The following is a 102,729-nucleotide window of genomic DNA, read 5'->3' as shown; positions in this document are numbered from 1 at the left end:
CTGGTCGGAGTGAGAGGATTCGAACCTCCGGCCTCTACGTCCCGAACGTAGCGCTCTACCAGGCTAAGCTACACTCCGTTTTACTGCCTTCAGCGCCAAGCGCCGAGGAGCAGAAATTTACTACATCCGATGCTTTCTGACAAGCTTTTTCTAATTGACTGGTCGGAGTGAGAGGATTCGAACCTCCGGCCTCTACGTCCCGAACGTAGCGCTCTACCAGGCTAAGCTACACTCCGACGACCATCTTCAAGCTTGTCCGAAAACCACCCCGCTGCTGTCTTGGCTGCGGTACAATCTGTGGCATCAGAGGACGCGCATTATGGAACAAATATGTGGTTTAGGCAACTATCTTTTTACCGTTTGAATCAAGACGACGCCCCTAACAACGAACAGCTTTCCGCCGCGCTGGAAAAGCGTCCATTCCAGCATTGCATGGGACTGGACTGGTTCAGCGAGGGCTGGGTGCCCGCCGCCGGCCACCTGGAGGCGCCGGTCTACGCCGTGCGCGGCTGCCAGATGGTGTCTTTGCGCCGCGAGGACAAAGTGCTGCCCTCCTCGGTGATCCGCGACTTCGTCGATTTGAAAGTCGCCGAGATAGAAGACAAGGAGTTGCGCAAGGTGGGCCGCAAGGAAAAGCTGGCCCTGAAAGAGCAGATCACCGACGACCTGCTCCCGCGCGCCTTCGTGCGCAGCAGCCGGATGAGCGCCTATCTGGACACCCGCCGCGGTTGGCTGATGGTGGACTCGGCAGCCGCCAGCAAGGCGGAGGCGCTGGTCTCCAAGCTGCGCGAAGCGCTGCCGCCCTTCCCCGCCGCGCTGCCGCGCACCAAGATCGCCCCGCACACCGCGATGACGGACTGGCTGGCGGCAGGCGAGGCGCCGGCCGGCTTTGAGCTGGATTCCGATTGCGAGCTCAAGGACAGCGGCGAAAACGGCGCGGTGGTGCGCTGCGCGCGCATCGACCTGACCGCGGACGAGATCCGCCAGCACATCGCCACCGGCAAGCAAGTGACCCGGGTTGGCCTGATCTGGCAGGAAAAGATCCGCTTCCAGCTGACCGATATGCTGCAGCTGAAGCGGCTGCAGTTCCTGGACCTGCTGCAAGACGAAGCCAGCCAGGCCGGCGATGACCGTGAAAGCCTGTTCGAAGCCACTTTCACCTTGATGAGCGAAGAACTGGGCGAACTGGTGGACGCGCTGGTCGCCGCGCTGGGCGGCCTGGAAGAAGCGACCAGCCCGGCGGCTGTCGCCCCGGCGCAGGACAAGCAGCCCGCCGTCGTCGTCGAAAACTCGGCGGAAGTGCCCTGGGACTAAGAGAGGGTTCGATGCTCGCCGCGCGCGCCGAGGCGAAGCACGGCGAGTGCGACATGCTCGCATGCAGCGTGCGCCGCCCAACTCTTTGACCGCAAGGCCTTGTCTCGCTCTGACGAGCGAGACTTGGACCGGCTCGCCGAGCCTTCCCGCCCCCGCAAGCGCTTCACGCTTGCGGGGGCGGCTCTTCATCGCTCCGTTCGCAAGCCTCATAGCAATCAGCTAAGCAGCAAGCAAAAACAATCAATTTAACAAATACAAAGCCTTAAGCGATACTCCGCATACCTTAGCAAGAGAGATCGCAATGAAAACATTCGACTGGCAAGCACTCTGGCTGGAAGTATGGGCCGGCTTCGCCTGGCTGCAATAAGAACGGCCAACAAAGCCCTGATACCGCCTTACGGCCCCCTGACGGAGCGAAGGATTCCGCCTTTCCCCTCCGCTCCGGCCCACGGCTTCGACGCCCCCGTTTCAAGCCTTCCGCCACAGCGGCCGCTCCTGCGCGAGCATTTATTTTGACATTCAAACAAGAATGATTATCATTAAAATATAGGAGCGTCAAATGACCATGTATCGACAACAGCTGAGAAGGTTGAAACGGCAGCCATTGAGCGACAGGCAGAGCAAGCGCAACTGGCGGCGCATCATGGGCATCCTCATCTTCATTGCCGGCTGTGCCATCCTGCTTGGCGGATTGAGTTAAAACCGGAATAGGCCGTCCCTTTGCAAGACGAGCCGCCGCATCGCCAAATTGTTTCCAACGAGTAAACAATAAAGCCAATAAACTGCGGTTTATCAGAGAATCGCCGTGGCTTAAGCTGAAGCCATCTCTTGAATGAAAGCTTCAGCCATGACTGCTCGCCTACCTGCGCTGTTCATCTCGCACGGCGCCCCCACCCTGGTGCTGGAAGACAGCCCAAGCCGCCATTTCATCGCCCAACTGGGAACGGAGTTGCCGCGCCCGCGCGCCATCGTCATCGTTTCCGCGCACTGGGAAACCCGCGGCCTGGTGGTCAACCACAAGCCAAACCCGGAAACCATCCACGACTTCTACGGCTTTCCCGAGGCCCTGTACCAGCTGAATTACCCGGCCCGCACCGATGCGCAGCTCTGCGCGCGCCTGCACGAATTGTTCGCCGCCGCCGGACTGCCGGCGCAGAGCACCGAACAACGCGGACTGGATCACGGCGCCTGGACGCCGCTGATGCTGATGTACCCGCAGGCGGACATCCCCATCGTCAATCTGTCGCTGCCGCATCAAGCGCCGGCCGCTGAACTGATGCGCATCGGCGAGGCGCTGCGCCCGCTGCGCGACGAAGGCGTCCTGATCATCGCCTCCGGCAGCTACACCCACAATCTGCGCGCGCTGGCCCCGGAAGGCTCGGCGCCGGCGCCGTGGGCGCTGGCCTTCCGCGATTGGCTGGACCAGCAGTTGCTGAACGACGCCCGGGACACGCTGGCCGACTGGCTGCAGCAAGCGCCCTATCCGCGCCACAACCATCCCAGCGACGAACACATCGCCCCGCTGTGGGTGGCGCTGGGCGCCGGCACCCCGGGCGCGCCCGCGCTCAAGCTGCACGACGACTGGCGCATGGGCAATCTGTCCATGGCCAGCTGGCGCTTCGACTAGCCGCCCGCCGCCGGCGGCGCCTTGTCGTCGTCTTCCTCGTCTTCGTCGTCCCAGCCCAAGGGCTTGACCCCGGGCGGCAGATCCGGCGGCGGCTCACGCCGGGACAGCCGGATCAGGATGCCCAGCGCCGTCGCCGCCGGCGCGGCGGCGATGAGAATCCAGAACAGGGTGGAATGCATCAAATCCATGTCCGCTCCCATGCAAAACGCCCCGGCCTGAGCCGGGGCGCGATGGCTTGTCCGCCTGCGCTCAGCGTTGGTGCAGCAAACGCGCCGCGTCCAGCGCGAAATAGGTCAGGATGCCGTCCGCTCCGGCGCGCTTGAACGCGATCAGGCTTTCCAGCATGCACTTTTCCTCGTTCAGCCAGCCGTTCTGGAAGGCGGCCTTCAACATCGCGTACTCGCCGGACACCTGATAAGCGAAGGTCGGCACCCGGAACGTGTCTTTCACTCGACGGATCACGTCCAGATAGGGCATGCCCGGCTTGATCATCACCGCGTCGGCGCCCTCTTCCAGATCCTGCGCCACTTCCTGGATCGCTTCGTCCAGATTGGCCGGGTCCATCTGGTAGTTGTTCTTGTCGGCCTTGCCCAGATTGCCGGATGAACCCAAAGCGTCGCGGAAGGGGCCGTAGAAGCCGGACGCGTACTTGGCCGAATACGCCAGAATCTTGGTGTGGATGAAGCCCTCCTCCTCGAAAGCCTCGCGGATCGCGCCGATGCGTCCGTCCATCATGTCGGACGGGCCGAACATGTCCACGCCGGCCTCCGCGTGACAGAGGCCTTGCTTGATCAGGATTTCGGTGGTTTCGTCGTTGAGCACGTAGCCGCTCTCGTCCATCACCCCGTCCTGGCCGTGAATGGTGTACGGGTCCAGCGCGCCGTCGGTCATCACGCCCAGCTCGGGGAAGCGTTTCTTCAATTCGCGAACCACGGTCGGCACCAGGCCTTCGGGGTTGTAGGCCTCTTGCGCGCTATTGTCCTTGCCCGATTCGATCACCGGGAACAGCGACAGCATCGGGATGCCCAGTTCCAGCGCCTGTTCGGCGGTGTATAGCAGCTTGTCCAGCGTTTGGCGCGGCGCGCCCGGCATCGACGGCACTTCCACCACCCGGTTCTGCCCTTCCATCACGAATACCGGATAGATCAGATCGTTGGCGGTCAGCACGTTTTCACGCATCAGGCGGCGGGAGAATTCATCCTTGCGCATGCGGCGCATGCGGGTGGCGGGAAAATAGCGATTGGCGAAAATCATGACAATTCCATTAGAAGGATTAGCCCGGCCATTGTACGCCTGTTGCCGCCGACCCGCAGCGGATGCCGGCCGGCAAAACAGAGTGTTCTGGATTTTGCACGCCGGCTTTGCGGACAGCGCCGGAAACCGCCGCCGTCCGCGTTCTCCTGAGCTCAGCGCTTACGCGGCGCCAGCTCGCCTTCCTCCGCGGCCTTGCCGGACTGCGCCGCCAATTCCGCGGCCAGATTGTCCTCCGCGCGCCGTCCTTCCCAGTAGGCGGCGTTGACGATGCCCAGCGCTTCCGGATGGAACACCGGGTCCAGGCCGCGCGCTTTCTGCGCCTCATAGTCCCGCAGGCAGGCCAGCGCCGGTTTTTGCATCAAGACGATGGCGATGATGTTGAGCCAGGCCATCAGGCCGACTCCGATATCGCCCAGACCCCAGGCCAGATCCGCGGTCTTGACCGTGCCGTACACCGTTGCCGCCATCAAGGCGATCTTCAGCACAAAGCTCAGCCAGGGCAGCTGAATCTTGCGGTTGATGTAGGCGATATTGGTTTCGGCGATGTAGTAGTAGGCGACGATGGTGGTGAAGGCGAAAAAGAACAGCGCCAGCGCCACGAAGATGGAGCCGAAGCCCGGCATGATGCTTTCCATCGCGATCTGCACATAACCCGGCCCCGCCGCCACGCCGGCGATGCCGGTGTACATGGCCTGGCCTTCCGGACCCTGCACATTGTATTGGCCGGTGATCAGCAGCATGAAGGCGGTGGCGGAGCAAACGAACAAGGTGTCGATATAGACCGAAAAGGCTTGCACCAGGCCCTGTTTGGCCGGATGCGACACCGCCGCGGCGCTGGAGGCGTGCGGGCCGGTGCCCTGACCGGCTTCATTGGAATACACGCCGCGCTTCACCCCCCACTGGATGGCCAGGCCGAGAATGGCGCCGAAACCGGCCTCCATGCCAAACGCGCTTTTCAGCACCAGCGCCATCACGCCGGGCAGCTGCTCGATGTTCAAGGCGATGATTACGCAGGCCACGATGATGTAGCCCAAGGCCATGAAGGGCACCACCGCGCCGGCGAACAGCGCGATGCGCTTGACCCCGCCGAAGATGATGAAGCCCAGAATGATGGCCAGCACCGCCGCGGTGACGGTGGGCGCGATGCCGAAGGCGGTGTTCAGCGAGGCGGCGATGGAATTGGCCTGCACGCCCGGCAACAATACGCCGGTGGCGACGATGGTGGTGATGGCGAACAGCCAGGCGTACCACTTCAAGCCCAGACCCTTCTCGATGTAGAAAGCCGGTCCGCCGCGATACTGGCCGTCGATCTTTTCCTTGTAGACCTGGCCCAGCGTCGATTCGACGAAGGCCGAACTGGCGCCGAGGAAGGCTACCATCCACATCCAGAAGATGGCGCCCGGGCCGCCGAAAGTGATCGCGGTGGCGACGCCGGCGATATTGCCGGTGCCGACGCGGCCGGCCAGCGTCATCGCCAGCGCCTGGAACGAGGACACGCCGCTGGCGCTGCTCTCGGTATTGAACATCAGGCGCAGCATTTCCCGGAAGTGGCGCAATTGCAGGAAACGCGTGCGCACGGACAAGTAAAGACCCACGCCCAGACATAGGTAAATCAGCGCCGGGCTCCAGATGACGCCGTTGACGGCGTTGACCAAATCTTCCATGACATTCTCCTTTGAGCGAAGCCAAGCTCACCGCGCTGATGCAGGGTGGCCCGGATAATTTTTATGTTTTCGCTCCGGAGCGGGGTTCCGGAGCCCCACCAAGATAAGGCCGGATACCGGAACCCTCCAGATAATTCATTTTAAAAAATCGCTCATTACAACAAGTTACTCAAAAATAGTTGACCACCAAAAATATTTATGTTCCAACAAAAAAACGGCAAGCGCGTGCTTGCCGTTTTGTCGTCCGCGACCGCGAGGGTCGCTGAGAGACGTCTTAACCGAAGAAATCCTTCAACTTGTCCATGAAGGACTTGGAGCGCGGATTGTGAGTGGCCACGTCGCCCTGGCTGATGGCGTCGAATTCGCGCAGCAGCTCTTTCTGACGTTCGGTCAGCTTGACCGGAGTTTCCACCACCACATGGCAATGCAGATCGCCGTAATCGGTGCCGCGCACCGCTTTCACGCCCTTGCCGCGCAAGCGGTAGACGCGTCCGCTCTGGGTTTCCCCCGCGATCTTGACCTTGGCCATGCCGTCCAGCGTCGGGATTTCCACTTCGCCGCCCAGCGCCGCGGTGGAGAAGGAGATCGGCATCTCGCAATGCAGGTCCATGCCGTCGCGCTGGAACACCGCGTGCGGCTTGATGTGGGTGACCACGTAAAGGTCGCCGGACGGTCCGCCGTTCTGGCCCGGCTCGCCTTCGCCGGACAGACGGATGCGGTCGCCCTCGTCCACGCCGGGCGGAATCTTCACGTTCAGCGTTTTGTTGGTCTTTTTCTGGCCCGCGCCGTGGCAGCTGGTGCAGGGATCGGTAATCTGCTTGCCGGTGCCGTGGCAGGTGGGGCAAGTCTGCTGAATGGAGAAGAAGCCCTGGCTCATCCTCACCTGGCCGTGGCCGCCGCAGGTGGAGCAGGTCTTGGGCTGGGTGCCGGGCTTGGCGCCGCTGCCGTGGCAGACTTCGCATTCTTCGTGCGAAGGGATGCGGATCTGCTTCTCGCAGCCGCGGGCCGCCTCTTCCAGCGAGATTTCCATGTTGTAGCGCAGGTCCGCGCCGCGATAGACGTTGGAACGCCCGCCTCCGCCGCCGCCGGAGCGGCCGCCGCCGAAGATATCGCTGAAAATGTCGGCGAAGTCGCCGAAACCGCCAAAGCCCGCGCCGCCGCCGGCGCCGGCCTGCGGGTCCACGCCGGCATGGCCGAACTGGTCGTAAGCGCCCCGCTTCTGGCTGTCGGACAGAATCTCGTAGGCTTCCTTGACCTCTTTGAACTTCTCTTCCGCTTCCTTGCTGTCCGGATTACGGTCCGGGTGATACTTCATCGCCAGCTTGCGGTAAGCCTTTTTGATGTCGTCGTCGGAGGCGTCGCGGTTGACGCCCAACACATCGTAGTAATCTTTCTTGGACATGTTCCTGTCTCTCTCAAATTCAGTCGGCTCGGGAAGCAAGCCCCCTAGCGCGGCCGGCCACCATACGCCAATGACCGGTCCGGGCCGCGGAACACTCCGGCGGGCCCGGCCCGGTCATCAGGCGTCAAGACATCGGCTGGCGATTAAGCCTTGTCTTTCTTCACTTCTTCGAACTCGGCGTCGACGACGTTGCCGTCTTCCTGCTTGCCGGCCTGAGCGTCCGCGCCGCCCTGCTGGGCGCCGGCTTCAGCCTGCTGAGCCTGGGCGTACATGATTTCGCCCAGTTTCTGGCTGGCCTTGGCCAGTTCTTCGGTCTTGGCTTCGATCTCGGCCTTGTCTTCGCTCTTGGCCACTTCCTCGGCCGCCTTCACCGCGTCTTCGATCTTGGCCTTCTCGGCGGCGTCGATCTTGTCGCCGTGCTCGGCCAGCGATTTCTTCACGCTGTGGATCAGGCCTTCCGCCTGGTTGCGGGCGGTCACCAGCTCGTGCAGCTTCTTGTCTTCCTCGGCGTTGGCCTCGGCGTCCTTCACCATTTGCTGGATCTCGGCTTCGGACAAGCCCGAGGAAGCCTGGATGGTGATGTTGGCCTGCTTGCCGGAAGCCTTGTCCTTGGCCGACACGTGCAGAATGCCGTTGGCGTCGATGTTGAATTCCACTTCGATCTGCGGAATGCCGCGCGGCGCCGGCGGAATGTCGCCCAGATTGAACTGGCCCAGGCTCTTGTTGGCGGAAGCCTTTTCGCGCTCGCCCTGCAGCACGTGGATGGTCACCGCGGTCTGGTTGTCGTCGGCGGTGGAGAACACCTGCGACGCCTTGGTCGGGATGGTGGTGTTCTTCTGGATCAGCTTGGTCATCACGCCGCCCAGGGTTTCAATGCCCAGCGACAGCGGGGTCACGTCCAAGAGCAGCACGTCCTTGCGGTCGCCGGACAGCACCGAACCCTGGATCGCGGCGCCCACGGCCACGGCTTCGTCCGGGTTCACGTCCTTGCGCGGCTCCTTGCCGAAGAACTCCTTAACTTTTTCCTGCACCTTGGGCATGCGGGTCTGGCCGCCGACCAGGATCACGTCGGAGATTTCGTTGACCGACAGGCCGGCATCCTTCAGCGCCACGCGGCACGGCTCGATGGAGCGCTCGACCAGGTCTTCCACCAGGCTTTCGAACTTGGCGCGGGTGATCTTCATCGCCAAGTGTTTCGGGCCGGTGGCGTCCATGGTGATGTAGGGCAGGTTCACTTCGGTCTGAGTCGCGCTGGACAGCTCGATCTTGGCCTTTTCCGCCGCTTCCTTCAGACGCTGCAGCGCCATCACGTCGTTCTTCAGGTCCACGCCCTGTTCGCGCTTGAACTCGGTCACGATGTAGTCGATCACGCGCTGGTCGAAGTCTTCGCCGCCCAGGAAGGTGTCGCCGTTGGTCGACAGCACTTCGAACTGATGCTCGCCGTCCACGTCGGCGATTTCAATGATGGACACGTCGAAAGTGCCGCCGCCCAGGTCGTACACCGCGATCTTGCGGTCGCCTTCCTGCTTGGACAGGCCGAAAGCCAGCGCCGCGGCGGTCGGTTCGTTGATGATGCGCTTCACTTCCAGACCGGCGATGCGGCCGGCGTCCTTGGTGGCCTGACGCTGGCTGTCGTTGAAGTAGGCCGGCACGGTGATCACCGCCTCGGTCACTTCCTCGCCCAGATAGTCTTCCGCGGCCTTCTTCATCTTGCGCAGCACTTCGGCGGAGAGTTGCGGCGGAGCCAGTTCCTGGTCGCGCACTTTGACCCAGGCGTCGCCGTTCTTGGCTTTCAGGATTTCGAAAGGCATCAGGTCGATGTCTTTCTGCACTTCCTTGTCTTCGAAGCGGCGGCCGATCAGGCGCTTGGCGGCGTAAATGGTGTTGCGCGGGTTGGTCACCGCCTGGCGTTTGGCCGGCGCGCCGACCAGGATTTCGCCATCGTCCATATAGGCGATGATGGACGGAGTGGTGCGAGCGCCTTCGGCGTTCTCGATCACCTTGGGCGCGCCGCCCTCCACGACAGATACGCAGGAGTTGGTGGTGCCCAAGTCGATGCCAATGATTTTACCCATGTCGAAGTTCCTTTATCTCAATTCGTTTCAGCGGCCATTTGTTCGATAGCGACCGCCTGTTGTCTCAATAGGTATTGGCTATGCCCATTATTTCAAGAGGAGCACGCCGCCCTTTTTTATGCTTTTGCCTTGGCGACCACGACCATGGCCGGACGCAGTACGCGATCGGAGATCTGGTAGCCTTTTTGCATCACGCGCACGATGGTGTTGGGTTCGGCGTCGGCCTCTTCCGCGCTCATCGCCTGGTGCTGATGCGGGTCCAGCTTGTCGCCTGTCTGGGGAGCGATGTCCTTGATCTGCGCCTTGTCGAAGGCGGACACCAATTGCTTCAGCGTCATGTCCACGCCCATCTTCAGGGTGTCGATCTGGCCGCTCTGGTCCAGCAGCGCCATTTCCAGATAGTCCTTCACCGACACCAGCTCGCCGGCGAACTTGGAGATTGCGTATTTGTGCGCGGCGGCCACGTCTTCCTGCCCGCGGCGGCGCTGGTTTTCCAGATCGGCGCGGGCGCGCAGCAGCGCGTCCTTCAGTTCGGCCACTTCCGCGTCCAGCGCGGCGATGCGTTGCTCCGCGCTCAGCTCTTGCTCTACGGCCTGCTCCGCCACCGTCGCGTCGATATTGTCATTGTCCACGGCGTCTGCCGCGATGTTTTGCTTGTCCTGCATGGCGATTCCTCGGATTTGGATTCAGCGGTACGAATAGTCCCGACTCAAGGTAGGGGCTTCGTCGCGGAATTCAAGCCCTGAGAACGACTGAACGGCTTCAGACCGTCATCCTAGGCGTCCCAAACCCCGATGTGCGTTTGCGGACTTTTATTTTCTAAAAGCAAACGCTTGAGCGAGTCGCAATATTCGTTTTAGGAAAGTTGCTGTTAGCTTTTGAAAATCAAACATTTTCTTTGTGCTGCACTGCACACAAGCGTTTTTATTTGTGCTAATAATTGAGCCACACCCGCAAGTGCTCCGCCCGAACAGCCGCTATCCGCAAGGCTGACACGGCGGACATGCCGAGCCGGCCCCATGAGGGCCGACCGCAAGAAAATCCGGAAAACCGGATAGCCAGATCGCTTAATGAGGACGCCGGCGTCTGCCGGCGCGCACAGAAACGTATCGAGAAGGGTTTTAGCATGACGACTCGCGAACAACGCATTGCAGCCATCCAGAAAGACTGGAACGAGAATCCCCGCTGGAAAGGCATCAAGCGCGGCTACAGCGCCGCCGATGTGGAGCGCCTGCGCGGCTCGTTGCAGATTGAGTACTCCTTGGCGCGCAACGGCGCGGACAAGCTGTGGGGCCTGCTCCACAGCGAGCCGTACATCAACTGTCTGGGCGCGCTGACCGGCGGTCAGGCCATGCAGCAGGTCAAGGCCGGCGTCAAGGCCATCTATCTGTCCGGCTGGCAAGTGGCCGCAGACAACAATGAATACTCGGCGATGTATCCGGACCAGTCGCTTTATCCGGTTGACTCGGTGCCCAAGGTGGTGGAACGCATCAACAACGCCTTCACCCGCGCCGACGAAATCCAGCATTCCAAGGGCGTGGCCCAGGGCGACGCCGGCTTCATAGACTACTTCGCCCCCATCGTGGCGGACGCCGAAGCCGGCTTCGGCGGCGTGCTGAACGCCTATGAGCTGATGAAGGCGATGATACGTGCCGGCGCCGGCGGCGTGCACTTCGAGGACCAGCTGGCCTCGGTGAAGAAGTGCGGCCACATGGGCGGCAAAGTGCTGGTGCCCACTCAGGAAGCGGTGCAGAAGCTGATCGCCGCGCGCCTGGCCGCCGACGTCTACGGCGTGCCCACCCTGGTGATCGCCCGCACCGACGCCGAAGCCGCCGATCTCTTGACCAGCGATTGCGACGAGCGCGACCGCCCCTTCCTGACCGGCGAGCGCACCGCCGAAGGCTTCTACAAGACCAAGAAGGGTCTGGAGCAGGCGATCAGCCGCGCCATCGCCTACGCCGACTACGCCGATCTGGTCTGGTGCGAGACCGGCACTCCGGATCTGGAGTTCGCGCGCAAGTTCGCCGAAGCGGTGCACGCCAAGCATCCGGGCAAGCTGCTGGCCTACAACTGCTCGCCGTCCTTCAACTGGAAGAAGAATCTGGACGACGCCACCATCGCCAAATTCCAGCGCGAGCTGGGCGCGATGGGCTATAAGTACCAGTTCATCACTTTGGCCGGCATCCACAATATGTGGTACAACATGTACGACCTTGCGCAAGATTATGTTGCCCGCGGCATGTCCGCCTATGTCGAGAAAGTGCAGGAGCCGGAGTTCGCCGCTCGCGAACGCGGCTACACCTTCGTGTCCCATCAGCAGGAAGTGGGCACCGGCTACTTCGACGACGTCACCACCGTGATCCAGGGCGGCCAGTCCAGCGTCACCGCGCTGACCGGTTCCACCGAGGAAGAGCAGTTCCACTAAACCGCCGCCGTTCACGCCGAGAAAACGCCCACGACCGTGGGCGTTTTTATGTGTTCTGCGCGGTAAAACACCGCTCTTCGGACGCAGGGCCCGCAACGCAGCAAACCGATGGGATTGTTTAATTCAGCTAAATAATTAATTCACCCGGCGGCGCTTTTTCAATTCTTCATCATCGCCAATACTGGGCAAAGGCCTGCCGCGCGGCAGGCCTTTCTTCATTCACGGCAATATGAAAGGCCCGTCATGGCAAAAGTCGTCGTCGTTTATCACTCCGGTTACGGTCACACCCAGCAAGTGGCCCAGCATGTCGCCGCCGGCGCCAGTGCGCAGTTGCTGGCCATCGACGCCGAGGGCAATCTGCCCGCCGGCGCCTGGGATCTGCTGAACAGCGCCGACGCCATCATCTTCGGCTCGCCCACCTATATGGGCAGCCCGAGCTGGCAGTTCAAGAAATTCGCCGACGCCAGTTCCAAGGTCTGGTTCACCCGCGGCTGGCAGGACAAGGTGTTCGGCGGCTTTACCAATAGCGCCAGCCTGAACGGCGACAAGCAGGTGTCGCTGATCTATCTGCAAACCCTGGCTTCCCAGCACGGCGGTCTGTGGGTCAGCCTGGGCCTGCTGCCCAGCAACGCCAAGAACGCCAGCCGCGAGGACATCAACAACCTGGGCGGCTCGGTGGGCCTGCTGGTGCAATCCCCGTCCGACGCCAGCGTCGACGAAATCCCGCAAGGCGATCTGGACACCGCCAAGGCCTATGGCCAGCGCGTGGCCGGCATCGCCGCCAAATTGCGCGGCTAACAGCCTGTTCAAAACCTACTGTGTTTCATCACGACGAGTACAGGCTCGAATATTCATGGACCACTTGACATTCCGCGTCTTCAGCCGTTTTCGCCTTGTCCCACTCTTGCTCATGAGACGTTGAACAGGCTCTAAGCTCCTGTTCAAAGTTTTTCATGATGCCCGCGAGATGGCAAAAGTCCACAATCTAGACGAGCGCAGCAGCCCAAGCCAGAGGGAAACACCCCCTCTGGCTTGGCTTGGCAACAGGCTCCATGAAAAACTTGGAACCTCCTCTATGGCAAAAGCGCCAACGGACGATCATCATAGTGAACAGGCACCCAGACATATCCTCCATCCGATTTCCGGAGGTGACCAATGCCGGGAAAGGGCAGATGGGGGCCGGCCATCAGGGACCGTTCAGAGGCGGTCTTGGCGAAAAACAGCTTGCGTACGGTCCGAGCCCGCGAAGAATCCGTATCGAAACCGATTGTAAGCGCTGGGTCATCAAACTGGATGGTGGAATGAATCATGTCTCCCACAAAGCGGATCTTCTTGTTCTCGCGCTCCAGTGTAAAAACCGCACTGCCTGGCGTATGGCCTCTGTACACGGTTGCAGTGATGCCGGGCACCACTTCGGACGCGCCTGAGAATAGTTTGATTTTTCCTCCATTGACATAGGGACGCAGCATTTTCTCGGCAATTTCTGACGACCCAGCATCCGCATGAGGCACCGAGGAACGTACCGGCTGCAGATAGAAAGCCAGGTCAGCCTCGCTGATGTGTATGGTCGCATTGCGGAAGACAGCCTCCCCCCCCAGCACCAGCCCGCCGATATGGTCGAGGTGGGCATGGGTAATCAGAATGTCATCAATCTGATCGGGTTGGACACCTGCCACCGTCAGACTTTCCATCAATCGGCTGACATTGCCTCCGAACAATTCGCCGCTTCCTGTGTCGACAAGCACGCGACGCCCGCCGGTTTCAACCAAGAAGACGTTGATCGACGTCCGCACCGGATTCTCCAGAAAGCCTCGCACCAGAAGCTGATCGATACGCTTCGGTGCGGCGCCCTGCAATAGCTTATGCAAGTCCAAATCCACAGTTCCGGCCGACAGCGCGGTGACCCTGGCGTCGCCCAGCGCTAGCCGGTACACGCTGGGGAGCTGCTTGATGGCAGCCTCGTGCTCGCTTGGTGTGCTGGCGAAAGAAGGCAGTACCGGAGCCATCAAAGCCAATCCCAAGATAGCTATCAACAATGGATATCGTTTCATAGTGACAGCCTCTATTTGTCGGTGATTTTTTCAACGTGGCACCATTGTCGACACTGACATATCATTCGTCAAATGCATGAAGTGAAACCTATATATGCAAAAATCGGATATCAGTTCTATCGACCTGAACCTGCTGAAGTTCCTTGACGCGTTGCTGCGTGAACGCAACGTCACCCGAGCAGGTGCCAGGCTGAATTTGAGTCAGCCTGCGGCCAGCCGCGCGCTGGGCCGATTACGCCTGCTGTTCAAAGACAAGGTGGTCATTCGTACACCGAACGGCGTCGAGCCCACACCTAGAATGCTGGCCATGGAGCCGCTCGTGACAAGAGTGCTGGAAGATGTCCGCATCATCGTGGCACCTCCGCGATTCGAGCCATCCACTACGCAGCACCGCTTCACCATCGCGTGTCTCGATCACATCGCTTCAATAGTGTTGCCCACACTGGTTGGACACATCGAAAAAGATGCGCCTGGGGTAAAGTTGGAAGTCCCTGCCCCCAACGGCAACAACATCAGCTCCGTTGGCCAGGGAGATGCGGATATTGCTCTGGGCGTGTTCGAGGACGGGCAACTGCCTGCAGGATTCTATCGACGCTGGCTCTACGACGAGGACCTAGTCTGCGTGGTTCGACGCGGCCACCCGATCCTGTCCTCCCAACTGACGCTAGCAAAGTTCGCTGCACAATCCCATGTGGTAGTCACCATCACCGGGCAGGGGAATGCCATGATCGATACTGCTCTCGCCAGCCAAGGAAAGAGCCGCCAAGTCGCAGTGCGCCTGCCACACTTCTTGGTTGCTCCAATGATCGTGGCGGAGAGCGATCTGGTGCTCTCCCTGCCCAGGCGGCTGGCCTCCCACATTGCGCAATGCGCCCCACTCGAACTGGTGGAGTTACCACTGAAGGTCGATATGTTTTCTCTGTCGATGATCTGGCACGAGCGAACTCATGGCGATCCCGCACAGATATGGCTGCGCCGCCAAATTACCGAGCTGCTTCAGGAATGATCAACACCTTCAATACACCTCGGCTACGGAACGAACGCTGGGGCTTTACCGTAGAGATCGTAAACAAGTTCTAAAAACATATTTACGATCTCTCGCGCCAAGACAAAGGAAACCAGTACCCCTTTCTTTATGCCTGCGCCCCGCGCGCGGCCAGTTGCTCCAGCAGCTTCTGGTGAATGCCGCCGAAACCGCCGTTGCTCATCACCAGCACATGGTCGCCGGGACGGGCCGCGGCGGCCACCGCTTGCAGCAGCGCGTCGAAATCGTTGAAGGTCTGCGCGCGCTCGCCCAGCTCGGCCAAGGCCTCGCCGGGATTCCAGCCCAGATTGGCGGCGGAGCAGAACACCAGATCGGCGTCGGCCAGAGAGGCCGGCAGCGCCGCCTTCATCGTGCCCAGCTTCATGGTGTTGGAGCGCGGCTCCAGCACCGCCAAGATGCGCTCGCCGCCCACCTTGTGACGCAAACCGGCCAGGGTGGTGGCGATGGCGGTGGGATGATGGGCGAAGTCGTCGTACACCGTGACGCCGGCCGCCACGCCGCGCACTTCCATACGCCGCTTGACGTTCTGGAAGCGCGACAGCGCGTCGATGGCGCTGTTCACCGCCACGCCGACATGGCGGGCGGCGGCGATCGCCGCCAGCGCGTTCAGACGATTGTGTTCGCCCATCAGATCCCAGCGCACCCGGCCCTGAAGCCGGCCGTCGAGCAGCACGTCGAAGTGGCCGTTGGCCTCCGCCGCACCCAGCTGCCAGCCGGCGTCCGCGCCGAAGCGCTCCACCGGCGTCCAGCAGCCGCGTTCCAGCACCCGATCCAGGCTGGCCTCGCGGCCGTTGCTGACGATCAGGCCCTGGCCCGGCACCGTGCGCACCAGGTGATGAAACTGGATTTCTATCGCCGCCAGGTCGGCGAAGATGTCGGCGTGGTCGAACTCCAGATTGTTCAGCACCGCGGTGCGCGGCCGGTAATGGACGAATTTGGAACGTTTGTCGAAGAAGGCGGTGTCGTATTCATCGGCCTCAATCACGAAGAAGGGGCTGACGCTGGCCGCGTCCTGACGCGGCGCGCCGGGCAGGCGCGCCGACACGCCGAAGTTCTGCGGAATGCCGCCGATCAAGAAGCCCGGCGCCAGGCCGGCGTCCTCCAGTATCCAGGCCAGCATCGAGCTGGTGGTTGTCTTGCCGTGGGTGCCGGCCACCGCCAGCACCCACAAATCCTTGAGCACGTTTTCCGCCAGCCACTGCGGGCCGGAAATATACGGCAGCCCGCGGTTGAGGATTTCCTCCATCAGCGGCTTGCCGCGCGTCACCACATTGCCCACCACGAAGATGTCCGCGCCAATATCGGCCTGCTCCGCGCCGAAGCCCTGAATCAGCTCGATGCCCATGGCTTCCAGCTGGGTGCTCATCGGCGGGTAAACATTGGCGTCGCAGCCGGTGACCTTGTGACCGGCCTGTTTGGCGATAGCGGCGATGCCCCCCATGAAGGTGCCGCAAATGCCCAGGATATGGATGTGCATAGTTCGGTTCAGCGTATTGAAACGGCAAAACGGCAAGCATACCGGAAAGCGGCCGCCGCCGACATCCGGGCTCGCAAGCCGGGGCGCGGCCGGCCGCGCCTGTCCTTCGGATCAGGCCCGTCCGACAAAACATGACATTCAGCTTAAACGGCGTCGATCTGGAACTAGGCTGAATTGGCCGCCCTGCAACTGTTCATGGGCAAACACGCCAATTCGGAGACCAAGATGAATATGCTCAAAGCTCGCTTCGCTCCCTTTCCGCTGGGCCTCGCCGCGCTGCTGCTCGCGGCGCCCGGCCACGGCGAAGACCTCCCGCAGATAGACAACCCGCCGCAGTTGCTGGCTATCCCGACCGCTCAGCCCGCCGGCGCGCTCAATACCGCCGCCCTGCTCCGCGCGCCGCTGGAGCTTGACCAGCCGCAGGCCGCCCCGCGCGAAGTCGCCTACGATCTGGACATCCGCTATCGCTACGGCTGGATTCGCAATCCTTCGCTGGAACGTCCCGGGCAGATCCATTACGACAAGGTCGCGCTGCGCAGCTACCTGCCCGGCGCGCTCAGCCCGGTCGCGACGCCGGCATCCTCTCAGCCCAGCGCCACGCCCTTCATCGCCCCGCTGATCGAGGTCTACCCCGGACAAACCGTGCGCATCGGCCTGAACAACAAGCTGAACCGCGACGCCGACGGCAAACCCATCCGCGACCCCAGCTGTACCGACCAGGGCGGCAGCGGCAACCAGCCCCATTGTTTCAACGGCACCAATCTGCATACCCACGGACTCTGGATCAATCCGGCGGGCAATAGCGACAATGTACTGATCTCCATCAATCCCGGCGTCAGCTTCCAGTACGAGTACAACATTCCGCCCGACCACCCGGCCGGCACCTTCTGGTATCACACCCATCGCCACGGCTCCACCGCGCTGCAAGTGTCCAGCGGCATGGCCGGCGCGCTGATCGTGCGCGGCACGCGGCAACCCACCCAGCAACAGAACGGCGACATCGACACCCTGCTGCGGCCCTATGCCGGGGTCAACTTCCGCGAACGGGTGCTGGTGTTTCAGCAGATCCAGTACGCCTGCCGCTTCAAGGCCGGACAATACAAGGGCATGATCAAGACCTACGGCAACACCGCCACCCCGCCCAATGAGGAGGACCAACGCTATCGCTGCGACGGCGACGACGTGGGCGGCATAGAAGGCTACGACCAGTTCGGCCCCAAGACCTGGCAAGAGTCCGGCCGCTACACCAGCATCAACGGCGTGGTCTTGGGCAAGATGGCCCAGGCGCGGGCCGGCGACGTGGAACGCTGGAGAATGGTGCACGCCGGCGTGCGCGACACCATCAACCTGAAACTGCGCCGCCTCAGCGACAATGCGCCGCCGCTGGCCGGCCTGTTCGCCAGGCAGATGGACGATTACGTCGCCCGCTATTGCAGCAGCGGCACGGAGCTGGACCTGCCCTTGATCGCCGCAGACGGCCTGACCATGGGCAAGGTGCAAACCCGCAAGAGCGTAGTGTTCCAGCCCGGCTATCGCTGGGACGCTCTGGTGTCCTTCCCCAGCGCCGGCAAATACTGCCTGATCAACGACGTCAAGGTCAGCAGCACCATAGACCGCTCGGCGCCGTCGGCCCGCTTGCTGGGCGTGGTGGACGTTGCGCCCGGCCAGGCTTCGCGTCCGTTGCAGGAGGTGTTGATCGGCGCCGCCCGCGCCCACTTTCCGTCCGCCGTCGCCACCAAGGTCAGCGCGGAACTGCGCAACGGGATGAAGCTGAGCAGCTTTGTGCCGCATCCGGACATAAGCCCCCAGGAAGTGACGGGAACCCAGACGCTGACGTTCAACATCGACGTGTCCCAACCCGGCGCCGCCTTCTTCCAGGTGGACGGCAAACCCTATGCCGGCGAACGCATAGACCGCACCCTGAAGCTGGGCGGCGTGGACGAGTGGACGCTGCGCTCCGACTTCGTCAGCCACCCCTACCATATCCACGTCAACCCGTTCCAGATCGTCAAGATAGTAGACCCCAAGGGCAACGACATTAGCGCGGAAGGCGCGCCGGATTCGATGGACCCGGGCGATACGCAATACAGCGGCCTGAGAAACGTCTGGAAAGACACTTTATGGGTGAAAAACATCGAAGCCAGCAATGACCCGAAAATTGCCGCGGCCGGCCGCTACACCATCACCATCCGCACCCGCTATCAGCGCTATATCGGCGACTTCGTGCTGCATTGCCATATCCTGGATCACGAGGACCAGGGCATGATGCAGAATATTCGCATCGCGCTGCCGGACGGCAGGGGCGGCACCGCCCTCGGCCATCATTGACCGGCCCGCCATGAAAAAAGCCCGCGGCAGCGGGCTTTTTTACCGAAGGACGGCCGACTCAGAAGAAAATCAGCGTCATCAGCACGAACAGCGGCAGCAAGATGACGCAGGACCAGCCCAGATAGCCGAAGAAGCTCGGCATCTTCACATGGCGGTGCTCGGCGATGGCCTTGACCATAAAGTTGGGCGCATTGCCGATATAGGTGTTGGCGCCCATGAACACCGCGCCCATGGAGATCGCCAGCAGAGTGTCCGCCATCGGCCCCATCAGCACTTGGGCGTCGCCGTGGGCCAGGTTGAAGAACACCAGATAGGTGGGCGCATTGTCCAGGAAGCTGGACAGGATGCCGGTCATCCAGAAATACATCGCGTTGACCGGCTGGCCGTTGGCGTCGGACACCATGTGCACCAGGCCGGCCAGGTGGCCGTCGGCGCCGGCTCGCAGGATGGCGATCACCGGACCGATGGTGATGAAGATGCCGGCGAACAGCTTGCCCACTTCCAGGATGGGATCCCAGTTGAATTCATTGCCGGCGCGCACCTGCTTGGGCGTGATCCACAGCGAGGCGAAGGCCAGGCCGATCAGCGCCAGATCGCGGACGATGTTCTGCAACTCCACAGGGGTGCCCATGATGTCGAACACCACGCCCGGCTTCCAAACGCCGGACATCAGCACCGCGCCGACGATGCCGGCCAGCAGGAAGAGATTGCGCTTGCCGTGCAGCTTGATCGGCTTGTCCTTGGAACGGTCGATTTCCGGCAGCGCGCCCGCCTGCGCTTCCTTCTTGAAGAAATAGCTGTCCAGCGCGTAGAAAATGGCCAGCAGCGCCAGCGACAACACCAACACCGGCAGCGCCATATGCTGCACCGTCCAGCCGAAGCTGACGCCTTTGAGGAAGCCCAGGAACAGCGGCGGGTCGCCCAGCGGGGTCAGACCGCCGCCGATATTGGCCACCAGGAAGATGAAGAACACCACCACGTGCACATTGTGCTTGCGCTTCTCGTTGGCGCGCAGCAGGGGGCGGATCAGCAGCATCGCCGCACCGGTGGTGCCCATGATGGAGGCCAGCGCCGTGCCTATCGCCAGAATGGCGGTGTTGAGTTTGGGCGAACCGTGCAAGGAGCCCCACACCAGGATGCCGCCGGACACGGTGTACAGCGAGAACAGCAGCACGATGAAGGGTATGTATTCGCCGAACAGCGCGTGGACGATCAACGCTGTCGAAGTGCCCAGGCCGTAAGACACGGCGAAGGGCGCCAGGAACAGCACGGTCCACATCGCGGTGATCTTGCCGAAGTGATGGTGCCAGATGCCCGGCGCGAATATGGGGAACAGCGCGATGGACAGCAGAATGCCGGCGAACGGCAGCCCCCAGGCCAGGCTCAGCGTGGCGCCGTCCAGTTCCGCGGCTTGCACCAGCGCCGGCAGCAGGGCCAGCGCGGCGGCGCTCAAGAGTGTTTTGGTCATTTATCTTCCCGAGGGCATGACGCCCATTGATAAAAGCGCCATCGCCTGCTTCAAGACGAGCTTGGACAGGCTATGCAAAGTATGGATTCCGGCGATATTGTTGAAGCGCAAGAGCAGCCGGATGCCCTTGCGCTGACGCTTCCCAGTCAGGCCGGCATGCATCCGCGCGGCGCGGAAGCGGCGCGCTTGATTTAGGCCCAAACGGTTACAAAGCGTTACATCGTCCCATAACTCGGGCAGTCCGGACAAGGAAAACCGGTATCGGAAGCAAGTGTTTTTGCGCGATTGCCACGCTAATTAAGCATTTGATGAAACAAGGCCGGCGGCGCTACGCCGTCGGCCTTGTCTGCGGAGACGAACGCCTCAGCGCTGGATGAATTCGATCTTGTAGCCGTCCGGGTCTTCGACGAAGGCGATCACCGTGGTGCCGTGCTTCATCGGACCGGCTTCGCGCGTCACCTTGCCGCCCTTGGCGCGCACCATGTCACAGGCGGCGTAAGCGTCCGGCACTTCGATGGCGATGTGGCCGTAAGCGTTGCCCAACTCGTAGGATTCGGTGTCCCAGTTGTGGGTCAGCTCCAGCACCGTCTGCTCTTCTTCCGCGCCGTAGCCGACAAAGGCCAGGGTGAAGCGGCCGTCCGGATAATCCTGGCGGCGCAGCAATTTCATATCGAGCACTTCCTGGTAAAACGCCAGCGAGCGCTCCAGATTGCCCACTCGCAGCATGGTGTGCAGTAAACGCATCATCACTCTCCTTAATTCATCAATCAAAATGGAACAGCCCGGCGCCGTGCAGCTTCAACCAGCGCCGCGCCGCCTGCCAGTCCGGGTACAGGCGCGCAGTCTCCGCCCAGAACGCCGGTGAATGGTTCATGTGTTCCAGATGGGCCAGCTCATGGGCGATCACGTAATCCAGCACCGCCGGCGGCGCCTGCAGCAAGCGCCAGTTCAGCCGGATCACCCCGGCCGCAGTGCAGCTGCCCCAGCGCGTGCGCGCCGACGACAGCTGCAGGCCGCTGGGCCGGCGCCGGCAGGCGCGCGCCAGTGCCTCCATCCGCGCCGGAAAACGCAAGGCCGCCTCTCGTTTGAAGAAACGGCATACCGCCTGCTTCAAAGCGGCCGCGTCGCCCTCGACGATACCGGTAACAATCAAGCCCTCCGCCGACAGCCTGGCCGTGCGCCGCACGCCGGCCGCCAGCACGATGGGCAGAGCCTGACCCTGCCAACTCAGTTGGCTGAGATCCTCGGCTTGCCGCCGCGCCTGCCTTTGCCGCGCCACATGGCCGGCGATCCAGTCGCGGCGCTCCAACAGCACTTCGCGCAGACGGGCGGCGCTGACCGCCGGATGCGCGACCAGCTCCACCCTGCCCGCGCTGACCCGTATGCCCACGCTTTTGCGCGGGCGCCGGGTCAGCACCACGTCCACCTCGCCGTCAGGCAGCGGCAGACGCAGCCAGACGTTTGCGCTTTTCATCCGCGTCCGCGAACGGGCCGACGCCGCCGATCTCGCGCTGGCGCGCCTCGATCCACTGCTCGGCTTCCTTCATCATCGCCTCGGGCCCCAGCTCTTCGCTCGGCACAATGGGCTTGCCCACCACCACGGTGATCTCGCCGGGGTATTTCAGGAAGGCGTTGCGCGGCCAGAATTCGCCGGCGTTGTGAGCCACCGGCACCAGCGGCATGTCGAACTGCTTGGCCATGCGCGCCGCGCCCAGCTTGTATTTGCCCGCCACGCCCGGCTTGGTGCGGGTGCCTTCCGGGAATACCGTGATCCAGAAGCGGTGACGCTTGCGTTCCAGCCCCTGTTCCAGCAGACGCTGGTTGGCGTTGGCGCGGTCGGAGCGGTTGATGATGATGGGGTTCATCAGCACCAGGCCCCAGCCGAACACCGGAATCCAGGTCAGCTCGCGCTTGGCCACGTACACCTGCCACGGAAAGATCTTCTGCAAGGCCAGCGTTTCCCAGCCGGACTGGTGCTTGGAACAGATCACCGACGGCTGCTCAGGCAGGTTTTCCGCGCCCAGCACCTTGTATTTCAGGCCGATCACGTGCTCCAGCATCCACAGCAGGCTCAAGGCCCAGCTGACGCCGAACACATGGCGCGCGCGGCGCGGCAGCGGCGCGGACAGCAGCAGCAAGAAGAAGAAGAGCGGCGTGACGATCATCAGCACCAGCCAGTACAGCAGGTTACGAAGCCATAAACTCAGCATGCTTGGAACACTATCCTTTTCTGAAATCAACGTTCGCGGGAATCGATCAGATATTCCGCGGCGTCGTACAAATCGTCGAACACCAGGGTGCCGGCCGGCAGTTCGCCGTCGGCCAGCGTCTTGGCGCCCTTGCCGGTCTTGACCAGGATGGGCAGGCCGCCCACCGCCGCCACTGACTCCAGGTCGCGCCGGCTGTCGCCGATCAGCGGCAAACCGTCCAGCTTCACATTGAAGCGCTCCGCGATCTCCAACACCATGCCCGGCAGCGGCTTGCGACAGTCGCAGCCAGCGCTGGGGCCGTGCGGACAGAACAGCACCGCGTCGATGCGGCCGCCGGCCTGGCCCACCAGCCTATGCATCTTCTCGTGCATGGCGTTGAGCGCCTGCATGTCGAACAAGCCGCGGCCGATGCCGGATTGATTGGTGGCCACCACCACGCGCCAACCGGACTGGGTCAGATTGGCGATCGCCTCCAGGCTGTGCTCGATCGGCACCCATTCCGCCGGCGATTTGACGAAATCGTCGCGGTCTTCGTTGATCACGCCGTCGCGGTCGAGTATCACTAGTTTCACGGTTTTCCCCGTCCAGAGCGCCGGGGCGGCCGCGGCCGCCCCATCGGATTACTCCGCCAGCAGCGAGATGTCCGCCACGCGGTTGAACAAGCCGGCCAGACGCGCCAGCAAGGCGATGCGGTTGTTGCGCACCGCGGCGTCGTCCGCCATCACCATCACGCCGTCGAAGAAGGCGTCCACCGGCGCGCGCAGCGAGGCCAGCTGAGTCAGCGCGGCGGCGAAGTCGCGGGCGGCGAACTTATCGTCCACCTGCGGCGCCAACTGCTCGACGGCGGCGAACAACGCCTGCTCGGCCGCTTCGCCCAGCAGCGCCGGATTCACCGCGCCCACTTCGCCTTCCACCTTCTTCAGGATGTTCTTCACCCGTTTGTTGGCGGCGGCCAGCGCGGCCGCTTCCGGCAGCGCTTTGAAAGCGGCCACGGCGGACAAGACCGCGCGCACTTCCGCCAGCCGGCTGGGCGAGAGCGCCAGCACCGCGTCGATCTCGTCGCCCTTGTAATCGGCGGCGAGGAAGTTCTTCAGGCGGTCCATCATGAAGCCGAACACCTCGTCGGCCACGGTGGCGGACAGCTTGCCGGCCGGGAAGGCCGCGGCGACGATGTTCAGCAGCGCCTTCAGGTCCAGATCCGCGTCCAGCGCCATGCGCACCACGCCCAGAGCGGCGCGGCGCAGGGCGAATGGATCCTTGTCGCCGGTGGGGATCAGGCCTATGCCCCAGATGCCGACGATGGTTTCCAGCTTGTCCGCCAACGCCACCGCGGTGGCGATCTTGCCTTCCGGCAGCGTGTCGCCGGCGAAACGCGGGTGGTAATGGCCTTCGATGGCGGCGGCCACTTCGGCGTGCTCGCCGTCGAACTGGGCGTAATACATGCCCATCACGCCCTGCAGCTCGGGGAATTCGCCCACCATGCCGGACACCAGGTCGGCCTTGGCCAGATAGGCGGCGCGGGCGGCCAGCGCGGCGTCGGCGCCCAGCTCATGGGCGATGGCGCCGGCGATGCTCTGCAAGCGCTCCACGCGCTCCAGCTGCGAACCGATCTTATTGTGGTAGACCACATTGGCCAGACGCGGCAGCCGGCTGTCCAGCCGCGCCTTCTGGTCCTGTTCGAAGAAGAACTTGGCGTCGGACAGGCGCGCGCGCAGCACGCGCTCGTTGCCGCCGACGATGAAGGACGGGTCCGCGGTTTCCAGGTTGGACACCAGCAGGAAGCGGTTCATCAGCTTGCCGGAGGCGTCCAGCAGCGGGAAGTATTTCTGGTTCTGCTGCATGGTCAGGATCAGGCATTCCTGCGGCACGCGCAGGAATTCGGCCTCGAAGCCGGCTTCCAGCACCACCGGCCATTCCACCAGGCCGGTCACCTCGTCGAACAAGGCCTCCGGCGCGGCGATGGTGGCGTTCAGGCGGGCGGCGGCCTCGGCCAGCTTGTGGCGGATCAGTTCGCGGCGTGCGTCGAAGCTGGCCACCACCTTGCCGGACTCATGCAGGGTGCGGGCGTAAGCGTCGGCGTTGGCCACGGTCACTTCGCCCTCGGACAGGAAGCGATGGCCGCGGGTGCGTTGGCCGCTGTGCAGGCCCAGCACCTCGCCCGGCACCACCGCGTCGCCGTGCAGCATGATCAGGCCGTGCACCGGACGCACGAACTGCACGTCCAGGCTGCCCCAGCGCATCAGCTTGGGCGCCGGCAGCTTTTTCAGCGCCAAGGCCACCACGTCGGCCAGCACCGCGGCCAGCGGCTGGCCCTGCTTGACGCTCTCGTAGACGTACACGTCCTGCTTGCCGTCGCTCATCGTGGACAGTGCGGACACGTCCACGCCGCAGGAGCGGGCGAAACCGGCCAGCGCCGGCGTGGGCTGGCCGTCTTTCATCCCGGCGGCCACGGCCGGGCCCTTGCGGCTAATCTTCTGGTCCGGCTGCAAGGCGGCCACATCGGCCAACTGCACCGCCAGGCGGCGCGGCGAGGCGTAGACCGTCGCTTCGGCGTCGGCCGGCGCGAACTGCATCTTTTTCAGTTCGTCGCCTATGGTCTGGGCAAAGCTGGCGGCCAGCTTTTCCAACGCTTTGGGCGGCAGCTCCTCGGTGAGCAGCTCAATCAGCAATGTCTGGTTCATATTCACTCTAAAACTTAACGCTTGGCGGCCCCGGCGGCTTCGCAGATCACCTTCATCATGGCGTCGGCGACCGATCCGTTATACACGGGCTGCCATTTCCAGGCGTGACGCGGCACTGGAAACAGGGTTGAGAACAGGTGCTTGTTGTTGCGATCGAAATAATCGGAACTGACAAACACGTACTGGTACTTGCCGCAGTCGGCGTAGCCTACGCTGCGGCGGATATTGAATTTCAGCTTGTAGCTTTTCTCGTACTGGATCTTGTCGAACCGTTCCTGGTTGACGAAGTGCACCAGCCCGTCCTGCCCCAGCCACAGCGAATTGCCGTCTATCGCCAATTGCAGCGCCTTGCCGTCCTGATACGCCACCCAGTCGGCGGCGGGCTCGGCCTGCGCCGGCAGCGCCAGCGCGGCGCACAGACATGCGAAAAAGGCCTTCATGCGCATTCCCTCTGTCAAGAAACGGCCGGGGCGGCAAGCCAAGCTCAGGCCTGCCGGCACATCGGGAAACCCAGCGCTTCGCGGGCGTCGTAATACGCCTGCGCCACGCCGCGGGACAGGGTGCGGATGCGGCCGATATAGGTGGCGCGTTCGGTCACCGAGATCGCGCCGCGCGCGTCCAGCAGGTTGAAGGTGTGCCCGGCCTTGAGAATCATCTCGTAGGCCGGCAGCGGCAGGCTGGCCTCCAGCAGCGACTTGGCCTCGGCCTCGTAGTCGTTGAACTGGCGGAACAGCAGCTCGACGTTGCTGTGTTCGAACGCGTACTTGGACTGCTCCACTTCGTTCTGGAAGAACACATTGCCGTACGTGACCGGCTGGCCGTCCGGCAGATGGGTCCAGATCAGGTCGTAGACGTTCTCCACGCCCTGCAGATACATGGCCAGACGCTCCAGACCGTAGGTGATCTCGCCCAGCACCGGCTTGCAGTCCAGGCCGCCCACTTGCTGGAAATAGGTGAACTGGGTCACTTCCATGCCGTTCAGCCACACTTCCCAGCCCAGGCCCCAGGCGCCCAGGGTCGGGTTTTCCCAGTCGTCCTCGACGAAGCGGATATCCTGCACCGTCGGATCCAGGCCCAGCTCCTTCAAGGAACCCAGATACAGCTCCTGGATATTGGACGGAGCCGGCTTCAGCACCACCTGGAATTGATGATGCTGGAACAGGCGGTTGGGGTTTTCGCCGTAACGACCGTCCGCGGGTCGGCGCGACGGCTGCACATAGGCCGCGTTCCACGGCTCCGGCCCCAGCGCCCGCAGAAAGGTGGCGGTGTGGGAAGTCCCCGCGCCCACTTCGGTGTCGTAAGGCTGCAGCAAGGCGCAGCCCTGGCGGTTCCAATAGTGCTGGAGCGTGAGGATGATTTCCTGGAAGGTAAGCATAGAGGTGGCAAGCAAAGTGAAAAGTCAAAGGCAGATTCTACCGCCTAGCGCCCCCCGCGCAAAGCCAAGCCGTTGGCGGCAAATCAAAAAGGCCGGCGAAACGCCCTCGCGCCGGCCCGCCTCGCGCAGCGGCGCCCTCATTTGCCCGCCGCCGGCACCATATCCCGGAACTTGCGCTGGGTGTATTTGGCGTAGATGCACTCCACGCTGCCGTCGCGGATCAGATCGCCTATCGTCGCGTCCAGCCTGGCCGCCAGCGCCGCCTGCCGGGCGCTGAAATTGGGCGACAGATCGGTGCGGTCTATCACCGGCTGCAAGATCTCCACGTTCGGCCGCAGGGAGGCGCCCCACACATCGCACAAGACGAACCGACGATGGCCGCCGGTCAGCATCGCGTACAGCTGATCCTCGTCGTTGCTCGGCTCCAGCTTCCAGTTGGGATAGTTCAGAATCTTCGGCGTATAGGTGTAACCGCGCACCATGCCCACCGCCTGGCCTTGCACCAGTTTCCAGTCGAAGGATTTGACCGGCGAGCCGCGCTTGACGCACAAGGCCACCGGATAGCTGGAATAGACGTTCTTGAAGCGCGGCGTCTGGGCGGCCACTTCATTGTCTATCACCGCGTCGTAGTCGCCGGTCTTGACCCCGCGCAGGCAACGCTCCCAAGGCGCGGCCTCCATCGTCACCGGCACCTTCATCCGGCGGAAGGCCTCTTGCAGCACGTCGTGGCTGATGCCGGAATCCACCTTGCCGTTCTTCACATAGCTGAACGGCTGCCACTCCACCCCGCACAGTTTGATCGGGGCCTGCGCCGCCGCGCCCGCCGCCAGCAGACAGGCCCCGGCAGCCGTCATCCCTAGACTCGCCCGCATCGGCCTCTCCTTTCGTCCCGCTGTCCGCGACGATTTGTTATATGCCGGATCCGCGGCAATGCAAAGCCTGCGCCGCCAGCCGATCTGCCAGCGCCCGCCCCTTGGCCAGACAGTCCGGCAGCGACACCCCGTCCAGCCAGTTGGCGCAGACATGCAGGCCGCGCTCGCTCGCGGCCGCCGCCAGCGGCCGCAAGGCCGCCATCGCCGCCGTGCCCTGCGGCAGCGCCTGCGGCCAACGCACGATGCGCTGACTCAAGGGTTCGCCCTCCAGGCCGAACAGGCGCGCCAGCTCCAGGTTCAAGCGCCGCAACAAGGCCTGATCCGGCAAAGCGGCCAACTCCGCCTGGCGACGGCCGCCGATGAAGCTGGTCAACAAGCGCGAGCCGGGCGCCGCCGTATGCGGATAAATCCGGCTGGACATCAAATGCCCCAAGGCCAAAGCCTGCTCGCTGGCCGGGTGCAAGCCGCCGAAACCCTCCAGCGGCCGGCGCAGCGTCCGCTCCGCCGCCACGGTGGCCACCACGGTCAGCGGCGCATAGGGCAGCGCCGCGCAGGCCCGCGCCCATTCCGGCTCGCAGGGTTCCAGCAGCCGCGCCGCCTGCGGCGCCGGCAAAGCCAGCACCACCGCGCTGGCCGGCTGCGGCCCCTGCGGCGTCCACAAGCGCCAGCCCTCGCCCGCGCGTTCCAGCGCCAGCGCCGGACAGCCCAGCCTCACGTCCAGATCTCTCGCCAGCCGCTCCGCCAGGCTGGACAGCCCGCCCGCCAGCGTGCACATCCGCTTGCGCCGGGTCTCGCCGCGCCGCCAGCGCCGCCACATGCCCAAGGCCAGCGATCCCGCCTCCCGCTCCGCCGCCGCCAATGCGGGCAGGCATTCCCTCATCAGCAATTCTTCCGGATCGCCGGCGAACACGCCGCCGATGAACGGGTCCACCAGGGTGGCCAGCACCTCCTCGCCCAAGCGGCGCCGAAAAAAGGCCGCCACCGTTTCCGACGCATCCGGCTCGACGGGGCGGCGCCAAGGCTCGCTCAACAGCCGCCATTTGGCGCCTGGGCTGAAATAGCCGCCGGCCAACAGGGAGGCGGGACCGTCGGGCAAGGCGCGGTAATGGCCGTGCCGCAGCACGAAGCGCCGCTGCGGCCCCGCCGCCGGCGCCAAGGGCGTCAGTCCCAGCTCCAGCAGCCATTGCCACAAGGCCTCGTCCGCCAGCAAAGTATTGGGCCCCGCCTCCATCAAGCCCGGCGCCAGGTCCAGACTCAGCACCTTGCCGCCCACCCGGTCGGACGCCTCGTACACCACCGCGTCCACGCCGCGCCGGCGCAACTGCCAGGCGCAGGCCAGGCCGGACATTCCCGCGCCGATCACCGCAATCATTTCCCGTCCCCCTCCAAAGCCAAAAGGCCGCCCAGCGGCGGCCCTCGATGGAAGACAGTATGCGGCAAGACGCCGGCCGGCCAATTGATCCGCCGCAAGCCGGCGCGCCGGCCTAGCGTTCCGGCGGGAACACGCCGCGTTGCTCGGCCTGCTCCAAGGCCTGTTCCAGCCATCCGGCCGCGGCGCGGCAGCCCTGCCTGACCCCCGGCATTACGCGCTCCAGCACCTGGGACTTGCGCACCTGCTGCTCCTTCCAGCCCTTGCCGTCGGAGTGCAGGTTCAACAAGGCCGGCGCCAGCCGGTCTATCGCATTGGCGAAACGCGCCTCCGCGGTAAAGCCTTGTTCGAACTCGTCCCACAAGGCCAGCATTTCCTCCGCCTGCGCCTGCGGCAGCAGGTTGAACACCTGAGCCGCGCCGGCGCGTTCGGCCTCTTTCTCCTCAGGGCCTTCTCCTCGGTCGAATACGCTGACGTCGCCGGCGACGATTTCGCCGACATCGTGCACCAGCAAGAGCCTGACCACTCGGTCCAGCGCCACCGGCTCGTTGGCGTGCGGCTGCAAGGCCATGGCGAGCATCGCCACCTGCCAGCTGTGCTCGGCGGAGTTTTCCCGCCTCTGCTGCGAAGCGATCCAGTTTTTGCGGATCACTTCTTTCAATTTATCCAGTTCAAGGAAAAACTGGATGCTCTGGCTTAAGGCGGCATTACTCGTCATCACGGCTCCTGTGGATGCGGCGGCTCGCGTTCCGGCTCAGCGCCAGGGTCGGCCCGACAATGCCAAAACGATCAAAACCATTTCAATTCTACTCCATTTTCATAAACATCCATCAGGAACCGCTGACGCTCAAAGCCAGGGCCGCCTTGCCCGCCACCGGGTTGCCGTCGTCGCCCACCAGCAAAAAACGGACTTCCGCCTGCTCGACGGCGCAGGGCGGGGACGAACCCAAGGCCAGCGTCTCCGCCGTTAAGGGCGCCACCATCTCCGCCGCCAATGGCTGCGCCGGCGCCCCGGCGCAGGCCAGCTCCAGCGCGCGGAAGGTGGCGTAATAAGGGCTGGCGTTGTCGATGCGCACACGCGGACCGTCCGTCCGCTGCTCCAGGGTGAAACGCAGTTGCTCCGGCAAGTCCTCAACCGAGACGGGCAGCTTGGCCGGCCGCATCAAAACCTTCATCTGAGTCCGCAGCGTGACGGTCAGCGTCTGCGCATCCGCCGGCAAATCCGTCCTCGCCGGAGGGATTTCGTACAGGTTCAACCAGAACAGCGACTCGCGATCCACGGGCAAGGGCACGCCGGTGGCGAGCAGGCGCAGACTGATCTGTCCCTTCGGGTTCAAACGGAAGATAGGCGGAATGGGCATCACCGCCGCGCCCGCCGCTCCGGCCGCGTCCGGGCCGGACTCCAAATGACCGTCGTCGACCCAGGCCTGCACCACCACCGGATAGGGGTTGAGATTGACCAGTTGCAGCGATTGCTCGGCGCCGCCGGCCTCGAACACCACCCGTGTCGACTCCGCCATCAGCCCGGCCCAACTGCTGCCGCACAATAGGCACAACAGACCGCCCGCGCTCCAGCGCGCCCATGCGCTACTGGACACGGACCACCACTTGCGCGGTCGCGTTCAAGGAACCCGGCTTGACCTTCTTGCCCGGCAGGCGGATCAGCGTCGCGCTCATCCGGGCACGGTAATGGGTCAGACCGCTCTGGTTACTCGTCGCTTCCGCGTCCTGCAACACCGGATACCAGCCGTCTGGGGCTCCGCCGCCGGTGATCAGCTCATTGCTCAACAGGTTCAAGCGCTGGCCGCCCGGCCGGCTCAAGGCCACGCCCACGCCGGTGGCCACGGCGGGGTTGACCCCGTAACCGTCGGACAGCAGATGCGTGACCCCGCCGCCGCCGGTGCTCAAGCCCTCTTTCAAGGCCGCCTGGTAGTTGGCGGCTTGCACCAGCACCCCCATCGCCGTCTGTCCCGTTCCGGTTCCGCTTTGAAAACCAGACAGGCCGATATTGGCCGGCGAGCCCGTCTGGCATTGCAGGTTGATCTCGATCGGCAGCGTACGTTGCCCGCCCTTCTCCATCTCAACCGCGCTGATGGACGGGAAAAGCACCACCGGCGTCACCATTTCCACCCGACAGCTGGCGGTTCTGCGGATCTTGACGGTGTTATACGGGTTGATGGCGCCGGGCCAGGCGTTGTAGAAACCGGACCAATTGTTTATGTGATCGGCGCCTATAAACAAACCTGGCGACCAGCCGCCGCCTTGAAACGCGCTGTAAGCTATCGGCTGGCTATTTACCCAGCTCTGGCCAAGCTCGCTATCCTGCCAGACTATATCCGGATAGCCCTTCGCCTCGCTGTATTTGAAAAACTCCACCTTGTAGTTGCTGAAATGCTTGACCTTGATCAGAAGCCACTTCTGTGAATCGATGTCTTCAGCCGTCAGTTTCAATGCTCGGCGTTTCCACTTCCGCGTCGCATGCTCTCCGGTATTCAGATTGGTCACTCGCGAAATCAGCCCGCGCTGCATCGTACGGTAAGAATCCGCCAGCCCGATGGCGCTGCCCACCTCATCCCTGCCGGCCCATTCGTTGTCGCCATTGGTCGAGTAGTATTCAAACAGTTTTCCCTCTTCTTCTTTCGTGCAACGGAATAGCACTTGTTCCGGCGTATAGCCGCCGATATTGCCGAAACCCAAGTCGTAAATGCTCAACACCTTGCTGCCCAACAAGGTGCCGTCAGGCTGGAATATCTCGTTATTGATATTGAGGGTCATCGCCATCGCCTGCTGCCCTGCATCGTCTCGCGCGCCCTCCCACAACCGTACCACCCCCTTGCCCGGTTCAACATAATCCACATCGTTGGGATTGGTCGACGGCGTGGGGCGCGACACGCGATAGCACGCGGCCTCCGCCTGCGCGCTCCACAGCCCACCCAGCAGCACGGCCAATAAGGCCGCCGCGCCATGCCTCCGCACCGCGGCGTCAGTTTGAAATTTCATCTTGGTCCTCATTGTTTGAGCGGCGGCGCGCACTCCGCCTCCAGGCGGATAATCGGCCGGCTTGGCGCGTCGTCGGCCAGTTCATACGGCAGCGCGCACTGCCTGTCCGCCTCTTTGCCCCACTTCACCAGCAGGCGCGCCTTGCGGGAGGCCACCCGCGCATAGGCCTGCCCGCCCTGGCCCACCATGCCGATATTGGAGCCGTCTTCCGCGTACACCATCGCGCCCATGGGCAGGGCCTGGCCGTTTGCCAGCCGCCCCTTGATCAACAGCGCCTGGCCGCGGCGGGTGGCGAACTTCAGCCTGACCGCCGCGCCGGCGTAAGGCGCGGTGCGCAATTGGTCGCCTTGCAGCTCCACGCCATCGGCCAGGCCCTTGCTGTCCAGCGACACGTCGTTGTAACGGTAAGGGGTCAGCGACGGGATCAGCGCGTAACCGGCGCGGTCCACCTTGGCGCCCATGCCGTAGCGCACTTCCGCGCCTTTGGCGCCCGGCGCTTCCACCAGGCCGAAGGTTTCGCTCAGATAGGGGCCGAAGGTTACGCCGCCGCGGTGCACCGCCACCGCGCCGCGCGCGCTGGCGCCGGTTTGGGTGAAATTGCGTCCGCGCGAATAACTGCCGCCCACGGTGACCAGCGGGAAGCGCTTTTGCACATTGCCGCCCAATGCGGTGGCGCTGTTTTGCGAGGTCTGCGACACGTTGACGCCGTAGCTGACCGTCTGCGCCTCGTCCGCGGTGCCGCTCAAGGACAGTTGCAGATTGTTTTCACCGTCGCTGCGGCTGGTCGAGGCCGCCAACATCGGCGCGCGCCGGACCTTCCCCAAGGGCATGGATAGATTGAACATCACCGTATTGCGCACCCGTCCGCTGTCCAGCGGCTGAAATCTGGAGCCGCCGTCTTGCGACTGCCCCATGCGCTGGCGCGCCACCGATACCCCGTAACTGATGGAACGGAACTGGTTCTGATAGCTGAGTTGCAGCTGGGTGTCCCGCTCCTTGCCGTTGTAGTAATCGCTGATCGCGGCGGACAGTCCCAGGCTGCCGTAATCGCCCAGCCGCTGGTTGACGCTGACGGTGAACTGGTTGCGCTGCTGGAAGCTGCCGGAGTTCCAGGTCCGGCCCTGCTTATAGGCCTCGCGCGCGCCCAGCGCGTCGACCAGATCGCGGTAGCCGCGAGTGGAGTAGCGATAGCCCGCCAAAGTAATGGACGTGGCGGTGGGCTGGATGGTGTGGCTGTAAGTCAGTGCCGCGCGCCAGCCGTGGATCTGGCTGCCGTCGCTGTCGCGGGAGCGCGACAAGGTGGCGTCCGCGCCCAAGGCGCCGTAGCGAGACCCCCACACCGCCCCGCCCAGCAGCGCGGCGTAATCGGACGCCGCCCGCGCGCCCATATTGGCGGTCAAGGCGTTGCTGACGCCGCGCTGATAAGTGAAATCGGCGAACACCGGCTTGTCTTCCAGCGTATTGCGCAGCTGGCCCACCGTCAGGCTGTAACGCGTCTGGCCCGGCCGCATCGATCCCGGCACCGCGGCAAACGGCACGGTGAAACGCTTCACCTGTCCGTCCGCCTCCGTCACCTCCACCTCCAGGTCGCCCTGATAGCTGGTGGGGAACAGATCGTCGATCACGAAGGGCCCGGGCGCCACCACGGTCTGATAAATTTCCTGCTTGCCCTGACGCACCACCACCCTGGCGTTGGTGTCCGCCACGCCGCGCACCACCGGCGCGTAGCCGCGCACGGCTTCCGGCAGCATCCGGTCGTCGCTGCGTAGCTGCACGCCGCGATAGCTGAGCCCGCTCAGCAGGCTGCCGCCGGTGGAGCTGTCCCCCAGCGTCAGCTCGCTCTGCAGGGCGGGCAAGGCGCGCTGCACATAGCTGCGGATATGATTCCAGCGTCCGCCTCCTGCCATGCCGCTGCTGTAGTTGGATTGCTGGCGCAAACGCCACAGCCCCAGGTTCACCCCGGCGTCGGCGGAAACGTAGTGATAGGTGTTGCTGATATCGCCGGTGCTGGAGCGGTAGCTGTTGGCGTCGTAGTTGAGGAAGCCGATGGCCGCGCCGACGTCCAGATCCTCTTCCGCCACGTAGCCGCGCGGCAGCCGTTTCATCGCCGCCTGCGGCACCGACAGATTCAGACGCAGCCGCGGCAGGTCGAACTCGCTGCCGGCACCGGGAATGCGCAGCGCCAGCGGCCAGCACGCCGCCGCGTCCTCCTCGTCCGGCGGCAAGCTTTCGGGCAAGACCCCGGCCTTGATCAGGAAAGCCCGATCCAGACAAGCGGACGTGGGGTGGTCTTCCTCGCGCCGGAAGCTCACGGTTTGGCGAGAGTAAAACGTGTTGTTGACGAAAACATCCACCAGGTACTCGCCGGGGTCTACCTGGCTGGGCTTGTTGAAGCGCTCGATGTCGTCCGCCAGCGAGTTGCCTTGCAGCAGCCGCTTGTCGAAACGGTAAGCCAAGAGCGCCGGCGCGGCCTCGGCCGTACCCGGCTCGGCCCAGACCAAGCCAGGCGACAGGCAGACCGCGCCGGCGGCCAGCATGGGGGGAAGACCAGGAAGCCACTGGCCGCGATAGGAAGTTGAAGTCATATCCGGGGAATCACTCCGCTGCCACGGCGGCGGACTCGACTTCGTTCACGCCGCCGTAATCATTGACATGCTTGTAACGCACGGAGAGCGGCGCTCTGGTCTGCGTCAGCCCCGATATAGGCCAACTGGCTCGGGAAAACGGCGCCAGCATGTCCGCCTTGAAAGCGTGGGCCTTGCCGCCGCTCATCACCTCGCCGCCCATCAGCGTCAGGTAGTAGCCGCTGCGGTTGTCCGCGACCAATTGCCATGCGCGGCCCTGACGCTGCAAGGAGAAACGCAGTTGCTCCGGCGCCTGCTCAACCCGGCCCTGAATGCCCGCCGGGCGATAAAACAGCTTGAGCCGGCTGCGCAGCATCACCAGCATCTGGTTTTGCTCCGAGAACTCGCCGGTAACCGACGGGATCTGCAGCATGTTGAAGTAGTAGACCGACTCCCTGTCCTGCGGCAGCTCGCTGCCGTCGAACACCAGCCGCACGGTCTGACCCGCCTTAGGTTCCATGCGGAACACCGACGGCATGGCGGCGAACGGCGCCGAAGCGGACTCCGGCGTGGAGTCCACGTCGCCGGAATCCAGCCAGACCTGGACCACATTGGGTGTGGCGTCTTCGTTGCTCAGTTGGATGCTGCTCTCGCGAGCCTGGCCGGGATAAACGATGCGGGTGTTGTTCAGCACCACGCTGGCCCAGGCCGCCGGCCACGCCGTCAGCAGAATCAGTCCCGGCAGCAGCGCGCGCCGGAGCGCGGCGGCGCTAAACGCGCCGCGCTCCGGCTGACTGCCGCTAGGTTTACAAGTAGGAAACCGCATACTGCACGCTGCCCAGCACCGACCCTACGGTGGCGGCGCCTTCGGCGTAGTAGCGGACGGCGAACTTGTGCTCAGCCGTGGTTTTGCCTGCTTCCAATACCAGGCCCGACGCCTTGTAGCCGCCGGCCAGGTCGAACGGATTAGCCGGAGCAGCCGGGTCCAGCAATTGCAGGGCAACGTTCTTGGCGGTGCCGGTGTTAACGATATTGCCGTCCTTAGTCAGGCTGTTGGCGACGAACACGGTCTTGATCTCGGTGCCGCCGGTGGGCGCCGCTTCACAACCGGTCAAACGGATGGTGAAATCGGTTTGCCCCGCCGCCGCCCCCGCCGCGCTCAGGCTGGTCGTCGGCACCGTAGGCAACAGAACCACCGGGTTGCTGTCATTGCCGTTGATATCCACCTTGCAAGTCTGCGAAGACACTTCGCCCTGGAAGTTAATGGTGTTGCCCGCCAGCGCTAAAGTCGGCAGAAATAAACTGGCCAAAACGACGATCTTTTTCATGAAACGACTCTCCATTGATATTTAAATATCTTCAATTTCAAACTCGCCGAAAACCCTTTTAATCGAGCCCAAAATAAAGACAGGCCGATTGTACTTAGCCCCCCCTAAACAGACAAATAGGATTTTTCCTAAAAAAATCATGGCAATACAAAAAAACACAGACACATTCATTCAATAAAAATTTCAAAATTACCAATAACTTAATATATTTATAATAAAAGGGGATATCCACAAAAATCACACAATGGATCTACTTTAAAATAACCAAAAACATCAATATCACCACATTTAAATAGAAAAACACAGAAGAAAACAGCTACTTCGCCCCCACATCTATCGAAAATAATTCCATTAAAAACATGCTACATTGCCATTCTCTCAACAAAAATTGACTCTAAAGTCCCATCAGCTTAAAGCTCTGCCTTGACACATCCAGCCCCACCGGTGTTATGTTTTAATACTATCCTCATCATCTGTTTGGCGTATCCATTCAGCCACGGCAACCAAGTTCAGCACTTATTCATTTCTCCTCTTGTATAGCGCTCTGCTCCACTGCATCAAAATCCTTAACCTCATTAGACGAAATGACATTGGCAACACCCGGTTTTCTGAAGCCTCATTTTTAAGCTGCAAGCACTCCCCCTCTCAAGACCTACTACCGCTTTATACCCATTGGAATGGCCGCTACGCGGGGTTGTAAGCCTCGAACTGAGGACGATGTCTGCCTCCAAAGCGCCCCTTCCGCAAAGCCGTAACACGGGTGACGCGTTGACGCTCGAATAAGCACCGCCCCGCCGACCTCAAGGCCGACGGGGCGGGTTGGCAACGGCGGCCGGCATCAAGCCGCCGCCATCATCGCCTTACTTTCCCTTGCACTGGTGATGCATTTCAGCCGAGCCCATGGCTCGCCATACGCCCCACTGCCCATCCGCGCCCGGCACATTGCCCTCGGTCCACCAGCCGTTCATCCACTCCTTACCGTTGTAAGTGACTTTGGAACACGCTTGATCATAGGTCTTGGCGGCGTCCCAGTTGCCCGCCACCGGCGGCGTGGGGCCGCTGTCGTCGGCCTTGACCGTCAGCGCATGCGCTGCGGTTTTCTCGCCCTTGCTGTTGCTGACCTTGACCTTGAAGCTGTAGGCAGTGTCCTGCTCCAGCGCCGGCGCCTTGAAATTGAGCGTGGCGGCGTTGAGCGCCAGGCCGGCGATCTTGGGCGTCACTTCCCACAGGTAGTTCAGATTGGTGCCGGAAGCGGCCGCGGCGGACAAGCTGACGTTGGCGCCGCTGTTGACGCTGGCCGGGCCGCTGACCGTGACATTCCCCGGCGCGATTTCATCCGGCGGCGGCTTGGTGCCTCCGTTATTCTGGTCGATGGCGAAACTCACCTGCTTATTGCGGCCAAACACCTGGTTTTCGGTGGCGCTGAATTGCGGCGTGATGTCCGAACCGATCAGCTTGCCCACCTTGACCACGCTGGAGCTTTGATTGACCTTGGTGGCCAACGCATGCATCCATTGCTCCGGCTTTTCCTGACCAGCCTGCACCACGATGCTGTGCTTTTCCAGGTCGCCGCTGCGCACTTTATCGAATACGCGCAAGGTCAGCGTGACGCCGGTGTTGACCTGGCCGCCTTCCAGCGCGCCGCTGGCCTTCCATTCGATATTGTTGGCCACCACGTCCACGTCGGAGCAGGCGTAGAAGGCTTCGGCGTTATCACTCGGATCACGCTGCCAAACGCTGTACACCACGCGCTTGCCGGTCAGCTCCGCCGGAATCTGCACCTCCAGCTTGGTGATGCTGCCGCTTTCTGGACGCGGCAGGGGACCGCTATTGCCAATCTCTTTCAGGTCTCTCCAGCGCAAACCCTGCTCCGGCTTATAGTCATCTGTGCTGATATAGGTCTTGAAGTAGCTGGAGATGTGGCCTGCGGTTTGCTTGTATTCGAACACGGCCTTGCCTTGGGCGTCCGGGGTCACCGTGGTGACGCGTCCTTTGAAATCGGCCGCATCCAGCTCTTTCCAGTCGATCTTGCCGCCGGCGCACAGCAGGCCGTCTTCGACCTTCTCTTTATGGTTGCTTTTCACGCCGCCCTGCACATTGGACATCCAGTTGCTGCTCAGCGATGCGATCTTGCCGCAGCTGGCATAAGTCGGGTTGCCCCACGGGGTATCGAAGGTGGCGCAGGCGTATTCGCGGCTGGGCGGGTTCACCATGGAGCCATGGGCGCTGGCGGTGGACGGGACAACGGCCATCAGGGAGGCGGCGATCTGGCTCAGGGCCAACACGGGCAGGACGAGCTTGCCGGCGGTGCGAGGTGCGGTCATGTTCTAAAACCTTGATCTTAAGGGTTGGGTTGCCGCCCTCCCTGGCCGCCGTCGGCCGAGGAAGGGCTTGCCCGCATTGTTCCAAACCCTTGCCCGCCGCCCAATCATTCTCAATAAAAGCTAAAGTTCAGCGATTTTTAATCAATATCGGCCATCAAACGGCAAAAGCCCGGCAGGCTTACGCCTGCCGGGCAGACCCCGAAACCGGGTCTTAAACCTGCGTCCAGCTGGGGCTCAGCCTGAAACGCGCGGCCATCCGGACATTACTTATCCTTGCACTGGTCATGCATGTCGGTCGAGCTTACCGGACGCCATACGCCCCACTGGCCTCCCGTGCCCGGCTTTTCGCCTCGGGTCCACCATCCGTTCATCCATTCCTCGCCCTGATATGTCACTTTGGCGCAAGGCTGGGCATAGGTCTTGGCCGCGTCCCAGGCACCGGCTACCGGCGGCTTGCCGCCTTCATCCTTGGCCTTGACCTCCAGCTTGTGCTCGGCGTTCTTGCTGCCCAGCGCATTGCTGACTTTGACCGTGAAGTTATAGCTGGTGTCCTGCTTAGGCTCCGGCGCCTTGAAATTGAGGGTGGCGGCGTTCAGCGTCAGGCCGGCGATGCTGGGCGACACCGTCCACCGGTATTTCAGGTTGGTGCCGGCGGCGGCTTGGGCCGACAGGCTGACCATATCGCCGCTGTTGACGCTGCTCTGGCCCTTGACGGTGACCTTGCCCGGCGCGATCTCGTCCACCGGCGGCTTGCCGCCCTCATCCGATTGTTCCAAGGCAAAGCTGTATTCCTTGCCCAGACCGAACACGGTGTTACCGGTGGCGTTCTTGACCGGCACCACTTGGCCGTTTTGCAATTGGCCCACCTTGACCACGCTGGATTTGGCGTTGACCGCGGTAGCCAGCGCATAGGTCCAGTCTTTGGCCGCGGTTTGACCGGCGGCGATCTTGATCGAATGCTTTTCAAGGTCCCCGCCGCGCAGCTTGTCGAAAACGCGCAGGGAGATGGTGGAGTCGGGCTTGGCCTCGAACGGACTGGAGACCAAGGCGCCCAGCGGTTTGAAGTCCGCGCTGTTGGCCACGATGTTCACGTCGGAACAGCTGTAGAAGGCCTCGCCGCTGTCGCTGCGCTGCCATACGTTGTAGATCACGCGCTTGCCCTGCATGCCGGCCGGAATCTTGACGTTCAGCTTGGTCTTTTCGCTGGGCGCCACCGCGCCGGAATCGCCGATCAGTTGCAGGTCATTCCACTGCAGCGGACGCGTGAAATCATAGGAGTCATTGCTGATATAGGATTTGAAATAGGCGGTCTGGTGCTGGGCGGTCTGATGATAGGTCATCGTGTATTTGCCGTCCGGTCCCGGTTGGATGGTGGTGGCCGGCCAATCGACGACGGCATCCAGGCCACCGAAGGTTCCGGCATTGCCTCCCGCGCACAATTGGCCATTAGGCACCACTTGCTGGTGATTACTGCTGGCGTCGCCCTGGCGCACGCTGTTCCAGTCGTAGATGGCTTGCGACTGGCCAATTTCTTTGACCGCCTGGCATCCCGGGGTTTTTGGATTCTCCGGACTATCGGAGACACGACAATATTTAATGCGGCTGATCGGCTCTTCCATCGAGCCATGGGCGGAGGCGGCGGCCGGGGCCAGCAACATCAGGGAGACGGCGATCTGGCTCAGCGCCAGCGCGGGCAGGGCGAGCTTGCCTGCGGAGCGGGGTGCGGTCATTGTTGAAACCTTAATTTAAGGGGTTGGGTGACAGCCCTCTCCAGCCGCCATCGGCTGGGAAGGGCTTACCCGCATTGTTCCAAACCCTGGTGCGGCCCCCAATCAATCTCAACAGAAGCTCAAGCCGGCGGCTGCGCCTAGCGCTCTCCTCCCTCGCTCTCCACCCACGGCGCCAGCAGCAGAAATTCGCTGCCCAGCCGGCTTCTGGATTTGACCTCGACACGGCCGCCGTGGGCCTGCATCACGGCCTTGACGAAGGGCAGGCCCAGGCCGGCGCCGTCGCGGCGGCCTTCATCCACCTGATAGAACGGCTCGAATAGCCGCGGCAAGGCGTGTTCCGGAATGCCTATGCCCTGGTCCACCACGCTGATGCCGGCCATGTCCCCCCTGCGCGCCAGCCGCAGCACGATGTGGCTGCCGGCCGGCGAGTACTTGACGGCGTTATCCAGCACATTGACCACGGCGCGCAGCAGCATGTCGTAATGGCCGCGCACCCACAGCGCTTCCATCGCCTCCGGGCCGTGCAGCACGATGCGCTTTTGGCGGGCGCCGGCCTCGATCTGGTCCATCGCGTCTTCGGCCAGATCGGTCAAGGCCACCGGCAGAAAGCCGGCCGGGTCCAGTTGCTCGGCGCGGGAGAGGCGCATGAAGTCCTGAGCCACGCGCAGGCTGTAGTTCACTTGCCGGCGCAGATCGTTGAAGAATTGGTCCTGCCGCGGCCCGGTCTCGCCGCCGCGCTGTTCTATCATCGCCAGCATGGTGGTCAGCGGATTGCGCAGATCGTGCGCCATCTGCCGCAGCACGCGCCGGTCGCCGGACACGCTGGCCTTGACGCTTTGCAGGTCGACCAGGCTGATCAGACTGCTGGACAGGCCGTCGCACAGTTCCGGACAGGGCGTGACCAGCAACATGTGTTCGCCCTGGCTGCTGCGCACTTCCTCCACGCCGATGTTGCCGCTGTGAAGCGCTTTTTCTCGCGCCCGCCCGGCCAGGCCCAGCACCCAGGCTTCGGCCTCCTCCGGCGCGCCTTGCTCGCACAGCAGCTTGCGCGCCGCCTGGTTGCTGAGGATGATTTTGCCGCCCTGCTCGAAGAAGATCGGATAGGGCAGCATATTGAGCACGCTGACGTAGGAGTTTTGCCAGGCGCGCATCTGCCGCATCAGCCGTTCGATTTCGTCGGCGCCGGACTCGGGCTCCTGGCCGCGTAGCGGCAGGTCCATGCCGGCTTCGCGCAGGCTCTGCCGCATCGCCTCCATTTCCTGCCGCAGCAGGAGATGAGTCTTGGTCTGCCAGCGCCAGGCGCAGCCGGCGTAGATCAGCAAGCCGCCTGTCAGCGGCGAACTGACCGGAATCCAGATCTGGGTTTGCAACAGCAAGAGGGTGGACGTCAGCCAGCAGCCGCCCAGCCACAGCCAGGCGCGGCCGTGCATGCGCGCCGGCGGCGCCAGCAGGCAGACCAGCAGCAGGCCGAACATGAGGCCGAAGTTGACCAGCAGCTTGTACGGGGCGGCCAGCAGGGTGACCGGCCCGTGGTTCATCAGGGTCTGGGTTTGCAAGGCCAGGATCTGGCTGCGGGTATGGCCTTCGCGGTCCAGCGGGTAACGGTTGGAGCGCAGGCCCTTGAACGGGTCCAGCGCCAGATGACCGACAAAGACGATCTTGTTGTGAAACGCCTGCCGCGGCACCGCGCCGGTCAGCACGTCCAGCATCGAATACTGCTGGATGCGGTGGTGAGCCGGCAACACCAGCAGCCAGCCGTCGGCTTGCGGCGCGCAACGCCGCCAGAACGCGGTCAGACAGCGGGTGTTTTCCCGCGGCGGCAGTTCATAGCCGGCGACGCGGATGGCTTCCATCACCATATGCGGCGCCAGCTTCCGGCCATGTTGCTTGTAGGGGACGATGCCGGTGACCACGCTGCGGTCCCCTATCAAGAGGTCGCGGTGCCCCAGCCCGGCCGCAGCGGCGTAAACGGCGGAGGGCTCGGGACCGTCCCGCCCCGGCGCGGCGGGGGCGTCGGGCGGCAAGGCCAGCACCACGCGGCCGTGGCGCCGGATGGCGTTCGCCAGCATGCCTTCGTCCCGGCGCGACAGCAGGTTCATGTTCAGCGCCACGCTGTCGGCCTGCTCCAGTCTTTGCAGCAGCACGGCGTAGAGCACGTTGCCGTTGACTTCCTCATGGCCCAGCGCCTGCACCGTGGCCTGGTCGACATTGACGAGCACGACATCGTGTTCGTCGTCTTCGGTTTGCAAGGCGGAGAGCAGTTCGAAGTACAGCCGGTCCAGCGAGTGGAACAAGGCGTCCTGGTTGGGGATGGCGAACACCACCAGCAGCAGGACGAAGGCGATCAGAAAGCGCGCGTCGTGCCGGTGTCCGCGCCGGAACGCTTGGCAAAGCCATTTCATAAGACGGCCCAAGCGCGAAAAAAGGACGCGGCCGGCCAAGCCGGCGCCTTACTCAAGGAGCAGCTCAAGGCGAGACCGGCCGAAGCCCTTGGGCGCGCATGCGGGAAATGCGGGCTCAGGAGACGGCCGTCGGCGCGCAATGCCAGAGTCAACGCGCAGCGGGTTGCAAGCGGGTCCTCAGACCCGCTCCAGCCGGTAACCGTAGTTGTACACGGTGGAGATCACCATGCCGTTGCGCGGCCGCAGGCCCAGCGCCGAGCGCAGATTGCTGACATAGGTGGCCAGGCTGGCGTCGTATTTGCGGTCCGCCTGGCCCCAGATGCGCTGGCTGAGAAAGTCCTTGGTCAGGATGCGGCCCAGGTTGCGGAACAGCAGCGTGGCCAACGCGAATTCCCGCGCCGGCAGCGTGGCGGCCTTGCCGCCGGGCAAGCTGACGCTGCGCGCTTCCGGATGGAAGGTGTAGCCGCCGGCCTCGAACGAGGCCTCCGGATTGCCCAGCCGCTGTTGCTTGCGAAACTGGGCGTTCAGCCGCGCCAGCAGCTCGCGCTCGCGGATCGGTTTTTGCAGATAGTCGTCGGCGCCGTGCTCCAGCGCCAATACGATGTCTTCTTCGTCGTCGCGCTGGGTCACCATCAGGATGGGCAGCGCCGGCGGCAGCTTGGCGCGCGCCCATTTGAGCACCTCGACGCCGTTTCGGCCCGGCACCTCCCAATCCAGCAGCATCGCGTCGCAGCGCTGCTGTCGGAATTGGGCGACGAACTGGTCGCCGTCGGCACAGGCGACGGCTTGATGGCCATATTGTTCCAGCAGCTTGACCACGCTAGCGGTTTGGAGCGGACAGTCTTCTAAAATAGCAACAATCATCATATGCGTTTCGGTTGAAAGCGACGGACTCGCGGCGGGAGCGGAAGCGGCGCGCCTTTGGAGCCGCGGCGCGGCCGCGGGCGCAAAAGCGTTGGAAAGCCGCTGTCATCGGTCGCCAAAGAGGGTGATTCTTACGGAAGCATGGTCCGGGAATCTATAGGAGTACTCCTAACTTTCTCAATAATTCCTAAATTAATCCGGATGCATTGAGCCGAAACAAAACACAAATCATGCCTTTAGAATAAATCCCCCGCCGCCGGCCTCACGGCGCGGCCGGCGCCAGGAACACCCATTGCCGATAGCTGCCCTTGTCTGCGAAGTCGCCCAGCTCCGCGGCGAAGCCCCGCTGTTTCAAGGGCCGGCCTTCCGCCAGGCTGTGCACGCCGACGATGCCGCCGTCCGCGCCCTTGATCAGCCCCCATTCCGGCTTGCCCGTGAGCGGATCGGCGTAGAGGCGGCGCAGGTGGCGGCGGGTGAAGGGCACGCGTTCGTCCTTGAGCAGGGCGTCCAGCGTTTTGGGATAGGCCGGCGCGGGGCCGGAACGATGGTAGGAGACGATGGCGCGCTGCAATTGCAGGCCGATGTGCAGCAGCTCTTCTTCCTTGTCGCCTTGTTGTTGCCGGCTCCAGGCGCCGGCCGCCGCGCCCAGGGCCGCGCTCATGGCCAGCACCAGCGTCAGCGCCCCCAGATAGGCCAGCCCGCGCTGCTTACCAGCTGCCATAGCGGCTGCCGTCCAGGCCGGTTCCCGGCGCGCCGCTGGCCACGTCGCCGACGCCGCCCTCCTCCGCCGGTTTGGCTTGCCAGCCGTCGCGCCGGCCGGCGATGGGATCGAGCGGCAGTTCGCGCAGATAGCGGCCGGCCACCAGTTCTTGCAAGGCGGCCGGATTGGCGCCGTGGTCGGCGCGGTAGTCGTCTATCGCCTGACGCAGCGCGGCCAGATTGTGGCGCAGCACGGTTTCGCGGGCGCGGTCCTGCTGCTTGAAGTAGTTGGGGCCGATCAGGGCCATCAGCGCGCCGATGATGCTCATCACCACCAGCAGCTCGATCAGGGTGAAGCCGCGCGCCGCTTCACCATTGTTGGTAGGGTATGCCATTGATGCCCTTTCTGAGGCTCTTGGAACGGATGTCGTATACGTCGCCGCCGGAGGCGAAGGCTTCCGCCGAGCTGTCGTAGCCGCGCGTGTCCCAGCTCGCCGCCGGGTCCGCGCCGTCGCAGCTTTCGCACATCGGATCCGCCGGCAGACGGCGCAGGAAATAGAGCTTGCCGCCGGCGGCGTCGCTCTTGTCCGGCACGCCGTCCACCAGGCTGGCGAGGCTGGGCGGATAGCCGCTCCGATCCGGAGAAGCGTCTATCTTCTTGTCCGTCACCGCCTGCCGGTAGGCGTCGATGGCCGTGCGGATCTGGCGCAGGCTGTGGCGCAGCTCGGCCTCCTGGGCCCGCCGTCTGGCCAGTTCGCTCAACGGCAGGCTGGCGCTCAGCAACAGCGCCAACAGGGTGAGCGCGGCCAGCGTCTCGATCAGGGTGAAACCGGTTTGACGCGGCATAAGCACCTCAGGGCGCGGCCAGCGGACTGTCCAGCGCCGGCGCGGAAGCGTCCCGCGCGGGCGCGGCGGCGGGCGGCGGCGCCTCGGTCCGCAGCGGTTCCACGCTCAGCCGGCTTTCGGTGCCGGAATGGAAATAGCTGTTGGAAGCGGCCGGCAGGTCCAGCGCCCGTTCTATGCGCGGGGTCAGCAGCAGGATCAGCTCGGTGTTTTCGACGCCGCGCTTCTGGCTGCCGAACAGGCCGCCCAGCCAGCTCAGGGTGCTGAGACCGGGCAGGCCGCTGCTGCTGCGGTCGTGCTGCTGTTTGACCAGGCCGGCCAGCACCTGGGTTTCGCCGTCGCGCGCGGTCATCACGGTTTCGGCGTTGCGGGTGCTCATCGGGTAGACGGTGCCGCCGCCGGCGGTCTTGACTTCGCTCTTGAGGTTGCTGACTTCCATATTGACCTTGACGCTGACCTCGTTGCTGAGGCTGATCCGCGGCTCCACTTGCAGGATCAGGCCGACGTCCTGGTAGTTGACCGATTCCGTCACCACGCCGTTGGCGTTGGTGGTGGTGACCACCGGCACTTTCTCGCCTATCTTGATGCTGGCCTTTTCCATATTGCGCACGCGGATCTTGGGGTTGGCCAGCACCTTGGTCTTGCCCTGTCTTTGCAGCAGTTTGATCGCCGCGCCCAGATCGCCGCCGTTGCTGCCGCCGACGCCGATGCCGTCGCGGTTCAGGCCCAGCAGATCGCCCACCGTCACCCTGTCCGAGCCCTCTTTCGGCAGCACCGAAAACCGCAGTTCCGCCGGATAGTCGACGCCGACGTCGAGCACGTCGTTGGTGTTCACTTCCAGCACTTGCACGTCCATGGTGACTTCGGACTGGGCGATGTCCAGGCTGGCCACCAGCCGCTCTATCACCGCCATCACTTCCGGCGTGTCGCGCACGATCACCGCATTGGTGCGCTCGTCCAGATGCACGTTCTTGGGCGAGCTGATCTGGCGCAGCGCGGCCAGCACCTGGCTGGCGTTGGCCTGGCTCAGGTAGAAGGCGCGGGTCATAAGCTCCCGGTATTCCTTGGCTTTTTCCGAGCGCGCCGGATAAATCAGCATGCTGTGCCGGCTGAGCACTTTTTTCTCCAGCTGATGGGTGCGCAGCAGCAGATTGATGGCGTCTTCCGCCGTGGTCCGGCTGGCGACGATGCTGGCCGGGGCGGCGACGGGCACTTCCGGATCGAACACGAAATCGATGCCGGCCAATTGCGAGATGGCGTCGAAGATGCTGGAAATCGGCTGAACCTTGAAGTTCAGCGTCACCGGCTGGCGCAACGCCTCGGCCAGGCTGGGACGCGCGTCGCGGCGGGCGGCCTCCCGGCTTTGCAGCTCGTCGCGCAAGGCTTGCGCCTGCCGGTAACCGGGCTGCTCCTGCAGGATGCGGCCCAGCCGCTCCAAAGCCTCTTGCGGGCGCTGCGCGCCGATCTCGGCGGCGGCGTCCAGCTCCAGTTTCAGCCGCAGCCGGCGCTCCAACTGCCGTTTCAGCTGCTGGGCGCGCATATGTTCCGGCGCCAGCGCCAGCAGCCGGCTCACCTCCGCCAGCGCGGCCGCGTCGTCGCCGGCGTCCATCTTGGTCTTGGCCGCCCGCAAGGCCTCCTCCGCCAGCGCCGCGCTCTTGGCCACGACGTTTTTGCGGCGTTCCACATCGTCGGGCTTCTGCCGCAAGGCGGTTTCGGCCGCGCGCAATTGTTCTTCCGCGCCGGGCTGATCGGCCGGGCCGAAGATTTTCTTGACCGGTCCGGGCAGCGCGCATCCGCCCAGGGTCAAACCGAGGGCGAGGGCCAGCAGTGTGGGTTTGCAATGTTTCATGATGCCTAATGCCTGGTGAAAACGGCGTCGTCGCGATGGCGGCGACGCCTCAGTGAGCCAATGGAGTCAGCGGGATCGAGTGCTCCCGCCCTTCGGCGTCCAGCAGCAGCGCGCGCTCCGCCTCCAGGGCCTTGAACGTGTATTGCTCCGTCAGCCGGGCGCCCGGCTGCAGCGCATTGGGCGTCTTGCAGCCGACGCAGAGCAGGTAGCTGCGCGCCCGGCCTTCCAGCACCACCACGCGCTGGCCGTCCTGCCGCCATTCGCCCACGGCGCTGAACGGCGGCGGCGCGGCCTCCAGCGGCGGCGGCGGCAAGGGCGCCGCCAAGACCGGAGCGGCGTCCGCCGCCGGGACGACGGGCTTGGCCTCTTCGCGCAGCGACGCCCAGCTTTGGACCGGAAACAGGTCGACGCCGTCGGCCCGCGGCTCTTGCGCCTGGGCCAAGGCCGCCCAGGCCAGCGCGAGGCCGCTCAGCCAATGGGCCCGCCGCCTCATTGTCCGGCTCCCAGCAGGCTGAAGCGCATGCGCATGCTCAAGGTCGCGGTATCGGTTCGCGCCCGGTCCAGCGTCAGCGCCTCCAAGCGCAACAGCGGCTGCGCCGTCAGTGCGCCCAGCGCCGCCGTCAGTTCCGGATAACGCCCGCTGGCGCTCAGCTCCACCGAGACGCGGCGCAGCGCGCCGCCGGCTTCCGCCTCTTCGCGATAACTGGCCTCATGCACGCTCAGGCCGGACTGGCGCAGCTGCTCCAGCAAGGCCAGCTTGCGCGGGGCCAGCGCCAGCCGCAGCTGGGCCTGCCATTGCCGCTCGCGCCCCGCCGTCGCCGGCAAGGCGGGCGTCGGCGCGCTCAATTGCAGGCGGCGCTGTTGCAGATCCGCCTGCCGCGTCTCTTGCTCCAGCGCGCCGAAGACCAACAGCAGGCCGCAGGCCGCCAGCGACAGCCGGCCGCCGCGCCCCAGCCGGCAGGCCAGCGTCTGCCGATGCCAGCGCAGCCGGGCCCGCCAATGACTTCCGCCGCCGGCCGGCCGGCCGCCGCGTTTAAAGGCCGCCAGCCGGCGGCCGGCGTCTCGCATCCAGGCCCTCATCGCTCAGCCACCTGCACCGTGGCCAGCACCGCCTGATTGGGATCGCCGGGCTTAAGCCCGTGCCGCAGCAGCCGCGCCCGACCATGGCCGGACGACTGGTTCAGCCTCTCGACGAAATGGAACACTTCCCGCACGTCCGCCGCGCTCAGTTCCAGCCGGGCCTGCTTGCCCCCGCCCTCAAGATGCAGGGACAAGATGCCCAGCCGCGGCGACCAGGCTTGTTCTATCGCCCGCAGCAGCGCCGGGCGCAGCCGGGTTTGATCGTCGCCCTGGACCAGCAGCAACGCCTGGGCCTTGCGCGCCTCCGGCGAGGCGGCCTGGGCGCGGCGCTGTTCGCGCTCGCGCAGAAAACGCTGTTGCTCCTGCCGCCGCTCCCAGGCCGCGGTGTCCTCCGCCAACCGTTCCAACTCCCACTGCCGCCAGCCCAGCGCCGCCAGCAGCATCAACAAAAGCATGGCGGCGACGCCGGCCAGCGGCGCGCTCGCCTCGGGGCGGCTGAAGTCCAGACCGCGGGCGTTCAGGCGGCGCATGGCTGGCTCGCAAGCAGGGGATGGGCAAAGCCCAGCCAACGCGCCCGCGCCGCCGGCGGCTGTGCCGCCGGGCCATGGGTCGCGCACCAATCGTAGTCGCCGCCGGGCTCGCGGCCGCACAGCGCCTCCGCCGCCGCCACGCCCTCGGCCGCGCTCTGTCCCGGTGCCAGCGCCAGGGTGATCAGATCCTCCCAGCCGCGCTCGCCGCGCCACAGGCAGGTGACGGCCCCGGCCTCCGCCAACACCAGCGCGTCCGATGCCAACGCGCGCGGATGGGCTTGCAGGCAGGACGACAGCAGATCGCGGCAGCCGGCCAAGCGCCAGCCGGCCGCCCGCGCCGCCGCGCTCAAATCGGCCAGCAGCGGGGCCTGAGCGGCGAAGGCCAGCCGCGCCGCGCCGTAAGCCGCCGGCGCCAGGCGGATGTCCAGTTCGCCCGCGACGCCGCGCTCGCGCAGCAGACCCCGCGCATAGGCGCGCCACTGGGCGCGCTGCCCGGACAAGCCGTCTTGCCACGGCAAGAGCTGGCTGTGCGCCCACGGATAGCCCAAGAGCAGCCGCACGCGGTTGCGCCAGGCCGGACGCCGGCGCGCGGCCCCGCCCAGCAGCATGGCCAGCGCCTCCGCCGGTTTGCCGTGATGGCGGCAACGCCGCGGCTGGGCCGGGGCGCCGGCCGGCGGCAGCAAGGTCGCCAGTTCGGCGTCGATCAACACGGTTCTGTCATTCCATGGCCACGGCACGGCTGACCTCCTGATAGGTGGTGAGTCCGCGCGCCACCGCCTCGAGGGCGGCGTCGCGCAGCGATTGATAATCGGCGCATTGCGCCAGCGCCTGCTGGCGCTTCTGCGGCGAGCGCTCCAGCAGCGCCTCCTTGAGCCGGCTGTCCAGGCGCAGCACTTCCGCCAGCGCGATGCGGCCGTGGAAGCCGCCGCCGCGGCAGTGCTCGCAACCGGCGCCGGCGCAGGCGACGCACAGCCGGCGCACCAGGCGCTGCGACACCACGCCGTTGAGCGCTTCCAGGAAAGTGGCCGCTTCCACGCCCATGTAGAGAAAGCGGTCTATCACGCTGAAGGCGTCGTTGGCGTGCACCGAGGACAGCACGCGGTGGCCGGTCAGCGCGGACTGCACCGCGATGGCCGCGGTTTCGGCGTCGCGGATCTCGCCCACCAGAATGGTGTCCGGATCGTGGCGCAGGATGGAGCGCAGGCCGCGGGCGAAGGTCAGGCCCTTTTTCTCGTTGACCGGGATTTGCAGAATGCCGGCCATCTCGTACTCCACCGGGTCTTCGATGGTGATGATCTTTTCCTCGCCGGTATTGATCTCCGCCAGCGCGCCGTACAAGGTGGTGGATTTGCCGCTGCCGGTGGGCCCGGTGATCAGGGTCAGGCCGTAGGGCAGTTGCGCCAGCGCGCGCACGCGGCGCGCGGTTTCGCCGTGAAAGCCCAGGCTGTCCAGGTTCAGGCTGTCGCCGCGCTGGGATTTGTCCAGCAGGCGCAGCACCGCGTTTTCGCCGTGGGCGCCCGGCATGATGGACACGCGGAAGTCCACTTCGCGGCCTTGCAGCGCCACCTTGAAGCGGCCGTCCTGCGGCACGCGCTTTTCCGCGATGTCCAGGCTGGACAGCACTTTCAGCCGCGACATGGTCTGGCTGGCCGCCAACTGCCCCGGCACCTTGCGTATGGCCTGCATCACCCCGTCGATGCGGTAGCGTATCTGCAGCCCGTCGTCGCGGGACTCCAGGTGGATGTCGCTGGCGCGGCTTTGCAGCGCGTCGTACAAGGTCATGTTGACCAGGCGGATCACCGGGCTTTCGTCCTTGGCCAGGCTGGTCAGCGAGATAGACTCCACCGCCTTGGCCAGGCTGTCCTCGGCCAGGTCCACCGCCGCGCCGTCCATCACCCGCTCGCGGGCCTCGGCCTGTTTCAGCCAGGCGTCGGCCACGCCGGGCAGGCTGAGGGCGAAGCGCTGGCCGCGGCCCAGCAGCCGGTTTTGCAGGCCGAGACGCGCGTCCAGCCGCAGCGGTTCGGCCAGCAGCAGGTACAATTCGCCCCGCCACTCCAGCGGCGCCGCTCGGCAGGACAGCGCCTCCGGCAGCGGCAGCAGATCGAAGCGCGCCGCCGCCTCCCCCACCTGGGCCTCGCTCAGCGCGGCCAGGCCCAGCAGCCGCGCCGCCTGCGGCAGGCTGGCCGGCTCGCGCTCCAGCTGCCGGTTCAGCAGCTCGGCCATCGGCAGGTCTTCCTCTCCGCTCTCGCGCCGCCATTGCCAGCCGGCCGTCGTCGTCGGGTCCATCAATGCTCGCATCACGTCTCCTCAGCCCATGCCGCCGGCCAGTTCGAATATCGGCATATACAGCAGGGCGACGATCAGGCCGACCAGGCCGCCCACCGCCAACATCAGAATCGGCTCGAACACTTTGCTGAACACCTCGATCGCCTGATCCAGCGCGCCGTCGTGGAACTGGGCGATGCGCTCGCACATGCCGCCCAGATCGCCGCTTTGTTCGCCGACGCGCAATAAGCGCTCCGCCACCGCCGTGGTCAGTTGGTGGCGCGCCAGGGTGTCCGCCACCGGCCGGCCGGCGCGCAACTCCTCCAGCGCGCGCGCCAAGCGCTGCGCGTAGGCGTCCGGCAACAGCCCCGCGGACAAGTCGAAAGCCTGCAAGGCCGGCGTGCCGCCGGCGATCAATAAGCCGGCGGTGCGGTAAAAGCGCGCCAGCACGAACAGGCGCGCGACATCCCGCAGCCGGGGCAGCGTCCACAACAAGCTCAGCAGCGCGCGCTGGGTTCGCCGGGCGCGCAGCAGCAGGCACAGCGCCGTCAGGCCGACGGCCAGGCCCGCGCCCAGCAAGCCGCCGTGAGCCTGGACCAAGCGCGCCCACCACAGCATGGCGGCGGCGCTGGCCGGCAGTTCGCGCAGCGATTCGAACACCACGGCGAAACGGGGAATCACGAAGAACAGCATGAACAGCAGAATGCCGAAGCCGACGGAGAGCACCAGCGCCGGATAGACCAGGGCGCCGGTCACCCGCTTGCGGATGGCGACGATGCGCAGCTCGTAATACTGATAGCGCTTGAGCGCCGCCGGCAGCTGGCCGCTGCCTTCGGACGCGGCCACGGTGGCCGCCAGCAAGGCCGGGAAGGCTTCCGGCTGGGCCTCCATCGCGCGCGACAGCGGCTGGCCTTGGTACAGCGCTTGCAATAGCCGGTCCAGCACGCCCTGCAAGGCCTTGTCGCCGCCGCCGGCCTTGTCGCGCAGCGCTTCCAGCGCCTCGATCAGCGCCAGGCCGGCCTCCAGCAGCGCCGACAGCTCCTGCAGCAGCAAGCCCCGCGCCGCGCCCTTGAGCGCGCCCTCCGCGCCGGCCTCGCGCCTCGCCTCCAGCACCAGGCCGTCGTCCGCGCCCAGCTGGGCCCGCGCGGCGGCCTCGTTGTCCGCCCGCACCAGGCGCGTCCTCACCTCGCCCTGAGCCAGGACGCTGATCCGGTAGGCCGCCATCTCAGCCCCTCGCCTCGCGCTCGGCGCGCAATTGCAGATACTGCCGCCACACCTTGTCCACATAGCGCTTGCGCGCGCCTTCGCGCGTCGCCGCGCCGCCGGCGTTGTAAGCGCCCACCGCGCGCCAGGTGTAGCCGTAGCGCGCGATGAAGTCCGCCAGGATGGACGCGCCCACCTGTATGCTCAGACAGGGCTCGTCCAGCAGGCGCTGACGCGTGATGCCGCGCTTGGCCAGCCCCGGCAGATGAAGGCTGTTGATCTGCATCAGGCCGATGTCGTGGCTGCCGTCCTTGTTGTAGTTGACGGCGCGCGGATTCAGCGCCGATTCCACCTTGGCGATGGAATACAGCAGCAGCGGATCCACCCGGTGGCGCGCGCCGGCTTCGCGCCAGCAATTGGCCGCCGCCTGCGCGCCGTCGGCCAGCGCGGCGCAGGCGGCCAGCAGCGGCAGCAGTCCCTTACAGCGCATGGACCAGTTCACCGTCGCCTCCCGCCCGCCCGGCCTCGCCCAGGGATACGATCTCAGCCTCGCTCTCGCCGCCGGGCACCCGCCATTGATACGGCCGGCCCCAGGCGTCCATCGGCACATCCTTGGCCAGATAGGGCCCATGCCAGCCAGCCACGCCCGGCGGCGCCTTCAGCAGCGCGCCCAGCCCCTGTTCCGCGCTGGGATAGCCGCCGACGTCCAGCCGGTATTGCGCCAAGGCGTCGCCCAGGGTTTTCATTTGCGCCTGGGTGGCCTTGACCTTGGCCTTGTCCACCTGGGAAAACAGCTTGGGCCCGACATAACCGGCCAAGAGGGCGATGATCAGCAGCACCACCAGCAATTCCAGCAGCGTGAAGCCGCCTTGTCCGGCGGAGCGCCGTCTAGCGTTCATCGTCGTCATAAGATTCGCTTGTCCAAAAAACCGCGCGGCAAGAGCGTGCGCTGGAAGATATAAGCGGCGTCCGCGCCGGACCCCGGCAGGGACGGCGACGGTTCCGCCCCTTGCCAGCGCATGCTCACACGGGGCTTTCGCCGTTCTCAATATTTCTGAAAGGAATCTAAAACGGCCGCGGCGGGGCCTGACGGCCGGCGCCGGGAAGGGCGTCCGGCGGCGCGGACGGGCGGCTTGAGAATGGTTTCAGAATCATGGCGCCGTCGCCGGCGGCGGCGCTTGAATAGCGTTTTTAATCGAACGCGCCGCGGGCATCCGTCCCAGCGGCCGCGCCTTGGAGAAACGCATGCCCTCTTCCGCCCCGGCCGCCAACCATGGCTATCCGCGTCTGCAAATCCTGTTTCACTGGCTGAGCGTGCTCTTGATGGCCGCCCTGGCGCTGGCCGGCGGCTTGCGTCACCTGCTGGCCGGCCACGCCGTCGCCGACATGCGCAGCGTGATGATCGTGCACATAGGCTGCGGCATGGCCCTGCTGTTCCTGACCCTGCTGCGCGCCGCCACGCGGCTGGCCGGTCCGGCGCTGCCGCCGCTGGCCGGCAGCAGCCGCGCGCAGCGCGCTTGCGCCCATGCCGCCCATCTGGCCATCTACGGCCTCATTCTGGCGTCCTGCCTGCTGGGCTGGATCATCGTCAACGCCAAGGGGCTGGCGATCCCGATGCCGCTGCTGGGCTTCGACTTCCCGCGCCTGGTCGCGGCCGACCCGGCCCTGGTCGCCGCGACGGTGGGCCTGCACGAATGGCTGGGCTGGATCTTCTACGGTCTGCTCGCCGTCCACATCGCCGCCGCCGTCTGGCACCATGTCGCGCTGAAGGACGACACACTGCGGCGCATGAGCTGGCGGCGGCCGGCGCCGGCGGCGGCTCCCGCCGCGGCCGACTGCCACCGTTGCTCGCCGGACACCCTGGCGCAGAACGAGGAACTGACGTCCGCGGACCGGCTGGCCTCCTGACGCGCGCCCGCCCCACCCGAACAGCCAGGCTCCGGCCTGGAACCGGGATGGCACAATCGAGGTCTTGACTGTTCCCCCGCCTATACGGAGAACCTACCCATGTTACGTCCCCTATCCGCCGTCTTGTGCTGTCTGCCCGCGCTGGCCCTGGCGCAAAGCGTGGAGCTGTCCTTCGTCGACGCCAAGGGCGACGCCGGCCCGGCCGGCAGCGTCCTCATCGAGGACACGCCCTACGGCGCGCTGTTGACGCCCAAGCTTGAAAAACTGCCGCCCGGCGTGCACGGTTTCCACGTCCATGAAAAACCCTCTTGCGCGCCGTCCGTCGGCGCCAACGGCGCGGTCACGCCGGCCGGCGCCGCCGGCGGCCACTGGGACCCGGACAAGACCGGCGCGCACGCCGGCCCTTACGGCCGCGGCCACAAGGGCGATCTGCCGGCGCTGTACGTGGGCGCCGACGGCAAGGCGAGTTATCCGGTGCTGGCGCCGCGGCTGAAAGCGGCGGACTTCTCCGGCCACGCGCTGATGGTGCACGCCGGCGGCGACAATCACAGCGATCATCCGCAGCCCTTGGGCGGCGGCGGCGCGCGCATGGCCTGCGGCGTGGTCGAATAAACCGTACTCGGCAAGGAAAAACCGGCGCGATTGACAAGGCCGGTTTTTTTATTGACGATGACAGAATTCAAACGACCGTTTCAACCGAGATGAAACCACCCGCCTGGCTGTTCCGATTCCTGCTCAATCTGTGGCCGCCCTTCCTGGGCGCCGGCATCCGCGTCAAACGGCTGGCCGCCGATTTCAGCGATATCGAAGTGCGGCTGAAACTGGGCTTCAGCAACCGCAACTATGTCGGCACCCATTTCGGCGGCAGCCTGTACGCGATGACCGATCCCTTCTTCATGCTGATGCTGATGCACCAACTGGGGCGGGACTACTATGTGTGGGACAAGAGCGGCAGCATCGACTACGTCAAGCCGGGCCGCGGCACGGTGAGCGCGCGCTTCCGGCTGGCGCCGGGCATGCTGGAGGACATCAGGCTGCGCACCGCCTCGGGCGACAAATACCTGCCGCAATTGCAGGTGGACATCGTCGATCAACAGAACGAGCTGGTGGCGAGGGTGTTCAAGACGCTGTACATCAAACGCAAGAAGAAATGAGGCGCCGCGCTTCAGCGCGCGGAAAACGCCAGCAGGTAGCGCTTGCCGTCCAGACTCAGGACGGCCAGCCAGTCGCGGCTGCCGCTGACGCACAGCGGCAGCGTCACCGTCGCCTTCCAGTCCGCGCCGTCGCGCACAAAGGTGTAACGGTTGAAGCCCATGTCCATGTCGGCCATATTGAACTCCACCTGCGGCGCTTCCCGCGCCGCGACGCCCTGCAAGCGGATTTCAAACGGTTTGCCGTGCTGCGGCGGCGAGGCGAAACGCCAGACGCCGCCGCCCGGCAGGGCGCAGCTCGCCTGACCGGCGACGCAGGCCAAGGGCGACGGCTTGACCGCTTGCCGCTCGCTGTACCAGCGGTAAATCAGGCCGAACTTGATACAGGCCAGCAGCAGCAAAACGCCGCCCAGCGCCAGCCATTTACGCTGTTTGGCCGTCATCGCCAAGCCCCCCGCATCAGCGCCACCCCATGCGCGCCGTGGCGGCGGGCGGCCTCCAGATCATCCATGCTCATGCCGCCCAGCGCGTAGACCGGCGTCGGCGCGCCGTCCGCCAGACAAAGCCGGAAACCGTCCCAGCCCAAGGGCGCCGCGCCGGGATGGCTGGCGGTGGCGGCCACATGGCCGAGCAAGGCGTAATCCAGGCCCAGTTCGCCTATCCGCGCCACTTGCGCCGCCTCGTGCGCCGAGGCGCCCACCCAGGCGAACGCCGGGCGCTCCTTCAGCGAGGCCAGCCGCGTCGTGTTCAGATGCACGCCGTCCACCGGCCATTCCGCCGCCCAGGCCGGATCGGCGTTGACCATCAGCTTGCCGCCGCGCTCATGGACGATGGCCGCCGCCTTGGCGACGAAATCGGCGAGCTCGGCGCGCGCCATCTGCGGCTCGCGCACCTGCACCATGCCCCAGGCCGGCCCCTGCTCCAGCCGCCGCAATTGGGCGTCCACGCCGATTTCGTGCGCGCAGGTGATCGCGTAGGCCGCCGGCAATTCCAGCGATTTGAGAATGGGCCCGTTGGCCGGCAGCATGGGCTGCACCGTGCAAGCGCCTGGCTTCTGCCAGGCGAAGCTTTGGCCTTCCCGCGACTGCGGCTCGCCGCGCCAGGACCAGACCCGGAAGAAACGCAGCCGCACCGAGGCGTGCTCATAATGATGGACCTTGCTCAGCCACGGCGTCGCGGCCAGCGTTTCAATGCCCATTTCCTCGTAGAGTTCGCGCGCCAGCGCCTGTTCGCCGCTTTCGCCCGGCTCCACCTTGCCGCCGGGAAACTCCCAGTAACCGGCGTAAGGCTTGCCCTCCGGCCGGCTGCCCAGCATGAAACTGCCATCCGGCCGCATCAGCGCGCCGGCCACTACCTCGATGATCTTGCTGTCGCTCATTGCTTGGTCTTGCCCGGTGAATATCGTTCCGGCTCTCCGCGGCCGGCAGCGCATTCTACCGCAAGCGCCCCCCAGCAATAAGGGCGCCGCGGCGCCCTTATTGACTCAACCAACGGTCTAAGACCTCAACCCGGGCGGCCCGGCTTGGTGCAGCCGGCGTCCTTATAAGGCTGGGAGCTGAACTGCGTCCAGCCCGGACCCAGGGAGAATTGCGAGCAAGCGAGCTTGCCGTCGAGCTTGCTTTGCCACAGATACCAGGGCGCCGGCGCGGCCAGGGTCATCAAGGGGAAGGACAAGGCCGCCAGGGCCAGAATGATTTTGCGAGTCATTGCGCATACCTCAGACAAAGTGAAGGAGAACATGGTCCGAATCTGCCGTGACCATGCGCATAAAATGCCAAACAAATATACAACACAATACTGTTGGCATAAAGCGCGATTTGCCGCCGGCATAAAGTCGCCTGACACGACGTTTTTTGCAAAAAATGCGTCCAGCGGGCAGATCCATCCCGGCCAATCGGTAACAAAGTGTTACCATTAGCCCTGTAAGGCAGCGAATTCAACACATTTGTCCCCATTGTCATGAACCCTCCGCCATGAGAAGGCGTTCAAGGACGCGCGCACGGAACAGAGACAAGACGAGAACGGCCTGAGACCAGGGAATGTTCAACAAGAGCATTCCGCACGCCTTCCGCCATGTCGGCTTTGGCTCCGCGCAGCGGACTTTGACCCCCGTCTTGCGGCGCGGCAGTCGGCTTCATCTCGCCCCGGCAAGTCCCGATTCGCAGCATCCCCCGCTCGCATCATCGATGCGGCCCCGCCACCGCCAGAAGGAGATTTTGCTTGGACACCCTGAATTCACTCATTCTGGCCGGCTCGCTGGTATTCCTCGCCAGCCTGGTGGTGTCCTCCATCGCCTCCCGCTTCGGCGCGCCGCTGCTGCTGGTCTTCCTCGCGCTGGGCATGCTGGCCGGCGAGGACGGCCCCGGCAAGATCGTGTTCAGCAATTACCAGCTCAGCTATGTGGTCGGCACCATCGCCCTGGTGGTGATCCTGTTCGACGGCGGCCTGCGCACGCGCCAGGACAGCTTCCGCATCAGCCTGAAGCCGGCCGGAGTGCTGGCCACGCTGGGCGTCTTGATCACCACTGGCGTGACCGGCCTGTTCGCCGCCTGGGTGCTGAATCTAAGCTGGCTGGAGGGCTTGCTGATCGGCGCCATCGTCGGCTCCACCGACGCCGCCGCGGTGTTCGCCCTCCTGTCCGGCCGCGGCCTGGAGATCAACCGCCGCGTCGGCAGCGCGCTGGAGATAGAATCCGGCAGCAACGATCCGATGGCGGTATTCCTGACCTCGGCGCTGATCGGGGTCTTGGGCCAGCAGGGCCAGGACGCCGGCGTCGCCGCCATGCTGTGGCTGTTCGTCAAACAGATGGGCCTGGGCGCCTTGGCCGGCTGGGCCGGCGGCAAGGCCATGGTCTGGCTGTTCCAGCGCCTGGGGCCGCGCGGCGCGATGCTGGCCCTGTTCAGCCTGGGCACCGCCGGCGCGCTGTTCAGCCTGACCACGGCGGCCGGCGGCAGCGGCTTCCTCGCCATCTATCTGGCCGGCATCGTGGTGGGCAACGCCCGGGTGGCGGACTTGCCCAATCTATTGAATATCCACGACGGCTACGCCTGGCTGGCGCAAGTGACCATGTTCCTGGTGCTGGGCCTCTTGGTGACGCCGTCCAATCTGCTGCCGGTGGCGCCCTACGCGCTGGCGATCTCCATCGTGCTGATGCTGGTGGCGCGGCCGCTGGCGGTATGGCTGTGCATGCTGCCCTTCCCGGTACCCAAGGCGGAAAAGCTGTTCATGAGCTGGGTGGGCCTGCGCGGCGCGGTGCCGGTGATTCTGGCCATCTTCCCGCTGATGGCGGGGCTGCCCAATAGCCAGCTCTTCTTCAACGTGGCCTTCTTCGTGGTGATGATGTCGCTGCTGTTCCAAGGCTGGACCATCGCGCCGCTGGCTGAAAGGCTGAAGTTGAAACTGCCGGCGCGGCCGGACGTGGAGCACCGGGTGCCGGTGGTCAGCGGCCAGGAAGCCCGCTATGAGGCGGCCTCCTGCCAGGTAAGCGCCGACAGCCCCGCCGAAGGCCAGCTGGCCGGCGAGCTGGCCTTGCCCAGCGGCGTGCGGCTGGCGGCGCTGTACCGCGACGAACAAGCGCTGGAACCGACGGCGAGCCAGACGCTGCGCGCCGGCGACTGGGCCTGCCTGATCGGCCCCGGCCCGGCGCTGGAAACGGCAGGCGAGGCCTTCCACCCGCCCGGCGAAGACCCCTATTACGGCTACTTCACTGTGTCCGGCCTGGCGCGGCTGGCCGATCTGGCCGACAGCTACGGCCTGAATCTGAGCGACCGCGACCGCGCCGACAGCATCGCCGACTACTGCAAGCGCGCTTGCGGCTATCCGCTGGTGGCCGGCGACGTGCTGCGGCTGGACCGGCTGGAGATGGTGATACGCGCGGCCGCCGACGGCCAGGTCAAGAGCGTGGGCCTGCGCTATTTGAAATCACAATAAGGCTTTGCGCTCCTTGGCGCCGCGCCCGGCCCAGTCGCAGGCGAACTGCCAGGCGACGCGGCCGGAGCGGCTGCCGCGCAGATGGCTCCAGTGCAGCGCCGCCTTTTCCGCCTCCGCGTCCAGCTTCAGGCCGAAATGCGCCAGCCACTCGGTCGCCGCCGCCAGATAGGCGTCCTGATCGAAGGGATAGAAGGACAGCCACAGCCCGAAACGGTCGGACAGCGACACCTTTTCCTCTATCGCCTCGCCCGGATGGATTTCGCCGTCCTGCACCCAGCCTTCGCGGTTTTCGCTCATTTTTTCCGGCATCAGATGACGGCGGTTGGACGTCGCGTACACCAGCACATTGTCGACGCGGCGCGCCAGGCCGCCGTCCAGCGCGGTCTTCAGCGCCTTGTAGGCGTCGTCGCCCTGCTCGAAGGACAGATCGTCGCAGAACAGGATGAAACGCTCCTTGCGTCCGGCCACCATCTCGACGATGCGGTTCAGATCGCCCAGCTGCGCCTTGTCCACCTCGATGATGCGCAGGCCCTTGGCGGCGAAGGCCGGCAACAGCGCCTTGACCAGCGAGGACTTGCCGGTGCCGCGCGCGCCGGTGAGCAGCACATTGTTGGCCGGCCGCCCCTTGACGAACTGGCGCGTGTTGCGCAGCAATTGCGCGCGTTGAGCGTCGATATGGGTCAGCCGCTCCAGTTCCGGCGCGTGCGGCTCCGCCACCGCCTCCAGCCAGCCGGCCATGCCCTGGCGCTGCCAGCGGAAAGCCAATGCGCTCCAATCCGGCTCCGGCCGCGCCGGCGGCAGCAAGGGCTCCAGGCGCGCCAGCATGGCTTCGGCCCGGGCCAGGAAGGCTTGCAACTGCTCCATGATTTCCCCTCGATGCGAAACGACAAAAACAAACAGCCTGGCAGAAAGCCGCCAGGCTGTCGATATTCGCGGCCGCGGCCGAACTCAGTCCGCCAGATGTTGGAACAAGGGCGTGGACAAATAGCGCTCGCCAAAGGAGGGAATCACCACCACGATCAGCTTGCCGGCGTTTTCCGGACGCTTGGCCAGTTCCAGCGCCGCCCACACCGCCGCGCCGGAAGAGATGCCCACCAGCAGGCCTTCGCGCGCGGCCACCGCGCGCGCGGTCTCCATCGCGTCCTCGTTCTTCACGCGGATGATTTCATCGTAAATGCCGGTGTTGAGGATGGCCGGCACAAAACCGGCGCCGATGCCCTGGATCGGATGCGGGCCCTTGGCGCCGCCGGACAGCACCGGCGAGGCGTCCGGCTCCACCGCCACGATCTGCACGCCGGGCTTGCGCGCCTTCAGCACTTCGCCCACGCCGGTGATGGTGCCGCCGGTGCCCACGCCGGCGACGAAGATGTCGACCTGGCCGTCGGTGTCGTTCCACACTTCTTCGGCGGTGGTGTTGCGGTGGATGGCCGGGTTGGCCGGGTTCTCAAACTGCTGCGGCATGAAATGGCTGTCCGGATTCTGCTCCACCAGCTCGCGCGCCTTGGCGATGGCGCCGCCCATGCCGTCCGGCCCCGGGGTCAGGATCAGCTCGGCGCCGTAGGCGCGCAGCAACTGGCGGCGTTCGCGGCTCATGGTTTCCGGCATGGTGATCACCAGCTTGTAGCCGCGCGCGGCGCAGACCATGGCCAGGCCGATGCCGGTATTGCCGGAAGTGGGTTCGACGATGGTGGTGTCCGGGCCGATTTTGCCGGCCTGCTCGGCGGCGTCTATCATCGCCACCGCGATGCGGTCCTTGACGCTGTGAGCCGGGTTGAAGAACTCCAGCTTGGCCGCCACGGTGGCGCCGCAGCCGTCGGTCACCCGATTAAGCCGCACCAGTGGGGTGTTGCCGATCAAATCCGTCACTGCATTGGCAATTCGCATCTTTATTCTCCACAGACAGTTTTGAAGAAAACCATATTACCCAGCATCATAAACAAGCCGAGCGACGATCCAAAATATTGTTTGCTTATAATCGACAAACTTGGCAGTCTCAGCCGGCCACGCGCTCTCCGCGGCCCGGCGGCTACACTGAAACCATCGCCCATCACCCGCAGACCAAGGTCCATTCCCCGCCTATGCCCACACAGGAAACCCTGATCCCGCTCACCGGCTGGCGCCGCAAGCTCTACATCATCATTTACGAGGCAGACACCCGGCCCGGCCGCATCTTCGACCTGGCCCTGATCGTCGCCATCCTGCTGTCGGTGCTGACGGTGATTTTGGAGAGCGTGCAAAGCATACAAGCGGCCTGGGGCGTCCAGCTCAAGATTCTAGACTGGTGTTTCACCATTCTGTTCACTATTGAATACGCCTTGCGGCTGATCTGCATCCATAAACCGATGCGCTATGTGAAAAGCTTCTTCGGCGTCATCGATCTGATGGCGGTGCTGCCGATGTATCTGGGACTGTTCATCCCGGAAAGCCGCTTCCTGGCGGATATCCGCATCCTGCGGCTGCTGCGCATGTTCCGCATCCTCAAGCTGACGCGCTATATCGGCGAGGCCAGCGAACTGAAACGGGCGATGCTGGCCAGCCGCCGCAAGATCACGGTCTTCCTGGTCACCGTGGTCTTGCTGGTGGTGATTCTGGGCACGCTGATGTTTGTGATCGAAGGACCGGAGCACGGCTACACCAGCATCCCGGTCAGCATTTACTGGGCCATCGTCACCCTGACCACGGTGGGCTTCGGCGACATCACGCCCAAGACGCCGCTGGGCCAGGCGCTGGCCAGCGTGGTGATGATCACCGGCTACGGCATCATCGCGGTGCCCACCGGCATCGTCACCGCCGAAATCGCGCGCGGCAGCGGCGCCAAGAGCAAGACCGCGGAGGCGGTGTCCGGCACCCGGTTGTGCCCGCACTGCTTCACCGAGGGCCACGACTGGGACGCGCGCTTCTGCAAGCACTGCGGCGGACAGTTGCCGCGTCCGTCCAAGGGCGAGGTCAGCTAACGCCGGCCAGCAACTGCCGGTAGCGGCCGGCCATCGCGTCGTCGAAGGCCACCAGCAACACCCGCCGCAGGCCATGCGGCTCGCGCGCCAGCCAAGCGCGCACCGTCTCCACCGCGATGGCGGCGGCCTGCTGCTGCGGATAGCCGTAAACGCCGCAGCTGATCGCCGGGAAGGCGATGCCGTCCAAACCATGCCGCGCCGCCAGTGCCAGGCTGTTGCGGTAGCAGGCGGCCAGCAGCTCCGCCTCCCCGTGGGTGCCGCCCTGCCACACCGGGCCCACGGTGTGGATCACATGCCGCGCCGGCAGCCGGTAGCCGGCAGTCAGCTTGGCCTCGCCGACGCGGCAGCCGTGCAAGCTCCGGCACTCCGCCAGCAGTTCCGGTCCGGCGGCGCGGTGGATGGCGCCGTCCACGCCGCCGCCGCCGAGCAAGCGGGTGTTGGCGGCGTTGACGATGGCGTCCAGCGCCAGCGTGGTGATGTCTCCCTGCCATGCCGTCAATTCGGTCTTCGCTTCCATTGCGTCCCCTCCTCCGTCCAAGCCGCCATTATCCGCCCGCCGGCGCCGGGCGCAAAAAAAGCCGGCGGACGCCGGCTTTTTCCTTTTCCGCCTTAAGCAGGATTGTTCAACAGCGAGTTGCGCCGCGAATAGCCAAAGTACACCACCAGGCCGATCAACAACCAGGCCATGAAGCACAGCCAGGTCAGCAGCGACAGCTGAGTCATCAGGAAGCCGCAGCACAGGATGGCCAGCGTCGGGATGTAAGGCACGCCCGGGCAGACGAATTTGCGCGGCAGATCGGGCTCGCGCTTGCGCAGCACGATCACCGACAGCGCGATCAGGGTGAAGGCGGCCAGGGTGCCGATGTTCACCAGCTCGGCCAGGGTGTGCAGCGGCACGAAGCCGGCCAGCAAGGCGATGATGGTGCCGATCAGCCAGGTGGCCTTGTACGGGGTGCCGTACTTGGGGTTCACCTCGGAGAAGATCTTGGGCAGCAGGCCGTCGCGCGACATCGCGAACAGGATGCGGGTCTGGCCGTAAGTCATCACCAGGATCACCGTCATCATGCCGAGGATGGCGCCCAGGTCGACGAAGCCGGCGAACCAGTCCAGCTTGGCCACTTGCAAGGCCAGCGACACCGGGTGGTCGACGCCGGCGAACTGCATATAAGGCACGATGCCGGTCATGATGGCGGCCACCACCACATAGAGCAGCGAACACACGCCCAGCGACCAGATCACCCCGCGCGGGATGTCCTTGGCCGGGTTCTTCACTTCCTCCGCGGCGCAGGTCACCGCGTCGAAGCCGATGAAGCTGAAGAACACGATGGCGGCGCCGTGGAACACGCCGGAGAAGCCGAAGGGCAGCGCCGGCTGCCAGTTCACCGGCTTGACGTGCCACACGCCGATGCCGATGAACAACAACACCACGCCCACCTTGATCAGCACCACCACATTGTTGACGCGCTTGGATTCCTTGATGCCGAAGGCCAGCAAGGCGGTGATCACCATCGCCACGCAGAAGGCCGGCAGATTGAACAGCGTCTGCTTGCCCGGCAGCGAGCCGGCGGCGGCGGTCAGGTATTCAGGCAGGGTCACGCCGAAGCCGGACAACAGGCTCTGGAAATAACCGGACCAGCCCACCGACACCGCCGACGAGGCCAGCAGGTATTCCAGCAGCAAGTCCCAGCCTATGATCCAGGCGATCATCTCGCCCAGCGTGGCGTAAGCGTAAGTGTAAGTGGAGCCGGAAACCGGCAGCATGGAAGCGAACTCGGCGTAGCACAGCGCGGCGAAGCCGCAGGCGAAGGCGCTGATCACGAAGGAAAGCACCAGTCCGGGGCCGGCCACCGTGGCGCCAGTGCCGGTCAGCACGAAGATGCCGGTGCCGATGATGGCGCCGATGCCGAGCATGGTAAGGTCGAAAGCGGAAAGCTCCTTGCGAAGCCCACGCGAGGTCTGAGCGGTAGCCAGCATTCCCTGGACGCTCTTTTTGCGCATCAAACTCATTTGTTTCACTGTCCCGTAACGGCCGTCCGGTACAACGACAAAGCGCCCGCTGTCCCGGCGGGCGCTTCATACTCGGATAGGGCCTGTATGATCTGTTGTGTCCTCTCCCCGCTGCTCTGTCTGTCGTTGGCTTTAAATAAACGCGATAACAAGGGCTTGCCGTTGTCGAGCGCGGTGCTTAAGCCGCCGATCCACGCAGTTCATGCCGGGGAAGAATGCGATAGTACCGCAGGGCCGGCCGCCGGCAATACGGGAAACCCCATATAGCCCGCGGCCATCAAACCCTGCGTGTCATCATAGCGCAAAACAAATCATGGCAATGGCATTAAATCTATCAATTTGCGCGCGGCGTTCTCCAATTGCTGGCGACCGTTGTCGCCGTCGCCCAATTCCTGCTGGCCCTGCCACAACATGGCGCCGTCGGCGCTGTTGACCACTTCCAGCGCCAGCGTGCGCACCGTGCGCACCTGATAGTCCGGCGACCAATACATGCCGCCGCCGTAGCGCCAATCGCGCCAGCCGCCGGCGTACCAGCCGTCCGCCGGCCAATACACCTGGCGCTGCTGGCTTTGCTTGAAGCACAGCTTCCATTGCGGACGCGCCTCGTCCACCGCCGCCCCCTTCAACACCAAGCGGTCCAACAGCCACTCGCGCATGTCCACGCCGGCGCCGGCCGACGGCAGGCAGCTCAGTCCCACCGTGCCCGCGCCGGCCCAGGACGGGCCGGCCGCCAGCAGCGCCAAGAGCGCCGCCATCGCTGTTTTCATCTTCATCGCCTCAATTCCAATAAGCCGCGTCAGCATACACTGACCGCAAATAGTCGACGAAGTGCCGCACCCGCGCCGGCAGCAGGCGGCGCTGCGGCACCACCGCGCACACCGGATAGTCCGGCGCGGAGAATTCATCCAGCACCGTCACCAGCCGGCCGTCGGACAAATCGTCCTTCACCTCCCACAGCGAACGCCAGGCCAGGCCCAGGCCCTGCAAGGCCCAGTCGTGCAGCACCGCGCCGTCGTTGCACTCCAGCCGGCCGCTCACGCGCAGGTTCACAGCCTCGCCGTCGCGGCGGAACGCCCAGCCGCGGCTCTGGCTCTCGCCCAGGGACAGGCAGTTGTGCTCGGCCAGATCCTCCAAGCGGCGCGGCAAGCCGTGACGCGCCAGATAGGCCGGCGCCGCCACCACCACACGGCGGTTTTCCGCCAGCCGGATCGCCACCAGCGAGGAATCGGCCAGGTCGGAGATGCGGATCGCGCAATCGATGCGGTCGCGCTGCAGGTCCACCAGCCGGTCCGACAGATCCAGCGTCACCTTGACGTCTGGATGGCATAGCTGGAAACCGGCGATGTGCGGCGCCACATGCTTGCGGCCGAAGCCGGCCGGCGCCGACACCCGCAGATGGCCGCGCGCGCGGCCGCTGCCGGAAGCCACCGCCGCTTCGGCGTCCTCCAGGTCGGCGAGGATGCGCTGACAGTCTTCGAAAAAGGCCGCGCCCTCCTGAGTGAGCGCCAGGCTGCGCGTGCTGCGGGTCAGCAGCTTGACGCCCAGCCTCTCCTCCAGCGCGTCAATGCGCCGGCCGATGATGGCCGGCACCACGCCCTCCTGGCGCGCGGCGGCCGACAAACTGCCCTGCGACACCACGGCGACAAAGGTCTCCAATTGTTTCAACATCCGGGCCGCCCCACGATTAGCTAACAAAAAGTAAAAGATGATATGTCTATATATGCATTTTTTTTTACGCTTTGCCTAGATAGACTAGCCAGGTCCCGTTTCACTGTCCCAGGTCCGGACGCGGGCGCCGCCCGTCCCGGCGCGTCCGCTCGCCGCCCCGTCCAACGATGCAAAGGAGTCCCAGCATGGCAGCCGCGCTTCCCCAGGGGATGGAAATCCTCGCTACGCTCACCCCGGCCTACGCCGACATCCTCAGCCACGACGCGCTGGCCTTCGTCGCCAAGCTGCACCGCCGCTTCGAGCCGCGCCGCCGCGAGCTGATGGCCGCCCGCGCCGCGCGCCAGGCGGAACTGGACGCCGGCAAGCTGCCGGACTTCCTGCCCGACACCGCCGCCGTCCGCGCCGGCGACTGGAAGATCGCTCCGCTGCCGGACGACTTGCTGGACCGCCGCGTGGAAATCACCGGTCCGGTGGACCGCAAGATGATGATCAACGCGCTCAATTCCGGCGCCAAGAGCTTCATGGCGGACTTCGAGGACTCCAACTGCCCGAGCTGGGACAACCAGATCAACGGCCAGATCAATGTCCGCGACGCCTACCGCAAGACCATTTCCTTCGCCAACCCGGACGGCAAGCAATACCGGCTCAACGCCGACACCGCCACCTTGCTGCTGCGGCCGCGCGGCTGGCATTTGATGGAAAAGCACGTCAAGGTGGACGGCGACATCGTCTCCGGCGCGCTGTTCGACTTCGCCCTGTCCTTCTTCCACAACATCGAATTCTTGCGCGGCTCGGGCAGCGCCACTTATTACTACCTGCCCAAGATGGAAAGCCATCTGGAAGCCCGGCTGTGGAACGAGGTGTTCGTGTTCGCCCAACAGGAGCTGTCCATTCCCCAGGGCACGATCAAGGCCACGGTATTGATCGAAACCATACTCGCCGCCTTTGAAATGGACGAAATCCTGTACGAATTGCGCGAGCACAGCGCCGGCCTCAACGCCGGCCGCTGGGACTACATCTTCAGCTGCATCAAGAAATTCCGCCAGAACCGCGACTTCTGCCTGGCCAACCGCGCCCAGATCACCATGACGGTGCCCTTCATGCGCGCCTACGCGCTGCTGCTGCTGAAAACCTGCCATCGCCGCGCGGCGCCGGCGATAGGCGGCATGGCGGCGCTGATTCCGATCAAGAACGATCCGGAAGCCAACGAGAAGGCGCTGGCCGGCGTCCGGGCGGACAAGGAACGCGACGCCGCCGACGGCTACGACGGCGGCTGGGTGGCCCACCCCGGCCTGGTGCCCATCGCCGCCGAGGCCTTCGGCAAGGTGCTGGGCGATGCGCCCAACCAGATCGCCAAGCAGCGGCCGGACGTTCAGGTCGGCGCCGCCGACTTGCTCAACTTCCAGCCGGAAGCGCCGATCACCGAAGCCGGGCTGGCGATGAACATCAATGTCGGCATCCAGTACCTGGGCGCCTGGATTTCCGGCAACGGCTGCGTGCCCATCCACAATCTGATGGAAGACGCCGCCACCGCCGAGATCTCCCGCTCTCAGATCTGGCAATGGATGCGCAGCCCCAAGGGCGTGCTGGACGATGGCCGCAAAGTCACCGTCGATCTGTTCCGCCAACTGCACGCGGCGGAAACGGCCAAGCTCAAGGCCGAGTACGGCGCGCGCTGGACCCGCCAGTACGACGACGCGGCGGCGATGTTCGATCTGCTGACCACCTCGGACGATTTCGTCGAGTTCCTGACGCTGCCGGGATACGAATACCTGGCCTGACAGGACAAATGAATCCCGGCGGCCTCATTGTCGGGATTTGTCAGCCCGGCTGCGTAGCTTTGCGGATTGAAGAGCATGGACAAGGGCCCTATGATGGGCCGCTTGTCATAATTCACCTTGCAAAGCGCGCCCGCCTCGGAGCCTGTTCAAGCTCTGGCGCCCGCCCGCGACACAGGGCGCCGCGCTCGCCGCGCGAGCTTTCAACGCGCGCAGCGGACTTTGAACAGACTCCTACATGCAAAGCATCCTCGACTTCCAGGCCACCGTGCTCAGCACCACCGGTTACGGCCTGGTGCTGACCGTCGTCATCACGATGTTCTGGCTGCGCAACCGCGACGAGCGGGCCTTTCTGTATTTCTGCGCGGCCGGCATCTGCGTCAGCCTGGGCGGCGTGTTCAGCCTCTTGCCCATCGGCCTGCCGCCGTGGCCGCAACTGGTGTTCAACAATCTGCTGTGGATGCTGTTCCATCCCGTCGCGCTCTGCGGCATCCGCCATCTGAACGGCAAGCGTCCGCGCGTCTGGCAAAGCCTGCTGCTGACGGCCGCCGGCATGAGCGCCTATATACTGGCCGGCCCGGCCGATATGGGACGCCGCACCGCCGCGGTCTGCCTGGTTTATCTGATCGCCTGGCTGCTGGCCGCGCGCGAGCTGTGGCCCGGACATTCGCGCATCGGCGGCGCCGGCCGCAAGATGGCGCTGACGGTCTGCCTGCTGTACGCCTTGCTGGCGCTGGCGCGCATCGTCCACGCCGGCTGGGCCGGCGAGGTCTACGACGCCGACGCGATGCGCTTCACCATGCTCAGTTCGCTGGGCATGCACTGGCTCAGCTTCAGCTTCATCCTGTGCGCGCTGTACATCTGCTACGAGCGTGCGCTGGAGCGGACCCAGCACCAGGCCAGCCACGACGGCCTGACCAATCTGCTCAACCAGCGCCGCTTCCGCGAACTGGCTGAGGCCGCCTGCCGCCGCGCCTGGCGCGAGCGCAAACCGCTGGCGCTGCTGCTCTTGGACGTGGACCACTTCAAAAGCATCAACGACCGCTACGGCCACCAGTGCGGCGACCTGGTGCTGCAACAACTGGCCGCCTGCCTGCGCGCGGAGGCGGGCCGCGACGACATCGTCGGCCGTTACGGCGGCGAGGAGTTCGTGATGCTGCTGCCGCGCACCGGCCTGGAGGACGCGCACGCGGCCGCGCAACGCATCCTGCGCGCGGTGGACGCGCTGCGGCCGCAACCGGCCGCCGCCGCCCCGCCCTTGCGCGTCAGCGTCAGCATCGGGGTGGCCAGCACCAGCCAGCAGCCTTACGACGGCCTCTCCAGCCTGTTCCGCGCCGCGGACGGCCAGCTCTACCGGGCCAAACGCAACGGCCGCAACCGGATAGAACTGGCCGAAGGACAGTATGCCGTCGGAAACTTTTCTCGGGCATGATGGGCCTACACACTGCAAATCGGACTTTTCCGATCAAGACAACAATGTCATGGGAATCGACACATGAACAAACCAACTCTCTTGCTTGCCAGCCTCGGAACCCTGTTCGCCGTCAGCGCCGCCCCGGCGCTGGCCGAAAGCACCCAGCTCAATCTGTCCGCCAGCGCGCAGCGCGAAGTGGCCAACGACCAGATCAGCGCCACCTTCTACCAGCAAATGAGCAACGCCCAGCCGGCGGTGCTGGCCGATAGGCTTAACAAGGCCGCCGCCCAGGGCATTGCGCTGGGCCGCAACTACTCCAAGGTGCAGCTGTCCAGCGGCGGCTACAACACCTGGCCCAATTACGACAAAAACGGCAAGATTCAGGGCTGGCAAGGCCGGGTGGAAATCCAGCTGAAGAGCCGCGACTTCACCCAGGCCGCCGAACTGATGGCCAAACTGCAACAGAACCTGTTGCTGCAAGGGCTGCAATTCAGCGTGTCCGACCAGGCGCGCAAGGAAGCCGAGCAGAGCATGCTGCCGGAGGCCATCGCCAATCTGGAAGCCCAGGCCAAGATCGCCGCCAAGGCGATCGGCAAAAACGTCAGCAATATCAAGGAATTGGACATAGGCAGCCAGTCGCCCATCTTCCGCCCGCCGATGATGATGAAGGCCGCCGGCATGGCCGCCAACGCGGAAGTGGCCCAACCGGACCTGCAGCCAGGACAATCGCAACTGCAACTGCAAGTCAGCGGCAAGGTGGAGTTGAAGTAAGCCTTCCAGCCGCCACGGCATTGCGCTAAAGTAGTCGCTCGCCAGGCCTCGCGTCCGGCGAGCACTTCGCCAGCCATCATCCAGAACGACCCGAAACATGAAACTGATCGCCTCGTTGACCAGCCCCTACGCCCGCAAGGTGCGCATCGTGCTGGCCGAAAAGAAAATAGACTGCCCGCTGGAGGAGGACGTGCCGTGGAACGCGGATACCCGCGTCGGCGACTACAATCCTCTGGGCAAGGTGCCGGTTCTGGAACTGGATGACGGCTCGACGCTGTACGACTCGCGCGTCATCGCCGAGTATCTGGACAATATCTCCCCGGTGTCGCGCATCCTGCCGCAGGAAAACCGCCTGCTGATCGCCACCCGCCGCTGGGAAGCGCTGGCCGACGGCATCGTCGACGCCGCGGTGGCCATCGTGCTGGAAAAACGGCGCCCGGACGACAAGCAGATGCCGGAAGCGATCGCGCGCCAACGCGGCAAGATAGACCGCGGCCTGGCCGCGCTCGCCGCCGATCTGGCCGACCGCCAGTGGTGCAACGGCGTGGGCTACAGCCTGGCCGATATCGCCGTCGGCGCCTGCCTGGGCTATCTGGATTTCCGCTTCCCGGAAATAGACTGGCGCGACAGCCATCCCAATCTGGCCAGCCTGCTGGAGCGGCTGATGACGCGGCCGTCCTTCGCCGACACCCTGCCGCCGGCCGCCTGAACCGCGCCGCCGTCAAAAAAAACCGGGCCCAAGCCCGGTTTTTTCATGTCGTCTCGCCACGCGGCGGATCGGTAATCCGCTCTCAGGCCGGCCGCGGCGCCAGCATGATGATGGCCATCCCGCACAAAGCCACCGCCGCGCCGGCCATGTCCCAAACACTGGGCCGCACGCCGTCCACCAGCCACAGCCACAACAGCGCCACCGCCACGTAGACGCCGCCGTAGGCGGCATAGACCCGGCCCGCCGCCGCCGGATGCAGGCTGAGCAACCAGACGAAGAGCGTCAAGGCCAGCGCCGCCGGCAGCAACAGCCACCACGGCCCCTCCTTGCGCAGCCACAGCCAGGGCAAGTAACAGCCGACGATTTCCGCCACCGCGGTCAGGCCGAACAAGAGCAATAATTTCAAAGCATTCAACATGGGGTCTCGCTGCGCGCCGGCATCAGATCAGGCCGGCGGCGATATTGATCATCAAGGCCAACACCGTGGCGTTGAAAAAGAAGGACAGCACGCAATGCAGCGTGCCCACCTTGCGCATGGCGCTGGTGGTGTAGCTGACGTCGGCCGTCTGTCCGGACGTGCCTATGATGCAGGCGAAATAGAGGAAGTCGCCGTAATCCGGCTCCTCCTTGCCGGGAAACTCCAGGCCCGGCGCCAGGCCGCGCGCGTGGGCGGCGTAGTAGGCCCGCGCGTAATGCAGCGCGAACATCACGTGAATAAAGGCCCAGGAGGAAAAAATGGTCAGGATGGCCAGCGCGACGTGGACGGCGCGCGGCCAGCCGTGCAGGTCCTTGACCACCGCCAACTCCAGCACGATGGCGGCCAGGCTGGCCAGCGCCGCCAAAACGGCCAGCGTCATCACCAGCGTCTGCCCCTCGTCCTCCAGCCTGGCCCAATGGCGGATGTGCTGACGGCCCTCGCTGAACATCATCCAGGCCACCAGCGCCAGATAGAGCGCGGCGCCGGCGTTCCAGCCGACGATGTAGCGGGTGATCTCCCGCATCGGCAACAGCCAGGGCAGCGCCAGCACGGTCAGCAGGCCGACGGCGGCGGCGATCACCAGCCGCGGACGGGCCAGCAGCATGCGCGCCGGCGCGAACCGGCGGACGGAGCGAAACAGGGCGGACATGGCGGCGAAACTCCCGGCAATGGATCAGGGCCTCAGTGTACCTGTCCCGGCGCGGGCGGCAAGCCCTCGCCGCTCAGCCCGGCGACGCGCTAAAGCGCCGGGTGAACAGCCGGCGGAAGGTCTCGAACTCGCCCGGCGCCAGCGTCAGCCGGCATTGCCTGCCGTTGCGGGTCTCGGTCAACGCGTCCTCGGTCAGCACCCGGCTGCCTTCGGCGGTCAGCAGGGCCATCAGCCGGCTCTTGTTGAAGGGCGAGCGCGGATCCTCGGCGATGCGGCGCTGGATCTCGCTCAGCGCGCCGCAATCGGCGATCTCGTCGTCCAGATCGAAACCGTAGGCGATGCGCCAGCTCTCGCCCTCCCCCGGCGGCCGCCGTTCCAGTTGCGCGAAGCCGGCGCCGGCCGGCCAGGCCACCCGGTAGTCGCCGTTGGCGGAGCGCGCCACTTCGCCGCACAGCGGCACCATGCGCAGCGGCTGCTTGAGGCCGTAGCCGCAATCCAGCAGATAGCCCTGGCCTTGATGCCACAGCAGAATGGCGACATGGGTGCCGCCCAGCGGCAACCAATCCTGGCTGTCTTCATCGAAGATCGTCGCGCGGATCAGGCTGGCTTCCAGGCCGTTGCGGCGCAGGAAGAGATAAAGCAAGGGATTGAGTTCGTAACACAGGCCGCCTTCGTCGCGCAGCGCGATTTTTTCCAGCAGGCTGTGCTCGCTGATGGGCTCGGGCCCGCTCTGGAACAGGCTCAGGTTTTCAAACGGCAGGCTCAAGGCCGTCTCGCGCAGCAAGGCGTCGATGTCCTCGAAAACCAGCGGCCGCTGCGCGTCCCAGCCGACGCGGGCCCGAAAAAGAGCGTTGATGTCCGGCATAGTCCCTCCCGTCTAGCGTCAGACAGGCAATCTAACAGCCGCCGGACGGGATCGACAGATCAATTATCCGGGCGAGACGTTCAAAAAATTTGATGGTCCGCCCCCTTGCGCTCAAACGCCGCTCACCACCAATGTTCCAGCTGCACCCCGAAGGTGGAGCCGCTGAGCGCGTTGCCGAAGGCGCCGCCTTCAGCCAGCGTCGAGCCGGGCGCGGCCGCCTGCTGGGCGGCGCGGTTCCAGCGCGCGTAGGTGTAGAAGAAGCGCAGTTCCGGCCGGCTCCAGAACGCCTTGTCCAGCGCCAGCGTCGGCGCGATGGTGAACTTGCTCAGAGTGCGGACCTGTCCGTCGGCGGCCTTGACCCGGTCGAAACCCAGCTCGGCCGCCAGCTTGAAGCGCTCGCCGAAGGCGTAGACCGGCCGCGCGCCGGCCGACCACCAGGTCTGCCCGCCGTCCGGCCGCGCGTCGCGCTGCCAGGCCAGCATCAGCTGGCCGCCGAACTCGCGCGTGGCCTGCCAGTCCAGCGCCTCCACCAGGCGGCTGCGGCGCGCGCCGCTGTCGCTGACGAGGCTGCCGGTGCCGCCCAGGCCGGTGCCCGGCCCCACCCCGTATTGCAGCGAGAACAGATTGCGGCCGCCCAACACGCCTTTTTGTTCGTGCAGCGCGCTGAGCGACCAACCGCTGTTCGCGCCCGCCACCTGGCCGGCGCGCTGGATGTAGCTGAGGCCCAGGCTCAGTTCGCCGCCGGGATTGACGGCGATGCCGCCCAATTGCAGATCGTGCTTATTGGCCTGATCCGCCTGCCACCAATTGTCGTTGCGCGAGAAGGCGTAGCTGAGCTTGAGCTCCCGGCCCAGCTTGAAATCCTCCAGGCCGAAGCCGGTGCCGCTGGGGTTCCAGAAATAAAAGTCGGCGATATGCACGTCGTGACGCTTGTAGTAGCGCCGGCCGGCCCACAGCGTGGCGCCGTTCAGCTGCGGGATGTCGCTCCATTTGGCGTAGGCCTGCGGTAGCCGGACATTGCCGTTGTCGCCCTGGAAGGTCAGCGAATGGCCGTTGCGGTTGTACAAGCTGGCCATGCCCACCACGCTGAGCTTGCTGCCGTTGTCGGCCTGGAACAGCTGCTGGCCCAGTTCCAGTTCGGCGTACTGCTCGCATTCGTTGCCGAGCCGGTACTTGGTTTCGGCGCCGGCCAGCTGGAAGCAGCTCTGTTTGCCGCCGCCGTCCGATCCGCCGGCGCCCAGGCGGGCGTAGCCGTGAAAGTCCAGCGCCTGGGCGGCGGCGGGCAGCAGCAAGGGGGCGGACAAGGCCAGCAAGGCCAGGCCGCGGGGTGCGAATTGAGTCATTGTTCTCTCCATTTCCCTTAGTTTTGGGCACAGCGCGGCCTGCCGGCCGGGAATGCCGGCAGCTCGCAGAGGATTCACTCCTCGAAAATCTGAGGCTCAGTTCAGAACGGCGCGGTACATCAACGATTCGTAAGGCCGCAGCCGCGCCCGGGCGGGATGCGCCGCCGCGTCGGCGTAATTGGCGCACAGCAGCTGCCAGGCGTGATCCGGGCCCAGGTAGTCGGCCGGCGGCGAATAGTCGCGCTCCTCGGCGCTGAAATTGCTGATCACCAGCAGCTTCTCGCGCGCTCCGGTCCGCGCGTAGACCCATAGCGCCGTATCGTCCGGCGTCAGGCAGCGGTAATCGCCGTCGCTGAAGATCGGGTACTGCTTGCGCAGCGCGATCAAACGCCGGTAATGCTGCAGCACCGAGTCCGGATCGCGGCGCGCGGCGGCGACGTTCACCGTCTCCGCGTCCGGCGCCAGCCCTATCCACGGCTCGCGCCGCGAGAAGCCGGCGAAGCGACCGTCGTCCCATTGCATAGGCGTACGCGAGTTGTCGCGCGACTTCTGCCGGATCGCCGCCATCGCCTCTTCCCGCCCCAGGCCGTCGGCCAGCAGCTGGCGATAGGCGTTGCGGGTTTCCACGTCGCGGTAGTCGTCGATATCGGCGAAGCCGGGGTTGGCCATGCCGATTTCCTCGCCCTGGTAGATGTAGGGCGTGCCTTGCAGGCCGTGCAGCGTGGTCGCCAGCATCTTGGCGGACTCCAGCCGGTAGCGGCCGGCGTCGCCGAAGCGCGACACCACTCGCGGCTGATCGTGGTTGCACCAGAACAGCGCGTTCCAGCCGCCGCCCTCGTGCATGCCGCGCTGCCAATCAGACAGGATGCGTTTGAGCGCGATGAAATCGAAGGGCGCCGCGCGCCATTTCTCGCCGTCCGGGTAATCCACTTTCAAATGGTGGAAGTTGAAGGTCATCGACAACTCGCGCCGTTCGGGATGCGAATAGGCGACGCAGTGCTCCAGCGAGGTGGACGACATCTCCCCCACCGTCATCAGATCGCGGCCGGCGAACACCTCGCGGTGCATCTGCTGCAGGTATTCGTGCACCCGCGGGCCGTCGGTGTAGAAATGGCGGCCGTCGCTGTCGTCCTCGGAAAAGGCCGGGTCCTTGGAAATCAGATTGATCACGTCCAGCCGGAAACCGGACACGCCCTTGTCCGCCCAGAAGTTCATCATGTCGAACACCGCGCGCCGCACCGCCGGGTTGTCCCAGTTCAGATCCGCCTGGGTCTTGTCGAACAGGTGCAGATAATACTGGCCGCTGGCCTCGTCCCACTCCCAGGCCGATCCGCCGAACTTGGAGCGCCAGTTATTGGGCCGGTCGCGCCAGATGTAGAAATCCCGATAGGGATTGTCCCGGCCCTGCAAGGCCTGACGGAACCACGGATGCTCGGTGGAAGTGTGGTTGACCACGATGTCCAGCATCACCCCGATGCCGCGCAGCCGCGCCTCGGCCAGCAGCAGTTCGAAATCGGCCATGCTGCCGTAAGCCGGGTCTATGGCGTAGTAATCGCTGACGTCGTAGCCGTTGTCGCGCTGCGGCGAGCGGTAGAACGGCGTCAGCCACAAATAATCCACCCCCAGCCAGGCCAGGTAGTCCAGCTTGTCCGCCACCCCCAGCAGATCGCCGGTGGCCGTGCCGTGGTGGCTGTAAAAGCTCTTGGGGTAAATCTGGTACACCACCGCGGATTTCAAATTCTTGTTCATCGGAACGGCTTTCGTATCAGGACTGCGGCAGCTGACGGCGCGCCAATACCCAGGTCAGCGCGAACGGCGTCACCAGGGCCACCACCATGCCCACCAGGAACATCGGAATCTGCTGCGGAATGATGGAGATGAAGGCCGGCAGGCCGCCGACGCCTATCGCCGAAGCGCGCACATGGCTGAGGGTGATGGTGGCCGCCGCCAGCGCGGAACCGGCCAGCGCCGCGTAGAACGGCAGCTTGTAGCGCAGGTTGACGCCGAACATCGCCGGCTCGGTGATGCCGAAGAAGGCGGAAATCGCCGAGGTGGACGCCATGCTCCTCTCATTGCTGGCGCGCGCCAGCCAGAACATCGCCAGCGCGGCGCTGCCCTGGGCGATATTGGACAAGGCGATCATCGGCCAGATGAAGGTGCCGCCCTGGTTGGCGATCAGCTGCAGATCCACCGCGATGAACATATGATGCATGCCGGTCAACACCAGCGGCGCGTACAAGGCGCCGAACAGCATCGCGCCCAGCACGGGCGCCAGGTTGAACACATAGACCAGCGCGTCGGTGATGGCGATGCCCAGGTGGCGCGCCACCGGACCGATCACCGCCAGCGCCAGCACCCCGCTGACTACGATGGTGACGATGGGCACCACCAGCAGCTGGACGGAATTGGGCACCCGCGGCCGCAGCCACAGCTCCACCCTGCACATCACCCAGGTGGCGGCCAGGATGGGCAGAATCTGCCCCTGGTAGCCCACTTTCTCGATGCGGAACCAGCCCAGCACATCGAAATACGGCAGCGCCGCGCCGTCCAGGCCGGCGGCGGCCTTGCCGTAGTTCCAGGCGTTGAGCAGATCCGGATGCACCAGCAGCAGGCCCAGCACGATGCCCAGCACCTCGCTGCCGCCAAAACGCTTGGCCGCCGACCAGCCCACCAGCGCCGGCAGGAAGACGAAGGAGGTGTTGGCCATCATATTGATCAGCCCCCACACCCCGTCCAGGCCCGGATAGGCGTCCAGCAGGCTCTTGCCGTCGATGAACATGCCCTTGGCGCCCAGCAGATTGTTCAAGCCCATCAGCAGGCCGGCCACGATGATGGCGGGCAGGATGGGCATGAACACGTCGGAGAACACCTTGACCAGCTGTTGCAAGCGGCCCTGCTTCTGATCGCCGCTGGCCTTGACCTCGGCCACGGTGGCGCGCTGCAGCGCCGCCAGTTCGATCAAGGGCTGGTAGACCCGGTCCACGTCGCCGGAGCCGATCACGATCTGAAACACGCCGCCGTGACTGAACTGACCCTTGATCAGGTCCACCTGGCGCAAGGCCTCCTGGTCCACCCGGCTTTCGTCCTTCAAGGACAGGCGCAGCCGGGTAATGCAGTGCGCGGCCTGCTGGAGGTTGTCGCGGCCGCCCACCGCTTCGAGTATCCGCGCGGCTATCTTCTGGTAATCGTGGCTCATCTGAGGGTCCCTGTATCTCTCGGCCGACGGTCTGCGCCGTCTAGCCCGTTATCAAACCTGGCGGCGATATTGGCAAGCGCCGCCGATGCTGATGGCACGCTAACTGGTACAGACGAGTTGTGTCAACACTCGTATAGACGAGTTTGCGCAAAATCAAACGCCTCCGTGCGTGAACGCAACAGGCGCGACGGATCGCTTCAGATCAAGGAATGACGGCGCGCGCCGCTGCGCCGCTATTTGCGGCGGGCGACGTCGGAGAAGAAGAATTTGTCCAGCCGGTGGCGGGACTCGGTGTATTCGAACTGACGTCCGTCGTAGAGATGGGTGTGGTTCTTGACCACGATCACGTGGTCCATGCCGTTCAGATCCAGATAGCGGCGATCGTCGTCGCCGCAGGCCTGCGCCTCTATCACCCGGCGCGCGTAACTGATGTTCAGGCCCAGCCGCTGTTCGATGAATTCGTAGATGGAGCCGGCGGCGGCCTCCCGGTCCAGGCCCGGCACCAGGCTGGCCACGAAGTAATTGATGTCCAGGATCACGTTTTCATTATCGATATTGCGCACCCGCTTGATCTTGAGCAGCGGGGTTTTCTCGCGCACGTCCAGCAGACGCGCCAGTTGCGCGTCCGCCGGCACCGTCTCCATCTCCGCCACCCGGGAGCTGACGCGGCGACCCAGGTGCTGATGCGCCTCCTTGAAGCTGACGATGCCGCTGAGCTGGAACTCGATATTGCCGGAGCGCAGCACGAACACGCCCTTGCCGTGAATCTTCTGCACATAGCCGCGCTCCTGCAACATGTCCACCGCCTTGCGCACGGTGCCGCGGCTGGCCTCGTAGCCCTGCATCAGCTCGGTTTCGGAAGGAATGCGGTCGCCTTGCTGGTAACGCTGGTTGTCGATGTCGGCGACGATGTCGGAAAAGATTTGGCTGTATTTGTTCACGGCGTGGATTCGGCAAGATCTGGCGGAGCGCCCCAGTCCGGCAGTCTGCCTCAAGCGCGGGCGGCGCGCCAGTCCGCGCCGGACGCGTTCTTCCGCTCCGCGCAACACTGCATTGTCCGCCGCGGATATTCCGCCTGCCGCCGGCCCGGCGCACACTGGGCGCCTTCCCTCACCAGACAGGAACGTCGTCATGCACGCACCAGAACTCCGCCCGCCGCTGCCGCCCTTCGATCGCGACAGCGCCATCCTCAAGGTCCGCCTGGCCGAAGACGGCTGGAACAGCCGCAATCCGGAACGCGTGGCCCAGGCCTATACCGAAGACAGCCAGTGGCGCAACCGCGCCGAATTCCCGCGCGGCCGCGCGCAGATCATCGAGTTCCTCGCCGGCAAATGGCGGCGCGAACACGAGTACCGGCTGATCAAGGAACTATGGGCCCACGACGGCGAGCGCATCGCGGTGCGCTTCGCCTACGAATGGCGGGACGAGGCCGGCCAGTGGTTCCGTTCCTACGGCAACGAAAACTGGGAGTTCGCCGCCGACGGCCTGATGCAACGCCGCTACGCCTGCATCAACGATCTAGCCATCCGCGAGGACGAGCGCCTGTTCCACTGGCCGCTGGGGCGCAGGCCGGACGATCATCCCGGTCTGAGCGAACTGGGCTTGTAAGAACCTATTCAAAGCCTGCTGCGCTTCAGCGATACGGCGTTGAAAACGAGCTCAGAATGCTCATGTACCACGAGTACATTCCGCTTTTTCGCTCGTTTTCGTCTTGTCTCGCTCTCGCTCGCGAGACTTTGAACAGGCTCTAAGCCAGACCTAGGCGGCCCTCACTCCGCGAAGCAGGCATCCTCCAGCAACATGTCCTCGAAGAAAGCGCCGAAGGGCCGGGACGGATGGCGGATGTGGATCTCCAACACCCACAGCATGCGCGCCGGCGTGAAGTCCACCTCCGCCAGCGGCCCCTCGTGGATGGCCGCGTGCGGGAAGTCCGCCAGCCGGTGGCCGGACAGATCCAGATTCAAGGCCCAGCCGCGGCCGGCGGCGCAGTCCTCGGCGAAACGGTACAGCTCGCGCCCGCTACAGCCCTCGTTCGCCCATTTGCGCCTCACCTCGTGGAAGATGGCGCGGGCGTCGGCGGCGCAGCGCGCCATCTCGGGATCGGCGCCGGTGACGAAGCTGTCGCCGCCGTCGCCTTCCCACTGTTTCCACACCGGGCCGATGTCGATGAAGAAAATATCGTCCTCGCCTAGACGCACGCCGGGATCGGAGGCCGCGCCGAAAGTCTTCAGCGTGTTGCGGCCGAAACGCACGTAGACGTCGTGCCAGCCGCGCAGCATGCCGCGCTCGGCCAGGATGTCCTTGGCCTGTTCCACCGCGTCCTCCTCCAGCATGCCCGGCCGCATCGCCGCGGCGATCAGGGCGATCGCCTGCCGGGTTTTGTCCCGCACCGCCATCAATTGCTGCGGATCGAAGGCCGGGCCCACGCCCTCCAGCGCCGATTGTTCAATGCTTGCTACCATTTCATGCTCCTGTGCTTGAGTACGGGCAGGCGGTCGCCTACCCGGGTATGGCTATCTGTAAACCGTGCAAGCTTGGCTGCAGGGCGATCTGGCAGGCCAGCCGGCAGCGGCCCTCGTCCGCCTCCGACAGCTCCAGCGCCGCCAGCAGCCGACGCTCCGCGCGCTCCATCGCCGGCAAACGCGGCAGCCAGTCCGGCTCGACGCGCACCAGGCAAGTGCCGCAGGCGGCCTGCCCGCCGCAGACGCCGCGCATCAGGCCGGCGGCAGCCAGCGCCTGCATCAGGCTGCCGGCGGCGGGCGCTTCCAGCCGCCGCTCACCGCCGTCCGCGGCGCGAACGCTCACCGCCATGAGGGCCGCGCTCGGCGCGGCCGACGCCGCCGGCTGGAAGGCGTCGGCCAGGAAACGCTCTTCCGGCAAGCCGCGCTGCCGCGTCAGCAATCGGCGCGCCGCGTCCACCATCGCCGGCGCGCCGCAGGCGTAGACCTCCGCGGTGCGCAAACAGGGAAAATCCTCGGCCGCCGCCTGCTGGACGAAACCGCGCCGGCCATCCCAGCCCGGATCGGGCTCGGACAGCACCGGCTCGAAGCGGAATCCCGGCCGCTCGCGCTCCCAGGCTCGCAGCTCCTCGAGCAAATACAGGTCGTCCGCGTTGCGGCCGCCCCAGTACAGGGTCACCGGCCGCCGCCCGGCCGCGCCCAGGCCCTGCTGCAACATCGCCCGCAGCGGCGCGATCCCGGTGCCGGTGGCCAGCATCACGGCCTGATCGACGCCGGAGTCCTCCCGCCACACGCAATCGCCATAGGGCCCTTGCAGCCAAAGCGCGTCGCCCGGCCGCGCCTGCCGGCGCAGCCATTCCGAAAACGCCCCGCCCGGCTGCAGCCGCACGTGCAACTCCACGCCGCCGTCGGCGCGCGGCGGCGCCGCCATCGAGTAACTGCGCGTCAGCCCGCCCGGAGCCGTCACCGAAACGAATTGCCCGCTGCGGAAAAACAGCGGCGCCGCGTCGGCGCACTCCAGCCGCAGCCCGCAGACCTCGCGCCCCAGCCTCTCTATCGCCGCCAGCCGGTAGCGGCCTGCGCCGCTGTCTGCCTCTTGTGTCATTTGCCGCTCCTTGAATGTCCATCTCGATCACTTTAAGCCGCCGCTGGACCAGCAAAAACATCCAGTTTTGATAAGATTGATAGTCCAGAAACGGGAACGAGAGCCAGGAAAGGAGTCCGCGGCATGCTGCGAAAATGGGATTTGCAACTCAGCCTGGATAGAGACGGCGGGCTGCCGGTGCATCTGCAAATCGCCCAGCAGATCAGCGCCGACATCCAACGCGGCCGGCTGCGGCCGGGCGCGCCGCTGCCGGGCAGCCGCGAACTGGCGGCGCAGCTGGGCATCAACCGCAAGACCGCGGTGCTGGCCTACGAGGAACTGGCGGCGCAAGGCTGGCTGCTGACGCAGGGCCGGCGCGGCACCTTCGTCGCGCCCAGCCTGCCGCTGCTGTCGCCGCGGTCCGCGCCGGCCGCCGCGCGAACGCCCGCAAGCATCCCCGCGCACGACGACATCGACTTTGGCGACGGCGTGCCGGATTCGCGGCTGATTCCCTTCGACGTGCTGGGCCGCGCCTACCGCCGCGCGCTGATCGCCGCGGCCCGCGCCGGGCGTCTGGCCTACGGCGACCCGCGCGGCGAACTGCCCTTGCGCCAGGCCTTGGCGGAAATGCTGGACATGGAGCGCGGGCTCAACGCCGACGCCGAACGCATCTGCCTGGTGCGCGGCAGCCAGATGGGCATCTATCTGGCCGGCCGCGCGCTGCTGCGGCCCGGCGACGCGGTGGCGCTGGACGCGCTCAGCTATCCGCCGGCGCGCGAAGCCTTTCGCTCTCTGGGCGCGCGGCCGTTGGACGTGGAACAGGACGCCGCCGGCATGCGTCCGGACGCGCTGGAGCGGCTGTGCCGGAGCCAGCCGGTCAAGGCCGTCTACCTGACCCCTCACCACCAGTATCCGACCACGCGGATGATGCCGGCCGAACGCCGGCTGCAATTGCTGGCCCTGTCGCGACGCTACGGTTTCGCCATCATCGAGGACGACTACGACCACGAATTCCACTACAGCCGCAGCCCGGTGCTGCCCATGGCCAGCCTGGACGCCGCCGAGCGCATCGTTTACGTCGGCTCCCTGTCCAAAGTGCTGGCGCCGGGGCTGCGCGTCGGCTACCTGGTGGCCGAGCCCGCCCTCATCCAGCGCTGCGCCGCCGACATCATGCTGATAGACCGCCAAGGCAACGCCGTCACCGAACTGGCGGTGGCCGAACTGATGCACAGCGGCGAACTGAAACGCCATCTCCGCCGCGCGCTGCGCATCTACCGCGCGCGCCGCCAGGCGCTGGCCGACGCGATAGACCGCCATCTGGCCGGCCTGGCCGAATACGAGCTGCCGGAAGGCGGGCTGGCGCTTTGGCTGCGGCTGCCGTCCTGGGTGGACATGCCGCGGCTGGGCGCGGACGCGCGCAGCGCGGGCGTGCGATTTCTGCCCGGCGGCGCCTTCGCCGACGACGGCCGCGACATCCCGGCGCTGCGCCTGGGCTTCGGCGCGCTGGAAGCGGAGCAACTGGAGCAAGGCGTCGCCCGCCTGGCGCAGGCGCTGCGCCGGCAAATTCCGGCGACGGGATTGCGGAGCTCATGACAAAGAACTAATCTGAGCCGACACCCTCACCCGAAAGGCCGCGCATGAGCCAAGCCCACGCCCCCTACCGGCTAACGCTGGAACGCCTGATCGACGCTCCGCCGGAACAGGTTTACCGCGCCTGGACCGACCCCGAACTGCTATGCCAATGGTTCACCCCGCGGCCGTGGACGGTGGCCTCGGCCGAACTGGACGTCCGGCCCGGCGGCTCCAGCCTGGTGGTGATGCGCAGTCCGGAAGGACAGGACTTCCCCAATCGCGGCGTCTATCTGGAAGTGCGGCCCGGGCGCCGCCTGGTGTTCACCGACGCTTACACCGAAGCCTGGCTGCCTTCGGCCAAGCCCTTCATGACCGTGACGCTGGAATTCCAGCCCCGCGACGGCAAGACGCATTACCGCGCGGACGTCTTGCACTGGACCGAGGCCGACCTGCGCGAACACGAGGCGATGGGCTTCGCCAGCGGCTGGGGCCAGGCCACCGATCAATTGGAAGACCTGCTGGCCGGGCTGGGCGGAGGCGCTTGAGCGTGTGCTTTTTTATCAATCGCTTAACGCCCGCGCCGTCGCCGGAACCGCCCACAGCGGCGGCGCGCCTTGCCAAAACAGGCAAAAAACGCTACATTCGGGCGCTCTAGCCGAAAACGCGCGGGTGTAGCTCAATGGTAGAGCAGAAGCTTCCCAAGCTTACGACGAGGGTTCGATTCCCTTCACCCGCTCCAGTCCGATTTCCCAACCCGTAACCTAGATCAAACCGCTGGCATGGCCCATCCGAGCATCCACCCATGAAATTGAACTCCGGCCGGCTGTGGCTTCGCATCGCTGTTTACAGCCTCACCGCGCTAGTGGCGGTCGTCGTGCTGGTGCAATCGCTGATCTACTGGCAATTTAATGAAGCTCAGGTGCGCGGCACCCTGTCGCACGCCTTGCAGGACACCGGCCGCGTCATCAGCATCGAAGGCCGCGTCACCCCGATATTGTTCCCCTCCCCCGGCATCCAGATCGAAAAGCTCTCCGTCTCCGAACCGGGCCAGCAAACGCCGTTTGCCCGCGTGGAGGAATTGCGCGTCGGCCTGGCCTGGTGGCCGCTGCTGTTCGGCAACCGCGAAGTGAGCTCGGTGGCGCTGTACGGCCCCAGCGCCAACATCAGCCGCGGCGAAGACGGCCGCCTGTCCATCGCCGATCTGTTTCAGCGCCATAGTCAGAGCAGCTTCTCCATCAAGCTGGACACGCTGAAGATACGCGAGGGCACCCTGGTGCTGTCCGACCAGATGACCCATACCGACAGCCGCGTCGCCAGCATCAGCCTGGACGCGGACGATCTGCGCGGCGGCGCCAGCCTCAGCGCCGGCGCCATCCTGGAACAGGGCTCGCGCCCGGTGCGCCTGGCGGTCAACACGCCGCTGTCCATCCAGGACGACCAGGTCAGCCTGGAGGCGCTGGACGCGGTGGCGATGACCCAGGTTCCCGGCCTGGGCGAAAGCAAACTCACCGTCAGCGGCCAGTACAAACTCAATTTCGCCACCTTGCAGGCCACCGGCAGCAATGTGGCGCTCGCCTTCAGCAGCGAGCGGCCCAGCAGCGAAGTCCACCTGGCGCTGCCGCAGATCAACGCCAGCTTCGACGAGCTGACCATGCCTTCCGGCCAGCTGAGCGCCAAGCTCAGCTACGCGCGCAGCCAGTACCAGCTGGAAGCCGCGCTGGAAAACCTCAAACTCAACGAAGCCGGCCTGTACGCCGACAAGCTGCACGGCGACTTCAACTGGCTGGCCGGCTCCACCAAGGTCAACGTCAAGCTCAACGCGCCGCTGTCCCTGGCCGGCATGAATCAATTGCGGATGCAGCCCTTGGCGCTGACCTCCACCATCACCACCCCGCTGCTGCCGCGCGGCAAGCTGGTGTCCACCATGGACGGCGCGCTGGACGGCGATCTGGACGAGCCGCGCTTCAATCTGCGCGTCGCCGGCAAGATGGACGGCTCCGACCTCGCCGTCACCGTCAGCCAGTACGGCCTGATCAAGCCGCGCCACGAAGCCACGGTGTCGGTGGGCCGTCTGGACCTGAACCGCTACCTGCCGGAAAGCAAGGGCGATCCGGTGGCCATCTTCCAGAACACCGGCGACATCCCGCTGGACTGGCTGGACCTGTTCGACCTCACCGGCAAGGTGGCTGTGGGCGAGCTGGCGGTAGGCCGCTTCCGCATCAAGCAGATCAGCAGCAATGTGCGCATCAACCCGCGCGAGCTGGAGCTGGACCAGATGTCGGCCGACATCTACGAAGGCAGGCTGCAAGGCGACGCCAGCCTCAGCCGCCGCGACGTGCCGCAACTGAAAGTGAACCAGACGCTGCAGGGCATGAAGATCCGCCCGCTGCTGGTGGACCTGTTCAACTTCAGCCGCCTGGACGGCAAGGGCAACGGCAAGATAGACATCAACGCCGACGGCAAATCCTTCGCCCAGCTGCGCGACACCCTGAGCGGCAATGTGCAGATGAGCTTGAACAACGGCGCGCTGACCGGCATCGACCTGGTGGCGGCGCTGAAGAACCTGCCGGCCGAGCTGAAGGAATGGAACAGCGCCGCGCAGAACGACCAGAAAACCACCTTCGCCACGCTGTCCAGCAGCTTCCGCCTGGACAAGGGCGTGGCGCGCAGCCAGGACCTGAAGCTCGCTTCCCAGCTGATGAATGTGGGCGGCGGCGGCAAGATAGACCTGAAGCAAAGCATCGTCGACTACACCATGGACGTGCAGGCCAACCCGCTGGCCTTCGCCCGCCTCAAGGGCGTCAACGTGCCGCTGAAGATCACCGGCCCGCTGAACGCGCCGGTCTACGCGCTGGACTTCAACGCCATGGTCAAGGGCAAGAAGACCGAGGTGGAAAAGCAGCAGGCGCTGAAGCAGCAGTTGCAAAAGCAGATCACCACCATCCTGCCTTAACGCCCGACAAACAGCATCAAGACGAACGGCCCCCGCGGCTCACGCCGCGAGGGCCGTTCGACGTCCTCCCGCCGGTCCTTACTCCCCCTGCAGAATCCGGTACTCGGCCAGCGCCAGTTGCTCCGGCGTGCCCAGCAACACCAGCGCGTCGCCCTGCTCCACCTCGAAACTGTCGTCGAAATCAGTGCGCCGCACCCGCTGACGGCGGATCGCCTTCAATTCCACGCCCAAATCCCGCAGATGCAGATTGGCCAACGGCTGGCCCACCGCCGCCGCTCCGGTGCAGACCTGAATGCTCTGCAGCCGCGGCACCAAGGCCTCGTCCATGCCCTCGCCCTCGTCGCTGACGCCGCGGAAGAAGCCGCGGAACAGGCCGTAGCGCTCCTCGCGCACCGCGCGGATGCGGCGCACCACCCGGCTCGGCGGCACGCCGACCACCAGCAGCGCCTGCGAGGCCAACATCAGGCTGCCCTCCATCACCTCGGCCACCACCTCGTCGGCGCCGGCGTGGCGCAGCTGATCCATATCGCTGTCGTCCACCGTGCGCACGATCACCGGCAGCCCCGGCCGCGCATGCTCCACCGAACTCAAAATACGCAAGGCCGCGTGGGTGTCGGCGAAGGTCACCACCACCGCCTTGGCGCGCATCAGGCCGGCCGCCACCAGCACCTCGTGCTTGCCGGCGTCGCCGAACACCACCGGATCGCCGGCCTCGCCGGCCTCGCGCACCCGCTCCGGGTCCATGTCCAGCGCGAAGAACGGGATCTCCTCCGCCTCCAGCAAGCGCGCCAGCGCCTGACCGCTGCGGCCGTAACCGCAGATCACCACGTGGTCGCTCTTGGACATGCTCTCCACCAGCATATGGTGCAAGTCCAGCGCCTGGAACATCCAATCCTGCTTGATCAGGCGGCGGGTGATCTTGTCCCCGTACAGGATCAGGAAGGGCGCGATCAGCATCGAGATCAGAATCGCGGCGATCGCCGCCTGAGCGGTGCCGGCCGGCACCAGATGCAGGTTCAAGGCCAGCGCCAGCAGCACAAAGCCGAACTCGCCGCCCTGGGCCAGGGCCAGCGCGGCGCGCATGGATTCATTGGACTTGTGGCGGAAGCCGCGCGCCACGCCGAACACCACCGCCACCTTGATCGGCAGCAGCAGGGCCAGCATCAGCAGCACTTCGCCGAAACGCTCGAACAACACCGTCAGTTCCAGCTTCATGCCCACGGTGACGAAGAAGAAGCCCAGCAGGATGTCGCGGAACGGCCTGATGTCCTCCTCCACCTGATAGCGGTATTCGGTTTCCGAAATCAACATGCCGGCGACGAAGGCGCCCAAGGCCAGCGACAGGCCGGACAGCTCGGTCAGCCAGGCCACGCCCAGCGTCACCAGCAGCACATTGATCATGAACAGCTCGCCCGAGCGCTGGCGCGCCACCAGATGGAACCACGGCCGCAGCAGGCGCTGGCCGAAGAACAGCAGCAAGGCCAGCACCACCACCACCTTCAGCGCCGCCAGGCCCAGATCCATCCACAAGGTGTCGCTGCCGCCGGCGAAGGCCGGGAACAGAATCAGCAAGGGCACCACCGCGATGTCCTGGAACAACAGTACGCCAATGGCCAGCTGGCCATGGGCCTGGTTCAGCTCCAGACGCTCGTTCAGCAATTTGCTGACGATGGCGGTGGACGACATCGCCAGCGCGCCGCCGACGGCGAAACCGGTCAGCGGACTGCCGCTGAGCCAGCCCACCGCCAGGCCCACCAGCAACATGGTGGCCGCCACCTGACCGAAGCCGACGCCGAACACCAGCTGCCGCATCGCGCGCAGCTTGGGCAGGGAAAACTCCAGGCCGATGGAGAACATCATAAAGACAATGCCGATCTCGCCGAGAAAGGCGGTTTCCTCGCCTTGCGGAATCAGATTCATCACGCCGGGGCCGGCCAGAAAGCCCACCACCAGATAACCGAGCATGGCCGGCACTTTCAGGCTGCGGCACAAGGTCACCGACAACACCGCGGCCAGCAGAACCAAGACGATAGGGGCTAGTGACGAATGCATCGCGCGGCGGGGCTCCTGAAGCGAGAGAAAGGAAAAAGACTGCAATTTTTAACACATGCCAAGCAAAAGATGCACCAGCCTGCGTTCAGCGATTATAACCTTTGATATACTTTCGAATTATGGAAAAAGTACAAGCTCCGTCCCGGCTCCAATTGGCCCGGGAAGTCCTGCAGATAGAGTCCGAAGCCCTCACCGCGCTGTCGCGCAGCCTGAACGGCGACTTTCTCGCCGCCGTGGACCTGATCCTGGCCAGCGCCGGCCGTCTGGTGATCACCGGCATGGGCAAGTCCGGCCACGTGGCGCGCAAGATCGCCGCCACGCTGGCCAGCACCGGCACGCCGGCCTTCTTCGTTCACCCGGGCGAGGCCGCCCACGGCGATCTGGGCATGATCACCGCCCAGGACATCGTGCTGGCGCTGTCCAACTCCGGCGAAAGCGACGAAATCATCGCCCTGCTGCCGGCCTTGAAGCGCAAGGGCGTGCGCTTGATCTGCATGACCGGACGCGAAAGCTCCACCATGGCGCAGGAGGCCGACATCCACCTGGACGCCCGCGTGGAGAAGGAAGCCTGCCCGCTGGGCCTGGCCCCCACCACCAGCACCACGGTGCAGATGGCGCTGGGCGACGCGCTGGCGGTCACGCTGATGGACGCGCGCGGCTTCGGCCAGGGCGATTTCGCGCTGTCGCATCCGGGCGGCAGCCTGGGGCGCAAGCTGCTGGTCCACGTGTCCGACATCATGCACAGCGGCGAGGAATTGCCGCGGGTGGCGCCGGGCACGCCGCTGAAGGACGCCTTGCTGGAACTGTCCCGCAAGCGCCTGGGCATGCTGGCCGTCTGCGCCGCCGACGACGCCCTGCTGGGCGTCTACACCGACGGCGACCTGCGCCGCACGCTGGAACGTTCCGCCAACCTTTACGATCTGACCATCGATCAGGTGATGAGCCGCTCGCCGCGCACCATCAGCCCCAAAAAGCTGGCCACCGAGGCGGTGTTCCTGATGGAGCAGAACAAGATCACCAGCCTGCTGGTCGTAGATGAAAGCAACAAATTGATAGGCGCGCTGCATCTGCACGATCTATTCAAGGCCGGCGTGATCTGAGTCGCCGGCATTAGCAAGGACAAGCATGCAAAGCATTTTTGAGCAGGCCCGCAAGGTCAAGCTGCTGATCATGGACGTGGACGGCGTGATGACCGACGGCCGCATCTACTACAACGCCCACGGCGAAGAAAGCAAATCCTTCAATGTGCAGGACGGCCTGGGCCTGCGCCTGCTGCAATCCACCGGGGTCCAGCTGGCCATCATCTCCGGCCGCGCCGACCGCTGCGTCGAGCATCGCGCCCAGGCGCTGCACATCGACCACTACTACGGCGGCGTGCACGACAAGAAACTGGCCTTGGGCGAACTGCTGGAACTCACCGGCCTGACGGCCGAGGAATGCGCCTTCATCGGCGACGATCTGATCGACCTGCCCATCATCACCCGCGTCGGCCTGGCCGTCGCGGTGCCGGAAGCGCCGGCCCTGGTGCGCCAGCGCGCCCACTACGTGACCGGCTGCTCCGGCGGCAAGGGCGCGGTGCGCGAGCTGGCCGAGCTGATCATGCAGGCCCAGGGTTCCTTCGACGCCATCCTGGCCAGGTATCTGGCATGATCCGCCTGCTGCGCTCCCACCGCCTGTTCCCGCTGCTGCTGGTGGGCCTGACCGGCCTGTTGACCGTGTGGCTGGACCAGGTCTCGCGCTGGGACAGCAACCGCCGCGAACTGGACCCGGACAAGCCCGAGTACGTGGCCGAACACCTGATCGCCACCCGCTTCGACCCGCAAGGCAAGCTCTACGAGCGGCTGATCGCCTCGCGCATGTGGCAATACCCGGGCAAGGACGACGCCTTCTTCGAAAACCCCGAGCTCTACCAGTACCAGCAAGGCGCGCTGCAATACCAGTTGATCGGCGACGTCGGCCGTTACAACAACAAAACCCAGCAAGCCTATTTCGACAAGAAGGCGACCATGATCCAGCCCGCCGCCGCGGACAAGCCGGAGACCAAGGTCGTCACCAGCGCCATGCATGTCGACACCGGCAAGAAAATCGCCCGCTCCGCCGCGCCCACCGTATTCTTTCAGGGCAAATCGCACGGCAACTCCGTGGGCTTCGTCTACCAGCAACAGACAGGTTTGTTGAACCTGCTGTCTCACACCAAGATCATTTATGAAAAATAAGCTCCGTCTCCTGCTGGCCGGCCTGGCGCTGGCCGCCGCCTCCGTCGCCCACGCCGAACAGGCCGACCGCACCAAGCCGATGGAAATCACCAGCGACAACGGCTGCACCATGGACCAGATCAAGGGCGTCTCCACTTGCGAAGGCAATGTGGTGATCATCCAGGGCACCTTGCGGCTCAACGCCGACAAAGTCGTCGCCACCCAGGACAAGCAAGGCAACCAGACCCTGGTGGCCACCGGCCGCATCGTCACCTTCCGCCAGAAAATGGACGGCAAGAACGAATGGGTGGAAGGCCAGTCCAGCCGCCTCGACTACAGCAGCGCGGCCAACCTCGCGGTGCTGACCGGCAACGCCCGGGTCAAGCGCGAAGGCGACCTGGTGGTGGGCAATGTGATCACCTACAACACCCAGAACGAAACCTACCAAGTGACCGGCGGCACCGCCACCGGCCCCAACAAGGGCCGCGTCACCGTGATCCTGCAACCCAAGAACACCGCCTCCCAGCCGGCGACGGCCAAACCCGCCAGCGGAGCCGCCAAATGACGCAAAGCGTGCTCAAGGTGGAGCGCCTGCGCAAGCGCTTCAAGAAACGCACCGTGGTCAAGGACGTGGCGCTGGAAATCGCCAGCGGCGAAGTGGTGGGCCTGCTCGGCCCCAACGGCGCCGGCAAGACCACCAGCTTCTACATGATCGTCGGCCTGATCGGCGCCGACGACGGCGAGATTCGCCTGGACGATCAGGTGATCACCCACTACCCCATCCACCAGCGCGCGCGCCTGGGCCTCGGCTATCTGCCGCAGGAAGCCTCTATCTTCCGCCGCATGACGGTGGAGGAGAACATCGCCGCCATCCTGGAAGTGTCCGGCCTCAAAGGCAAGGAACTGGACAAGGAACTGGACCTGTTGCTGGACGACCTCAATATCGGCCACCTGCGCGACAGCAGCGCGCTGTCGCTGTCCGGCGGCGAACGCCGCCGCGTGGAGATCGCCCGCGTGCTGGCCACCCGGCCGCGCTTCATCCTGCTGGACGAACCCTTCGCCGGCGTCGATCCGATCGCGGTGATCGACATCCAGAAAATCATCTCCTTCCTGAAGGAACGCGGCATCGGCGTGCTGATCACCGACCACAATGTGCGTGAAACCCTGCGCATCTGCGACCGCGCCTACATCATCAGCGAAGGCTCGGTGCTCGCCTCCGGCGAGCCGGAAGAACTGGTCAACAACGAGAAGGTGCGCGAAGTTTACCTTGGCGAACACTTCCACCTGTAAGCGATGAAACAGACACTTCAGCTCAAGGTATCGCAGCAGCTGACCCTGACGCCGCAGCTGCAGCAATCGATCAAGCTGCTGCAGATGTCCACCCTCGACCTGCAGACCGAAGTCGAGCGCTTCTTGCTGGACAATCCCTTGCTGGAGCGCGGCGACGAAGCGCCGCAGGGCGAAGCGCCGGACGCCGCCGCCCAGGAACCGGAGGCCCCGGCGGAAAGCCGCGACGACGCCTCCGGCGACGACGGCGAACGCGGCGCGGAGACCGGCGAACTGAGCGACTGGGGCAGCGGCGGACGCCGCGGCGACGGCGACGACGAGCTGGACCCGATGCTGAACGTGCCCTGTCCTATCAGCCTGCGCGAGCACCTGCTGGCGCAGTTGGGCGAAGTGGCGCTGCCTACGCGCGATCAGGCCATCGTCCAGCTGCTGATTGAAGAGCTGGACGACGACGGCTATCTGGGCCAGACGCTGGAAGACATCGCCAGCCACCTGCCGCTGGAACTGGAAATCGAGGCCGACGAGCTGATGATAGGCCTGCGCCTGCTGCAGCAGTTCGACCCGCCCGGCGTCGGCGCGCGCTCCTTGCCGGAAGCGCTGGCGCTGCAATTGCAGCGGCTGGACCCGGACGAGCCGCAGCGCGGCCTGGCGCTGGCCATCGTCCGCGACCACCTGGCCTTGCTGGGCAACCGCGACTACACCCGGCTGAAAAAACAGCTGGGCGTGGACGACGCCGCGCTGCGCGCCGCCCAGACGCTGATCGCCCGCCTCAACCCCCGCCCCACCGCCGGTTTCGGCGCCAGCGACACCCAGTACGTGATCCCCGACGTCTCGGTCAGAAAACGCAAGGGACGCTGGGTGGCCGCCCTCAACGGCGGCGCAGTGCCTCGCTTGCGCGTCAACCAGATGTACGCGCGGCTGCTGGCGGAAAACCGCGGCGGCAACGGCGAAATGTCCTCGCGGCTGCAGGAGGCCAAATGGCTGGTGAAGAACATCCAGCAGCGATTTGACACTATCCTGAAAGTGGCGGAAGCTATCGTTGAACGGCAGCAATCGTTCTTTGAACACGGCGAAGTGGCCATGCGCCCGCTGATTCTGCGCGACATCGCGGACGAGCTGGGCCTGCATGAATCCACGGTGTCCCGGGTCACCACCCAGAAATACCTGCTCTGCCCGCGCGGCCTGTTCGAGCTCAAGTATTTCTTCGGCAGCGCGCTGGAAACCGACAGCGGCGGCGAGTGCTCCGCCACCGCGATCAAGGCCCACATCCGCAGCCTGATCGACGCCGAATCGCCGAGCAAACCGCTGTCCGACAGCGCCCTGGTCGAAGCGCTGGCCAAACAGGGAATACAAGTTGCCAGACGCACGATAGCCAAGTATCGTGAAGCCATGCAGATACCGCCGGTCAACCAGCGCAAGACGCTGTGACCCAGGCGGCGGAATACAGCGATCCGGCCGACCCGACCGGACTGTCAACACCAGAAGGAGCTAGGGTATGAACCTCAAAGTAACTGGACTGCATCTGGAAGTAACTCCCGCCCTGCGCGAATACGTTGAAACCAAAATGGAGCGCGTTACTCGACATGTCGACCATGTGATCGACATTTCCGTTACTCTGTCTGTTGATAAACTGGTGCAAAAGGCCGAAGTCAACGTGCATCTGTCCGGCAAGGACATCCACGTGGAAGCCACCGAATCCGATATGTACGCCGCCATCGATCTGCTGATCGACAAGCTGGACCGTCAAGTGCTGAAACACAAGGAAAAGCAGTCTGAACACCGTGCTCCGGCGCCTGAAGCCAGCCTGTAATCCCTTGAATTGGAAGGCGGGGGCCTGCGGGTTCCCGCTTTTCTTTGCACTTGCCCGTTTTCAGTACTATCAAGGCAACGTAGAATTGCCGGGTTTTTCTCAGCCGCATGCATAATCCAATATGAACCTCATCGGCAAAATCCTGACACCCGAACACGTCCTGCTGGATCTGGACGTCGCCAGCAAGAAGCGCGTGTTCGAGCAAGTCGGCCTCTTGGTTGAAAATACCCGGGGCATCGCGCGCAGCGAAATCTTCGATTGCCTGTTCGCCCGCGAAAAGCTCGGCTCCACCGGCCTTGGCCAGGGAGTGGCGATTCCGCACGGCCGCGCGCGCGGCCTCAAGGACGCGATGGGCGTATTCATCCGTCTGAAGACCCCGATTCCCTTCGACGCGCCCGACGGCAAGCCGGTGCAGTGCCTGTTCGTGCTGCTGGTGCCGGAACAGGCCACGGACCTGCACCTGCAAGTGCTGTCCGAACTGGCGCAGCTGTTCTCCAGCCGCCAGATGCGCGAGCAGATGCTGGGCATCCCCCTGCGCGACGAGCTCTATCAGCTGCTCAATAATTGGGTGCCCAATGCCTAGCATCAGCGTCCGCCGGCTGTACCAGGAAAACCAGCAGAAGCTCAACCTGACCTGGGTCGCAGGCACCGGCGGCGCCGACAATATGATAGGCAACGACGAACAGCGCCCCACGCAGGCGCTGGTCGGCCACCTCAATTTCATCCACCCCAACCGGGTCCAGGTGCTGGGCCTCGCCGAGGTGGACTACCTGAACCGGCTGGAGCAGTCCGCCGCCAAGACCGCGCTGGACCAACTGTTCCACAAGAGCATGTCGGTGGTGATGGTGGCCAACGACCAGCCGGTGCCCAAGCTGCTGCGCGACTACTGCCACACCCACAACGTCCCGCTGATGACCACCAAGCTGGAAAGCCCCTACCTGATGGATGTGCTGCGCATCTATCTGGCGCGGGCGCTGGCGGTGTCCACCGTGCTGCACGGCGTCTTCCTCGACGTGTTCGAGATCGGCGTGCTGATCATGGGCGATTCGGCGATGGGCAAGAGCGAGCTGGCGCTGGAACTGATTTCCCGCGGCCACGGCATGGTGGCCGACGACGCGGTGGAGCTGTACCGCATCGGCCCCGACACGCTGGAAGGCCGCTGCCCGCCCTTGCTGCGCGACTTCCTGGAAGTGCGCGGCCTGGGCATCCTCAACATCCGCACCATCTTCGGCGAAACCGCCGTGCGGCCGAAGAAGGTGCTGCGGCTGATCATCCACCTGGTCAAGGCCAACGACCAGGCGATGCAGGCGCTGGACCGCCTCAACATTCAGTCGGAAACCCAGGACATCATCGGCGTCACCATCCGCAAAGTGGTGCTGCCGGTGGCCGCCGGCCGCAACCTGGCGGTGCTGGTGGAAGCCGCGGTGCGCAACTACATCCTGCAGCTGCGCGGCATAGACAGCACCCGCGAATTCATCGAACGCCACACCAACTTCCTCAGAGACCAGGAAAATGCGCCTGATATTGATTAGCGGCCTGTCCGGTTCCGGCAAGTCGGTGGCGCTGCGCGCGCTGGAAGACGCCGGCTTCTACTGCGTGGACAATCTGCCGGCCACCATGCTGCACGAGGCGATGTCGCTGTACGCCGACTACGGCTACGAACAGATTGCCATCAGCGTGGACACCCGCTCCGGCCCGTCGCTGGGCGCCTTGCCGGCGGAAATGGAAAAGCTGCGGGCCCAACATGTGGACGTGCGCCTGCTGTTCCTGGAAGCCACGCCCGCCACCCTGGTCAAGCGCTTCTCCGAAACCCGCCGCCGCCACCCGCTGTCCGGCGCCGACGTCACGGTGGAGGAAAGCATTCTGCTGGAACAGGACATGCTGGCCGAGATCATGGAGCTGGGCACCCGCATCGACACCAGCGAGCTGTCCGCCAACGCGCTGCGCAGCTGGGTGCGCGAGCTGGTGGACGCCGACAGCAGCCGGCTGACCCTGATCTTCGAATCCTTCGGCTTCAAGCACGGCCTGCCGCGGGACGCCGACTTCGTTTTCGACGTCCGCTGCCTGCCCAATCCCTATTACGACCCGCAGCTGCGCCCGTTCACCGGCCGCGACCAGCCCATCATCGACTTCTTCCAGCAAACGCCGGAAGTGCAGCAGATGGTGGACGACATCCAGCAGATGGTCAGCAAATGGCTGCCCTGTTTCAGCATGGAAAACCGCAGCTATCTGACCGTCGCCGTCGGCTGTACCGGCGGTCAGCACCGCTCGGTCTACATCACGGAACGCCTTGCCCGCCTGTTCGCCGCCGAACAGGTGCTGGTGCGCCATCGCCAGCTCTACCGCCAGAACTGAACGCATTCGGGCCGCCCGCCTACAGGAGACATTCATGCGCCCGATCCAAACCGTCACCGTTGCCCTGACCGGCGCCTCCGGACTGCCCTACGGCCTGCGGCTGATCGATTGCCTGATCGCCGCCGGCGTCCGCGTCTGGGTGCTGTATTCGCAGGCCGCGCAAGTGGTGGCCAAACAGGAAATGGACCTGACCCTGCCCTCGCGCCCGGCCGAAGCCCGGCAATGGCTGATGCAACGCAGCGGCGCGCGCGACGGCCAGCTGGCGGTCTTCGGCCGCGAAGAGTGGTTCGCGCCGGTGGCGTCCGGCTCCAACCCGGCCGACGCCATGGTGGTCTGCCCGTGCTCGATGGGCACCCTGGCCGCCATCGCCCAGGGCAGCAGCGACAATCTGATCGAACGCGCCGCCGACGTCAGCATCAAGGAACAGCGCAAGCTGGTGCTGGTGCCGCGCGAGGCGCCGTTCTCCGCCATCCATCTGGAAAACATGCTCAAGCTGGCTCGTCTCGGCGTTGTCATCCTGCCGCCGTCTCCGGGGTTCTATACTCATCCCAAGACCGTGGACGATATGATCGACTTCGTGGTGGCGCGAATTCTGGATCAGCTCCGCATCGACAATCAATTGACGCCGCGCTGGGGCGAGCCCGCCCCGGACCGCCCCGCGGCCCCCTAGCCAGCCGCCGCGCCGCTTGCGGCCCGGTCAAAGAGGAATCTTGGGATGCCGACACAAGACCAAAGCATTCTCAGCCTGGACGCCTTGCGCCAACTGGAGCGCCAAGCCACCGACGCCGGCTACAACCTGATGCAGCGCGCGGCGATGGCCACCGCGGACTGGGTCAGCCACCACCTGCCCAGCGCGTCCCGGCTGTTGATTTGCGCCGGCCCCGGCAATAACGGCGGCGACGCGCTGTACGCGGCGCTGGAACTGATGCGCCGTCGTTTCCGCGTCGACGTGCTGGTGCCCACCCAGCCCACTAGCCCCGCCACCTCGGAAGCCCTGCATGAGCTGGAGCAGGCCCAGGGCCATGTGATGTTCGATCTGCCGCGCGACTACCGCGCGCCGCAACTGGTCATAGACGGCCTGTTCGGCGTGGGCCTGAGCCGGGACTTCGACCTGGAATGGACCACGCTGATCGACCGCATCAACCAGCTGGGCAGCCCCATCCTGGCGCTGGACTGCCCCAGCGGCCTGGACGCCTATACCGGCGTGCCGGCCAACACCGCGATCCAGGCCAGCCACACCCTGACCTTTTTGTGCCAGAAGCCCGGCCTGTTCAGCGCCTCCGGCGCCGATCTGGCCGGCAATGTGGAACTGGAACTGCTGGACTGCCCGCCCAGATTGATCCCCGCGGCGGACGGCAGCATCAACCAGCCGGACGTCCGCGCGCTGCTGCGGCCGCGCAACAGCCACAAAGGCCTGTTCGGCACCGTCTGCGTAATAGGCGGCGCGCCGGGCATGCTGGGCGCGGCGCTGCTGGCCGGGCGCAGCGCCTTGGCCTGCGGCGCCGGCAAAGTCCATGTCTGCCCGCTGGACAACCGGCTGCCGGTGGACCCGGTGGTGCCGGAGCTGATGATTTCCGCGCTGGACGAAGCGGCCGGCCTGCCCGACGCCGACGTGCTGGCCGTCGGCCCCGGCCTGGGCCAGCAAGAACGGGCCGGCCGCCTGCTGGACCAAGTCATCCAGCTGCCGCAGGCGCTGGTATTGGACGCCGACGCGCTGAACCTGCTGGCCAACGACCACGCCGCCGCCGCCCTGATCGCCAAACGCCAGGCCGGCACCGTGCTGACCCCGCATCCGGCGGAAGCCGCTCGCCTGCTGGGACAAAGCACCGAGACGGTGCAAAAGGACAGGCTGATGGCCGCGCGCCGGCTGGCCAACCACTTCAACTGCGTGGTGGTGCTCAAGGGCGCCGGCAGCCTGATCGTCGGCCCGGACGGCTTCTACCATCTGAACACCAGCGGCGGCCCGGCGCTGGCGGTGGCCGGCCAGGGCGACGTCCTGACCGGCATCATCGCCGCGCTGCTGGCCCAGCGCATGGAGCCGTTCGAAGCCGCCAGCCTGGCCGTGCACATCCATGGCCTGGCCGGCGACGATTTCGAAATGGAAACCGGCGGCCCCATCGGCCTGTCCGCCTCCGACACCGCCTGGCGCGCCAGCCTGATGCTGAACCGCCTGATCCAGGAACGCGCGCAGGAACAGGCCACCTAGATCCAAGACCCCGCAGGCCCCCGGGGAAATCCATTTGCATTAGAATGGGTCATCGGCGCGCGGGCCGGCGGCATGGCCGTCCCGCGGCCCCTCATCCGTCACCCTGGGGATTACCTTGCAGTCACAATCTAAAGCTTACGCCTACGGACTCGCCGCCGTCCTGGCCTGGTCCACGGTGGCCAGCGCCTTCAAGATCAGTCTCGCCCACCTCAGCCCGGCCCAGCTGGTGCTCTACGCCAGCGCCGCCTCTCTCTTCTGCCTGCTGGGCTTGCTCGCCGTCCAGGGCAGGCTGCCGGAGCTCGCCCCGGCCCTGCGCCGCCACTGGCGCGCCTCCCTGATCTTCGGCGCCGTCAATCCGGCGCTGTATTATCTGATTCTGTTCCAGGCCTACGCGCTGCTGCCCGCGCAGGAGGCCCAGGCCATCAACTACACCTGGGCCTTGACCATGAGCTTGCTGGCGGTGCCGCTGCTCAAACAAAAGCTGCAACGCCGCGACATCGCCGCCGCGCTGGTCTGCTATCTGGGCGTGCTGGTGATCGGCACCCGCGGCCAGGTGCTGGAGCTGCGCTTTTCCGACTCGCTGGGCGTGGCGCTGGCGCTGGCCTCCACCCTGCTGTGGGCCGGCTACTGGATTTTCAACGCCCGCGACGCGCGCGAGCCGGTGATAGGCCTGACGCTCAATTTCGCCTTCTCGCTGCCGCTGAGCCTGGCCTGGTGCGCCTATACCGGACAGCTGGGCCTGGTGGCCTGGCAGGGCCTGGCCGGCGCCGCCTATGTCGGCGCCTTCGAGATGGGCTTCACCTTTGTTCTGTGGCTGACGGCGATGAAGCTGACGCCGAGCACCGCCCGCATCGCCAACCTGATTTTCCTGTCGCCGCTGCTGTCGCTGGCGCTGATTCATTTCCTGATCGGAGAGGCCATCCTGCCCTCCACCCTGGTCGGTCTGGGCCTGATCCTGAGCGGGCTGGCGCTGCAAAAACTGGCCCCGCGCGCCAAGCCCGCCGCGGCGCTGAGCGCCGACGGCGGCGGCTAGCTCCGCGCGCATCCGGATTTGGTATTCGCGCCAGAACTGCCTAGGATTCAGTGTGGGCACTTGGAACTGTGAACATAATGAAAAGCATAAAAACCAAATTGATGTTCTGGTTGATGGCCTGGATCACCGCCATTCTGGGGACGACGGGCCTGTTTTCCTATTTGCACAACCAGGAACGCAATGAGGCCGATTACCAATCCCAACGCGCCGCGGTCAAAGCCCGCCTGGCGATGTCGCTGCCGCACAGCGTCTGGCAGCTGGACGATGAAAACGTCAGGCTGACGCTGGACAGCGAGCTGAGCTGGCCATCCATCATCGCCATCAGCGTCAAGGGGGAATCCGGGCTCAGCCTGGGCCGCAGCCATGACAGCGACGGCAGCATCCGCGACATGCCGCCGTCGGAGGAGCCGCGTTCCGACGACATGCTCAACATTCCCATCGTCTACCAGGGCAAGGAGCACTTGGGCAACGCCACCGTCTATCTGTCGCGCCAGGCGCTGGCCAAGCATCAGCGCGACCAGTTGATCGAACTGTCCGCCCAGATCCTGCTGCTGGACGTGATGATCTTCATGATCATGTCCTTCAATCTGCAACGCTTCCTGTTCCAGCCGCTGGCGCGGCTGCAACAGGCCTTGAACACCGCCATCCGCGCGCCGGACGCCAGCGGCGCCCAAGTCACCCACGTCGCCGACGACGAGATCGGCGGCATCGTCAACGGCTTCAACCGCATCGTGGCTCGCACCGCCGGCGATCTGGCCAAGCGCACCGAGGCCGAAGCGGTGGCCCGCGCCGAGCGCGACCGCGCGGAAGAAGCTTACCGCCAGTTGATGGAAGCGCAGCAAACCCTGGTGGAAACCGAGAAGATGGCCTCGCTGGGCAGCCTGGTGGCCGGCGTCGCCCACGAGATCAACACCCCGGTGGGCATCACCCTGACCACCGCTTCCCATCTGGGCACCGCCACCAGCCACATCATAGAAAAGGTGGACGGCGGCACCGTCAAGAAAAGCGACTTCCAGGCTTATCTGGACACCGCCAAGGAATGCAGCGATCTGATCCTGTCCAACGCCGAGCGCGCGGCCAACCTGATCCACAGCTTCAAGCAGGTGGCGGTGGATCAGACCAGCGAGGCGAGGCGCAGCTTCCAGTTGCAGGATTATCTGAACGAGGTGATCACCAGCCTGAAGCCGCGCTTCAAGCACGCCAACACCACCATCAGCGTGCAGTGCGAGGAAGACATCCTGCTGGACAGCTATCCGGGCTCCTTCGCCCAGGTGGTCACCAATCTGATGGTCAACTCCCTGGTGCACGGCTTTGAAAACCGCAGCAGCGGCAAAATCCTGATCGAGGCCAGGCGCAACAATCCGCATTACATCACGCTGACGCTCAGCGACGACGGCAAGGGCATTCCGCCGGAAAACCTGAGCCGCGTGTTCGACCCCTTCTTCACCACCCGCCGCGGCAGCGGCGGCAGCGGTCTTGGGCTCAACATCGTCTACAACATCGTACGGCAACGCCTGGGCGGGTCGATCGAGGTGCACAGCGAAGTGAATAAAGGCACCACCTTCACCATCACCATGCCCTGCTCCGCCCCGGTCAATCAGAGCAAGGAGAACATAGCATGAGCGACATCACCAACCAGGAAGACGACTGGCTGCTGGACGATGATGACGCTCCGTCTGCGTCCTCCCCAGCCTCCGCCGCCGGCGACGGCCGCCACCCGTGGAAAATCCTGATCGTCGACGATGAGAAGGACGTGCACACCGCCACCCGCATCGCGCTGCGCAACATCCGCTACAAAGAACGGCCGCTGGAACTGCTCAGCGCCCACTCCGGCAAGGAAGCCTACGAAGTGGTACGCCAGCATCCGGACATCGCGCTGATCATGCTGGACGTGGTGATGGAGAGCGAGGATGCCGGCCTGAAGCTGGTGCACCAGATCCGCCAGGACCTGAAGAACGGCCTGGTGCGCATCGTGCTGCGCACCGGCCAGCCCGGACAGGCGCCGGAGCAGGAAGTCATCCTCAACTACGATATCAACGACTACAAGACCAAGACCGAGCTGACGGTGCAAAAGCTGTTCACCACCATCATCTCCTCGCTGCGCGCCTACGAAAACCTGCTGTCGCTGGAGAAGAACCGCCAAGGCCTGTCCAAGATCCTGGAAAGCGCGTCCGATCTGTACCAGCTGTATTCGCTGCGCGAGTTCGCCTCCGGCGTGCTGCGCCAGATCAGCGCGCTGCTGGACATCGGCAGCGACGGCATCCTCTGCGTGCGCAACGACAGCAGCAACGGCCGGCCGGAACTGGAAATCCTGGCCGCCTCCGGCAATTACGAACCGCTGGGGCAAAGCGGCGACCTGAGTCCCTTCCCCGAGCTGGAGCAGGTGATCCTGCGTTCCTTCGCCGAGAAGCGCAGCATCTACCAACACCCCTACGACGTGCTCTACATCACCTCGCGCAACGGCCGCGAGTTCATCATCCACTTCACCCCGCAATGGCCGCTGGAAGAAGTGGAGCGCGATCTGCTCGACGTGTTCTGCCAACGCATTTCCGCCGCTTACGACAATCTCTACCTCTACAGCCAGCTGCGCAGCGCGCAGGAGGCCACGGTGGTGGCGCTGGCGGATCTGGCGGAATTCCGAGACACCGACACCGGCAATCACGTGCTGCGCGTGCAGCGGCTGACCGACGCCATCGCCGGGCAGATGCGGGACAACGGCGCTTATCCGGAACTGATGGGCAAGGAATTCATGGACATGGTGGGCATGGCCAGCATCCTGCACGATGTCGGCAAGGTGGGCACGCCGGACCACATCCTGTTCAAACCAGGCAAGCTGGACCCGGACGAACGGGTGATCATGGAGCAGCACGCCACCATAGGCGCGCAGATTCTGGCCAGATCGGCCAGCATGGTGGAGGGGATGAGTTATCTGTCCCTGGGCTCGGAAATCGCCGGCGGCCACCACGAGCACTTCGACGGCAACGGCTACCCCAGGAAGCAGAAAGCGCACGAAATCCCGCTGTCGGCGCGCATCGTCGCGGTGGTGGACGTATTCGACGCCCTGCTCAACAAGCGGCCCTACAAGGAGCCGTGGACGCTGCACGACACCATGGAATACATTTCCGGCCGCTCCGGCAGCCAGTTCGATCCGGAAGTGGTGCGCGCGCTGGAAACCCTGGTCAAGGAGCGCCGGCTGCAGGACTTGCCGGACGCCTGAGCGAGCGCCAGCGTCCACGCCGCAATAAAACAGGGCGAAAGCAGCGTTTGCGCTGGTTTCGCCCTTCTTCTTCGTCCCGCCGCGGCGCGGAGGACTTCAAGCCTCGGCTCAGGCCACGTAGAACAAGACGCTGACAAACTGGCAGACGCTGCCGCCCAGCACGAACAAATGCCAGATGCCGTGGCCGTGGCGGATTTTCTCGTCGTTGAGAAACCAATAGATGCCGACGCTGTACAGAATCCCGCCCAAGGCCAGCCAGAACAGGCCGCCGCTGGGCAAGGACTCGATCAAGGGCGGCAAGGCCACCAGCACCAGCCAGCCCATCACCACGTAAAGAATCATCGACAGCAAACGGGTGCGCCGGCCCAGGGTCAGTTCCTGGATGATGCCGAACACGGCCAGGCCCCAGCTGACGCCGAACAGGCTCCAGCCCCAGGCGCCGCGCAAAGTCACCAGCGCGAACGGCGTGTAGCTGCCGGCGATCAGCAGATAGATCGCCGAATGGTCGCACTTCTGCAGCACCGCCTTGGCGCGGCCGCGGAAGCTGTGATACAGCGTGGAAATCAGATACAAGGCCACCAGCGTGGCGCCGTACAGGCTGAAGCTGACCACCTTCCAGGGGTCGCCCTCGCGCGCGGCCATGGTCACCAGCACCACCAGGCCGGTAATGGCCAGCAAAGTGCCGATCAAATGGGAAATCCCGTTGAAACGTTCCCCGTGATACATAGGTATTATCCTTGCGCCGGCATCGCGCCGGCTTGACGCACAAAAACTTTTGGAGCCGCTCGCGGGCTCCGGGTTCAATTGTCCGCCTGTTGCCGCCGCCGCGCCAGCCCTTTCTCTACACGTCAAAAGAAAAGCGGGCCATAAGGCCCGCTTGTCTTCTTGGAGAACCCGGAACAGGTTCTCAGGCGCCCAGCGCCTTCAGCACCTCGTCGCGCACCACTTCCACCGCGCGGGTGCCGTCGATCTTGACGTATTTCGGCGCCTTGGCGTCGCCGCTGGCGGCGCGCTCGCCGTAGAAGCCCACCAGCACCGCGGTCTGTTCGTGGTAAACCGACAAACGCTTCTTCACGGTTTCTTCGCGGTCGTCGTCGCGCTGGACCAGCTCTTCGCCGGTCACATCGTCCTTGCCGGCCACTTTGGGCGGGTTGAAGCTGATGTGGTAGGTGCGGCCGGAGGCCATATGCACGCGGCGGCCGGCCATGCGCTCGACGATGGCCGCGTCCGGCACGTCGATCTCCACCACGTAATCGATGTCCACGCCGGCGGCGATCATCGCCTCGGCTTGCGGAATGGTGCGCGGGAAGCCGTCGAACAGGAAACCGTTGGCGCAATCCGCGTCGGCGATGCGCTCCTTGACCAGGCCGATGATGATGTCGTCGCGCACCAGGCCGCCGGCGTCCATGATCGCCTTGGCTTCCAGGCCCAGCGGCGTGCCGGCCTTGACCGCGGCGCGCAGCATGTCGCCGGTGGAGATTTGCGGGATGCCGAATTTTTCCTTGATGAAATTGGCCTGGGTGCCTTTGCCGGCGCCAGGCGCCCCCAACAGGATCAGTCGCATGAAGATCGCTCCGTCAATTTGAATAAGATGATTTGATATCGAAATCCGGGCCGCGCCGACGCGGCCCGGCTTATGAGTTCCGTCCGGCGCCCAGCAAGCGGCGCACCCGCTCCAGGTCCTCCGGCGTATCCACGCCGGCCGGCGGCGCGGACTCGACCACCGCCACCTTGATGGCGAAGCCGTGCCACAACACCCGCAACTGCTCCAGCGCTTCGAAACGCTCCAGCGGCGCCGGTTCCAAACGGTTATAGGTCTTCAGAAAACCCGCCTGATAGGCGTACATGCCGATATGCCGCAGCACCGGTAGGTCCGCGGGCAGCGCGCTCGCATCCTGTGCGAAGGCGTCGCGGGCATAGGGAATCGGCGCGCGGCTGAAATACAATGCGCGGCCGGCGTGGTCCAGCACCGTCTTGACCACATTGGGATTGAACATGTCGGCGGCGTCGCGGAACGGATGCGCCAGCGTCGCCACCGGCGCGTCGCCGGCGGCCAGGAGCGCCGCCAGCTGATCGATCAGCGCCGGATCGATCAGCGGCTCGTCGCCCTGGACATTGACCACGATCTCATCGTCGGCCAGGTTCAAGGCCTGCGCCACTTCGGCCAGCCGGTCCGTGCCGCTGGCGTGGTCGGCGCGCGTCATCAACGCCTCGACGCCGTGAGCGCGACAGGCGTCCAGCACATCGGCGTGGTCGGTGGCCACGATCACCCGCGTCGCGCCGCTCTTGGCCGCCTGCTCGGCGACCCGCGCCACCATGGGCTTGCCGGCGAGATCGGCCAGCGGCTTGCCCGGCAAGCGGCTGGAC

97 protein-coding genes and 3 tRNA genes (1 of these 100 only partly in view) are annotated in these 102,729 nt (G+C 65.0%); 36 read left to right on the top strand and 64 right to left on the bottom strand.

Annotated features, from left to right (window positions below; translation table 11 throughout):
• Position 1: 1 nt before the first annotated feature.
• Both QUG03_RS09730 and QUG03_RS09725 read right to left on the bottom strand, forming a co-directional pair.
• Positions 2-78, bottom strand: a tRNA-Pro gene (locus QUG03_RS09730).
• A gap of 81 nt (positions 79-159) precedes the next feature.
• Positions 160-236: transfer RNA gene (locus QUG03_RS09725), tRNA-Pro, on the bottom strand.
• A gap of 94 nt (positions 237-330) precedes the next feature.
• Here QUG03_RS09725 and QUG03_RS09720 point away from each other — a divergent pair.
• From QUG03_RS09720 to QUG03_RS09710, 3 genes are all read left to right on the top strand, one after another.
• The gene (locus QUG03_RS09720) at positions 331-1,314 is read left to right on the top strand and encodes a recombination-associated protein RdgC (protein ID WP_500819911.1); all 984 of its coding nucleotides are present in this window, start codon (positions 331-333) and stop codon (positions 1,312-1,314) included.
• 559 nt (positions 1,315-1,873) lie between these two features.
• Entirely contained in the window at positions 1,874-2,014 is a 141-nt protein-coding gene (locus QUG03_RS09715; RefSeq protein ID WP_235084170.1) for a hypothetical protein, read from the top strand.
• A 147-nt stretch (positions 2,015-2,161) separates the two neighbouring features.
• Entirely contained in the window at positions 2,162-2,941 is a 780-nt protein-coding gene (locus QUG03_RS09710; RefSeq protein ID WP_227107143.1) for a DODA-type extradiol aromatic ring-opening family dioxygenase, read from the top strand.
• Here QUG03_RS09710 and QUG03_RS09705 read toward each other — a convergent pair.
• The 6 genes from QUG03_RS09705 to grpE form a co-directional block, all read right to left on the bottom strand.
• Positions 2,938-3,129 (bottom strand): hypothetical protein, encoded by a 192-nt coding sequence (locus tag QUG03_RS09705; RefSeq protein WP_107798312.1) that lies wholly within the window; start codon positions 3,127-3,129, stop codon positions 2,938-2,940. The two genes, QUG03_RS09710 and QUG03_RS09705, sit on opposite strands and share 4 nt — an antisense overlap.
• 61 nt (positions 3,130-3,190) lie before the next feature.
• Entirely contained in the window at positions 3,191-4,195 is a 1,005-nt protein-coding gene (gene hemB / locus QUG03_RS09700; RefSeq protein WP_500819910.1) for a porphobilinogen synthase, read from the bottom strand.
• A gap of 152 nt (positions 4,196-4,347) precedes the next feature.
• Positions 4,348-5,859 carry an alanine/glycine:cation symporter family protein gene (locus QUG03_RS09695; protein ID WP_500819909.1) on the bottom strand — a complete coding sequence of 504 codons (1,512 nt, stop codon included), beginning with the start codon at positions 5,857-5,859 and terminating at the stop codon, positions 4,348-4,350.
• Positions 5,860-6,133: 274 nt separating this feature from the next.
• Positions 6,134-7,261, bottom strand: coding sequence for a molecular chaperone DnaJ (gene dnaJ / locus QUG03_RS09690; protein WP_107798309.1), 1,128 nt, complete (start codon positions 7,259-7,261; stop codon positions 6,134-6,136).
• A 143-nt stretch (positions 7,262-7,404) separates the two neighbouring features.
• Positions 7,405-9,336 carry a molecular chaperone DnaK gene (gene dnaK, locus QUG03_RS09685; protein ID WP_107798308.1) on the bottom strand — a complete coding sequence of 644 codons (1,932 nt, stop codon included), beginning with the start codon at positions 9,334-9,336 and terminating at the stop codon, positions 7,405-7,407.
• Positions 9,337-9,452: 116 nt separating this feature from the next.
• Positions 9,453-10,001: a nucleotide exchange factor GrpE gene (gene grpE, locus QUG03_RS09680; RefSeq protein WP_253314286.1), complete on the bottom strand. Its 549-nt coding sequence runs from the start codon at positions 9,999-10,001 to the stop codon at positions 9,453-9,455.
• Positions 10,002-10,462: 461 nt separating this feature from the next.
• Between grpE and aceA the strand changes: the two genes are divergently transcribed.
• The gene (gene aceA / locus QUG03_RS09675; RefSeq protein WP_019101049.1) at positions 10,463-11,761 is read left to right on the top strand and encodes an isocitrate lyase; all 1,299 of its coding nucleotides are present in this window, start codon (positions 10,463-10,465) and stop codon (positions 11,759-11,761) included.
• Between the two features lie 243 nt (positions 11,762-12,004).
• A complete protein-coding gene (locus QUG03_RS09670) occupies positions 12,005-12,559 on the top strand; it encodes a flavodoxin family protein (RefSeq protein ID WP_107798306.1) in 555 nt (184 codons plus the stop codon).
• 275 nt (positions 12,560-12,834) lie between these two features.
• On the opposite strand, the gene QUG03_RS09665 is transcribed toward QUG03_RS09670, so the two are convergent.
• Positions 12,835-13,812, bottom strand: coding sequence for an MBL fold metallo-hydrolase (locus QUG03_RS09665; protein WP_500819908.1), 978 nt, complete (start codon positions 13,810-13,812; stop codon positions 12,835-12,837).
• A 94-nt stretch (positions 13,813-13,906) separates the two neighbouring features.
• On the opposite strand from QUG03_RS09665, the gene QUG03_RS09660 reads away from it, so the two are divergent.
• A complete protein-coding gene (locus QUG03_RS09660) occupies positions 13,907-14,818 on the top strand; it encodes a LysR family transcriptional regulator (RefSeq protein WP_500819907.1) in 912 nt (303 codons plus the stop codon).
• 127 nt (positions 14,819-14,945) lie between these two features.
• On the opposite strand, the gene mpl is transcribed toward QUG03_RS09660, so the two are convergent.
• The gene (mpl, locus tag QUG03_RS09655) at positions 14,946-16,334 is read right to left on the bottom strand and encodes a UDP-N-acetylmuramate:L-alanyl-gamma-D-glutamyl-meso-diaminopimelate ligase (RefSeq protein ID WP_500819906.1); all 1,389 of its coding nucleotides are present in this window, start codon (positions 16,332-16,334) and stop codon (positions 14,946-14,948) included.
• 225 nt (positions 16,335-16,559) lie between these two features.
• On the opposite strand from mpl, the gene QUG03_RS09650 reads away from it, so the two are divergent.
• Positions 16,560-18,662 carry a multicopper oxidase family protein gene (locus QUG03_RS09650; RefSeq protein ID WP_500819905.1) on the top strand — a complete coding sequence of 701 codons (2,103 nt, stop codon included), beginning with the start codon at positions 16,560-16,562 and terminating at the stop codon, positions 18,660-18,662.
• Between the two features lie 58 nt (positions 18,663-18,720).
• Here QUG03_RS09650 and QUG03_RS09645 read toward each other — a convergent pair whose 3' ends face one another.
• The 32 genes from QUG03_RS09645 to gspG form a co-directional block, all read right to left on the bottom strand.
• On the bottom strand, positions 18,721-20,130 hold the full coding sequence (locus tag QUG03_RS09645; RefSeq protein WP_500819904.1) for a sodium:proton antiporter: 1,410 nt from the start codon (positions 20,128-20,130) through the stop codon (positions 18,721-18,723).
• 363 nt (positions 20,131-20,493) lie between these two features.
• On the bottom strand, positions 20,494-20,874 hold the full coding sequence (gene gloA, locus QUG03_RS09640; protein WP_107801660.1) for a lactoylglutathione lyase: 381 nt from the start codon (positions 20,872-20,874) through the stop codon (positions 20,494-20,496).
• A gap of 19 nt (positions 20,875-20,893) precedes the next feature.
• Positions 20,894-21,604, bottom strand: coding sequence for a M48 family metallopeptidase (locus tag QUG03_RS09635; RefSeq protein ID WP_227107131.1), 711 nt, complete (start codon positions 21,602-21,604; stop codon positions 20,894-20,896).
• Positions 21,564-22,340, bottom strand: coding sequence for a lysophospholipid acyltransferase family protein (locus QUG03_RS09630; protein ID WP_107798303.1), 777 nt, complete (start codon positions 22,338-22,340; stop codon positions 21,564-21,566). Before QUG03_RS09630 ends, QUG03_RS09635 begins: the two co-directional genes overlap by 41 nt.
• A 26-nt stretch (positions 22,341-22,366) precedes the next feature.
• Positions 22,367-22,912 (bottom strand): D-glycero-beta-D-manno-heptose 1,7-bisphosphate 7-phosphatase, encoded by a 546-nt coding sequence (gene gmhB / locus QUG03_RS09625; RefSeq protein ID WP_019103520.1) that lies wholly within the window; start codon positions 22,910-22,912, stop codon positions 22,367-22,369.
• Between the two features lie 48 nt (positions 22,913-22,960).
• Complete coding sequence (gene glyS / locus QUG03_RS09620; RefSeq protein WP_500819903.1) at positions 22,961-25,021, bottom strand: glycine--tRNA ligase subunit beta; 2,061 nt, start codon at positions 25,019-25,021, stop codon at positions 22,961-22,963.
• Positions 25,022-25,035: 14 nt separating this feature from the next.
• Positions 25,036-25,461, bottom strand: a complete 426-nt coding sequence (locus tag QUG03_RS09615) for a surface-adhesin E family protein (RefSeq protein ID WP_227107127.1) — start codon at positions 25,459-25,461, stop codon at positions 25,036-25,038.
• A 44-nt stretch (positions 25,462-25,505) separates the two neighbouring features.
• Positions 25,506-26,396, bottom strand: coding sequence for a glycine--tRNA ligase subunit alpha (gene glyQ / locus QUG03_RS09610; RefSeq protein WP_107798300.1), 891 nt, complete (start codon positions 26,394-26,396; stop codon positions 25,506-25,508).
• A 137-nt stretch (positions 26,397-26,533) separates the two neighbouring features.
• Complete coding sequence (locus QUG03_RS09605) at positions 26,534-27,268, bottom strand: substrate-binding periplasmic protein (protein ID WP_500819902.1); 735 nt, start codon at positions 27,266-27,268, stop codon at positions 26,534-26,536.
• Between the two features lie 37 nt (positions 27,269-27,305).
• The gene (hemG, locus tag QUG03_RS09600; protein WP_500819901.1) at positions 27,306-28,640 is read right to left on the bottom strand and encodes a protoporphyrinogen oxidase; all 1,335 of its coding nucleotides are present in this window, start codon (positions 28,638-28,640) and stop codon (positions 27,306-27,308) included.
• 112 nt (positions 28,641-28,752) lie between these two features.
• On the bottom strand, positions 28,753-29,355 hold the full coding sequence (locus QUG03_RS09595) for an HD domain-containing protein (RefSeq protein WP_227107123.1): 603 nt from the start codon (positions 29,353-29,355) through the stop codon (positions 28,753-28,755).
• Between the two features lie 112 nt (positions 29,356-29,467).
• Positions 29,468-30,235, bottom strand: coding sequence for a fimbrial biogenesis chaperone (locus QUG03_RS09590; protein WP_500819899.1), 768 nt, complete (start codon positions 30,233-30,235; stop codon positions 29,468-29,470).
• Positions 30,225-31,637 carry a fimbrial protein gene (locus tag QUG03_RS09585; protein WP_500819898.1) on the bottom strand — a complete coding sequence of 471 codons (1,413 nt, stop codon included), beginning with the start codon at positions 31,635-31,637 and terminating at the stop codon, positions 30,225-30,227. The genes QUG03_RS09590 and QUG03_RS09585 overlap by 11 nt, the downstream gene beginning before the upstream one ends.
• A gap of 8 nt (positions 31,638-31,645) precedes the next feature.
• Entirely contained in the window at positions 31,646-34,222 is a 2,577-nt protein-coding gene (locus QUG03_RS09580) for a fimbria/pilus outer membrane usher protein (RefSeq protein WP_500819897.1), read from the bottom strand.
• Between the two features lie 10 nt (positions 34,223-34,232).
• Positions 34,233-35,027, bottom strand: a complete 795-nt coding sequence (locus QUG03_RS09575) for a fimbrial biogenesis chaperone (RefSeq protein WP_107798294.1) — start codon at positions 35,025-35,027, stop codon at positions 34,233-34,235.
• The gene (locus tag QUG03_RS09570; RefSeq protein WP_253314297.1) at positions 35,008-35,529 is read right to left on the bottom strand and encodes a fimbrial protein; all 522 of its coding nucleotides are present in this window, start codon (positions 35,527-35,529) and stop codon (positions 35,008-35,010) included. Before QUG03_RS09570 ends, QUG03_RS09575 begins: the two co-directional genes overlap by 20 nt.
• 860 nt (positions 35,530-36,389) lie before the next feature.
• Complete coding sequence (locus QUG03_RS09565; RefSeq protein ID WP_500819896.1) at positions 36,390-37,853, bottom strand: lytic polysaccharide monooxygenase; 1,464 nt, start codon at positions 37,851-37,853, stop codon at positions 36,390-36,392.
• Between the two features lie 263 nt (positions 37,854-38,116).
• A complete protein-coding gene (locus QUG03_RS09560) occupies positions 38,117-39,583 on the bottom strand; it encodes a lytic polysaccharide monooxygenase (protein WP_500819895.1) in 1,467 nt (488 codons plus the stop codon).
• Between the two features lie 137 nt (positions 39,584-39,720).
• The gene (locus tag QUG03_RS09555; protein WP_500819894.1) at positions 39,721-41,985 is read right to left on the bottom strand and encodes a sensor histidine kinase; all 2,265 of its coding nucleotides are present in this window, start codon (positions 41,983-41,985) and stop codon (positions 39,721-39,723) included.
• Positions 41,986-42,162: 177 nt separating this feature from the next.
• Positions 42,163-42,852 (bottom strand): response regulator transcription factor, encoded by a 690-nt coding sequence (locus QUG03_RS09550; RefSeq protein WP_199225803.1) that lies wholly within the window; start codon positions 42,850-42,852, stop codon positions 42,163-42,165.
• Between the two features lie 259 nt (positions 42,853-43,111).
• Complete coding sequence (locus tag QUG03_RS09545; RefSeq protein WP_500819893.1) at positions 43,112-43,570, bottom strand: type II secretion system protein; 459 nt, start codon at positions 43,568-43,570, stop codon at positions 43,112-43,114.
• Positions 43,557-43,943, bottom strand: a complete 387-nt coding sequence (locus QUG03_RS09540; RefSeq protein WP_107798286.1) for a type II secretion system protein — start codon at positions 43,941-43,943, stop codon at positions 43,557-43,559. Before QUG03_RS09540 ends, QUG03_RS09545 begins: the two co-directional genes overlap by 14 nt.
• Positions 43,918-44,394 (bottom strand): type II secretion system protein, encoded by a 477-nt coding sequence (locus QUG03_RS09535; protein WP_107798285.1) that lies wholly within the window; start codon positions 44,392-44,394, stop codon positions 43,918-43,920. Before QUG03_RS09535 ends, QUG03_RS09540 begins: the two co-directional genes overlap by 26 nt.
• Before the next feature lie 7 nt (positions 44,395-44,401).
• Positions 44,402-46,240 (bottom strand): secretin GspD/PilQ domain-containing protein, encoded by a 1,839-nt coding sequence (locus QUG03_RS09530; RefSeq protein ID WP_500819892.1) that lies wholly within the window; start codon positions 46,238-46,240, stop codon positions 44,402-44,404.
• 49 nt (positions 46,241-46,289) lie between these two features.
• Positions 46,290-46,733 carry a hypothetical protein gene (locus QUG03_RS09525; protein WP_486636598.1) on the bottom strand — a complete coding sequence of 148 codons (444 nt, stop codon included), beginning with the start codon at positions 46,731-46,733 and terminating at the stop codon, positions 46,290-46,292.
• Complete coding sequence (locus tag QUG03_RS09520) at positions 46,730-47,320, bottom strand: GspMb/PilO family protein (RefSeq protein WP_500819891.1); 591 nt, start codon at positions 47,318-47,320, stop codon at positions 46,730-46,732. The genes QUG03_RS09525 and QUG03_RS09520 overlap by 4 nt, the downstream gene beginning before the upstream one ends.
• A complete protein-coding gene (locus QUG03_RS09515; protein WP_500819890.1) occupies positions 47,317-47,850 on the bottom strand; it encodes a hypothetical protein in 534 nt (177 codons plus the stop codon). The genes QUG03_RS09520 and QUG03_RS09515 overlap by 4 nt, the downstream gene beginning before the upstream one ends.
• Positions 47,838-48,560: a hypothetical protein gene (locus tag QUG03_RS09510; RefSeq protein WP_500819889.1), complete on the bottom strand. Its 723-nt coding sequence runs from the start codon at positions 48,558-48,560 to the stop codon at positions 47,838-47,840. The genes QUG03_RS09515 and QUG03_RS09510 overlap by 13 nt, the downstream gene beginning before the upstream one ends.
• 7 nt (positions 48,561-48,567) lie before the next feature.
• Positions 48,568-50,148 carry a GspE/PulE family protein gene (locus QUG03_RS09505; RefSeq protein WP_253313863.1) on the bottom strand — a complete coding sequence of 527 codons (1,581 nt, stop codon included), beginning with the start codon at positions 50,146-50,148 and terminating at the stop codon, positions 48,568-48,570.
• Between the two features lie 9 nt (positions 50,149-50,157).
• Entirely contained in the window at positions 50,158-51,339 is a 1,182-nt protein-coding gene (locus QUG03_RS09500; RefSeq protein ID WP_500819888.1) for a type II secretion system F family protein, read from the bottom strand.
• A gap of 1 nt (position 51,340) precedes the next feature.
• Positions 51,341-51,808 carry a transglycosylase SLT domain-containing protein gene (locus QUG03_RS09495; RefSeq protein WP_107798278.1) on the bottom strand — a complete coding sequence of 156 codons (468 nt, stop codon included), beginning with the start codon at positions 51,806-51,808 and terminating at the stop codon, positions 51,341-51,343.
• Complete coding sequence (gene gspG, locus QUG03_RS09490; protein ID WP_107798277.1) at positions 51,798-52,226, bottom strand: type II secretion system major pseudopilin GspG; 429 nt, start codon at positions 52,224-52,226, stop codon at positions 51,798-51,800. The genes QUG03_RS09495 and gspG overlap by 11 nt, the downstream gene beginning before the upstream one ends.
• 337 nt (positions 52,227-52,563) lie before the next feature.
• Here gspG and QUG03_RS09485 point away from each other — a divergent pair, with 337 nt between their 5' ends.
• From QUG03_RS09485 to QUG03_RS09475, 3 genes are all read left to right on the top strand, one after another.
• A complete protein-coding gene (locus tag QUG03_RS09485) occupies positions 52,564-53,226 on the top strand; it encodes a cytochrome b (RefSeq protein ID WP_488905168.1) in 663 nt (220 codons plus the stop codon).
• Positions 53,227-53,325: 99 nt separating this feature from the next.
• On the top strand, positions 53,326-53,838 hold the full coding sequence (gene sodC / locus QUG03_RS09480) for a superoxide dismutase [Cu-Zn] SodC (RefSeq protein WP_253313860.1): 513 nt from the start codon (positions 53,326-53,328) through the stop codon (positions 53,836-53,838).
• 89 nt (positions 53,839-53,927) lie between these two features.
• Positions 53,928-54,380 (top strand): DUF4442 domain-containing protein, encoded by a 453-nt coding sequence (locus tag QUG03_RS09475; RefSeq protein ID WP_107798274.1) that lies wholly within the window; start codon positions 53,928-53,930, stop codon positions 54,378-54,380.
• A gap of 11 nt (positions 54,381-54,391) precedes the next feature.
• Here QUG03_RS09475 and QUG03_RS09470 read toward each other — a convergent pair whose 3' ends face one another.
• The 3 genes from QUG03_RS09470 to QUG03_RS09460 all read right to left on the bottom strand — a co-directional run bounded on the left by QUG03_RS09470 (position 54,392) and on the right by QUG03_RS09460 (position 56,084).
• Complete coding sequence (locus tag QUG03_RS09470) at positions 54,392-54,820, bottom strand: hypothetical protein (RefSeq protein WP_253313859.1); 429 nt, start codon at positions 54,818-54,820, stop codon at positions 54,392-54,394.
• Positions 54,817-55,755 carry a Nudix family hydrolase gene (locus QUG03_RS09465; protein WP_253313858.1) on the bottom strand — a complete coding sequence of 313 codons (939 nt, stop codon included), beginning with the start codon at positions 55,753-55,755 and terminating at the stop codon, positions 54,817-54,819. Before QUG03_RS09465 ends, QUG03_RS09470 begins: the two co-directional genes overlap by 4 nt.
• A gap of 125 nt (positions 55,756-55,880) precedes the next feature.
• Entirely contained in the window at positions 55,881-56,084 is a 204-nt protein-coding gene (locus QUG03_RS09460; protein ID WP_107798271.1) for a hypothetical protein, read from the bottom strand.
• Positions 56,085-56,597: 513 nt separating this feature from the next.
• Between QUG03_RS09460 and QUG03_RS09455 the strand changes: the two genes are divergently transcribed.
• A complete protein-coding gene (locus tag QUG03_RS09455; RefSeq protein WP_235084235.1) occupies positions 56,598-58,307 on the top strand; it encodes a potassium/proton antiporter in 1,710 nt (569 codons plus the stop codon).
• Here QUG03_RS09455 and QUG03_RS09450 read toward each other — a convergent pair.
• Positions 58,299-59,171, bottom strand: coding sequence for an ATP-binding protein (locus tag QUG03_RS09450; RefSeq protein ID WP_500819887.1), 873 nt, complete (start codon positions 59,169-59,171; stop codon positions 58,299-58,301). The genes QUG03_RS09455 and QUG03_RS09450 overlap by 9 nt on opposite strands.
• Positions 59,172-59,255: 84 nt before the next feature.
• On the bottom strand, positions 59,256-60,191 hold the full coding sequence (gene cysK / locus QUG03_RS09445; RefSeq protein ID WP_107798268.1) for a cysteine synthase A: 936 nt from the start codon (positions 60,189-60,191) through the stop codon (positions 59,256-59,258).
• Positions 60,192-60,385: 194 nt separating this feature from the next.
• On the opposite strand from cysK, the gene QUG03_RS09440 reads away from it, so the two are divergent.
• Complete coding sequence (locus QUG03_RS09440; RefSeq protein ID WP_107798267.1) at positions 60,386-61,261, top strand: ion transporter; 876 nt, start codon at positions 60,386-60,388, stop codon at positions 61,259-61,261.
• Here the strand turns inward: QUG03_RS09440 and QUG03_RS09435 are convergent.
• From QUG03_RS09435 to QUG03_RS09420, 4 genes are all read right to left on the bottom strand, one after another.
• Positions 61,254-61,778, bottom strand: coding sequence for an O-acetyl-ADP-ribose deacetylase (locus tag QUG03_RS09435; RefSeq protein ID WP_500819886.1), 525 nt, complete (start codon positions 61,776-61,778; stop codon positions 61,254-61,256). The two genes, QUG03_RS09440 and QUG03_RS09435, sit on opposite strands and share 8 nt — an antisense overlap.
• A gap of 92 nt (positions 61,779-61,870) precedes the next feature.
• On the bottom strand, positions 61,871-63,259 hold the full coding sequence (gene bcaP / locus QUG03_RS09430; RefSeq protein ID WP_486637341.1) for a branched-chain amino acid transporter BcaP: 1,389 nt from the start codon (positions 63,257-63,259) through the stop codon (positions 61,871-61,873).
• A 320-nt stretch (positions 63,260-63,579) separates the two neighbouring features.
• The gene (locus QUG03_RS09425) at positions 63,580-64,041 is read right to left on the bottom strand and encodes a DUF4136 domain-containing protein (RefSeq protein ID WP_227107084.1); all 462 of its coding nucleotides are present in this window, start codon (positions 64,039-64,041) and stop codon (positions 63,580-63,582) included.
• Positions 64,042-64,045: 4 nt separating this feature from the next.
• The gene (locus tag QUG03_RS09420) at positions 64,046-64,936 is read right to left on the bottom strand and encodes a LysR family transcriptional regulator (RefSeq protein WP_500819885.1); all 891 of its coding nucleotides are present in this window, start codon (positions 64,934-64,936) and stop codon (positions 64,046-64,048) included.
• A 185-nt stretch (positions 64,937-65,121) separates the two neighbouring features.
• Here QUG03_RS09420 and aceB point away from each other — a divergent pair, with 185 nt between their 5' ends.
• The 4 genes from aceB (at position 65,122) to QUG03_RS09400 (ending at position 69,608) form a co-directional block, all read left to right on the top strand.
• A complete protein-coding gene (aceB, locus tag QUG03_RS09415) occupies positions 65,122-66,717 on the top strand; it encodes a malate synthase A (protein WP_500819884.1) in 1,596 nt (531 codons plus the stop codon).
• 235 nt (positions 66,718-66,952) lie between these two features.
• Entirely contained in the window at positions 66,953-68,146 is a 1,194-nt protein-coding gene (locus QUG03_RS09410; protein ID WP_500819883.1) for a GGDEF domain-containing protein, read from the top strand.
• Between the two features lie 63 nt (positions 68,147-68,209).
• The gene (locus QUG03_RS09405; RefSeq protein ID WP_107798261.1) at positions 68,210-68,899 is read left to right on the top strand and encodes an SIMPL domain-containing protein; all 690 of its coding nucleotides are present in this window, start codon (positions 68,210-68,212) and stop codon (positions 68,897-68,899) included.
• A gap of 97 nt (positions 68,900-68,996) precedes the next feature.
• Entirely contained in the window at positions 68,997-69,608 is a 612-nt protein-coding gene (locus QUG03_RS09400; protein ID WP_253313855.1) for a glutathione S-transferase, read from the top strand.
• 82 nt (positions 69,609-69,690) lie between these two features.
• On the opposite strand, the gene QUG03_RS09395 is transcribed toward QUG03_RS09400, so the two are convergent.
• The 7 genes from QUG03_RS09395 to treR all read right to left on the bottom strand — a co-directional run bounded on the left by QUG03_RS09395 (position 69,691) and on the right by treR (position 77,080).
• The gene (locus QUG03_RS09395; RefSeq protein ID WP_500819882.1) at positions 69,691-70,026 is read right to left on the bottom strand and encodes a YnfA family protein; all 336 of its coding nucleotides are present in this window, start codon (positions 70,024-70,026) and stop codon (positions 69,691-69,693) included.
• Positions 70,027-70,048: 22 nt separating this feature from the next.
• Positions 70,049-70,735, bottom strand: a complete 687-nt coding sequence (locus QUG03_RS09390) for a DUF1345 domain-containing protein (protein WP_500819881.1) — start codon at positions 70,733-70,735, stop codon at positions 70,049-70,051.
• A 73-nt stretch (positions 70,736-70,808) separates the two neighbouring features.
• Positions 70,809-71,600 carry an arylamine N-acetyltransferase family protein gene (locus QUG03_RS09385; RefSeq protein ID WP_500819880.1) on the bottom strand — a complete coding sequence of 264 codons (792 nt, stop codon included), beginning with the start codon at positions 71,598-71,600 and terminating at the stop codon, positions 70,809-70,811.
• A gap of 122 nt (positions 71,601-71,722) precedes the next feature.
• Positions 71,723-72,943: a maltoporin gene (locus tag QUG03_RS09380; RefSeq protein WP_253313854.1), complete on the bottom strand. Its 1,221-nt coding sequence runs from the start codon at positions 72,941-72,943 to the stop codon at positions 71,723-71,725.
• Between the two features lie 96 nt (positions 72,944-73,039).
• Positions 73,040-74,692 (bottom strand): alpha,alpha-phosphotrehalase, encoded by a 1,653-nt coding sequence (gene treC / locus QUG03_RS09375; protein WP_107798258.1) that lies wholly within the window; start codon positions 74,690-74,692, stop codon positions 73,040-73,042.
• Positions 74,693-74,708: 16 nt separating this feature from the next.
• On the bottom strand, positions 74,709-76,139 hold the full coding sequence (gene treP, locus QUG03_RS09370; RefSeq protein ID WP_107798257.1) for a PTS system trehalose-specific EIIBC component: 1,431 nt from the start codon (positions 76,137-76,139) through the stop codon (positions 74,709-74,711).
• A 233-nt stretch (positions 76,140-76,372) separates the two neighbouring features.
• Positions 76,373-77,080: a trehalose operon repressor gene (treR, locus tag QUG03_RS09365; RefSeq protein ID WP_199225800.1), complete on the bottom strand. Its 708-nt coding sequence runs from the start codon at positions 77,078-77,080 to the stop codon at positions 76,373-76,375.
• Between the two features lie 190 nt (positions 77,081-77,270).
• On the opposite strand from treR, the gene QUG03_RS09360 reads away from it, so the two are divergent.
• Positions 77,271-77,747 (top strand): nuclear transport factor 2 family protein, encoded by a 477-nt coding sequence (locus tag QUG03_RS09360; protein WP_486636585.1) that lies wholly within the window; start codon positions 77,271-77,273, stop codon positions 77,745-77,747.
• A gap of 161 nt (positions 77,748-77,908) precedes the next feature.
• Here the strand turns inward: QUG03_RS09360 and QUG03_RS09355 are convergent, their stop codons facing one another.
• Together QUG03_RS09355 and QUG03_RS09350 are read right to left on the bottom strand one after the other, a co-directional pair.
• Positions 77,909-78,601, bottom strand: a complete 693-nt coding sequence (locus tag QUG03_RS09355) for a M24 family metallopeptidase (RefSeq protein ID WP_486636584.1) — start codon at positions 78,599-78,601, stop codon at positions 77,909-77,911.
• 37 nt (positions 78,602-78,638) lie between these two features.
• The gene (locus tag QUG03_RS09350) at positions 78,639-79,703 is read right to left on the bottom strand and encodes an FAD-binding oxidoreductase (protein ID WP_500819879.1); all 1,065 of its coding nucleotides are present in this window, start codon (positions 79,701-79,703) and stop codon (positions 78,639-78,641) included.
• Between the two features lie 123 nt (positions 79,704-79,826).
• Between QUG03_RS09350 and pdxR the strand changes: the two genes are divergently transcribed.
• The 4 genes from pdxR (at position 79,827) to QUG03_RS09330 (ending at position 84,207) form a co-directional block, all read left to right on the top strand.
• Positions 79,827-81,275 carry a MocR-like pyridoxine biosynthesis transcription factor PdxR gene (gene pdxR / locus QUG03_RS09345; protein WP_500819878.1) on the top strand — a complete coding sequence of 483 codons (1,449 nt, stop codon included), beginning with the start codon at positions 79,827-79,829 and terminating at the stop codon, positions 81,273-81,275.
• A 44-nt stretch (positions 81,276-81,319) separates the two neighbouring features.
• Positions 81,320-81,799: an SRPBCC family protein gene (locus QUG03_RS09340; protein WP_227107062.1), complete on the top strand. Its 480-nt coding sequence runs from the start codon at positions 81,320-81,322 to the stop codon at positions 81,797-81,799.
• Positions 81,800-81,919: 120 nt separating this feature from the next.
• Positions 81,920-81,993: transfer RNA gene (locus QUG03_RS09335), tRNA-Gly, on the top strand.
• Between the two features lie 63 nt (positions 81,994-82,056).
• Complete coding sequence (locus tag QUG03_RS09330; protein ID WP_107798250.1) at positions 82,057-84,207, top strand: AsmA family protein; 2,151 nt, start codon at positions 82,057-82,059, stop codon at positions 84,205-84,207.
• A 78-nt stretch (positions 84,208-84,285) separates the two neighbouring features.
• On the opposite strand, the gene QUG03_RS09325 is transcribed toward QUG03_RS09330, so the two are convergent.
• Entirely contained in the window at positions 84,286-86,259 is a 1,974-nt protein-coding gene (locus QUG03_RS09325; protein WP_107798249.1) for a monovalent cation:proton antiporter family protein, read from the bottom strand.
• Positions 86,260-86,378: 119 nt separating this feature from the next.
• Between QUG03_RS09325 and QUG03_RS09320 the strand changes: the two genes are divergently transcribed.
• The 15 genes from QUG03_RS09320 to QUG03_RS09250 all read left to right on the top strand — a co-directional run bounded on the left by QUG03_RS09320 (position 86,379) and on the right by QUG03_RS09250 (position 100,362).
• The gene (locus QUG03_RS09320; protein WP_227107058.1) at positions 86,379-87,359 is read left to right on the top strand and encodes a KpsF/GutQ family sugar-phosphate isomerase; all 981 of its coding nucleotides are present in this window, start codon (positions 86,379-86,381) and stop codon (positions 87,357-87,359) included.
• 25 nt (positions 87,360-87,384) lie between these two features.
• Entirely contained in the window at positions 87,385-87,909 is a 525-nt protein-coding gene (locus tag QUG03_RS09315) for a KdsC family phosphatase (protein ID WP_107798247.1), read from the top strand.
• Positions 87,906-88,475, top strand: coding sequence for an LPS export ABC transporter periplasmic protein LptC (gene lptC, locus QUG03_RS09310; protein ID WP_107798246.1), 570 nt, complete (start codon positions 87,906-87,908; stop codon positions 88,473-88,475). Before QUG03_RS09315 ends, lptC begins: the two co-directional genes overlap by 4 nt.
• Entirely contained in the window at positions 88,465-89,019 is a 555-nt protein-coding gene (gene lptA, locus QUG03_RS09305) for a lipopolysaccharide transport periplasmic protein LptA (protein ID WP_107798245.1), read from the top strand. The genes lptC and lptA overlap by 11 nt, the downstream gene beginning before the upstream one ends.
• Positions 89,016-89,744 carry an LPS export ABC transporter ATP-binding protein gene (gene lptB / locus QUG03_RS09300; protein WP_227107056.1) on the top strand — a complete coding sequence of 243 codons (729 nt, stop codon included), beginning with the start codon at positions 89,016-89,018 and terminating at the stop codon, positions 89,742-89,744. The genes lptA and lptB overlap by 4 nt, the downstream gene beginning before the upstream one ends.
• 3 nt (positions 89,745-89,747) lie before the next feature.
• The gene (locus tag QUG03_RS09295; protein ID WP_500819877.1) at positions 89,748-91,169 is read left to right on the top strand and encodes an RNA polymerase factor sigma-54; all 1,422 of its coding nucleotides are present in this window, start codon (positions 89,748-89,750) and stop codon (positions 91,167-91,169) included.
• A gap of 67 nt (positions 91,170-91,236) precedes the next feature.
• A complete protein-coding gene (gene hpf / locus QUG03_RS09290; protein ID WP_019104259.1) occupies positions 91,237-91,551 on the top strand; it encodes a ribosome hibernation-promoting factor, HPF/YfiA family in 315 nt (104 codons plus the stop codon).
• Between the two features lie 121 nt (positions 91,552-91,672).
• Positions 91,673-92,134 carry a PTS IIA-like nitrogen regulatory protein PtsN gene (gene ptsN / locus QUG03_RS09285; RefSeq protein WP_107798242.1) on the top strand — a complete coding sequence of 154 codons (462 nt, stop codon included), beginning with the start codon at positions 91,673-91,675 and terminating at the stop codon, positions 92,132-92,134.
• Positions 92,127-93,083, top strand: coding sequence for an HPr(Ser) kinase/phosphatase (hprK, locus tag QUG03_RS09280; protein ID WP_019104261.1), 957 nt, complete (start codon positions 92,127-92,129; stop codon positions 93,081-93,083). Before ptsN ends, hprK begins: the two co-directional genes overlap by 8 nt.
• Positions 93,064-93,906, top strand: coding sequence for an RNase adapter RapZ (rapZ, locus tag QUG03_RS09275; protein WP_488876929.1), 843 nt, complete (start codon positions 93,064-93,066; stop codon positions 93,904-93,906). The genes hprK and rapZ overlap by 20 nt, the downstream gene beginning before the upstream one ends.
• A 34-nt stretch (positions 93,907-93,940) precedes the next feature.
• Positions 93,941-94,576: a flavin prenyltransferase UbiX gene (locus tag QUG03_RS09270; RefSeq protein ID WP_107798240.1), complete on the top strand. Its 636-nt coding sequence runs from the start codon at positions 93,941-93,943 to the stop codon at positions 94,574-94,576.
• A 45-nt stretch (positions 94,577-94,621) separates the two neighbouring features.
• A complete protein-coding gene (locus tag QUG03_RS09265; protein ID WP_486636581.1) occupies positions 94,622-96,112 on the top strand; it encodes an NAD(P)H-hydrate dehydratase in 1,491 nt (496 codons plus the stop codon).
• Between the two features lie 115 nt (positions 96,113-96,227).
• Positions 96,228-97,145, top strand: a complete 918-nt coding sequence (locus tag QUG03_RS09260) for a DMT family transporter (protein ID WP_486636580.1) — start codon at positions 96,228-96,230, stop codon at positions 97,143-97,145.
• 77 nt (positions 97,146-97,222) lie between these two features.
• Positions 97,223-98,767 (top strand): sensor histidine kinase, encoded by a 1,545-nt coding sequence (locus QUG03_RS09255; RefSeq protein WP_107798237.1) that lies wholly within the window; start codon positions 97,223-97,225, stop codon positions 98,765-98,767.
• Positions 98,764-100,362, top strand: coding sequence for a DUF3369 domain-containing protein (locus QUG03_RS09250; protein WP_107798236.1), 1,599 nt, complete (start codon positions 98,764-98,766; stop codon positions 100,360-100,362). The genes QUG03_RS09255 and QUG03_RS09250 overlap by 4 nt, the downstream gene beginning before the upstream one ends.
• A 108-nt stretch (positions 100,363-100,470) precedes the next feature.
• Here the strand turns inward: QUG03_RS09250 and trhA are convergent, their stop codons facing one another.
• The 3 genes from trhA to kdsB all read right to left on the bottom strand — a co-directional run.
• Complete coding sequence (gene trhA / locus QUG03_RS09245) at positions 100,471-101,088, bottom strand: PAQR family membrane homeostasis protein TrhA (protein ID WP_019100472.1); 618 nt, start codon at positions 101,086-101,088, stop codon at positions 100,471-100,473.
• A 181-nt stretch (positions 101,089-101,269) separates the two neighbouring features.
• On the bottom strand, positions 101,270-101,926 hold the full coding sequence (adk, locus tag QUG03_RS09240) for an adenylate kinase (RefSeq protein ID WP_107798235.1): 657 nt from the start codon (positions 101,924-101,926) through the stop codon (positions 101,270-101,272).
• Between the two features lie 70 nt (positions 101,927-101,996).
• A protein-coding gene (gene kdsB / locus QUG03_RS09235) for a 3-deoxy-manno-octulosonate cytidylyltransferase (RefSeq protein ID WP_486636578.1) crosses the window boundary here: on the bottom strand, positions 101,997-102,729 show its 3' portion. 41 nt of this gene lie beyond the right edge of the window; only the last 733 of its 774 coding nucleotides appear in the window; the start codon falls outside the window, past its right edge; its stop codon occupies positions 101,997-101,999.

This window comes from Chromobacterium sp. CCUG 30098 (assembly GCF_059916605.1).
Note: the sequence above shows the minus strand (reverse complement) of the source record. Positions and strands in the feature narration are given on the sequence as shown.

What these genes read in the sequence shown, in the direction of transcription:
- dnaK (WP_107798308.1), bottom strand. Translation starts at nt 9,336, where the DNA reads ATGGGTAAAATCATTGGCATCGACTTGGGCACCACCAACTCCTGCGTA.
- QUG03_RS09425 (WP_227107084.1), bottom strand. Translation starts at nt 64,041, where the DNA reads ATGAAGATGAAAACAGCGATGGCGGCGCTCTTGGCGCTGCTGGCGGCC.
- QUG03_RS09495 (WP_107798278.1), bottom strand. Translation starts at nt 51,808, where the DNA reads ATGCGCTGTAAGGGACTGCTGCCGCTGCTGGCCGCCTGCGCCGCGCTG.
- QUG03_RS09565 (WP_500819896.1), bottom strand. Translation starts at nt 37,853, where the DNA reads ATGACCGCACCTCGCACCGCCGGCAAGCTCGTCCTGCCCGTGTTGGCC.
- QUG03_RS09360 (WP_486636585.1), top strand. Translation starts at nt 77,271, where the DNA reads ATGCACGCACCAGAACTCCGCCCGCCGCTGCCGCCCTTCGATCGCGAC.
- QUG03_RS09460 (WP_107798271.1), bottom strand. Translation starts at nt 56,084, where the DNA reads ATGACTCGCAAAATCATTCTGGCCCTGGCGGCCTTGTCCTTCCCCTTG.
- mpl (WP_500819906.1), bottom strand. Translation starts at nt 16,334, where the DNA reads ATGCACATCCATATCCTGGGCATTTGCGGCACCTTCATGGGGGGCATC.
- QUG03_RS09265 (WP_486636581.1), top strand. Translation starts at nt 94,622, where the DNA reads ATGCCGACACAAGACCAAAGCATTCTCAGCCTGGACGCCTTGCGCCAA.
- QUG03_RS09630 (WP_107798303.1), bottom strand. Translation starts at nt 22,340, where the DNA reads ATGCTGAGTTTATGGCTTCGTAACCTGCTGTACTGGCTGGTGCTGATG.
- QUG03_RS09705 (WP_107798312.1), bottom strand. Translation starts at nt 3,129, where the DNA reads ATGGATTTGATGCATTCCACCCTGTTCTGGATTCTCATCGCCGCCGCG.
- QUG03_RS09270 (WP_107798240.1), top strand. Translation starts at nt 93,941, where the DNA reads ATGCGCCCGATCCAAACCGTCACCGTTGCCCTGACCGGCGCCTCCGGA.
- QUG03_RS09450 (WP_500819887.1), bottom strand. Translation starts at nt 59,171, where the DNA reads ATGGAGCAGTTGCAAGCCTTCCTGGCCCGGGCCGAAGCCATGCTGGCG.
- QUG03_RS09560 (WP_500819895.1), bottom strand. Translation starts at nt 39,583, where the DNA reads ATGACCGCACCCCGCTCCGCAGGCAAGCTCGCCCTGCCCGCGCTGGCG.
- sodC (WP_253313860.1), top strand. Translation starts at nt 53,326, where the DNA reads ATGTTACGTCCCCTATCCGCCGTCTTGTGCTGTCTGCCCGCGCTGGCC.
- QUG03_RS09710 (WP_227107143.1), top strand. Translation starts at nt 2,162, where the DNA reads ATGACTGCTCGCCTACCTGCGCTGTTCATCTCGCACGGCGCCCCCACC.
- QUG03_RS09635 (WP_227107131.1), bottom strand. Translation starts at nt 21,604, where the DNA reads ATGAAAAGCGCAAACGTCTGGCTGCGTCTGCCGCTGCCTGACGGCGAG.
- QUG03_RS09295 (WP_500819877.1), top strand. Translation starts at nt 89,748, where the DNA reads ATGAAACAGACACTTCAGCTCAAGGTATCGCAGCAGCTGACCCTGACG.
- QUG03_RS09440 (WP_107798267.1), top strand. Translation starts at nt 60,386, where the DNA reads ATGCCCACACAGGAAACCCTGATCCCGCTCACCGGCTGGCGCCGCAAG.
- treP (WP_107798257.1), bottom strand. Translation starts at nt 76,139, where the DNA reads ATGAGCCACGATTACCAGAAGATAGCCGCGCGGATACTCGAAGCGGTG.
- QUG03_RS09585 (WP_500819898.1), bottom strand. Translation starts at nt 31,637, where the DNA reads ATGAAATTTCAAACTGACGCCGCGGTGCGGAGGCATGGCGCGGCGGCC.
- QUG03_RS09255 (WP_107798237.1), top strand. Translation starts at nt 97,223, where the DNA reads ATGAAAAGCATAAAAACCAAATTGATGTTCTGGTTGATGGCCTGGATC.
- treC (WP_107798258.1), bottom strand. Translation starts at nt 74,692, where the DNA reads ATGAACAAGAATTTGAAATCCGCGGTGGTGTACCAGATTTACCCCAAG.
- bcaP (WP_486637341.1), bottom strand. Translation starts at nt 63,259, where the DNA reads ATGCGCAAAAAGAGCGTCCAGGGAATGCTGGCTACCGCTCAGACCTCG.
- ptsN (WP_107798242.1), top strand. Translation starts at nt 91,673, where the DNA reads ATGAACCTCATCGGCAAAATCCTGACACCCGAACACGTCCTGCTGGAT.
- pdxR (WP_500819878.1), top strand. Translation starts at nt 79,827, where the DNA reads ATGCTGCGAAAATGGGATTTGCAACTCAGCCTGGATAGAGACGGCGGG.
- QUG03_RS09405 (WP_107798261.1), top strand. Translation starts at nt 68,210, where the DNA reads ATGAACAAACCAACTCTCTTGCTTGCCAGCCTCGGAACCCTGTTCGCC.
- QUG03_RS09475 (WP_107798274.1), top strand. Translation starts at nt 53,928, where the DNA reads ATGAAACCACCCGCCTGGCTGTTCCGATTCCTGCTCAATCTGTGGCCG.
- QUG03_RS09500 (WP_500819888.1), bottom strand. Translation starts at nt 51,339, where the DNA reads ATGGCGGCCTACCGGATCAGCGTCCTGGCTCAGGGCGAGGTGAGGACG.
- hprK (WP_019104261.1), top strand. Translation starts at nt 92,127, where the DNA reads ATGCCTAGCATCAGCGTCCGCCGGCTGTACCAGGAAAACCAGCAGAAG.
- QUG03_RS09530 (WP_500819892.1), bottom strand. Translation starts at nt 46,240, where the DNA reads ATGAAACATTGCAAACCCACACTGCTGGCCCTCGCCCTCGGTTTGACC.
- QUG03_RS09465 (WP_253313858.1), bottom strand. Translation starts at nt 55,755, where the DNA reads ATGAGCGACAGCAAGATCATCGAGGTAGTGGCCGGCGCGCTGATGCGG.
- gspG (WP_107798277.1), bottom strand. Translation starts at nt 52,226, where the DNA reads ATGACGACGATGAACGCTAGACGGCGCTCCGCCGGACAAGGCGGCTTC.
- QUG03_RS09695 (WP_500819909.1), bottom strand. Translation starts at nt 5,859, where the DNA reads ATGGAAGATTTGGTCAACGCCGTCAACGGCGTCATCTGGAGCCCGGCG.
- QUG03_RS09320 (WP_227107058.1), top strand. Translation starts at nt 86,379, where the DNA reads ATGGAAAAAGTACAAGCTCCGTCCCGGCTCCAATTGGCCCGGGAAGTC.
- QUG03_RS09540 (WP_107798286.1), bottom strand. Translation starts at nt 43,943, where the DNA reads ATGGCATACCCTACCAACAATGGTGAAGCGGCGCGCGGCTTCACCCTG.
- aceB (WP_500819884.1), top strand. Translation starts at nt 65,122, where the DNA reads ATGGCAGCCGCGCTTCCCCAGGGGATGGAAATCCTCGCTACGCTCACC.
- glyS (WP_500819903.1), bottom strand. Translation starts at nt 25,021, where the DNA reads ATGAACCAGACATTGCTGATTGAGCTGCTCACCGAGGAGCTGCCGCCC.
- QUG03_RS09615 (WP_227107127.1), bottom strand. Translation starts at nt 25,461, where the DNA reads ATGAAGGCCTTTTTCGCATGTCTGTGCGCCGCGCTGGCGCTGCCGGCG.
- hemG (WP_500819901.1), bottom strand. Translation starts at nt 28,640, where the DNA reads ATGATTGCGGTGATCGGCGCGGGAATGTCCGGCCTGGCCTGCGCCTGG.
- dnaJ (WP_107798309.1), bottom strand. Translation starts at nt 7,261, where the DNA reads ATGTCCAAGAAAGATTACTACGATGTGTTGGGCGTCAACCGCGACGCC.
- QUG03_RS09400 (WP_253313855.1), top strand. Translation starts at nt 68,997, where the DNA reads ATGAAACTGATCGCCTCGTTGACCAGCCCCTACGCCCGCAAGGTGCGC.
- QUG03_RS09670 (WP_107798306.1), top strand. Translation starts at nt 12,005, where the DNA reads ATGGCAAAAGTCGTCGTCGTTTATCACTCCGGTTACGGTCACACCCAG.
- lptC (WP_107798246.1), top strand. Translation starts at nt 87,906, where the DNA reads ATGATCCGCCTGCTGCGCTCCCACCGCCTGTTCCCGCTGCTGCTGGTG.
- QUG03_RS09555 (WP_500819894.1), bottom strand. Translation starts at nt 41,985, where the DNA reads ATGAAATGGCTTTGCCAAGCGTTCCGGCGCGGACACCGGCACGACGCG.
- QUG03_RS09580 (WP_500819897.1), bottom strand. Translation starts at nt 34,222, where the DNA reads ATGACTTCAACTTCCTATCGCGGCCAGTGGCTTCCTGGTCTTCCCCCC.
- QUG03_RS09355 (WP_486636584.1), bottom strand. Translation starts at nt 78,601, where the DNA reads ATGGTAGCAAGCATTGAACAATCGGCGCTGGAGGGCGTGGGCCCGGCC.
- QUG03_RS09485 (WP_488905168.1), top strand. Translation starts at nt 52,564, where the DNA reads ATGCCCTCTTCCGCCCCGGCCGCCAACCATGGCTATCCGCGTCTGCAA.
- QUG03_RS09525 (WP_486636598.1), bottom strand. Translation starts at nt 46,733, where the DNA reads ATGAGGCGGCGGGCCCATTGGCTGAGCGGCCTCGCGCTGGCCTGGGCG.
- cysK (WP_107798268.1), bottom strand. Translation starts at nt 60,191, where the DNA reads ATGCGAATTGCCAATGCAGTGACGGATTTGATCGGCAACACCCCACTG.
- QUG03_RS09535 (WP_107798285.1), bottom strand. Translation starts at nt 44,394, where the DNA reads ATGCCGCGTCAAACCGGTTTCACCCTGATCGAGACGCTGGCCGCGCTC.
- lptB (WP_227107056.1), top strand. Translation starts at nt 89,016, where the DNA reads ATGACGCAAAGCGTGCTCAAGGTGGAGCGCCTGCGCAAGCGCTTCAAG.
- QUG03_RS09660 (WP_500819907.1), top strand. Translation starts at nt 13,907, where the DNA reads ATGCAAAAATCGGATATCAGTTCTATCGACCTGAACCTGCTGAAGTTC.
- QUG03_RS09550 (WP_199225803.1), bottom strand. Translation starts at nt 42,852, where the DNA reads ATGATGATTGTTGCTATTTTAGAAGACTGTCCGCTCCAAACCGCTAGC.
- QUG03_RS09385 (WP_500819880.1), bottom strand. Translation starts at nt 71,600, where the DNA reads ATGCCGGACATCAACGCTCTTTTTCGGGCCCGCGTCGGCTGGGACGCG.
- QUG03_RS09505 (WP_253313863.1), bottom strand. Translation starts at nt 50,148, where the DNA reads ATGCGAGCATTGATGGACCCGACGACGACGGCCGGCTGGCAATGGCGG.
- QUG03_RS09420 (WP_500819885.1), bottom strand. Translation starts at nt 64,936, where the DNA reads ATGTTGAAACAATTGGAGACCTTTGTCGCCGTGGTGTCGCAGGGCAGT.
- QUG03_RS09515 (WP_500819890.1), bottom strand. Translation starts at nt 47,850, where the DNA reads ATGCGCCGCCTGAACGCCCGCGGTCTGGACTTCAGCCGCCCCGAGGCG.
- QUG03_RS09435 (WP_500819886.1), bottom strand. Translation starts at nt 61,778, where the DNA reads ATGGAAGCGAAGACCGAATTGACGGCATGGCAGGGAGACATCACCACG.
- aceA (WP_019101049.1), top strand. Translation starts at nt 10,463, where the DNA reads ATGACGACTCGCGAACAACGCATTGCAGCCATCCAGAAAGACTGGAAC.
- rapZ (WP_488876929.1), top strand. Translation starts at nt 93,064, where the DNA reads ATGCGCCTGATATTGATTAGCGGCCTGTCCGGTTCCGGCAAGTCGGTG.
- QUG03_RS09645 (WP_500819904.1), bottom strand. Translation starts at nt 20,130, where the DNA reads ATGACCAAAACACTCTTGAGCGCCGCCGCGCTGGCCCTGCTGCCGGCG.
- QUG03_RS09340 (WP_227107062.1), top strand. Translation starts at nt 81,320, where the DNA reads ATGAGCCAAGCCCACGCCCCCTACCGGCTAACGCTGGAACGCCTGATC.
- QUG03_RS09395 (WP_500819882.1), bottom strand. Translation starts at nt 70,026, where the DNA reads ATGTTGAATGCTTTGAAATTATTGCTCTTGTTCGGCCTGACCGCGGTG.
- QUG03_RS09595 (WP_227107123.1), bottom strand. Translation starts at nt 29,355, where the DNA reads ATGACGAGTAATGCCGCCTTAAGCCAGAGCATCCAGTTTTTCCTTGAA.
- QUG03_RS09665 (WP_500819908.1), bottom strand. Translation starts at nt 13,812, where the DNA reads ATGAAACGATATCCATTGTTGATAGCTATCTTGGGATTGGCTTTGATG.
- trhA (WP_019100472.1), bottom strand. Translation starts at nt 101,088, where the DNA reads ATGTATCACGGGGAACGTTTCAACGGGATTTCCCATTTGATCGGCACT.
- glyQ (WP_107798300.1), bottom strand. Translation starts at nt 26,396, where the DNA reads ATGCTTACCTTCCAGGAAATCATCCTCACGCTCCAGCACTATTGGAAC.
- QUG03_RS09380 (WP_253313854.1), bottom strand. Translation starts at nt 72,943, where the DNA reads ATGACTCAATTCGCACCCCGCGGCCTGGCCTTGCTGGCCTTGTCCGCC.
- QUG03_RS09470 (WP_253313859.1), bottom strand. Translation starts at nt 54,820, where the DNA reads ATGACGGCCAAACAGCGTAAATGGCTGGCGCTGGGCGGCGTTTTGCTG.
- QUG03_RS09715 (WP_235084170.1), top strand. Translation starts at nt 1,874, where the DNA reads ATGACCATGTATCGACAACAGCTGAGAAGGTTGAAACGGCAGCCATTG.
- grpE (WP_253314286.1), bottom strand. Translation starts at nt 10,001, where the DNA reads ATGCAGGACAAGCAAAACATCGCGGCAGACGCCGTGGACAATGACAAT.
- QUG03_RS09315 (WP_107798247.1), top strand. Translation starts at nt 87,385, where the DNA reads ATGCAAAGCATTTTTGAGCAGGCCCGCAAGGTCAAGCTGCTGATCATG.
- QUG03_RS09390 (WP_500819881.1), bottom strand. Translation starts at nt 70,735, where the DNA reads ATGTCCGCCCTGTTTCGCTCCGTCCGCCGGTTCGCGCCGGCGCGCATG.
- QUG03_RS09575 (WP_107798294.1), bottom strand. Translation starts at nt 35,027, where the DNA reads ATGCGGTTTCCTACTTGTAAACCTAGCGGCAGTCAGCCGGAGCGCGGC.
- QUG03_RS09570 (WP_253314297.1), bottom strand. Translation starts at nt 35,529, where the DNA reads ATGAAAAAGATCGTCGTTTTGGCCAGTTTATTTCTGCCGACTTTAGCG.
- adk (WP_107798235.1), bottom strand. Translation starts at nt 101,926, where the DNA reads ATGCGACTGATCCTGTTGGGGGCGCCTGGCGCCGGCAAAGGCACCCAG.
- QUG03_RS09330 (WP_107798250.1), top strand. Translation starts at nt 82,057, where the DNA reads ATGAAATTGAACTCCGGCCGGCTGTGGCTTCGCATCGCTGTTTACAGC.
- QUG03_RS09650 (WP_500819905.1), top strand. Translation starts at nt 16,560, where the DNA reads ATGAATATGCTCAAAGCTCGCTTCGCTCCCTTTCCGCTGGGCCTCGCC.
- QUG03_RS09350 (WP_500819879.1), bottom strand. Translation starts at nt 79,703, where the DNA reads ATGACACAAGAGGCAGACAGCGGCGCAGGCCGCTACCGGCTGGCGGCG.
- QUG03_RS09605 (WP_500819902.1), bottom strand. Translation starts at nt 27,268, where the DNA reads ATGCGGGCGAGTCTAGGGATGACGGCTGCCGGGGCCTGTCTGCTGGCG.
- QUG03_RS09325 (WP_107798249.1), bottom strand. Translation starts at nt 86,259, where the DNA reads ATGCATTCGTCACTAGCCCCTATCGTCTTGGTTCTGCTGGCCGCGGTG.
- gloA (WP_107801660.1), bottom strand. Translation starts at nt 20,874, where the DNA reads ATGCGTTTACTGCACACCATGCTGCGAGTGGGCAATCTGGAGCGCTCG.
- QUG03_RS09520 (WP_500819891.1), bottom strand. Translation starts at nt 47,320, where the DNA reads ATGAGGGCCTGGATGCGAGACGCCGGCCGCCGGCTGGCGGCCTTTAAA.
- QUG03_RS09410 (WP_500819883.1), top strand. Translation starts at nt 66,953, where the DNA reads ATGCAAAGCATCCTCGACTTCCAGGCCACCGTGCTCAGCACCACCGGT.
- lptA (WP_107798245.1), top strand. Translation starts at nt 88,465, where the DNA reads ATGAAAAATAAGCTCCGTCTCCTGCTGGCCGGCCTGGCGCTGGCCGCC.
- hemB (WP_500819910.1), bottom strand. Translation starts at nt 4,195, where the DNA reads ATGATTTTCGCCAATCGCTATTTTCCCGCCACCCGCATGCGCCGCATG.
- QUG03_RS09545 (WP_500819893.1), bottom strand. Translation starts at nt 43,570, where the DNA reads ATGGCAGCTGGTAAGCAGCGCGGGCTGGCCTATCTGGGGGCGCTGACG.
- QUG03_RS09250 (WP_107798236.1), top strand. Translation starts at nt 98,764, where the DNA reads ATGAGCGACATCACCAACCAGGAAGACGACTGGCTGCTGGACGATGAT.
- hpf (WP_019104259.1), top strand. Translation starts at nt 91,237, where the DNA reads ATGAACCTCAAAGTAACTGGACTGCATCTGGAAGTAACTCCCGCCCTG.
- QUG03_RS09720 (WP_500819911.1), top strand. Translation starts at nt 331, where the DNA reads ATGTGGTTTAGGCAACTATCTTTTTACCGTTTGAATCAAGACGACGCC.